104 protein-coding genes, 1 tRNA gene and 3 pseudogenes (2 of these 108 running past the window's edge) are annotated in these 112,478 nt (G+C 67.8%); 58 read left to right on the top strand and 50 right to left on the bottom strand.

Annotated elements, in window-relative coordinates; genetic code table 11:
• The 13 genes from LGN10_RS07670 to LGN10_RS07610 all read left to right on the top strand — a co-directional run.
• Nucleotides 1–1,336, top strand: the 3' portion of a protein-coding gene (locus LGN10_RS07670) for a phage tail tape measure protein (RefSeq protein ID WP_226222580.1). It extends 602 nt beyond the left edge of the window; the window shows 1,336 of its 1,938 coding nt (coding positions 603–1,938); the start codon falls outside the window, past its left edge; its stop codon occupies nt 1,334–1,336.
• Between the two features lie 7 nt (nt 1,337–1,343).
• The gene (locus tag LGN10_RS07665) at nt 1,344–2,582 is read left to right on the top strand and encodes a DNA circularization protein (protein ID WP_226222571.1); all 1,239 of its coding nucleotides are present in this window, start codon (nt 1,344–1,346) and stop codon (nt 2,580–2,582) included.
• Nucleotides 2,583–3,698 (top strand): phage baseplate assembly protein, encoded by a 1,116-nt coding sequence (locus LGN10_RS07660; RefSeq protein WP_226222569.1) that lies wholly within the window; start codon nt 2,583–2,585, stop codon nt 3,696–3,698. It begins immediately after the preceding gene.
• Entirely contained in the window at nt 3,695–4,273 is a 579-nt protein-coding gene (locus LGN10_RS07655; RefSeq protein ID WP_226222567.1) for a phage baseplate assembly protein V, read from the top strand. Before LGN10_RS07660 ends, LGN10_RS07655 begins: the two co-directional genes overlap by 4 nt.
• Nucleotides 4,270–4,698 carry a phage GP46 family protein gene (locus LGN10_RS07650; RefSeq protein ID WP_212159281.1) on the top strand — a complete coding sequence of 143 codons (429 nt, stop codon included), beginning with the start codon at nt 4,270–4,272 and terminating at the stop codon, nt 4,696–4,698. Before LGN10_RS07655 ends, LGN10_RS07650 begins: the two co-directional genes overlap by 4 nt.
• Nucleotides 4,670–5,716 (top strand): baseplate J/gp47 family protein, encoded by a 1,047-nt coding sequence (locus LGN10_RS07645; RefSeq protein WP_226222565.1) that lies wholly within the window; start codon nt 4,670–4,672, stop codon nt 5,714–5,716. Before LGN10_RS07650 ends, LGN10_RS07645 begins: the two co-directional genes overlap by 29 nt.
• Entirely contained in the window at nt 5,707–6,306 is a 600-nt protein-coding gene (locus LGN10_RS07640; RefSeq protein WP_226222563.1) for a YmfQ family protein, read from the top strand. Before LGN10_RS07645 ends, LGN10_RS07640 begins: the two co-directional genes overlap by 10 nt.
• 2 nt (nt 6,307–6,308) lie before the next feature.
• Nucleotides 6,309–7,325: a hypothetical protein gene (locus LGN10_RS07635; RefSeq protein ID WP_226222561.1), complete on the top strand. Its 1,017-nt coding sequence runs from the start codon at nt 6,309–6,311 to the stop codon at nt 7,323–7,325.
• Nucleotides 7,326–7,333: 8 nt separating this feature from the next.
• Nucleotides 7,334–7,747 carry a phage tail assembly chaperone gene (locus LGN10_RS07630; RefSeq protein WP_226222559.1) on the top strand — a complete coding sequence of 138 codons (414 nt, stop codon included), beginning with the start codon at nt 7,334–7,336 and terminating at the stop codon, nt 7,745–7,747.
• Between the two features lie 114 nt (nt 7,748–7,861).
• Complete coding sequence (locus LGN10_RS07625; protein ID WP_226222557.1) at nt 7,862–8,944, top strand: acyltransferase family protein; 1,083 nt, start codon at nt 7,862–7,864, stop codon at nt 8,942–8,944.
• A gap of 67 nt (nt 8,945–9,011) precedes the next feature.
• Nucleotides 9,012–9,296 (top strand): phage holin family protein, encoded by a 285-nt coding sequence (locus LGN10_RS07620; protein ID WP_175826930.1) that lies wholly within the window; start codon nt 9,012–9,014, stop codon nt 9,294–9,296.
• A 2-nt stretch (nt 9,297–9,298) separates the two neighbouring features.
• Nucleotides 9,299–9,793 (top strand): glycoside hydrolase family protein, encoded by a 495-nt coding sequence (locus tag LGN10_RS07615; protein ID WP_226222778.1) that lies wholly within the window; start codon nt 9,299–9,301, stop codon nt 9,791–9,793.
• Entirely contained in the window at nt 9,790–10,269 is a 480-nt protein-coding gene (locus LGN10_RS07610) for a DUF2514 family protein (protein WP_226222555.1), read from the top strand. The genes LGN10_RS07615 and LGN10_RS07610 overlap by 4 nt, the downstream gene beginning before the upstream one ends.
• Here LGN10_RS07610 and LGN10_RS07605 read toward each other — a convergent pair.
• A complete protein-coding gene (locus tag LGN10_RS07605) occupies nt 10,239–10,565 on the bottom strand; it encodes a hypothetical protein (protein WP_226222553.1) in 327 nt (108 codons plus the stop codon). The genes LGN10_RS07610 and LGN10_RS07605 overlap by 31 nt on opposite strands.
• Nucleotides 10,566–10,646: 81 nt before the next feature.
• Here LGN10_RS07605 and LGN10_RS07600 point away from each other — a divergent pair, with 81 nt between their 5' ends.
• Nucleotides 10,647–11,351 carry an SOS response-associated peptidase family protein gene (locus LGN10_RS07600; RefSeq protein ID WP_226222551.1) on the top strand — a complete coding sequence of 235 codons (705 nt, stop codon included), beginning with the start codon at nt 10,647–10,649 and terminating at the stop codon, nt 11,349–11,351.
• Nucleotides 11,352–11,423: 72 nt separating this feature from the next.
• Here the strand turns inward: LGN10_RS07600 and LGN10_RS07595 are convergent.
• Nucleotides 11,424–11,498: transfer RNA gene (locus tag LGN10_RS07595), tRNA-Arg, on the bottom strand.
• Nucleotides 11,499–11,645: 147 nt separating this feature from the next.
• Nucleotides 11,646–11,828: a rubredoxin gene (locus tag LGN10_RS07590; protein ID WP_226222549.1), complete on the bottom strand. Its 183-nt coding sequence runs from the start codon at nt 11,826–11,828 to the stop codon at nt 11,646–11,648.
• Nucleotides 11,829–12,026: 198 nt separating this feature from the next.
• On the opposite strand from LGN10_RS07590, the pseudogene LGN10_RS07585 reads away from it, so the two are divergent.
• From LGN10_RS07585 to LGN10_RS07565, 5 genes and pseudogenes are all read left to right on the top strand, one after another.
• Nucleotides 12,027–12,429, top strand: a pseudogene (locus tag LGN10_RS07585) (DUF4399 domain-containing protein).
• A gap of 232 nt (nt 12,430–12,661) precedes the next feature.
• A complete protein-coding gene (locus tag LGN10_RS07580; RefSeq protein ID WP_226222547.1) occupies nt 12,662–14,647 on the top strand; it encodes an ATP-binding cassette domain-containing protein in 1,986 nt (661 codons plus the stop codon).
• Between the two features lie 220 nt (nt 14,648–14,867).
• On the top strand, nt 14,868–16,850 hold the full coding sequence (gene parE / locus LGN10_RS07575) for a DNA topoisomerase IV subunit B (RefSeq protein ID WP_226222545.1): 1,983 nt from the start codon (nt 14,868–14,870) through the stop codon (nt 16,848–16,850).
• Between the two features lie 227 nt (nt 16,851–17,077).
• On the top strand, nt 17,078–19,399 hold the full coding sequence (gene parC / locus LGN10_RS07570; protein WP_124861306.1) for a DNA topoisomerase IV subunit A: 2,322 nt from the start codon (nt 17,078–17,080) through the stop codon (nt 19,397–19,399).
• 262 nt (nt 19,400–19,661) lie between these two features.
• Nucleotides 19,662–20,120, top strand: coding sequence for a CopD family protein (locus LGN10_RS07565; protein WP_059583755.1), 459 nt, complete (start codon nt 19,662–19,664; stop codon nt 20,118–20,120).
• A gap of 51 nt (nt 20,121–20,171) precedes the next feature.
• Here the strand turns inward: LGN10_RS07565 and LGN10_RS07560 are convergent, their stop codons facing one another.
• A complete protein-coding gene (locus LGN10_RS07560; RefSeq protein WP_226222543.1) occupies nt 20,172–21,056 on the bottom strand; it encodes a LysR family transcriptional regulator in 885 nt (294 codons plus the stop codon).
• 111 nt (nt 21,057–21,167) lie between these two features.
• On the opposite strand from LGN10_RS07560, the gene LGN10_RS07555 reads away from it, so the two are divergent.
• Nucleotides 21,168–21,614: a multidrug/biocide efflux PACE transporter gene (locus tag LGN10_RS07555; RefSeq protein ID WP_059583771.1), complete on the top strand. Its 447-nt coding sequence runs from the start codon at nt 21,168–21,170 to the stop codon at nt 21,612–21,614.
• A 45-nt stretch (nt 21,615–21,659) separates the two neighbouring features.
• Here LGN10_RS07555 and LGN10_RS07550 read toward each other — a convergent pair whose 3' ends face one another.
• The 7 genes from LGN10_RS07550 to LGN10_RS07520 form a co-directional block, all read right to left on the bottom strand.
• Nucleotides 21,660–22,865 (bottom strand): chromate transporter, encoded by a 1,206-nt coding sequence (locus LGN10_RS07550; protein WP_099316681.1) that lies wholly within the window; start codon nt 22,863–22,865, stop codon nt 21,660–21,662.
• 203 nt (nt 22,866–23,068) lie between these two features.
• Nucleotides 23,069–25,408 (bottom strand): EAL domain-containing protein, encoded by a 2,340-nt coding sequence (locus LGN10_RS07545; protein WP_059583751.1) that lies wholly within the window; start codon nt 25,406–25,408, stop codon nt 23,069–23,071.
• A gap of 216 nt (nt 25,409–25,624) precedes the next feature.
• Nucleotides 25,625–26,509 carry a PhzF family phenazine biosynthesis protein gene (locus LGN10_RS07540; protein WP_060966812.1) on the bottom strand — a complete coding sequence of 295 codons (885 nt, stop codon included), beginning with the start codon at nt 26,507–26,509 and terminating at the stop codon, nt 25,625–25,627.
• Between the two features lie 13 nt (nt 26,510–26,522).
• Nucleotides 26,523–26,981: a RidA family protein gene (locus tag LGN10_RS07535; RefSeq protein ID WP_006478174.1), complete on the bottom strand. Its 459-nt coding sequence runs from the start codon at nt 26,979–26,981 to the stop codon at nt 26,523–26,525.
• Between the two features lie 43 nt (nt 26,982–27,024).
• A complete protein-coding gene (locus LGN10_RS07530) occupies nt 27,025–28,218 on the bottom strand; it encodes a PLP-dependent aminotransferase family protein (protein ID WP_059583748.1) in 1,194 nt (397 codons plus the stop codon).
• A gap of 152 nt (nt 28,219–28,370) precedes the next feature.
• Nucleotides 28,371–29,279 (bottom strand): DMT family transporter, encoded by a 909-nt coding sequence (locus LGN10_RS07525; protein WP_060966814.1) that lies wholly within the window; start codon nt 29,277–29,279, stop codon nt 28,371–28,373.
• A 54-nt stretch (nt 29,280–29,333) separates the two neighbouring features.
• Complete coding sequence (locus tag LGN10_RS07520) at nt 29,334–30,026, bottom strand: VOC family protein (RefSeq protein WP_226222534.1); 693 nt, start codon at nt 30,024–30,026, stop codon at nt 29,334–29,336.
• Nucleotides 30,027–30,265: 239 nt separating this feature from the next.
• Here LGN10_RS07520 and LGN10_RS07515 point away from each other — a divergent pair, with 239 nt between their 5' ends.
• The 4 genes from LGN10_RS07515 to LGN10_RS07500 all read left to right on the top strand — a co-directional run bounded on the left by LGN10_RS07515 (nt 30,266) and on the right by LGN10_RS07500 (nt 34,866).
• Nucleotides 30,266–31,726 (top strand): PLP-dependent aminotransferase family protein, encoded by a 1,461-nt coding sequence (locus LGN10_RS07515; protein ID WP_059583742.1) that lies wholly within the window; start codon nt 30,266–30,268, stop codon nt 31,724–31,726.
• Between the two features lie 158 nt (nt 31,727–31,884).
• Nucleotides 31,885–33,783, top strand: coding sequence for a molecular chaperone HtpG (htpG, locus tag LGN10_RS07510; RefSeq protein ID WP_060010264.1), 1,899 nt, complete (start codon nt 31,885–31,887; stop codon nt 33,781–33,783).
• A gap of 8 nt (nt 33,784–33,791) precedes the next feature.
• Nucleotides 33,792–34,388, top strand: a complete 597-nt coding sequence (locus LGN10_RS07505; protein ID WP_060312136.1) for a chorismate--pyruvate lyase family protein — start codon at nt 33,792–33,794, stop codon at nt 34,386–34,388.
• Between the two features lies 1 nt (nt 34,389).
• Entirely contained in the window at nt 34,390–34,866 is a 477-nt protein-coding gene (locus LGN10_RS07500; RefSeq protein WP_059583736.1) for a DNA-deoxyinosine glycosylase, read from the top strand.
• 35 nt (nt 34,867–34,901) lie between these two features.
• Here LGN10_RS07500 and LGN10_RS07495 read toward each other — a convergent pair whose 3' ends face one another.
• On the bottom strand, nt 34,902–35,321 hold the full coding sequence (locus LGN10_RS07495; RefSeq protein ID WP_226222532.1) for a hypothetical protein: 420 nt from the start codon (nt 35,319–35,321) through the stop codon (nt 34,902–34,904).
• Nucleotides 35,314–35,907, bottom strand: a complete 594-nt coding sequence (locus tag LGN10_RS07490) for a nucleotidyltransferase domain-containing protein (protein WP_059583734.1) — start codon at nt 35,905–35,907, stop codon at nt 35,314–35,316. The genes LGN10_RS07495 and LGN10_RS07490 overlap by 8 nt, the downstream gene beginning before the upstream one ends.
• 165 nt (nt 35,908–36,072) lie before the next feature.
• Here LGN10_RS07490 and LGN10_RS07485 point away from each other — a divergent pair.
• Nucleotides 36,073–36,462: pseudogene (locus tag LGN10_RS07485) on the top strand (DNA-deoxyinosine glycosylase); the annotation flags it as partial.
• A 63-nt stretch (nt 36,463–36,525) separates the two neighbouring features.
• On the opposite strand, the gene LGN10_RS07480 reads toward LGN10_RS07485, so the two are convergent.
• From LGN10_RS07480 to LGN10_RS07470, 3 genes are all read right to left on the bottom strand, one after another.
• Entirely contained in the window at nt 36,526–36,849 is a 324-nt protein-coding gene (locus LGN10_RS07480) for a helix-turn-helix domain-containing protein (RefSeq protein WP_124658765.1), read from the bottom strand.
• Entirely contained in the window at nt 36,846–37,208 is a 363-nt protein-coding gene (locus LGN10_RS07475) for a type II toxin-antitoxin system RelE/ParE family toxin (protein WP_226222530.1), read from the bottom strand. Before LGN10_RS07475 ends, LGN10_RS07480 begins: the two co-directional genes overlap by 4 nt.
• A gap of 315 nt (nt 37,209–37,523) precedes the next feature.
• The gene (locus LGN10_RS07470) at nt 37,524–37,709 is read right to left on the bottom strand and encodes a hypothetical protein (protein ID WP_155644521.1); all 186 of its coding nucleotides are present in this window, start codon (nt 37,707–37,709) and stop codon (nt 37,524–37,526) included.
• A gap of 148 nt (nt 37,710–37,857) precedes the next feature.
• On the opposite strand from LGN10_RS07470, the gene LGN10_RS07465 reads away from it, so the two are divergent.
• From LGN10_RS07465 to mctP, 3 genes are all read left to right on the top strand, one after another.
• Nucleotides 37,858–38,775, top strand: coding sequence for a spermidine synthase (locus LGN10_RS07465; protein WP_226222521.1), 918 nt, complete (start codon nt 37,858–37,860; stop codon nt 38,773–38,775).
• Nucleotides 38,776–38,973: 198 nt separating this feature from the next.
• Nucleotides 38,974–39,216 carry a DUF3311 domain-containing protein gene (locus LGN10_RS07460; protein WP_006490660.1) on the top strand — a complete coding sequence of 81 codons (243 nt, stop codon included), beginning with the start codon at nt 38,974–38,976 and terminating at the stop codon, nt 39,214–39,216.
• Complete coding sequence (mctP, locus tag LGN10_RS07455) at nt 39,213–40,763, top strand: monocarboxylate uptake permease MctP (protein ID WP_059583724.1); 1,551 nt, start codon at nt 39,213–39,215, stop codon at nt 40,761–40,763. The genes LGN10_RS07460 and mctP overlap by 4 nt, the downstream gene beginning before the upstream one ends.
• Before the next feature lie 89 nt (nt 40,764–40,852).
• Here the strand turns inward: mctP and LGN10_RS07450 are convergent, their stop codons facing one another.
• The 5 genes from LGN10_RS07450 to LGN10_RS07430 all read right to left on the bottom strand — a co-directional run bounded on the left by LGN10_RS07450 (nt 40,853) and on the right by LGN10_RS07430 (nt 45,987).
• The gene (locus tag LGN10_RS07450) at nt 40,853–41,308 is read right to left on the bottom strand and encodes a VOC family protein (protein WP_104011978.1); all 456 of its coding nucleotides are present in this window, start codon (nt 41,306–41,308) and stop codon (nt 40,853–40,855) included.
• A 245-nt stretch (nt 41,309–41,553) separates the two neighbouring features.
• A complete protein-coding gene (tal, locus tag LGN10_RS07445; RefSeq protein ID WP_059583766.1) occupies nt 41,554–42,507 on the bottom strand; it encodes a transaldolase in 954 nt (317 codons plus the stop codon).
• Nucleotides 42,508–42,675: 168 nt separating this feature from the next.
• Nucleotides 42,676–43,887, bottom strand: a complete 1,212-nt coding sequence (locus LGN10_RS07440; protein WP_099316677.1) for a benzoate/H(+) symporter BenE family transporter — start codon at nt 43,885–43,887, stop codon at nt 42,676–42,678.
• A 55-nt stretch (nt 43,888–43,942) separates the two neighbouring features.
• Nucleotides 43,943–45,118: a vWA domain-containing protein gene (locus tag LGN10_RS07435; RefSeq protein WP_226222518.1), complete on the bottom strand. Its 1,176-nt coding sequence runs from the start codon at nt 45,116–45,118 to the stop codon at nt 43,943–43,945.
• Between the two features lie 26 nt (nt 45,119–45,144).
• Nucleotides 45,145–45,987 (bottom strand): AAA family ATPase, encoded by an 843-nt coding sequence (locus tag LGN10_RS07430; protein ID WP_059646686.1) that lies wholly within the window; start codon nt 45,985–45,987, stop codon nt 45,145–45,147.
• Between the two features lie 245 nt (nt 45,988–46,232).
• On the opposite strand from LGN10_RS07430, the gene LGN10_RS07425 reads away from it, so the two are divergent.
• Nucleotides 46,233–46,592, top strand: a complete 360-nt coding sequence (locus LGN10_RS07425) for a c-type cytochrome (protein ID WP_006478192.1) — start codon at nt 46,233–46,235, stop codon at nt 46,590–46,592.
• A 40-nt stretch (nt 46,593–46,632) separates the two neighbouring features.
• Nucleotides 46,633–46,992, top strand: a complete 360-nt coding sequence (locus LGN10_RS07420) for a c-type cytochrome (protein ID WP_034190735.1) — start codon at nt 46,633–46,635, stop codon at nt 46,990–46,992.
• A gap of 110 nt (nt 46,993–47,102) precedes the next feature.
• Here LGN10_RS07420 and LGN10_RS07415 read toward each other — a convergent pair whose 3' ends face one another.
• Nucleotides 47,103–47,570 (bottom strand): DUF1841 family protein, encoded by a 468-nt coding sequence (locus LGN10_RS07415; RefSeq protein WP_371090871.1) that lies wholly within the window; start codon nt 47,568–47,570, stop codon nt 47,103–47,105.
• A gap of 193 nt (nt 47,571–47,763) precedes the next feature.
• Between LGN10_RS07415 and LGN10_RS07410 the strand changes: the two genes are divergently transcribed.
• Nucleotides 47,764–48,693 carry a DMT family transporter gene (locus LGN10_RS07410; protein WP_060311989.1) on the top strand — a complete coding sequence of 310 codons (930 nt, stop codon included), beginning with the start codon at nt 47,764–47,766 and terminating at the stop codon, nt 48,691–48,693.
• A gap of 105 nt (nt 48,694–48,798) precedes the next feature.
• Here LGN10_RS07410 and nth read toward each other — a convergent pair whose 3' ends face one another.
• Complete coding sequence (gene nth / locus LGN10_RS07405; RefSeq protein ID WP_006478196.1) at nt 48,799–49,443, bottom strand: endonuclease III; 645 nt, start codon at nt 49,441–49,443, stop codon at nt 48,799–48,801.
• Entirely contained in the window at nt 49,440–50,342 is a 903-nt protein-coding gene (gene rsxB, locus LGN10_RS07400; protein WP_059646465.1) for an electron transport complex subunit RsxB, read from the bottom strand. Before rsxB ends, nth begins: the two co-directional genes overlap by 4 nt.
• A gap of 263 nt (nt 50,343–50,605) precedes the next feature.
• Here rsxB and LGN10_RS07395 point away from each other — a divergent pair, with 263 nt between their 5' ends.
• Entirely contained in the window at nt 50,606–51,238 is a 633-nt protein-coding gene (locus LGN10_RS07395; RefSeq protein WP_059583716.1) for a TetR family transcriptional regulator, read from the top strand.
• Nucleotides 51,239–51,344: 106 nt separating this feature from the next.
• On the opposite strand, the gene LGN10_RS07390 is transcribed toward LGN10_RS07395, so the two are convergent.
• Both LGN10_RS07390 and LGN10_RS07385 read right to left on the bottom strand, forming a co-directional pair.
• A complete protein-coding gene (locus LGN10_RS07390; protein ID WP_059583714.1) occupies nt 51,345–52,838 on the bottom strand; it encodes a polyhydroxyalkanoate depolymerase in 1,494 nt (497 codons plus the stop codon).
• Between the two features lie 212 nt (nt 52,839–53,050).
• Nucleotides 53,051–54,880, bottom strand: a complete 1,830-nt coding sequence (locus tag LGN10_RS07385) for a glycoside hydrolase family 15 protein (protein ID WP_226222516.1) — start codon at nt 54,878–54,880, stop codon at nt 53,051–53,053.
• A gap of 166 nt (nt 54,881–55,046) precedes the next feature.
• Here LGN10_RS07385 and LGN10_RS07380 point away from each other — a divergent pair, with 166 nt between their 5' ends.
• Entirely contained in the window at nt 55,047–56,294 is a 1,248-nt protein-coding gene (locus LGN10_RS07380; protein ID WP_226222514.1) for a lactonase family protein, read from the top strand.
• Between the two features lie 121 nt (nt 56,295–56,415).
• On the opposite strand, the gene LGN10_RS07375 is transcribed toward LGN10_RS07380, so the two are convergent.
• Nucleotides 56,416–60,384: a DNA translocase FtsK gene (locus LGN10_RS07375; RefSeq protein ID WP_226222512.1), complete on the bottom strand. Its 3,969-nt coding sequence runs from the start codon at nt 60,382–60,384 to the stop codon at nt 56,416–56,418.
• 177 nt (nt 60,385–60,561) lie between these two features.
• Nucleotides 60,562–61,107, bottom strand: a complete 546-nt coding sequence (locus LGN10_RS07370; protein ID WP_059646481.1) for an META domain-containing protein — start codon at nt 61,105–61,107, stop codon at nt 60,562–60,564.
• A gap of 216 nt (nt 61,108–61,323) precedes the next feature.
• On the opposite strand from LGN10_RS07370, the gene purT reads away from it, so the two are divergent.
• The 4 genes from purT (at nt 61,324) to LGN10_RS07350 (ending at nt 65,170) form a co-directional block, all read left to right on the top strand.
• A complete protein-coding gene (purT, locus tag LGN10_RS07365; RefSeq protein ID WP_059583706.1) occupies nt 61,324–62,538 on the top strand; it encodes a formate-dependent phosphoribosylglycinamide formyltransferase in 1,215 nt (404 codons plus the stop codon).
• An 18-nt stretch (nt 62,539–62,556) separates the two neighbouring features.
• Nucleotides 62,557–62,742 (top strand): DUF6726 family protein, encoded by a 186-nt coding sequence (locus tag LGN10_RS07360; protein WP_006497052.1) that lies wholly within the window; start codon nt 62,557–62,559, stop codon nt 62,740–62,742.
• A 93-nt stretch (nt 62,743–62,835) separates the two neighbouring features.
• Nucleotides 62,836–63,216 (top strand): MliC family protein, encoded by a 381-nt coding sequence (locus LGN10_RS07355; RefSeq protein WP_060010282.1) that lies wholly within the window; start codon nt 62,836–62,838, stop codon nt 63,214–63,216.
• A gap of 394 nt (nt 63,217–63,610) precedes the next feature.
• The gene (locus LGN10_RS07350) at nt 63,611–65,170 is read left to right on the top strand and encodes a DEAD/DEAH box helicase (RefSeq protein WP_124862987.1); all 1,560 of its coding nucleotides are present in this window, start codon (nt 63,611–63,613) and stop codon (nt 65,168–65,170) included.
• Between the two features lie 268 nt (nt 65,171–65,438).
• Here LGN10_RS07350 and gluQRS read toward each other — a convergent pair whose 3' ends face one another.
• A complete protein-coding gene (gene gluQRS, locus LGN10_RS07345; RefSeq protein WP_059646495.1) occupies nt 65,439–66,335 on the bottom strand; it encodes a tRNA glutamyl-Q(34) synthetase GluQRS in 897 nt (298 codons plus the stop codon).
• A 35-nt stretch (nt 66,336–66,370) separates the two neighbouring features.
• Nucleotides 66,371–67,225, bottom strand: a complete 855-nt coding sequence (locus LGN10_RS07340) for a sulfurtransferase (protein WP_089465023.1) — start codon at nt 67,223–67,225, stop codon at nt 66,371–66,373.
• 215 nt (nt 67,226–67,440) lie between these two features.
• Between LGN10_RS07340 and dnaE the strand changes: the two genes are divergently transcribed.
• The 3 genes from dnaE (at nt 67,441) to LGN10_RS07325 (ending at nt 73,699) form a co-directional block, all read left to right on the top strand.
• Nucleotides 67,441–70,974 (top strand): DNA polymerase III subunit alpha, encoded by a 3,534-nt coding sequence (gene dnaE / locus LGN10_RS07335; RefSeq protein ID WP_059583697.1) that lies wholly within the window; start codon nt 67,441–67,443, stop codon nt 70,972–70,974.
• Nucleotides 70,975–71,283: 309 nt separating this feature from the next.
• A complete protein-coding gene (locus tag LGN10_RS07330; RefSeq protein ID WP_226222510.1) occupies nt 71,284–72,369 on the top strand; it encodes a glycosyltransferase family 9 protein in 1,086 nt (361 codons plus the stop codon).
• A 151-nt stretch (nt 72,370–72,520) separates the two neighbouring features.
• Complete coding sequence (locus LGN10_RS07325) at nt 72,521–73,699, top strand: glycosyltransferase family 9 protein (protein WP_226222509.1); 1,179 nt, start codon at nt 72,521–72,523, stop codon at nt 73,697–73,699.
• 127 nt (nt 73,700–73,826) lie between these two features.
• Here the strand turns inward: LGN10_RS07325 and LGN10_RS07320 are convergent, their stop codons facing one another.
• From LGN10_RS07320 to LGN10_RS07310, 3 genes are all read right to left on the bottom strand, one after another.
• Complete coding sequence (locus LGN10_RS07320) at nt 73,827–75,107, bottom strand: O-antigen ligase family protein (RefSeq protein ID WP_226222507.1); 1,281 nt, start codon at nt 75,105–75,107, stop codon at nt 73,827–73,829.
• A 133-nt stretch (nt 75,108–75,240) separates the two neighbouring features.
• Nucleotides 75,241–76,083 carry a glycosyltransferase family 2 protein gene (locus tag LGN10_RS07315; RefSeq protein ID WP_226222505.1) on the bottom strand — a complete coding sequence of 281 codons (843 nt, stop codon included), beginning with the start codon at nt 76,081–76,083 and terminating at the stop codon, nt 75,241–75,243.
• Between the two features lie 120 nt (nt 76,084–76,203).
• The gene (locus LGN10_RS07310; RefSeq protein WP_059646516.1) at nt 76,204–76,956 is read right to left on the bottom strand and encodes a glycosyltransferase family 2 protein; all 753 of its coding nucleotides are present in this window, start codon (nt 76,954–76,956) and stop codon (nt 76,204–76,206) included.
• A gap of 225 nt (nt 76,957–77,181) precedes the next feature.
• On the opposite strand from LGN10_RS07310, the gene msbA reads away from it, so the two are divergent.
• Both msbA and LGN10_RS07300 read left to right on the top strand, forming a co-directional pair.
• A complete protein-coding gene (gene msbA, locus LGN10_RS07305) occupies nt 77,182–78,933 on the top strand; it encodes a lipid A export permease/ATP-binding protein MsbA (protein WP_059646519.1) in 1,752 nt (583 codons plus the stop codon).
• A 94-nt stretch (nt 78,934–79,027) separates the two neighbouring features.
• Entirely contained in the window at nt 79,028–79,417 is a 390-nt protein-coding gene (locus LGN10_RS07300) for an RcnB family protein (protein ID WP_059646521.1), read from the top strand.
• 80 nt (nt 79,418–79,497) lie between these two features.
• On the opposite strand, the gene LGN10_RS07295 is transcribed toward LGN10_RS07300, so the two are convergent.
• The 13 genes from LGN10_RS07295 to upp all read right to left on the bottom strand — a co-directional run bounded on the left by LGN10_RS07295 (nt 79,498) and on the right by upp (nt 91,060).
• On the bottom strand, nt 79,498–80,064 hold the full coding sequence (locus tag LGN10_RS07295) for an FUSC family protein (RefSeq protein ID WP_059583684.1): 567 nt from the start codon (nt 80,062–80,064) through the stop codon (nt 79,498–79,500).
• Nucleotides 80,065–80,105: 41 nt separating this feature from the next.
• Nucleotides 80,106–81,365: an MFS transporter gene (locus LGN10_RS07290; protein WP_059583682.1), complete on the bottom strand. Its 1,260-nt coding sequence runs from the start codon at nt 81,363–81,365 to the stop codon at nt 80,106–80,108.
• Nucleotides 81,362–82,324 carry a PRC-barrel domain-containing protein gene (locus LGN10_RS07285; RefSeq protein ID WP_226222503.1) on the bottom strand — a complete coding sequence of 321 codons (963 nt, stop codon included), beginning with the start codon at nt 82,322–82,324 and terminating at the stop codon, nt 81,362–81,364. Before LGN10_RS07285 ends, LGN10_RS07290 begins: the two co-directional genes overlap by 4 nt.
• Nucleotides 82,325–82,707: 383 nt before the next feature.
• Entirely contained in the window at nt 82,708–83,043 is a 336-nt protein-coding gene (locus LGN10_RS07280) for a YggL family protein (protein WP_059583676.1), read from the bottom strand.
• Nucleotides 83,044–83,168: 125 nt separating this feature from the next.
• Entirely contained in the window at nt 83,169–84,638 is a 1,470-nt protein-coding gene (rng, locus tag LGN10_RS07275; RefSeq protein ID WP_059583675.1) for a ribonuclease G, read from the bottom strand.
• Nucleotides 84,639–84,646: 8 nt separating this feature from the next.
• Complete coding sequence (locus tag LGN10_RS07270) at nt 84,647–85,294, bottom strand: Maf family protein (protein ID WP_089465017.1); 648 nt, start codon at nt 85,292–85,294, stop codon at nt 84,647–84,649.
• A gap of 51 nt (nt 85,295–85,345) precedes the next feature.
• Nucleotides 85,346–85,816 (bottom strand): 23S rRNA (pseudouridine(1915)-N(3))-methyltransferase RlmH, encoded by a 471-nt coding sequence (gene rlmH, locus LGN10_RS07265; RefSeq protein ID WP_048249282.1) that lies wholly within the window; start codon nt 85,814–85,816, stop codon nt 85,346–85,348.
• A gap of 19 nt (nt 85,817–85,835) precedes the next feature.
• Nucleotides 85,836–86,279, bottom strand: a complete 444-nt coding sequence (rsfS, locus tag LGN10_RS07260; RefSeq protein ID WP_089465016.1) for a ribosome silencing factor — start codon at nt 86,277–86,279, stop codon at nt 85,836–85,838.
• A 4-nt stretch (nt 86,280–86,283) separates the two neighbouring features.
• Nucleotides 86,284–87,060, bottom strand: coding sequence for a nicotinate-nucleotide adenylyltransferase (locus tag LGN10_RS07255; RefSeq protein ID WP_373453012.1), 777 nt, complete (start codon nt 87,058–87,060; stop codon nt 86,284–86,286).
• Nucleotides 87,026–87,949 carry an oxygen-dependent coproporphyrinogen oxidase gene (gene hemF / locus LGN10_RS07250; protein ID WP_060312048.1) on the bottom strand — a complete coding sequence of 308 codons (924 nt, stop codon included), beginning with the start codon at nt 87,947–87,949 and terminating at the stop codon, nt 87,026–87,028. Before hemF ends, LGN10_RS07255 begins: the two co-directional genes overlap by 35 nt.
• Before the next feature lie 118 nt (nt 87,950–88,067).
• A complete protein-coding gene (gene purD, locus LGN10_RS07245) occupies nt 88,068–89,348 on the bottom strand; it encodes a phosphoribosylamine--glycine ligase (protein ID WP_059646530.1) in 1,281 nt (426 codons plus the stop codon).
• Between the two features lie 104 nt (nt 89,349–89,452).
• On the bottom strand, nt 89,453–90,181 hold the full coding sequence (locus tag LGN10_RS07240; RefSeq protein ID WP_059583669.1) for a YebC/PmpR family DNA-binding transcriptional regulator: 729 nt from the start codon (nt 90,179–90,181) through the stop codon (nt 89,453–89,455).
• A gap of 228 nt (nt 90,182–90,409) precedes the next feature.
• The gene (gene upp, locus LGN10_RS07235; protein WP_006481871.1) at nt 90,410–91,060 is read right to left on the bottom strand and encodes a uracil phosphoribosyltransferase; all 651 of its coding nucleotides are present in this window, start codon (nt 91,058–91,060) and stop codon (nt 90,410–90,412) included.
• 217 nt (nt 91,061–91,277) lie between these two features.
• Between upp and LGN10_RS07230 the strand changes: the two genes are divergently transcribed.
• Together LGN10_RS07230 and LGN10_RS07225 are read left to right on the top strand one after the other, a co-directional pair.
• Nucleotides 91,278–92,057, top strand: a complete 780-nt coding sequence (locus tag LGN10_RS07230; RefSeq protein WP_060312052.1) for an SDR family oxidoreductase — start codon at nt 91,278–91,280, stop codon at nt 92,055–92,057.
• A 52-nt stretch (nt 92,058–92,109) separates the two neighbouring features.
• The gene (locus LGN10_RS07225) at nt 92,110–92,502 is read left to right on the top strand and encodes a methylglyoxal synthase (RefSeq protein ID WP_226222501.1); all 393 of its coding nucleotides are present in this window, start codon (nt 92,110–92,112) and stop codon (nt 92,500–92,502) included.
• Between the two features lie 287 nt (nt 92,503–92,789).
• Here the strand turns inward: LGN10_RS07225 and LGN10_RS07220 are convergent, their stop codons facing one another.
• Both LGN10_RS07220 and LGN10_RS07215 read right to left on the bottom strand, forming a co-directional pair.
• On the bottom strand, nt 92,790–93,221 hold the full coding sequence (locus tag LGN10_RS07220; RefSeq protein ID WP_124658753.1) for a hypothetical protein: 432 nt from the start codon (nt 93,219–93,221) through the stop codon (nt 92,790–92,792).
• Nucleotides 93,222–93,326: 105 nt separating this feature from the next.
• Complete coding sequence (locus LGN10_RS07215) at nt 93,327–93,680, bottom strand: Rap1a/Tai family immunity protein (protein ID WP_059583664.1); 354 nt, start codon at nt 93,678–93,680, stop codon at nt 93,327–93,329.
• Nucleotides 93,681–94,182: 502 nt separating this feature from the next.
• Between LGN10_RS07215 and LGN10_RS07210 the strand changes: the two genes are divergently transcribed.
• From LGN10_RS07210 to LGN10_RS07145, 14 genes are all read left to right on the top strand, one after another.
• On the top strand, nt 94,183–95,157 hold the full coding sequence (locus LGN10_RS07210) for a quinone oxidoreductase family protein (protein ID WP_226222499.1): 975 nt from the start codon (nt 94,183–94,185) through the stop codon (nt 95,155–95,157).
• A 308-nt stretch (nt 95,158–95,465) separates the two neighbouring features.
• Nucleotides 95,466–95,558, top strand: coding sequence for a K(+)-transporting ATPase subunit F (kdpF, locus tag LGN10_RS07205; RefSeq protein WP_006752209.1), 93 nt, complete (start codon nt 95,466–95,468; stop codon nt 95,556–95,558).
• Nucleotides 95,555–97,360 carry a potassium-transporting ATPase subunit KdpA gene (gene kdpA, locus LGN10_RS07200; protein ID WP_226222497.1) on the top strand — a complete coding sequence of 602 codons (1,806 nt, stop codon included), beginning with the start codon at nt 95,555–95,557 and terminating at the stop codon, nt 97,358–97,360. Before kdpF ends, kdpA begins: the two co-directional genes overlap by 4 nt.
• A gap of 61 nt (nt 97,361–97,421) precedes the next feature.
• Nucleotides 97,422–99,506 carry a potassium-transporting ATPase subunit KdpB gene (gene kdpB / locus LGN10_RS07195; protein ID WP_059583659.1) on the top strand — a complete coding sequence of 695 codons (2,085 nt, stop codon included), beginning with the start codon at nt 97,422–97,424 and terminating at the stop codon, nt 99,504–99,506.
• Nucleotides 99,507–99,531: 25 nt separating this feature from the next.
• A complete protein-coding gene (kdpC, locus tag LGN10_RS07190) occupies nt 99,532–100,113 on the top strand; it encodes a potassium-transporting ATPase subunit KdpC (RefSeq protein WP_089465014.1) in 582 nt (193 codons plus the stop codon).
• A gap of 152 nt (nt 100,114–100,265) precedes the next feature.
• A complete protein-coding gene (locus LGN10_RS07185) occupies nt 100,266–103,109 on the top strand; it encodes a DUF4118 domain-containing protein (protein WP_089465013.1) in 2,844 nt (947 codons plus the stop codon).
• Nucleotides 103,102–103,800, top strand: coding sequence for a two-component system response regulator KdpE (kdpE, locus tag LGN10_RS07180; protein WP_059583654.1), 699 nt, complete (start codon nt 103,102–103,104; stop codon nt 103,798–103,800). Before LGN10_RS07185 ends, kdpE begins: the two co-directional genes overlap by 8 nt.
• Nucleotides 103,801–103,932: 132 nt before the next feature.
• Nucleotides 103,933–104,214, top strand: a complete 282-nt coding sequence (locus LGN10_RS07175) for a DUF333 domain-containing protein (RefSeq protein WP_059583653.1) — start codon at nt 103,933–103,935, stop codon at nt 104,212–104,214.
• 136 nt (nt 104,215–104,350) lie between these two features.
• Complete coding sequence (gene sugE, locus LGN10_RS07170) at nt 104,351–104,671, top strand: quaternary ammonium compound efflux SMR transporter SugE (protein WP_034190777.1); 321 nt, start codon at nt 104,351–104,353, stop codon at nt 104,669–104,671.
• Nucleotides 104,672–104,888: 217 nt separating this feature from the next.
• A complete protein-coding gene (locus LGN10_RS07165) occupies nt 104,889–105,506 on the top strand; it encodes a DUF4126 domain-containing protein (RefSeq protein WP_059583651.1) in 618 nt (205 codons plus the stop codon).
• Nucleotides 105,503–108,118, top strand: a complete 2,616-nt coding sequence (locus LGN10_RS07160; RefSeq protein ID WP_179231735.1) for an ABC transporter permease — start codon at nt 105,503–105,505, stop codon at nt 108,116–108,118. The genes LGN10_RS07165 and LGN10_RS07160 overlap by 4 nt, the downstream gene beginning before the upstream one ends.
• Nucleotides 108,119–108,161: 43 nt before the next feature.
• Nucleotides 108,162–108,572: a group II truncated hemoglobin gene (locus LGN10_RS07155; protein ID WP_059583648.1), complete on the top strand. Its 411-nt coding sequence runs from the start codon at nt 108,162–108,164 to the stop codon at nt 108,570–108,572.
• A gap of 104 nt (nt 108,573–108,676) precedes the next feature.
• On the top strand, nt 108,677–109,408 hold the full coding sequence (locus tag LGN10_RS07150; protein ID WP_059583647.1) for an alanyl-tRNA editing protein: 732 nt from the start codon (nt 108,677–108,679) through the stop codon (nt 109,406–109,408).
• Nucleotides 109,405–110,022: a DUF924 family protein gene (locus tag LGN10_RS07145; protein WP_059583645.1), complete on the top strand. Its 618-nt coding sequence runs from the start codon at nt 109,405–109,407 to the stop codon at nt 110,020–110,022. Before LGN10_RS07150 ends, LGN10_RS07145 begins: the two co-directional genes overlap by 4 nt.
• A 171-nt stretch (nt 110,023–110,193) precedes the next feature.
• On the opposite strand, the pseudogene LGN10_RS07140 reads toward LGN10_RS07145, so the two are convergent.
• Together LGN10_RS07140 and LGN10_RS07135 are read right to left on the bottom strand one after the other, a co-directional pair.
• Nucleotides 110,194–112,087 (bottom strand): annotated as a pseudogene (locus tag LGN10_RS07140) (ArnT family glycosyltransferase).
• A 227-nt stretch (nt 112,088–112,314) separates the two neighbouring features.
• A protein-coding gene (locus tag LGN10_RS07135; RefSeq protein ID WP_059583641.1) for an SDR family oxidoreductase crosses the window boundary here: on the bottom strand, nt 112,315–112,478 show its final stretch. 598 nt of this gene lie beyond the right edge of the window; only the last 164 of its 762 coding nucleotides appear in the window; its start codon lies beyond the right edge, outside the window; the stop codon is at nt 112,315–112,317.

Below are 112,478 nucleotides of genomic sequence, written 5' to 3'. Positions count from 1 at the left end.
GACAAGCGGCCAGATCGCGGCGATGGGTGCAACGCTCGCCGGCGTGGGTGTGCAGGAAGAGGTCGCGGCAACCGGCATGCAGAACTTTATGCTGGCGCTGACGGCGGGCGCGAGCGCTTCGAAGAAGCAGCAGGGCATCTTCAAGGCGTTGCGGATGGACGCCAAGGCGGTCGCGGCCGGCATGCAGAAGGATGCGCAGGGAACGATCGTGCGCGTCCTGTCTGCGGTGAGCAAGGTCGACAAGGTCAAGCAAACCGCGGTGCTCGAGGGATTGTTCGGTCGCGAGTCGATCAAGGCGATTGCGCCGATGTTGACGAACCTTGATTTGCTGAAAGGCAATTTCAAGAAAGTCGGCGATTCGACGCTCTACGCCGGCTCGATGCAGCAGGAATACGACGCGCGGGCGGCGACGACGGCGAACAACCTGCAGCTGATGTCGAACCGATTTACGGCGATCGGCATCGCGGTCGGCAACGTGGTCCTGCCGCCGTTGAACGAGTTCCTTGCTTTCATCGGCCCCATCGCTGACGGTGTCGCCGCATTCGCAACGGCCAATCCGGAACTCGTGAAGGGGCTGCTTGGAGCCGCCGCCGGCCTGATCGCACTGCGCGGTGCGGCGGCGATCGCTACGGTGGCAATGAAGATTTTTACGACGGTGTCGAGTCTCACGCCGCTCGGGCTGGCGGTGCGTGTGCTTGCGTTGGCGGCCGGGTTCCTGATCGCGAATTGGTCGAAGGTCAAGCCGTTCTTCGAAAAGGTTTGGGCGGGAATCAAGGATGTGTTTTTCAGCTTCCCGCTCGTGCAGGTTATCGCGCAGAACTGGGGGCCGATTACCGAATTCATGTCGGCGCTCTGGGGCGCAACGAAGATCGTGATCGGGGCCGCGTGGGAAGGCATCAAGGCGATGTTCCTCAATTTCACGCCGCTGGGTATCGTCATCAAGAACTGGGAGCCGATCGTCACGTGGTTCTCGCAGCTGTGGGACCGCGTGAAGCCCTATATCGAGCCGCTGATGAGCGGCGCGAAGTGGCTCGGCGGAAAACTCGGCTTCGACGGTGGCAGCGCTTCGACGGGCGACGTGTTGCGCTCGGGTGCAGCGAGCTTGCGGAGCTGGACGTTGGCGCAGCAGACCGGTGTGTCGCCGGGAACGGCCCGTGTCGCGAGCGGTGTGCTGGCGCAGCAGGGCGCGGCGAATGCACGTCTTCAGGGCGACCTGAAAATCCGATTCGACGGCGCGCCCCCGGGGATGCGCGTCGAGCAGGCGCAGACGAATCAACCGGGCTTGTCCGTGACGCCGAGTGTTGGCTATCGGTCGCTGTCCGGCGTGCCGCAATGAGGTCATCATGAGTTGGCGAGAGAAATTGCGGCCGGCATCGTTCCGCGGCGTTCCGTTCAAGGTTTTCGACGACAAGACGCCGATCGGCCGCCGCGTCGTCGTGCGCGAATATCCCCGGCGCGACAGCAGTTATCCGGAGGACAACGGCAAGAAAACCCGGGAATACACGATGACGGCCTTCGTCATCGGTTCCGATTGCCTCGATCAGCGCGACAAGTTGCTCGATGCGCTCGAGCAAGAGGGGCCGGGCGAGCTGGTTCATCCGTGGCTCGGCACGCTGCGTGTGCAGCCCGGCGAGTGCGATATGACGCACGTGAAGGCGGACGGCGGGATGGTTCGCTTTACGCTGGTGTTTCACGACGCGCCGGAACTGAAGTATCCGAGCGGGTCGGCGAATACCGGTAAGCAGGCGCTCGACAGCGCGGACGGGCTGCTCGATACCGCGTTGAGCCGCTATCGCGATGCGGTTGCGTTGGTCGATCTGGCACAGGTGACGGTCGATAGTCTCATGCAGCAGGGCGGATCGATTTTCGACGTGCTTTATCGGTACGCGTCGCCGTTCACGGTGTTGTTCGGCAGCGTGCGGAGTTTCGTCGAAACTCTCGTCGAGATGCCGGGCTCGATCGCGGATCGGTTTCGTTCCGGATCGGATCCAGCATTTGTCGCCCGAGTGGCCCCCGCGGGCTACGCGGATGCGATCTCAGGAGCGCTCGGCAAGGTCGGGGCGATCTCGACGCTCGACGAGATCCCGCCGCCGCGTGGCCGTGAGGCGACCAAGTTGTTCGCGGCAACGGTCGACCTCGTGCAGGACGTGTTGCTGGTTGACGTCGTGCGTGACGCCGGCGCATTGCCGACATACTCGCCGGCCACGTTGCCGGCCGGCGCGCCGGCGCTAGATGTGCAGATTGCAAATCCATTGCCCGCTGTCGATGTGCCCGTCGCGGATGATCTGCGCGACCTTGCGGAGATTGTTTCCGAGTCTATGTGGCAGCAGGGAATGGCTGCGCCACGCGAACATTTCCAGGCACTGACAAACAGCCGCGTGAAGGTCGCGCAACATTTGGCGAAGGTCGCGCGCGAAGGCGTTGGGCTGGTGACGCTGACGCCAGCGGAGGCGGTGCCGGCGCTCGTGCTGGCGTACCGCCGATATGGTGATGCGGCGCGCGGCGACGAGATCGTGATGCGGAACCGGCTCGCGCATCCGGGGTTCGTGCCGACCGTGCCACTGAAGATCCTTTCTCGATAGATGGCTGACAAATCCAATACCGTCACATTGACCGTCAACGGTCTCGATTTCGCTGGATGGACCGACGTCCGAATTTCGGCGGGTATCGAACGGCAGGCGCGCGATTTCGCGCTCGCAATCACGTGGAAGTGGCCCGGTAGTGGCGACGTGCCGCGGCAGGTCAAACGGGGGGACCGGTGCGAGGTGCGTATCGGGTCCGATCTGGTGCTGACCGGATACGTGTTCTCGACGCCGATCAGGTACGACGCCGCATCGCTGACGTGCGGCATCGCGGGACGATCGCTCACGGCTGACCTTGTCGACTGCGGGGCGGACAACAAACCGTCGCAGTGGCGGGGGCAGCGCGTGGGCCGGATCGTCGAGGCGCTGGCCGCGCCGTACGGCGTGAAGGTCGTGGACGAATCGGGGGATGCAGGAACGCTGGCCGATCACACGATCGAGCCCGGCGAAACGGTGTTCGATTCGATCGATCGGCTGTTGCGGCTGTCGCGGTTGCTGTCGACCGACGACGAGCACGGGCGCCTGGTCATTGCCGAGCCGGGGAGCGCCGGCAAGGCGTCCGACAAGCTCGAGCTCGGCGCCAACATCAAGGACGGCGATGCGCCGCTCGATTTCTCGCAGGTGTTTTCCGAGTACGTGTGCAAGGGGCAGCGCAGCGGAACCGACGAGGCATTCGGTATCGCGGTCAGCGAGATTGAGGCGCGCGTGGCGGATCCGCGTATCGCGCGGCATCGGACGATGGTGATGCGCGAGGCCGGCCAGATGACCGCCGATCTCGCGCGACAGCGCGTCCAGTGGGAAAGCGAAAACCGGATCAGCAAGGCGTTGGCGACGACCTACAAGGTGCAGGGTTGGAGACAGTCAAACGGCCAAATCTGGCGACACAACCAGATTGTCCGTGTCGTCGATTCGATCATCGGCTTCGATCGCGACATGCTGGTCGTGGAAATTGAATATTCGCAAAGCAATGCCGAAGGGATGCTCACGAAGCTGACGGTCGCTCCGCCGGACGGCTTCGCGGCCGAGCCATTGACGAAGCGGAAGAAGGTCAAGGGCAAGAAGAAAGGCAAGGATAACTTTGAATTCCTGCTGCCGGCAGATTGGGAGAAGCAATGAGCAAGTTGGGTGCGTGGCTGGTTCGTGGGGTCGTGTCGCTCGTGAATTCGGCCTCGAAGATGCAGACGTTGCAGACGCGGTTGATGGCGGGTGGGGTGAAGGATGGGGTCGAGCATTTCGAGCCGTACGGGTTCACGTCGCATCCGATGGACGGCGCCGAGGCGATTGTTGGTTTTCTCGGCGGCGATTCGTCGCACGGCGTGGCCTTGGTCGTGGCCGACCGCCGGTTTCGCCCGCTGAACCTTAAGCCCGGGGAGGTTGCGATTTTCACAAGCGAGGGCGACAGCCTGATTTTCCGCAACGGCCGCATCGCCGAGCTGACAACGGGGACGTTCAGGGTGAACGCCTCCGAAAAAATCGAACTCAATTCGCCGATGGTGGAGGCGTCCGAGCAGGTTGTCGCAAAGGGACGTCTGACCGCGCAATCTGGCATGGCCGTGCGCGCGGGCGAGGGCGGTGGAGATGCGGCGACGTTCGATGCACCCATTCGCACGCCGGACGTCGTCGTCGACGGCAAGAGCACGGCGCGGCACCGTCACGCGGAGACCGGCGGCATTACGGAAGAAATGCAATGAGCGACGCTCGAGAAGCGATGTTGCGGCGCGCGGTCGAGATCAGCCTGTTCACGTGGCGACGGGCCGAGCCAGGCGACGCGCTCGATGACGACGAACGAATGGGATGGTGGGGCGACAGTTTCCCGGACGTTGCCGGCGATCGAATCGGCTCTCGGTTGTGGCTGTTGCGCCGGCAGGTGTTGACCGCGGAAGTGCTGCGCCGTGCGGAGGAATACTGCCGCGAAGCACTGCAGTGGATGGTCGACGATGAAATCGTAACAGCGATCAGCGTCAGTGTGAAACGCGCGGATGGTGTGGGGCGTGCGGCAACGGAGCGAGCCATCGGGGAAATTGTCTTGTCCGACGACCGCGACGGGCCGCTCACCATCAACTACGACGACATGTGGAGAATTTTCGATGACTTTTCCGTTGCCGACGCTGCCTGAGCTGATTGAGCGGGTGGGCGGCGATCTGACATCTGCCGCGGACGGCGCGCTGCGGCGCTCGGATCAGCGCGCGCTTGTGCGGGTCCATTCGGGCGCCAGCCACGAAATGCACGGCTATCTCGGATGGACGGCACGGCAAATTCTGCCCGACGAGTGCGACGAGGAGATGCTGTTGCGCCACGCGCGCCTGCGGCTCGCGGTGCCGCGCAAAGATGCTGCGGCCGCGGCCGGCGTCGTATCCGCCAGCGGGGCGGAAGGGAAAACCATCGGCGCGGGCGCCCTGCTGCAGGCGGACGACCAGCGACGATACGTGGTCGTCGAGACCGCAACGATTCGAGCCGGAACCGCGAAGGTTCAAGTGCGAGCCGTGGATGCGGGGATCGTCGGCAACATTGGCGCCGGCGTGCGGTTGCGGTTTATTTCGCCAGTTGTTGGCGTATCGGACACGGTCGTGGTGCTGGATCCCGGAATTTTGGGCGGCACGGATCAGGAATCGGTCGAGCGATTGCGACAACGGGTCATTCGATCCTATCGCCTCGTGCCTGACGGCGGGAACGGAGACGATTACGTGACATGGGCGCTCGAGGTGCCCGGCGTTACGCGCGCGTGGTGCCGACCGCATTACATGGGGCTCGGTACGGTTGGCGTCTTTTTCATGCGCGACGACGACCTTAACCCCGTTCCGGATGAGCAAGCGTGTGCGACGGTGAAGGCGTATATCGAGCGGCAGCGACCAGTGACGGCAGAGTTGTACGTGCTTGCGCCGAAGCCGCGCGCGATCGATTTCGATATTCGGCTTTCGCCGGACGATGAGGCAACGCGCACGGCCGTTGTGGAAGACCTGTCCGATTTACTTGAACGGGAAGGCGCACTCGGCGTGACCGTACTTGAATCGCATCTCAGGCAGGCGATCAGCGGCGCGCGCGGCGAGCGTGATCACAAGCTGCTGCAACCGGTTGGCGACGTTGCGCTGCAGCCGAACGAGATTCCGGTAATGGGAGCCGTGAAATGGCAGTGAAAGACGAGGCGGACTATCTGCAGATGCTACGCGCGCTGCTGCCGCCCGGTCCGGCATGGAGCGACGAGCTCGCGCCGCAGGTGCACCGCGTGCTCGCCGGCCTGGCTCCGGAATTCCTGCGCATCGATGCCCGTGCACGAGCGTTGCTCGACGAGATGGATGCCGCGACGGTGCGCGAGCTCGTGCCGGATTGGGAGCGCGTCTGTGCGTTGCCGGACGAATGTCTCGGGCCTGCGCAGTCCTTCGAAGATCGGCAGCGCGAAGTGCGCAACCGATTGCTGGGCGTTGGTGGCCAACGCATCGCGTATTTCGAATCGCTCGCACGTGAGAACGGATATCCGGACGCCCGAATCGAGGAACATCGCGCGCCGCGGTTTGGGCGGTCGCGATTCGGTGTTGCTCGCTTCGGTACGTGGGCGCAGCAGTACATCTGGACGATGCACATGGGGCGGCGCCGCAGCGACGGTCGCCGCTGGGGCGTGACAGTTTGGGGCGAGCGGTTCGGGCGCAATCCGAATAGCGGCATCGAGTGCTACATCCGGCGTCATGCGCCCGCGCACACGTTGGTGATTTTTGACTACGAGGTATAGGGATGGATTATCCAAAGAGCGTGCCGGGCGTCGGCCTGGTGGATGGGAAGTTCGTCGACGAGAATCCCGGCGCCGGGCAGGTCGGCTCGTTGATTCCGTCAAAGTGGGGGAACGACCTGACGGACGAAGTGCTCAATGTGCTGCGGGAAGCGGGTATCAATCCCGACGAAGCGACGACGACCCAACTACGCGATGCGGTGCTCGCGATCGCGCAGCGTTCCGTGTCAGGTTCCATCGCGAGCCAAGCTGAGGCCGAAGCGGGGAAGGACAACACGAAGCTGATGACGCCGCTGCGCGTCGCGCAAGCGACGGCGAAGAAGCAGGATGCGTTGGGCTATACCCCGGTTCAGCAGGGAACCGGCATCGGACAAGGTCCGAACATCGTAAAGCTCGGCTGGGCGAAGGACGGCAGTGGCCTGCTCATCACTGTCGACAACACCGACCTCGGTGCCGTTGCGCTGGCCAAGCAGCTTGCAGCGTATGTGACGCAGCAGTGGGTGCAGGGATACGCCGTCAGTATCGCGGCTCCGCGGCTCCAGGATAGACCGTGGATCGGTCGCGATGGATGGCAGGCCGACTTGGCGCTTCAAAATCGTCGGGCAGGTCAAAACGTTACGACTTACCTCCGCGCCCGAGATGGCGGTGGACTCGAGATCATCAACAACGCTTACACCGGTATTCCGTGGAACATCAGCGATGGGGGCGAAACGTGGCAATCGGGCAACCTGCATGTGGGCGGATCGACTCTGCAAACGGATGGCAACCTTCTCTGTAGTTTCCGTGGCGCATGGTTGAACTCGATTCTCGATGACCTCTACGCCCGCTCCGAAAATCGAGCGGTTGCAGGCGCGCGCGTGCAGTGGGATTCGGGCGTAGCCGAATGGGGAATTATGGATATCGGTATCAATATCCCCGCGCATACGATCGACATCCCTGCGCCGTGGGTGATGATGGGTATGCGTAAAGAGGCAAACAACACGCGCTGCTATCTGCGCGGAGTCGTTCTTCGTAATCAGTAGGGGGGAGTATGGCAGTCACTTATGTACACAATCATATGATCGCGGCAATCAAGAAGCTGTATCCGGGTGCGCTACATGGCGTGGATTTCCTCGTCGGTCACTCGGTGGATCCGGAGACGGGCGGGCTTATCGGGCTGCCCTGGATCGCGGCGTGGCGGCGACCCGAACCGCAGCCGGCTGATGAGGTGATTCACAAGGAATTTGCGGACAACGAGCGGGAGTTTCGGGCCGTTGTCATTCGCGAGCAGCGCGATGCGTGCCTTCGCGACTCCGATAGCCGAACTGCGGTCCCTCCGGATGCCCCGGCGTCCGTCAAGGAGAACGCCGCCCTTTGGGCGGAGTACCGTCAGAAGTTGCGCGACATCCCAACACAATCCGAGTTTCCCTTCAAGGTGGATTGGCCGGAGGCGCCCGCGGCGTAAGGGTGTGCGGTGTCGGGGAGGCTGGATAGGGCGACTACGCTACAATCCGGCCGACATGAGCTAAAGCTGTCGACTGGCCGACGACAGGACCAATAAACTTCAAAATTGTAGACCGTGAAGCTTTCCCGAATACCCGAGCTTGATCTGCTTCGGTTCATTGCCGCACTTGCTGTAGTGTTTTTTCACTTTGCATTTCGGGGCTATGCAGCCGATGACCTGACCATCATGCACTATCCGCCGTTGGAGCCTATCTCTCGGTACGGCTTCCTCGGTGTGCATCTGTTCTTCATGATCAGTGGGTTCGTCATTCTCATGACGGCCGGCGATGCGAGTATCAAGAAGTTTATTGCGTCTCGCGCGGCTCGCCTGCTGCCGGCATTTTGGGTTTGTTGCACGGTCACATTCCTTGTAACGCTTGCAATTGGTGGTGGCCGGTTTACAGCAACATGGCCGCAATACATGGTCAACATGCTGACGCTCGGCGGCGGATTCGGGGCCGACCCGATCGACGGCGCGTATTGGTCGCTCGGGGCAGAACTCCGGTTCTACAGATTGGTCGCGATTCTGATCATCGTCGGCCAAATTGGTCGTTCAGAGCGATGGCTGTTCGCATGGTTGATCGGCACGGTGCTCGTGGAAACATTCCCGTTCATCAAGCTCAAGACTTTCCTCGTGACGGATTACGCGGGCTTCTTCATTGCCGGCGCGGCATGCTTCCTCATTCGGGCGCACGGCCTATCGCGCTCACTCATCGTGCTGCTATGTGCGTCGTGGGCGCTATCGCTGTATCACGAATTTCAGTTGCTGCCGTACTTCAGCGAACACTTCGGGCTCGACTTAAACCCGGTGATTATCGGTGTTGTGATGACGGCGTTTTTCGTCGTGTTGCTTGGGCTCGCGCTTCGTCGAACGCCGGTGCTTTGCAGTCCGCGATGGGTTTGGTTTGGTGCAGTCAGCTATCCGCTCTATCTCATCCATCAGAACGTCGGCTACATGCTATTCAACTTGGTCGATGCGACGGTGAATGGCGATGTGCTGTTTTGGGGGGTTATCGCAGCGGCCATCGGGTTTGCATTGACCGTGCACATTGCCGTTGAGAAACCTGTCGCACGGCCGCTGAGGAGCGGAATCCTGCTTGGGCTTGATGCGTTTCACACCTGGGTGTCGACCGCGGTCCGGGGCCGAATGCGCCAGTAGTGCTGCGCGTCTCTACATCACATTTATTTTGCCGCCTTCGGGCGGCTTTTTCGTTTACGGGGATTCGATGCAAGACCACGAAAAGACGATTCTGGAGCTGATCATCATGGGTGGATTGATTGGTATCGCAAAGGTGCTGGTCGGCAGCGAACAGCTGACGTTCCGGCTGGTCGTCGGCAGGGCGGTGTTGGGCTCGGCGACGTCGATGGTCGCCGGGTTGGCGCTGTTGCAGATCCCGGATCTGCCACCGATAGCGCTGCTCGGTCTCGGTAGCGCGCTCGGCATCGTCGGGTCGCAGTACCTCGAGGTGCTGCTGCGCCGGAACGCGAAGCGACTGTTCGGGGGGAAGTGACGATGGCACGCATCCCTATTACTGCTGCCGGCGGCCGGAATCGCGTCGCGTTTCTGGACATGATCGCCGCGAGCGAAATCGGCCGGGATCTGCTGGCGAACTCGGACGACGGCTACAACGTGCTCGTTGGCTCGACGTCGTCGCGCCCGCTGCTGTTCTCCAGCTATGCGGCGCATCCGAATGTGCTCAACCTGCATATTCCGGTGCCGTCGACGGCTGCCGGCCGCTATCAAATCCTGACGCGGTGGTGGCGGATCTATCAGGCGCAGATGAAGCTGCCGGACTTCGGTCCGATCTCGCAGGACCGGTACGCGTTGCAGCAGCTGCGCGAGCACGGCGCGCTGCCGTTGATCGACGCTGGCCGGTTCCGCGAGGCGGTGGCGAGGGTATCGAACGTATGGGCGAGTTTGCCGGGGGCCGGATACGGCCAGCACGAAAACAAGATCGAACATTTGCTGGCCGCGTACCGCGCGTCCGGTGGGGAGGTGGTCGCATGACGTGGATCGATCCGCGTATTTGGCTGCTCGTCGTGGCCGGCGTTGTCGCCGGTTCGGCGTGCGGGTATCTCAAGGGGCACCGTGATGCGGACCAGTCCGCCAAGATCGCGGATCAGGCAAAGCAGATCGATGACCTGGAGGCCCAACGAGACGAGTTCAATCGCCGCGTCGCGGCCCAATCGGAGAACGCAAAATATGCGAATCAACAACGAACTGCCGCGCTCGCGGATGCTTTTGCTGCTCGTGCTGCCGCTGGCAGCCTGCAGCAGCGTGTCGACCAACTCGTCGCGGCCGCCCGCCATCCCGCCGCTGCCGCCGGAAGCCCGGCAGCCGGAGACGCCCTCGATCTGCTTGCCGACGTGCTCGGCCGCGCTGGCGAACGCGCGGGCGACCTGGCAGAGTATGCTGACCGTGCCCGCATCGCCGGCCAGCAGTGCGAGCGCGACTACGATGCCCTGACGGCGGCAGCCCGCTGACGCCTTCGCTCGGCGCGCTTCGTCAGCCACTCAACAATCCGGCCGTGCCGCGCGACTGCCTCGTGATACCCGTACGTATCGACTGTCCGATACTGCGATCCTGGCTCATAGACGTAGTGGACGAAGTACGGTTGTGCGGGAGGATCACGATCTACCGTCGTGCCGAGAAAGACTGTCCAGACGCGCGTGTTCTCCGCCACCGTCGTATCTGCGATGTTCTTGTCCCACCCACAGAACGTCTCGAGATCGACTTCGACCGGCTCGTGCTGATCGTTGAGGATGAAATAGTGCTGCATGGCGACGCACGAATGCTGTATATATATACAGTTTATCGCGGGGTAAGATGGTCCCGTCAAGAATGAAAATTGGGGACGGCGATGTGCACGAACTACGTCGCGCCGGGCGAGGACCCGGGCCTGAGCGAGCTCAAGATCGACAGCTTCCGTGACCTGTACCGCTGGACGCCGTGGAAGCCCGAGATCTACCAGGACTACGACGCGCCGATCGTCGGCTACGTCGACGGGCAGTTCAAGCCGCTGATCGCCGGATTCGGTTTCTGGCCGCGCGCGCTGCAGAAGGCCAACATCGAGAAAGCGAAGGCGGCGGGGCGCAAGCCGCCACTCATGCGCAGCACGATGAACGCGCGCGACGACAACCTCGGGGAGTCGCGGCTGTACGGGCCAACCTGGCGCAGCGGCCGGCGTTGCCTGATTCCGGCGCGTTTCATAGTCGAGCCGTCGTATCCGGATGCACATCAAGACGCAAATGGCAACTGGGTACTCGGGCCCTGCGTGTGGCAGCGGATCGGTGTGGTCGACCGGCCGACGATGTGTGTCGCCGGCATCTGGCGCACGCTTACGAACCAGGACGGCGTCGAGCACCACGTGATGACGATGATCACCGTCAACGCCGATGGTCACCCGCTGATGTCGCGCATGCACAAGCCGACCGACGAAAAACGGTCGGTCGTAATTCTGCGGCCCGACGATTGGGAAGAGTGGTTAACGACGTCGAACGTCGAGGCCGCGCGCGCGATGCTGCAGCTCTATCCGGCGGACGAAATGTCCGCGGAGGCAAAGTGATTCGGCGTTACGCCAAATTTACGCCAAATTCGCCGATGAGGCTTGCTGGATAAGGCTAAGAGGGGGTATTGCTGGTCCCCCCGACAGGAATCGAACCTGTATCTAGCGCTTAGGAGGCGCTTGTTCTATCCATTGAACTACGGGGAGAGCCAAGTCCGGACAATCGCGCGAAAAACGCGAACCGGACGGCGGAGTGGACAGCGCGGAGAGTATAGCAAACGCGCGGCGCGTCGGCGGGGCGGAATGCACCCGCGACGCGCATAACGCGAGATTACCCGCGATCGAGGCAGAAAATCAGAAATCGACGACGACGAAATCTTCCTTGCCCACGTCGCACAGCGGGCAGCGCCAGTCGGCGGGAATGTCGGCGAAACGGGTGCCGGCCGCGATGCCTTCGTCGGGCAGCCCTTCCGCTTCGTTATAGACCCACCCGTAAATCAGGCAGACCCAGCTCTGGTATTCGGTTACTTCACTCATGTTGCGCTCGGGATAATGGAATTCGGCGATGCCGTCCGCAGCCCTCGCCAGCGGACGAAACGCGCCATGGTACCGGAATTTCGCCGAACGCCAGCGTAACGTCGTTTTAAACGTACGCATTGCGAACAACCGGCGCCATCGCGTCGGCCGGGCATGCGGTGTATGCTTCGTGGGCCTGTCAATCTGAAGGAGGAAACGATGCTCAATAGAAAGTGGATCGCGGGTGCAGTCTGTGTCGCGGCGATGGCCGTATCGACGCTCGCGCGCTGAAGCGCGTGTGTTCTTCGTCGAGCCGAAGGACGGCGCGACGGTGTCGAGCCCCGTGCACGTGAAGTTCGGTCTCGAAGGCATGGCGCTCAAGCCGGCCGGCGACATGACGCCGGATACCGGTCATCATCACCTGCTGATCGACGGCAAGCCGGTGCCGAAGGGCGACGTGATTCCGGCGACCGACCATTCGCTGCATTTCGGCAAGGCCCAGACCGAAACCGACGTAAAGCTGCCGCCCGGCCAGCACACGCTGACGCTGCAGCTCGGTGACGGCGCGCACCGTTCGTACGGTCCCGAAATGAGCTCGACGATCACGGTCAACGTGAAATAACCGCGCATCCCGCGCAGGCGGCCGCCGCGCTGCGCGCGGGATCTGCCGATCGGCCGGCCGCGGGGGCTTCCGGTCGGTATTTGCCCGTTCAAGCAGGCACGCAAACCGCGGCCGGCATGCGCACCGGAAACCGGCCGCAACCCGCTCACGGCACCGCGCCGACACGCTTCGAGGGCGCCCCGCGGCGCTCGTCCATCCAGCCGAGCCGATGCCAGCGTCCGCGCCCGGTACAATGGGCGCTTCCGATTTCTCTCTTCGCCGTTTCCCCATGTCGCTCTATTCCATTACCGGCGCGCAGCTCGCGTTCGGTCACGTCGCGTTGCTCGATCACGCGGATTTCTCGCTGGAAGCCGGCGAGCGGGTCGGCCTGATCGGCCGTAACGGCGCGGGCAAGTCGTCGCTGCTGAAAATCGTCGCCGGTCTTGCCAAGCCCGACGACGGGCTGATCACGCGCCAGCAGGAGCTCGTGACCGTCTACGTGCCGCAGGAGCCCGAGTTCGAGCCGGGCGCGACGGTGTTCGACGCGGTCGCGTCGGGGCTCGCGCATACGCGCGAACTGCTCGAAGAATACGATTCGATCGCGCACCGCCTCGCGGAGATACCGGAAGGCGCCGAGCACGATGCGCTGCTCGCGCGGATGAACGCGCTGCAGTCGTCGCTTGACGCACACGACGCATGGAACTGGCGCACGCGCGTGTCGATGACGCTCGCGCAGATCGGCCTGCAGGACGGCGACGCCAGCGTCGACGCGCTGTCGGGCGGGATGCAGAAGCGCGTCGCGCTGGCGCGTGCGCTGGTGCTGCAGCCGGACGTGCTGCTGCTCGACGAACCGACCAACCACCTCGATTTCGACGGCATCCGCTGGCTCGAGGAGTTGCTCGTCGCGCAGCGCGCGGGCCTGCTGTTCATCACCCACGATCGCGCGTTTCTCGATCGCGTCGCGACGCGCATCGTCGAGCTCGATCGCGGCCGGCTGCTGTCGTATCCGGGTAATTTCTCGGCATACCAGACGCGCAAGGCGCAGCGGCTCGAAGTCGAGCGCGTGGAAAACGAGAAGTTCGACAAGCTGCTCGCGCAGGAAGAAGTGTGGATCCGCAAGGGCGTCGAAGCGCGCCGTACGCGCAGCGTCGGGCGCATCGCGCGGCTCGTGCAGATGCGCAACGAGCGCGCGGAGCGCCGCAATGCGCAGGGCAACGTGAAGCTCGACGTCGCGCAGGGCGAGAAGTCCGGCAAGATCGTCGCGGAGCTGACCGACGTGACGAAGCGCTACGGCGGCCGCACGGTGGTCGACCGCTTCTCGACGACGGTGATGCGCGGCGACAAGATCGGCTTCGTCGGCCCGAACGGCGCCGGCAAGACCACGTTGCTGAAGCTGATCCTCGGCGAGTTGAAGCCCGACGAAGGCACGGTGCGCACCGGCACGAACCTGCAGGTCGCGTATTTCGACCAGATGCGCGCGCAGCTCGACCAGGAGAAGAGCCTGGCCGATACGATCAGCCCCGGCAGCGAATGGGTCGAGATCGGCGGCGTGCGCAAGCACGTGATGAGCTATCTCGGCGATTTCCTGTTCGCGCCGGAACGCGCGCGTTCGCCGGTGAAGTCGCTGTCGGGCGGCGAGCGCAACCGGCTGCTGCTCGCGCGCCTGTTCGCGCGTCCGGCCAACGTGCTGGTGCTCGACGAACCGACCAACGACCTCGACATCCCGACGCTCGAACTGCTCGAAGAGCTGCTGGCCGACTACGACGGCACGGTGCTGCTGGTCAGCCACGATCGCGCGTTCCTCGACAACGTCGTGACCTCGGTGATCGCGGCGGAGGGCGACGGCAAGTGGCGCGAATACGTCGGCGGCTTCACCGACTGGCAGATCCAGAGCGAGCGCTCGGAGCAGCTCGCGCAGCAGGAAGCGGCGAAGCGCGCGGTCAAGGAGGCGGCGCCCGCGAAGGACGAACCGGCGAAGAGCGCGGCCGGCCGCAACGCGCAGCGCACGGTGAAGCTGTCGTTCAACGAGCAGCGCGAACTCGATTCGCTGCCGGAGAAGATCGCCGCGCTCGAAGCGGAGCAGAAGACGATCAATGCGCAGCTCGAGGACGGCGCGATTTTCGCGAAGGATCCGCAGGAAGGCACGCGCCTGACCAAGCGGTTCGCGGCGATCGACGACGAATTGCTCGCCGCGCTCGAACGGTGGGAAACGCTCGAGGCGAAGCGCAAGCCGGCGTGACGCGCACGGCGCGCGCCGATCCCGAGATTGGCGCGCCACGCGGAACCAGTAAAATACCGCGCGTCCAGGGTCGCGCCGCGCACGCCGCGCGCCCGCTTTCGGAGCAGTCCAAGCACACCGTTGTTTCGATTCGCTTTTTTACGGAACTCAACGTTTTGTCCACGACGTTATCCACACGAGGTGTGGACAACGTCCCGATGAATGACGAAATTCAGCGCCTATGTCAACGAAGAAACCCAGCGCGGCCTATAGCGAAGCATCGATCAAGGTGCTCAAGGGTCTCGAGCCGGTCAAGCAGCGGCCCGGCATGTACACCCGTACCGAGAATCCGCTGCACATCATCCAGGAAGTCATCGACAACGCGTCCGACGAGGCGCTCGGCGGCTACGGCAAGCAGATCACGGTCACGCTGCATGCGGACCAGTCGGTCTCGGTCGAGGACGACGGCCGCGGCATTCCGTTCGGCATGCATCCCGAAGAAGGCGTGCCGGTCGTCGAGATCGTGTTCACGCGCCTGCACGCGGGCGGCAAGTTCGACAAGGCCGCGGGCGGCGCCTATACGTTCTCGGGCGGCTTGCACGGCGTCGGCGTGTCGGTGACGAACGCCCTCGCGACGCGTCTGGACGTGACGGTCTGGCGCGACGGCAAGATCGCCGAGCTCGGCTTCGCCGACGGCGAGGTCGTGAAGCCGCTCGCCACGCAGGCGGCGGGCCGCGGCGAGAAGAAATCCGGCACGCGCGTGCAGGTATGGCCGAATCCGAAGTACTTCGATTCGCCGAACCTGCCGCTCGGCGAGCTGCAGCGCCTGCTGCGCTCGAAGGCCGTGCTGCTGCCGGGCGTCGAGGTCGTGCTCGTCAACGAAAAGACGGGCGAGCGCCAGACCTGGAAGTATGAAGACGGCCTGCGCGGCTACCTGCTCGACGAAATGAACGGCAGCGAGCTGCTGATCCCGCTATTCGAAGGCGAGCGCTTCGCCGACTCGCGTTCGACCGACGAAACCTTCGCCGAGGGCGAGGGCGCGTCGTGGGTCGTCGCATGGAGCGAGGAAGGCTCGCTCGTGCGCGAGTCGTACGTGAACCTGATCCCGACGCCGGCCGGCGGCACGCACGAGTCGGGGCTGCGCGACGGCCTGTACCAGGCGGTGAAGAGCTTCGTCGAACTGCACAACCTGCAGCCAAAGGGCGTGAAGCTGCTCGCGGAAGACGTGTTCGCGCGCGTGTCGTTCGTGCTGTCGGCGAAGGTGCTCGATCCGCAGTTCCAGGGGCAGATCAAGGAGCGGCTGAACAGCCGCGACGCGGTGAAGCTCGTGTCGTCGTTCTCGCGTCCGGCGCTCGAACTGTGGCTGAACCAGCACGTCGAGCACGGCAAGAAGCTCGCCGAACTCGTGATCAAGCAAGCGCAGGCGCGCACGCGCGCGGGCCAGAAGGTCGAGAAGCGCAAGAGCTCGGGCGTCGCGGTGCTGCCCGGCAAGCTGACCGATTGCGAGACCGAAGATATCGCGCGCAACGAACTGTTTCTCGTCGAGGGCGACTCGGCGGGCGGCTCCGCGAAAATGGGCCGCGACAAGGAATACCAGGCGATCCTGCCGCTGCGCGGCAAGGTGCTGAACACGTGGGAAACCGAGCGCGACCGCCTGTTCGCGAACAACGAGGTGCACGACATCTCGGTCGCGATCGGCGTCGATCCGCACAGCCCGGACGACACCGTCGACCTGTCGAACCTGCGCTACGGCAAGATCTGCATCCTGTCGGACGCGGACGTCGACGGCTCGCACATCCAGGTGCTGCTGCTCACGCTGTTCTTCAAGCATTTCCCGCAACTGATCGAGCGCGGCCACGTGTACGTCGCGCGCCCGCCGCTGTTTCGCGTCGATGCGCCCGCGCGCGGCAAGAAGCCCGCGCAGAAGCTCTATGCGCTCGACGACGGCGAGCTCGAAGCGATCCTCGACAAGCTGCGCAAGGACGGCGTGCGCGACACGCAGTGGAGCATCAGCCGCTTCAAGGGCCTCGGCGAAATGAGCGCCGAGCAACTGTGGGACACGACGATGAATCCCGACACGCGCCGCCTGATGCCGGTGAAGCTCGGCGAGCTCGACTACGAGGCGACCGTCGCGCGGATGACGATGCTGATGGGCAAGGGCGAGGCAGCCGCGCGGCGCGGCTGGCTCGAGGAAAAGGGCAACGAAGTCGAAGCGGACATTTAGTGCAGTGTTCGACGCCAATCGGCACTGATGCGCGGCGGCTTCGCGCCCGTGGCGGCGTCGCAAATCCTCGCGATGCGTCTGGCATCCGCTGCGGTTTGCTTCTTGCCACGAACGCGAATCCGCTGGCGCATCAGCACCGCTTGACATCGAACACTGCACCGCCGCTTCCGCGCGGCCGGGCGTGACGCCCGGCCCGGCCTCACGCCACTTACGAATACGGAATTCAGATGGACGACAACACTTCCGATCTCTTCGCCAGCCCCGACGCGCCCGAGAGCGACGCGCTGACGCTCGGCAACTACGCGGAGCAGGCATATCTCAGCTACGCGGTCAGCGTCGTGAAAAGCCGCGCGCTGCCCGACGTGTGCGACGGCCAGAAGCCGGTGCAGCGCCGGATCCTGTTCGCGATGAACGAAATGGGCCTGGGGCCCGACGCGAAGCCGGTGAAGTCGGCGCGCGTGGTCGGCGACGTGCTCGGTAAATACCACCCGCATGGCGACCAGTCGGCGTACGACGCGCTCGTGCGGCTCGCGCAGGATTTCTCGCTGCGCTATCCGCTGATCGACGGGCAGGGCAACTTCGGCTCGCGCGACGGCGACGGCGCGGCGGCGATGCGTTACACCGAAGCGCGGCTCACGCCGATCTCGAAGCTGCTGCTCGACGAAATCGACCAGGGTACGGTCGACTTCATGCCGAACTACGACGGTTCGTTCGAGGAGCCGAAGACACTGCCGAGTCGCATGCCGTTCGTGCTGCTGAACGGTGCATCGGGCATCGCGGTCGGCCTCGCCACCGAAATCCCGTCGCACAACCTGCGCGAAGTCGCGGCTGCGGCGGTCGCGCTGATCCGCAATCCGAAGCTTACGCACGCGGAGCTGATGAACCTGATTCCCGGCCCGGACTTCCCCGGCGGCGGCCAGATCATCTCGAGCGACACCGAAATCTCGGCGGCGTACGAAACGGGCCGCGGCAGCCTGAAGGTGCGTGCGAAGTGGAAGATCGAGGATCTCGCGCGCGGCCAGTGGCAGCTCGTCGTGACCGAGCTGCCGCCGAACACGTCGGGCCAGAAGGTGCTCGAGGAAATCGAGGAGCTGACCAATCCGAAGCTCAAGCTCGGCAAGAAGACGCTGACGCCCGAGCAGCTGAACACGAAGAAGGCGATGCTCGACCTGCTCGATGCGGTGCGCGACGAGTCGGGCAAGGAAGCGGCCGTGCGGCTCGTGTTCGAGCCGAAGTCGCGCACGATCGACCAGACGGAATTCGTGAACACGCTGCTCGCGTACACGAGCCTCGAATCGAACGCGACGCTGAACCTCGTGATGATCGGCGCCGACGGCCGGCCGGGCCAGAAGGGCCTGCTGACGATCCTCGACGAATGGGTGAAGTTCCGCCAGCTGACGATGACGCGCCGTTGCCGCCATCGTCTCGCGAAGGTCGACGATCGCATCCACATCCTCGAAGGGCGGATGATCGTCTTCCTGAACATCGACGAGGTGATCCGCATCATCCGCGAGTCGGACGAACCGAAGGCCGCGCTGATGAGTGCGTTCGGCCTCAGCGAGCGGCAGGCCGAGGACATCCTCGAAATCCGGTTGCGCCAGCTCGCGCGGCTCGAGAAGATCAAGATCGAGAAGGAACTCGAAGCGCTGCGCGACGAGAAGGCGAAGCTCGAGGAGCTGCTGGCGAACGAAAGCGCGATGAAGCGGCTGATGATCAAGGAGATCGAGGCCGATGCGAAGCAGTACGGCGACGATCGCCGCACGCTGATCCAGCAGGAAAAGCGCGCGACGTTCGAGGCGAAGGTGGTCGACGAGCCGGTGACGGTGGTCGTGTCGCAGAAGGGCTGGGTGCGCGCGCTGAAGGGCCACGGGCTCGATCCGGCCGGCTTCACGTTCAAGGCGGGCGACCACCTGTACGCGGCGTTCCAGTGCCGCACGCCGGATCGCCTGATCGCGTGGGGCAGCAGCGGCCGCGTGTACTCGGTCGACGTGGCGGTGCTGCCGGGCGGGCGCGGCGACGGCGTGCCGGTCACGTCGCTGATCGAGCTCGAATCGGGCTCGCACCTGATGCACTACTACGCGGCGCCGGCCGACCAGCAACTGCTGCTCGCGTCGAGCAATGGCTTCGGCTTCCTCGCGAAGGTCGGCGACATGGTGAGCCGCGTGAAGGCCGGCAAGTCGTTCATGACGATCGATGCGGGTGCGGTGCCGCTCGCGCCGATGCCGGTGCTGCCGAACGCGACGCAGGTCGCGTGCCTGTCGAGCGGCGGGCGCCTGCTGGTGTTCGGGATGGACGAAATGAAGACGCTGTCCGGCGGCGGCCGCGGCGTGATCCTGATGGCGCTCGACGACAAGGAAACGCTCGTGCAGGCGCTGGCGATCGATCCGGCCGGCGTCGTGCTGATTGGCACGGGGCGCGGCGGCAAGGTGCAGGACGAGACGCTGTCGTACGCGGGGCTCGCGCCGCACATCGGAAAGCGCGCTCGCAAGGGCCGCGCGCCGGACACGAAGCTCAAGGTCGTCACCGAGCTGCGTCCGCTGCTCGGCTGACGCCGCGCGGTCGTCCGGTTCGTCCGGAACATCCGGTTCGGCCGCGGTCGCAGGCCGCACGTCCGCTTCGGCGGGCGTGCGGCTTTTTCTTTTGGGCGAGGGATTCGGGTAAGCAAGCGTGGCGCCGTCACGCGCAACTTGCAAAATAATGTGAAATCGCGCCGCGGGCCTGAACCGCGACGCGGCTGGCGGGTCGAACGTCGCTCGATGCCGCGTGCGACGCGGCCGTTCGCTGCACCCCACTCATCACAGGATCGTCCTCATGTCCCACGCCGTTGCCGTCGCGCTGTTTCTTCATCTGCTGGCCGTCGCCGTGTGGGTGGGCGGGATGGTCTTCGCACACTTCTGCCTGCGCCCGGCGCTGTCCGACCTGTCGCCGCAGCTGCGCTTGCCGCTGATCGAGGGCGTGTTCGGCCGGTTCTTCAACTGGGTTTCAGGGGCCGTGATCGTGATCCTGCTGTCCGGCGGTTTCCTGCTGATGAGCTTCGGCGGCGCGCATGCGACGTGGTCGCTGCATGCGATGGCGGGGCTCGGCGTCGTGATGATGCTGATCTTCGGGCACATCCGCTTCGCGCTGTTTCCGCGCATCCGCCGTGCGGTGCAGGCGCAAAACTGGCCGGACGGCGCGCGCGCGGTGAATGCGATGCGCCTGCTCGTCGTCGTGAACCTCGTGCTCGGCGTCGTCACGATCGGCGCGGCCGTGCTGTCGCGCGGTTTCTGACCGGCCGGCGTCAGGCCGCTGCTTTCAGCCGTGGGCCCGGCGCACGCGCCGCTACGCGGCCAGCATCGCATCGAGCAGCCATGAACCGGCCGGGCCGAGCGGCCGGTTGCGCGACCAGACCGCATCCACCCGCACGCGGCGCGGCCACCCGCGTGCACGCAGCTCGCACAGGCGGTCGCGTGCGAAGTGTTCGACCATCCAGCGCGGCAGTTCCGCCCAGCCGAACCCGAGTACCGCCATCTCCAGCAGCATCAGGTAGCTCGGCGCCAGCCAGTGCTGCGTGCCGACGACGATCCGGTCGTCGGTGCCGCGGCCTTCGGTCGTCACGTAGGTATTGAGGCGCAGTTCGCGCACGTCGCGCAGCGCCGCATGCGGCACTTCGGCGTCGCCGTATTCGACGAGCGCATGCGTGCGGCCGACGAACAGCCCGATCTCCGATTCCTCCGCCACCGTCGCCGCGCCGATATCGGCCGGGTAGGCCGCGCGCGCGGCCATCAGCCCGAGTTGCGCGCGGCCTTGCTGGATCAGGTCGAGCACGTCGTCGTGCTCGGCGATCTGGCATTCGAGTTCGAGCGCCGGAAAGCGCCGTTCGAGCGCCATCAACGTTTCCTCGTAGCGCTTCGACTGGTACGTATCGGACACGACGAGCGTGAGCCGCGCTTCCTCGCCGCGCGCGAGCCGGGCGGCCGTGCGATCGATCGCCGCGCTGGCCTCGAGCGCGCGCTGCACCTGCGGCAGCAGCGCGCGACCGGCCTCGGTCAGCGTCGGCGCGCGCGTCGAGCGATCGAACAACTGCACGCCGAGATCGATTTCGAGATTCGCGATCGCTTCCGACACCGTCGACTGACGCTTGCCGAGCTTGCGGGCGGCGGCCGTAAACGAGCCGAGCAGCGCCGCTTCGACGAAGGCGAGCAGGGCTTCGGGGGCATGGTGCATGCGGTGCTCCGGGCAGCGTGTATCGGTAAAACCGATGATATCAAACTGGATTGGTGCGGTATCGCCGATCAGAATGGCCGGCATGGATCAGCTAATGCATGGGAGTGCATCATGAAACAGATCAACAAAACGGTGACGGAGCGCCTGCTGCACGCGCTGACGTTCGAACTGGTGGCGATCGCGCTGTGCGCGCCGATCGGCGCGTGGCTGCTCGACATGCCGGTGTCGCACGTCGGCGTGCTGACGGTGATGGTGTCGCTGATCGCGATGGCGTGGAACATGACCTTCAACGCGCTGTTCGACCGCTTCGAGCGGCGCGCCGGGTTGTCGCGCACGCTCGGCATGCGGATCGCGCACGCGGTGACGTTCGAGCTCGGCCTCGTCGCGATGGTGGTGCCGGTTGCCGCGTGGTGGCTGAACGTGAGCCTCGTCGAGGCGCTGCTGCTCGACCTCGGCATCGTGCTGTTCTTCCTGCCCTACACGTTCTGCTTCAACCTCGCGTACGACGCGCTGCGCGCCCGCTGGATGGCACGCCGGGTCGCCGTGCAGGCCGGTTGAAGCGGCAACGCGGGCCGCGCCGGGCAGGGCGACGGCCGCCGCCCGTCAGTGCGCGGCCCACAGCCACACGCTGCATGCGACGGCAACCGCGCCGTACACGGCATAGACGGGCACCTTGAAGCGCGTGAAGCACAGCGTCGCGAAAGCGCCCGTCAGCCAGTAAACGGGGTCGGCCGGCTCGCGATGCAGGATCTTCACGACGGCGACGACGAGAAAGCCCGTCGTCGCCGCGCGCAGCAGGCGCATCCCGTGCTCGAAGCGCGAATGGCGCTTGAGCCGGAGCAGGTGGTTCTGCGCAAATACGACGAGGCATCCCGACGGAATGAACAGCGCGGCCGTGGCGAGCAGCGCACCGATCCAGCCGTCGGTCAGGTAGCCGAGAAACGGCACGACGTTCAGCAGCGGCCCCGGCGCGACCGGCGACAGCGCGAAGGCGAGCGTGAAGTCGTGATCGGAGATGCCCGTCGCCGGCGACACGAACAGCGTCTTGAGCACCGGCAGCGCGGAGAAGCCGCCGCCGAACAGCGTCATGCCGGCGCCCGCGAGGCGCGGCCACAGCAGGTCCGCCTGGTAATCGCCCGGCAGCGGCAGCGCGAACAGCACGACGAGCACGCCGAGCAGCACGAGCAGGCCGCGGTCGCGTTTCGACAACGTGAAATCGACCGCGTCGCGTTGCGACGGCCCCGTCAGCCAGCCTGCTGCAAACGCGGCGAACAGAATCCCGACGAAAGCGGCCGGACTATGCGCGAAAGCGAGCAGAATCGTCGATAGCGCGGCGATCGTCTGTTCGAGCCGCGTGCGCGCGAGCGAGCGCACCTGCTTGACCCACGTGACGCCGATCAGCGCGGCGAGCACCATCCCGAAGTGATTGATCAGCATCGGCGCGGCGAGCGAGCGCACGAGCGGCGTCTGATAGAAGATCGCGAACAGCGTCATCAGGATCGAGAACGGCAGCACGCTCGCGATGCCGGCGACCCATGCGCCGGCGCGACCGTGCAGCGTCTGGCCGACCTGCACGGCGACGTTGCAGCCGACGGGGCCCGGTACGAGCCATGCGAGCGCGACGAGATCGCCGAAGACGTGCGGCTCGATGCGCTGCAGCCGCTCCACGTAGTGGCGTTCGAGTTGCGCCATCATCGAAAGTCCGCCCCACGAGACGGCCGAAATGCCGGCGACGACCTTGAACAAGGCCCATAGGGATGCGGGTGCCTCTTCGACACGCGCGGTCGCTTCGACTTCGACGGTTGTCATGATTGTGTGGTTGGCGCAGGGCCGGATCTCTCGCGTAGGGCCGCGCCGGCGGCCCGCCGACACGTCGGCCCTCCCGATTGTCCGCCGCGCATCGTGACACTACCATGCGCGAAAACGCTAGTTAATGAACTAAACGATCGGATCGGAAAACGTAACAATTGCGGCGGCGCGCAACCCGCGTCGCGGCGGCAGCGGTGTGGTGTTCAGCCGCCCGTGCTGCCGGTCGCGCGTTGCGCGACGACGTTCAGGCGCTCGCCGCGCACGCCGAAGCGTGCGATCAGCGCGGGAATCGCGTCGGCCGGCACCGGGCGCGAGAACAGGAAGCCCTGCGCCTCGATTTCGCCGAGCGCGGACAGCCACGTGATCTGCTCCTCGGTCTCCGTGCCCTCGACGACGACGGTCAGCCCGAGCGAGCGCGCGAGATGCACGATTGACGACACCATCACGCACACGCTGCGATCGTTCGGAATCGCCTGCACGAACGAGCGGTCGACCTTCAGCGTGTCGACGGAGAAGCGGTGCAGGTACGACAGCGACGAATAGCCGGTGCCGAAATCGTCGAGCGCGATCCGGATGCCGAGCTTCTTCAGCGCGACGATCTTCTCGGACACGAGTTCCGGATATTCCATCATCGCGGTTTCGGTGATCTCGATCTCGAGCCGGTTCGCGTCGATGCCGGTGTCGTGCAGCGCCTGCGAGATCGTCTCGATCAGGTCGCCGCGCCAGAACTGCACGGGCGAGATGTTGACCGCGAGCGTCAGCGTGTCGTGGCCTTCGTCGCGCCAGCGCGCGATCTGCTCGCACGCGGTGCGGATCACGAAGTCGCCGATCGGCACGATCAGGCCGGTCGATTCGGCGATCGAAATGAATTCGTTCGCGGAGATCACGCCGTGCTCGGGATGGTCCCAGCGCGCGAGCGCCTCGAAGCCGGTGATCGTGCGGTGCGTGAGGTCGATCTTCGGCTGGTACGCGAGGAACAGCTGCCCCTCGGCGAGCGCGACGCGCAATTGCTGTTCCCAGCGCATCAGGTGGTCGGCGCGATGCGACAGGTGCGGCGCATAGAACTGGTAGCAGTTCTTGCCGGCGTCCTTCGCGCTGTACATCGCGAGGTCGGCCTTTTTCAGCAGGTCGATCTCGCTTTCGTTCGCGACGGTGTGCAGCGCGATGCCGATGCTCGCATGCAGCACGAACGAGCTGCCGCGTACGTCGAACGGCTCGCTGAACATCCGGATGATCGCTTCCGCGAGCCGCACCGCGCGCCGCTCGACGTCGTCGCCCTTCATCACGACGACGAACTCGTCGCCGCCGATGCGCGCGAGCGAGCCTTCGTCGCCGACCGCATCGGCCAGGCGCGACGCGGTCATCTGCAGCACGATGTCGCCGGCGTTGTGGCCGAGCGTGTCGTTGACGGTCTTGAAGTTGTCGAGATCGATGAACAGCAGCCCGAGCCGCGACAGGCTCGCGGGCATCGACACGTCGTTGCGCAGCCCGCGCAGCGTCGCATAGCGGTTCGCGAGGCCGGTGAGCAGGTCGTATTCGGCAAGCTGCGTCATTTCGCGCTCGCGGCCGAGCAGCTTGCCGATCAGGCCGGTCGCGACGCCGAAGAACGCGAGCATCGCGAGCGTGATGAAGCTCGTCATCAGCAGGTAGACGTTGCGCGTGTGGGTGTAGTCCGCGAACTCTTCGGTCTGCGACAGCCCGACCATCACCGCGAGCGGGTAGCCGTCGAGGTGGCGGTACGACACGATGCGCGTCACGCCGTCGATCGGATCGATGATCGTGCCGGTCACGCGCTCCGCGATCGGGTAGACGCCCGACGCGGAGAACGCGCCCGGCGCGTTGTTCACCGAGCCCGTGCGCCGCGCGAGCACGGCGCCCGTGTCGGACACGACCGCGATCACGCCTTCCTTGCCGATGGCCGCGTTGTTGTAGAAATCGTTCGTGAAGTAGCTCGGGTCCTCCGACACCACGACGATGCCGGCGAAGCTGCCGTCCGGATTGTTCAGGCGCCGCGTCATCTGCAGCGTCCAGTGGCTCGACACGCGGCCGAGCACGGGCTTGCTGATGAAGAGGCGATCGTCGTTGTGCGCGAGGTGGACCTTGAAGTGCTCGCGGTCGGACAGGTTGATCGGCTGCGGATGGAGTTCGGCGGTGTTCGCGAACAGGATGCCTTTCGCGTTGACGAGCGACACCTGGATCAGCGTATCGCTCGGCACGACGCCTTTCTCGACGGCGCTCGCGAGATTGAAGCGCGCCGGCGATTTCTCGAATTCGAACTTGACGAAGCGGGTGATCTGGTCGACCTGGTGGATCGCCTTGACCGTATGCTGCTCGAGCGCGGACGACAGGATCGCCGCGGAAGCCGCCGCTTCCTTGTACGCACTGTCCTTTTCAACGGACAGGCGCGCGATGATCACGGCCCACAGCAGCGCGAGCGCCAGCATCCCGAGCAGCGGGATGGCAAACAGCGCACGCCGGCGCGACTTGCGCGGCGCGCGCAGCGGCCGGTTCGGCGGCGTGTGGTTGGACCGGGCGGAGCTCATCGAAGAGGGTGGCGTCCTGCTCGCGTGCGCCATCCGTCTGGATGGCCGGCTATGGTTCGGATTGTCCCGACGTCTGTTCGTTCGCGGGACGCGCAACCATGGACAGACCTCCGAAACAACGGATTAGGCCCGATATTACTGGTTGGAACGTTTTTGCGATAGTTGGGCAAAGCGCGGGGCGCCGGACGCGCCCGTACCATCGCACATCGCGAAATGTCAGTGGGGGGAACGGAACGTGCCGTCGACGACCGTGACGACTTGGCCGCCGATCCAGGTCGTGCCGTCTTCGTCGTAGCGGACGAAGACGCGGCCGTCGCGGCCGATCGCCGTGCCCTGGCGGGCCGTATACGACGGGCCGGGGCGGCGTTCCTGCCGCGTCAGCAGCCCGGCCAGCGCGGCGTTCGCGCTGCCGGTGACGGGATCCTCGCCTGGCGTGCCGAACGTGCCGCCCGTCATCAGGCAGCGGATCTCGAACGTCGCGGGGCCGCCTTCGGCGTGCGGTGCATAGGCGGCGAGGCCATCCACGCCGTAGCGGCGGGTCAGTGCCGCCAGTGCGGCCGGATCGGGCGACAGGCCGATGCACGCGTCGGCCGACTTCAGCCGCACGACCAGCCACGGCGCGCCGTTGTCGACCGCGCACGGCTCGGCATCGAGGTCGAGCGCGTCGCTGCGCAGCGCGGCGGCCAGTGCCGCGTAGTCCGAACGGTCGAGCGGCGTGACGCGCGCCGGCGGCGCGGCGAACGCCCACCCGCCGGCCTGCTCGCGCAGCGCGACCCGGCCGACCCCGCACTGCTGGATCAGCCGGCCCGGCGTGCGCGGCCGCGCGCCGCTTTCGAGGAACGCGTGCGCGGTGCCGAGCGTCGGGTGGCCGGCGAACGGCAGTTCGCCGCCCGTCGTGAAGATCCGCACGCGATAGTCGGCTTCCGGATCGGTCGGCGTGCAGAGGAACGTCGTTTCCGACAGGTTCGTCCAGCGGGCGATCTCGAGCATGGTGTCGTCGCCGAGCGAATCGGCGTCGAACACCACGGCGAGCGGATTGCCCTTGAACGGCGCCGACGTGAACACGTCGACCTGCTTGAAGCGAACCAGACGGCCGGCCATCGCGACGCGCGCGTTACGCGACTTCGGCGATCAGTTCGATCTCGACGCACGCGCCGAGCGGGATCTGCGCGACGCCGAACGCCGAGCGCGCATGCTTGCCCGCGTCGCCGAACACTTCGGCGATCAGCTCCGATGCGCCGTTCGTCACGACGTGCTGTTCGGTGAAGTCGAGCGTCGAGTTGACGAGGCTCATCAGCTTGACGATGCGCGTGACCTTGTTCAGGTCGCCGGTGTGCGCGTGCAGCGTCGCGAGCAGGTCGATCGCGATCGAGCGGGCGGCCGCCTTGCCGTCTTCCGTTTGCAGATCCGCGCCGAGCTTGCCGGCCCAGACCTTGCCGTCCTTCTTCGCGATGTGGCCCGACAGGTAGACCGTGTTGCCGCTTTGCGCGCTCATCACGTAGGCGGCGGCCGGTGCGCCGGCGGTCGGGAGCTCGATGCCGAGCGACTTCAGTTTGTCGTAGACGTTAGCCATGCGTTCGATTCCTCGTAGAGAGTCGTGACAGGGAAAAAGGGGATCAGAGGCGCTCGCCGAGGCGCTCGCGCAGCAGCTTGCCGAGACGCGCGACGCCTTCCTCGATCTTCTCGGGCGGCACCGTCACGAACGACAGGCGCAGCGTGTTCTGCTGCGCGTTCTCCGCGAAGAACGGCGCGCCCGGCACGAAGGCGACGTGGTTGTCGACGGCTGCGGCGAGCAGCTTCATGCTGTCGATCTGCGCGGGCAGGTTCACCCAGATGAACATCCCGCCTTCGGGGCGGTTCCACGTGACGCCTTCCGGCATGTGGCGCGCGAGCGCGCCGAGCATCGCGTCGCACTGCGCGCTGTACAGCTCGCGGATCGTCGGGATGTGCTCGTCGAGGAAGCCGTCCTTGATCACTTCGTGCGCGATGCGCTGCGTGAGCGTCGGCGTGTGCAGGTCGGTGGCCTGCTTGGCCTGCACGAGCTTGAAGTGGAGTTCCTCGGGCGCGATGATGTAGCCGATCCGCAGGCCCGGCGCGAGCACCTTCGAGAACGTGCCGAGGTGCACGACGTGGTCGGGCGCCATCGACAGCATCGTCGGCAGCGGCTCGCCCTGGTAGTTCAGCGCGCCGTACGGATCGTCCTCCAGCACCGGGAACGGGCTCGACTGCGCGAACGCGGCGAGCGCGCGGCGGCGCTCGACGGGCAGGCGGCGGCCGGTCGGGTTCTGGAAGTTCGGCTGCGCGTACAGCAGGCGCGCGCCTTGCGTGAGTTCGGGCGTGAGACCTGCCGGCAGCAGGCCCTGCTCGTCGGTGGGCACCTGCACGTAGCGCGGCTCGTACAGCGAGAACGACTGCAGCGCGCCGAGGTAGGTCGGGGTTTCGACGAGGATCGGGCTGTTCGGGTCGATCAGCGCCTTGCCGAGCAGGTCGAGCGCCTGCTGCGAGCCGGTCGTGATCAGCACCTGCGACACGCGCACGCCGTAGCGCTCGGCGATCCACTCGCGCAGCGGCAGGTAGCCTTCGGTCGCGCTGTACTGGAGTGCCGCGGCCGGCGCGTCGCGCAGCACGCGGTCGGCGGCGGCGCGCATGCGTTCCGCCGGGAACGTCGCGGGAGCGGGCAGGCCGCCGGCGAACGAGATGACCTCGGGGCGTTCCGTGACCTTCAGGATCTCGCGGATCGCAGAGCTCGTCAGCTTGCGGGCGCGTTCGGAAAGCTGCCAGTGCGGCGGATGCAGGTCGCTCGGATTCATAGTCTCCTCGTTCGGATATCGTGGTCAGTCAAGAAAGGTCGTTCGGGCGGATCGCTTCGACGCCGCCGGGTGGGCGAGCGCGAGCACGATGAAGCCTTCGCGGCTGGGTAGGCAATACCGATCAGGCAAAACGTCCATTATGGCGCACCTCATCAGCCGGCGCGAGCGGGGCGCGGTGCCGTGGCCACCGTCGAGCGGCGCCCGAGCACCACGGTCGCGATCACGGCCGCCGCGAACAGCCATGTGGACGGCGTGACCGTTTCGCCGAACAGCAGCGCGGAAAAGGCGATCGTGAAGAAAATCTGCAGCAGTTGCACCTGGCCGACGCGCGCGGTGCCGCCCATCGCGAGCCCCGCGTACCACGCGAAAAAGCCGATGAATTGCGAAAAGAGGGTCACGTACCCGAACGCGAGCCACGTGCGCAGGGCGAGCGGGCCCGGATGCGCGGCGTGCTGCGTCCACGCGAGCCAGCCGACCGGCAGCACGAGGAACGGCGCCGACACCACGAGCGCCCAGCAGATCACCTGCCAGCCGCCGATCTGGCGCGCGAGGCGCGCGCCTTCCGCATAGCCGAGCGCGCCGATGCCGACCGCGACGAGCATCAGCGCGTCGCCGGCCTGCACGGTGCCGCCGCCGTCGCGCAGCGCGAACGCGATCACGAGCGCGCTGCCGGCCACCGCGCTGGCCCAGAACGCCTTCGACGGCCGTTCGTGCGACAACCACGCCGCGTACAGCGCGACGAACAACGGTTGCAACCCGTTGACCACCGCGCCGTGCGAGGCCGGCACCGATTTCATCGCCCAGGCGGAGAACACCGGATACGCGATGATCACGCCGGCCGACGTGATCGCGAGGCTCTTCAGTTGCGCGCGGGTCGGCAGCGGCTCGCGGCGCCACCACAGCAGCAGGCCGGCCGGCACGGCGGCGGCGAGCGCGCGGCCGAGGCCGTTGAGCAGCGGATTGAGTTCGGATACGACGATCCGCGTCATCGGCAGCGTCAGGCTGAAGATCATCACGCCGATGAGGCCGAGCAGCATGCCCCGGGTTTCGCGCGAATTCATTCGTGGGTGTCTCCGTCTTGCTGGGTGTGTGTAATGGAACGGGCGTCAGCGAGCTCAGCGCAGCGTGCGCGTGCCCTGCGGCGTGTCGAATTCGGCGACGAGCGCGGGCGGGCCGTCGGTGGATTCGACGTCGAGCAGGTGCGCGGCGCCGAGCCAGTCGAGTTGCTCGCGGACCGTATCCGCACGCGGATGGGCGCCCTTGAGCGCCTTCAGCGCGACGCCGTCGTTCGGCAGCGAGTCGGCCGGATGGCGCGGGCTGTCCCACTGGATCAGCGACGGCACGAGGCCGTCGCCCGCCCCTTGCCATGCGGGGAAGCTGCCGTCGTCGGGCACCGTGAGGCCCCAGCTCAGGTCGCCGCGCCGCATCGCGACGACGGGCGCGATGCGGGCCGGGTACTGGCGCTGCCACAGCGCAAGCTGGCGCGGGCGGTCGACGCGGGCGACCCAGTGCGCGAGAAACGGGCCCTGGGCGAGCCGAGCCTGGATAGCCGGATCGTCGAGCCCGAACAGCCGCGCGCGCGGCGGCTCCGCATCGTCGCCCGGCGCGGGCGCATCGGGTTCGATCGCGATCACTTCGAGGTAGAGCCCGCCCCACGCGCCGAACAGCGCATTGTGGGTCCGCATCAGCGGGTGGCGGCCGCCGCCGGCCGGTTCGATGCCGAGCGCGTCGGCGACATGGCGCACGCCTTCGTCGAGGGTGCGCGCGGCAATCACGAGATGGTCGAGTGTCAGGGAGCGGGCTGGCATGAGCGTCGGTCGGGAAGCGAAAGTGTCATGGTAGGCGGACGACGTACCGGGCGGGGGCCGGGCCGGCCGGCGCACCGGCCGCGATGCGGGCCGGCGGGCGCGGCGCCTGGTATGGCGCGGCCGGAACGGCGGCCGCACGATCGCCATTCCGGTCAACTGTAATCGTCGCTACCGGCACAGTAACGGTACAATCGGCGCGATAGCCTTCGGTACAGTTGGAGCCGCCGCCCATGTCCACCATGTCCACCGTCCCACTCGCCCAGATTCCCGCGCCGCACGACACCGCCACGCTCACGCTCGTCGACCAGCTGGTCCAGTGGGCGCGGCGGCGGATCGACGAACGCGTGTTCCGTCCCGGCATGCGCATGCCGTCGATCCGCAAGCTCGCGCTCGACAAGGGCGTGTCGCGCTTCACCGTCGTCGAGGCCTACGAGCGCCTCGTCGCGCAGGGCTACCTCGACTCGCGGCGCGGCTCCGGCTTCTACGTGCGCGAGCGCACGGGCGCCGGCCCGCAGCCGGCCGACGGCGTCGCGCGCGTGGCCGAGGCCGCGCCCGTGCACAACACGATCGACGTCGTCTGGCTGCTGCGCAACATGCTGCACACCGTCAGCCCGGAGAAGGGCCCGGGCCTCGGCTACCTGCCGGGCCGCTGGCTCGACGGCGAGCTGATCACCGGCGCGCTGCGCGCGCTCGGGCGTCAGTCGGGCGCGCAGATGCTCGGCTTCGGCACCGCGCAGGGCTTCCTGCCGCTGCGCCAGCAACTGCAGACGCGTCTGGCCGAAGTCGAGATCGGCGCGAAGCCCGAACAGATCGTGCTGGTTTCCGGCATCACGCAGGCGATCGACCTGATTTCGCGGATCTACATGCGACCGGGCGATGCGGTGATCGTCGGCGATCCCGCGTGGTTCCAGATGTTCGGCCGGTTCGCGGCGCAAGGCGCGCAACTCGTCGGGATGCCGTATACGCCCGACGGCCCCGACCTCGACGCGCTCGAAACCCTGGTGCAGATGTGGCGGCCGAAGATGCTCGTGATCAACTCGGTGCTGCAGAACCCGACCGGCACGTCGCTGTCGGCCGCGCAGGCGTTCCGGATCCTGAAGCTCGCGGAGGCCTACGATTTCCTCGTCGTCGAGGACGACGTGTACGGCGACCTGTGCCCGCCAAGCTATCCGGCCACGCGCCTCGCGAGCCTCGACCAGTTGAAGCGCGTGATCTATCTCGGCAGCTATTCGAAGACGCTCGCGGCGAACCTGCGGGTCGGCTACGTGGCGTGCGCGCCGGAAATCGCGAAGGCGGTGACCGACCAGAAGATGCTGGTCGGGATGACCACGCCCGAGCTCAACGAGCGCGTGCTGTACAAGATCCTGACCGAAGGGCATTACCGGCGCCACGTCGAACGGCTGCGCGCGCGGCTCGACGGCGTGCGCGACAAGACCGCGCGGATGCTCGAGCGCACGGGGCTCGGGCTCTTCACGATGCCGGCGGCCGGGATGTTCCTGTGGGCCGATACGGGCGTCGATTCGGACGCGCTCGCGGCGGTCGCGCACGAGGCCGGCTTCCTGCTGACGCCGGGCAGCCTGTTCTCGCCGCAGCAGTCGCCGTCCACGTGGATGCGCTTCAACGTCGCGAATTGCGGCGATCCGGCGCTGCCGGGGTTGCTGGCGGGCTATATCGACTCGGCGGTGCGGCGCGCGTCGTGACGCGGAATGGGGGGCCGGCTCTTGAAATGCCGCGCGCCGTCCCCAGATACGCGCGCAAACCGCTGGCGCCAGCCGGTCATACGTCACGGGTCCGCCGGCATCGCGCGCCGGGCGCCGGCGTCACCCCTTTTCAGTTCAAGTAAGAGGAAACAGCATCCATGGCACATGAAACGATGAGCTTTCAGGCAGAGGTCAAGCAACTCCTCCACCTGATGATTCATTCGCTCTACAGCAACAAGGAAATCTTCCTGCGCGAACTGGTGTCGAACGCGTCCGACGCGGCCGACAAGCTGCGTTTCGAAGCGCTCGCGGACAACGCGCTGTACGAGAACGATCCGAACCTGCGCATCCGCATCGGCTTCGACAAGGCCGCGCGCACGATCACGATCGACGACAACGGCATCGGCATGAGCCGCGACGAGGCGATCGCGAACCTCGGCACGATCGCGCGTTCGGGCACCAAGGAATTCTTCACGAAGCTGTCGGGCGACCAGCAGAAGGACGCGGCGCTCATCGGCCAGTTCGGCGTCGGCTTCTACTCGGGCTTCATCGTCGCGGACAAGATCACCGTCGAAACGCGCCGCGCCGGCCTGCCGGCGAACGAGGCCGTGCGCTGGGAAAGCGCCGGCGAGGGCGATTTCACGATCGACGCGATCGAGCGCGCGCAGCGCGGCACGACGATCACGCTGCACCTGCGCGAAGGCGAAGACGATCTGCTGTCGTCGCACCGCCTGAAGTCGATCATCCAGAAGTACTCCGACCACATCGCGCTGCCGATCCTGATGCGCAAGGAAGAGTGGGATCAGGAAAAGGGCGAGATGGTCCTGAAGGACGAGGACGAAACCGTCAACCAGGCGAGCGCGCTGTGGACGCGTTCGAAGAGCGACGTCACCGACGAGCAGTACACGCAGTTCTACCAGCACATCGCGCACGATCACCAGGATCCGCTCACGTGGACGCACAACCGCGTCGAGGGCCGCAGCGAATACACGCAACTGCTGTTCGTGCCGGCGCACGCGCCGTTCGACCTGTGGAACCGCGACTATCGCGGCGGCCTGAAGCTGTACGTGAAGCGCGTGTTCATCATGGACGACGCCGAGCAGCTGCTGCCGCAATATCTGCGGTTCGTGAAGGGCGTCGTCGATTCGGCCGACCTGCCGCTGAACGTGTCGCGCGAGATCCTGCAGGAAAGCCGCGACGTGAAGGCGATCCGCGAAGGCGTGACCAAGCGCGCGCTGTCGATGCTCGAGGAACTCGCGAACGCGGAAGACGACGCCGGCAAGGAGAAGTACAAGACGTTCTGGCGCGCATTCGGCCAGGTGCTGAAGGAAGGCGTCGGCGAGGATCACGCGAACCGCGAGCGCATCGCGAAGCTGCTGCGCTTCGCGTCGACGCACGGCGACACCGACGCGCAGGACGTATCGCTCGCCGACTACGTGTCGCGCATGAAGCCCGAGCAGAGCAAGATCTACTACGTGACCGCCGATACGTGGCAGGCCGCGAAGAACAGCCCGCATCTGGAAGTGTTCCGCAAGAAGGGCGTCGAGGTGCTGCTGCTGACCGACCGCGTCGACGAATGGATGCTGTCGTTCCTGCATGAGTTCGACGGCAAGCCGCTCGCGAGCGTGGCCCGCGGCGATCTCGATCTCGGCGAGCTGAACGACGAGGAAAAGAAGGCGCAGGAGCAGGCCGGCGAGGCGATCAAGCCGGTCGTCGAGAAGATGAAGGAAGCGCTCGGCGACAAGGTGAAGGAAGTGCGCGTCACGTTCCGCCTGACCGATTCGCCGTCGTGCCTCGTCGCGGACGACAACGACATGAGCGGCTACCTGCAGCGGATGCTGAAGGCGGCCGGCCAGAACGCGCCGGCGATGCAGCCGATCCTCGAGATCAATCCCGAGCACGCGCTCGTGAAGCAGTTGAATGCCGACAGCGCCGATTTCGGCGACTGGTGCCATCTGCTGTTCGATCAGGCGCTGCTGGCCGAAGGCGGCATGCTCGACGATCCGGCGAGCTTCGTGAAGCGGACCAACGCGCTGCTGCTGTCGCGCGCCGCGTGAACGCGCGCATGCGATTCGACGGCGCGCAGGCCGGCTGGCGCGAGACCCCGCGGCCTGGCTGCACGCTCGACCAGCGCGACTGGCTGACGCGTGGCGGATCGCTGACCGCGCATCTCGCGCGGCTCGGCCGCGTGAACGTGCGCGTGACGCGCGAGGCCGTCGACCGTCCGTGGTTCGACGAGCCGGACGCGCTCGCCAGTTCGCCGCGCGCGCCGATGTGGGTGCGCGAGGTGATCCTGTCGGTCGACGGCACGCCGTACGTCGCCGCGCACAGCATCGCGCCGCTCGCGGCCAGCAAGGGTGTGTGGCAGGCCATGCGGCGGCTGCGCACGCGGCCGCTCGCGGAGCTGCTGTACAGCGATCCGCAGGTCGAGCGCTCGGCGCTCGTCAGCCGGCGCGTGATCGCCGGTCATCCGTTGTATGCGCTCGCGAGCCATGCATTGCAGGGTGCGCGCGCGCCGCATGCGTTTGTCGCGCGGCGCTCGGTGTTCCAGCGTCACGGCAAGCCGCTGATGGTGACCGAGTGCATGCTGCCGGCGCTGTGGCGTCATCTCGCCGCGCACGGCGACGGGCCGCGATCCGTCGGGCCGTACGGAGACGCGTGAGATGCTGCAAGGCTTTCCGCCGGTCGTCGCGCCGAATACGCACACGATGATCCTCGGCAGTTTTCCGGGCGAGGCGTCGCTCGACGCCGCGCAGTACTACGCGCATCCGCGCAACCAGTTCTGGCGGCTGCTCGGCGCGGTGCTCGGCGAACCGACGCTGCATGAACTGCCGTACGACGCGCGGCTCGAGCGCGTGCTGTCGCACGGCATCGGCATCTGGGACGTCCTCGATGCATGCCATCGGCAAGGCAGTCTCGATTCTGCGATCCGGAATGCGAAGCCGAACGACTTTGCGTCGTTGCGCGAGCATGCGCCGTTGCTGAAGAAGGTGTGTTTCAACGGGAAGACGGCGGGGCGCTTTGCCGACGTGATCGGGCGGGCCGGGTATGAAACGCTGGTGCTGCCTTCGTCGAGCCCGGCGAATGCGATGCTGTCGTTCGAGCAGAAGCTGGAGCAGTGGCGCGGGATTCGTCCCTGAAGCTCGTTGGATTCAGCGTATCCCGCGAAGCAGTATCAGGTGGACGGCAGCAGGTGGTCGAGTAGAGATACGGTTTCAATGAGTTCAGCAGTGAGCCGAACCAACTCGGCGGTCAGACTCGCTGGAAGATCTATGTTGCCCTCGTATTCGGCCGCATTGCGCCTGCGATGGCAGGTATCGAGCACGCGCCATTTTTCGGTCGGCCAGCCGATCGTGTGTTCGAGACACTGAAAGACCAGATATCGGTCGTCGCTCCGGTATCCGTGAGCCCGTAACGCGGCGCGTGACGCGGCGTGAGCGGCATCGTAGGCGAGGATGAACTGGCTCTCCGTTGCCATTCCGTTACTGCTTGTGACGGTATCGAGCAAGGTTCGAGCGAGGCCGAGCAGATGCTCGAATTCGCCGCGGTTCGCCGGAAGGGGTTTGAGTTTTCCGATGCGTACGAGGTTATCCAATGCGGTCAATGTCGTCCTCGGTTCCTATAATCATCAGCTTCGGTTGGCGCAGCACTTCCGCGAGGAACGGATGACTTTTGCGTTTCCGTTCGAGAAATTCCTCGTGAGTGTATTGTGTGATCTGGACCGAGCGGCCGAGCTGTCTTTCAGCCGATTCGAGTGCGGCCATGATTTGTCCATAGCTGAGCGTCTCACTGACCAACATAACATCGACGTCGCTACCGGCGTGGTCGCTGCCTTGGGCAACCGAACCGTATACAAAGGCGAGTTGTATCTCTGAGGTCAGCGGTGACAGCGCTTCGCGGAGCACCTCGACGACCCCGAAGGTTTTGAGGATGATGAGACGCAGCTCGCTGAAAATGGGGCTGCCGGCGAACGCTCGCACCTGTTTGAGATTGGCGATGCGTCTGGTTTCGATGAGGCCACCTTTTTCGAGACGATTCAGTTCACGCTGGACGCTGGCACTACCGAGACTGGTCAGCCGGATCAACTCCTTGACGTGAAACCACTGTTCGGGCTGCCCAAACAGGCAGGCCAGAATGGGTTGCTGTGCACTGGAAAAGAGGGCGTCGCCGAGCTTTGTCATAAGCCGTGAGAATAGCACGATCGAGCCAGAATTTAGCACGATCGAGCCAAATTTTAGCTCGATGAGCGACCGTTTCGGCGGATCTAGATAGCAGGGATATCGCGAGACGTTGGTGATGGCCACGGCGAGCCGTGATGGGCCAGATGTCAAATTGACCAAAATACCAACCAGTTCTGGCGGCTGCTCGGCGCGGTGCTCGGCGCGGTGCTCGGCGCGGTGCTCGGCGAACCGACGCTGCATGAACTGCCGTACGACGCGCGGCTCGAGCGCGTGCTGTCGCACGGCATCGGCATCTGGGACGTCCTCGATGCATGCCATCGCCAGGGCAGTCTGGATTCCGCGATCAGGAACGCGAAGCCGAACGACTTCGATTCGCTGCGCGCGCATGCGCCGTTGCTCAAGCGCGTGTGCTTCAACGGCAAGACGGCCGGGCGGTTCGCCGACGTGATCGGCCAGGCCGGGTACGAGACGCTCGTGCTGCCTTCGTCGAGCCCGGCGAATGCGATGCTGTCGTTCGAGCAGAAGCTCGAACACTGGCGCCGAATCGTGCTTTGATCGGCCGGCGCCGCCGGTAGCCTGGACGGCCCGCGCATCGGAGCGATCGAAACGACGCTGTCGTCAGGTGGCGAATACGACTTCGATGTGCCCTTCGGCTTCGGACCGACGGTCGGGCCCGACGACGATCCGCACGTCGCGTCCGAGCTTCGCCAGGCATTCGAGCATCTTCGTTTCGCTCACGCCGCGAAACTGCCCGCGCAGCATGTTCGACAGCTTCGGCTGCGTGATGCCGAGCAGCCGGGCCGCATGCTGCTGCGTCCATTTGCGTGCCTTGATGATTTCCGCGATCTTCGCGGCGAGTTGGGCCTTCACCCGCATTTCGTCGGCATCGCGCATGCCCAGGTCCGCGTAGACGTTCCCGCTGCCCTGTTCGATTTCGATCATCGCCTTTCTCCTTGTGCGTGTGCTTCGGCCGCTTTCAGACGCGCGCGGATCAGATCGTTGTCCGGCTTCGGTGTCGCGATGCCGCTCGGCGATTTCTTCTGGAAACAGTGCAGCACGTAGACGCTGTTTCCAAGCTTCACCGTGTAGACCGCGCGGTACGTGCCGTTGTCTTCCGATTCCACGATCTCCAGCACGCCGGCCGAGCCGAATCCCGTCAAGGGCTTGGCGTGATCGTGCTTGCGCCCTGTCTGCGCGAGATACAGCGCATAGCCGAACGTGTCCTGCACGGTTTCGGGCATGACCTTCAAATCCTTGCGCGCCGAGCCGAGCCAGTACAGCGGTTTGATGTATGGATCCATCGACGAATTTATCCCTATTTGGATATATTTTCAAGGGCCGCGCAGGCATTCGGCGCGGCCGTTCGAATGCGGTGTCAGGAGCGGGCAGGCGAGAAGTGGCCACCGACGGGCGGTGGCGGTTCAGCGATCGGATGCTGCCGACGGGAAATGCGATGTGAACGCCCGGCCGGGCGGCCGTTGCTTCACATTGTTGCGTCGCGTGGAGAGTCGAGACAATTCAGCCGTTCGACAGAGCGCCGTCGCGGCGCATCGATGGCGGAAGGAAGGGCGTGGCTGACGAACCGCGACGCATGGGCTTGCGTGTCGCGTCGACGCTCAGTCGTCGTTGCCCCATCGCCAGCGGGGCTGCTCGCCCTTGAGCCAGCACACCGCAGTCAGCAGCGCGACCAGCACCACGAGGCAGGCGGCGTACACCACCGGCGACCGATGCGGCGGCACGAGCCAGGCACTCGCGATGACGCCGATCGCGATGGTCTCTTTTGCATCGCAATTGCGATACATTATCCCGTACGCCCATGTCGCCTGCAAGTCGCCCGAATGGCCAGTCGACCGACCGCTCTCGCCACCGGCGGCCCTGACCCCCACCAATGCTATCCTCTCGTCCGCTCATCCAGCATCACCCAGCATCACCCAGCGAGATTCAACCATCATGACCCGACTGATCAAGCGTGCGTCCGCCGAGGCGCGCGCGTTCAAGCAACGCCAGCCGTCCGCGTACAACGGCTCCGAAAAACTCCAGCCGCCGCGCGTGAAGCGCCGCCCGGACATCGACGAACACGACGACGTGCCGGTGCTCGAAGCGCCGCGCAAGCCGCGCTTCGCGCCCGTTACGTTCTCCGAAGAAGGCGGCGTGCGCTTCCTGCACTTCGGCACCGAGTGGGTGCAGGGCGCGATGCGGATCTCGAAGCCGCTGCATATCGAGCTCGAATACGCGCAGCAGATGATGGCGTGGCTGCTGTTCCTCGAAACGCCCGAGCGGATCGTCCAGCTCGGGCTCGGCACCGGCGCGCTGACCAAGTTCTCGCATCGTTTCCTGCCGCACGCGAAGGTCGAGGCCGTCGAGCTGAACCCGGCCGTGATCGTCGCCGCGCGCACGATGTTCGCGCTGCCGCCCGACGACGCACGCCTCGTCGTGCACGAAGCCGACGCATGGGATTTCGTCAACGATGCGGCCAACCGCGGCACGACCGGCGCGATCCAGATCGACCTGTACGACGCGACCGCGCGCGGCCCCGTGCTCGACAGCGTCGCGTTCTACCGCGCGGTGCGCGGCTGTCTGGCCGATGCCGGCATCGCGACGATCAACCTGTTCGGCGATCACCCGAGCTTCGTGCGCAACATGAAGCACCTGAACGCGGCGTTCGATCACCGCGTGATCGCGCTGCCGGAAGTGCACGACGGCAACCGGATCGCGATCGCGTTCTCGGGCCCGGCACTCGACGTGCCGTTCGCGCAGCTCGACGCCCGCGCGAAGCTGATCGAGGACACGCTGAAGCTGCCCGCGCGCAAGTGGGTGAAAGCTTTGAAAGCAACGACCGGCGCACGCGACACGTCGTTCGCGATCTGACGCCGGCGGCACCGGCGCGGGCCGGTGCAGCCACGCGACAAGGGGCGGATCACCTCGGGTTCGCCCCCGCTTGACCGCGTGCTCGCGGCTCCTATACTGGCGCGAAGCCAGGGGAGCCGCAGCCTACCCGTATTGCCGCTCCTCTCGGCGCCGTACCCGCTCAACAAGATCGATAACCGGGATAGAAGAGGAGACGTCATGGCTCACGATGCCGACGCCAACCGGGCCGCCAAGCGCTGGCTCTGGCTGCTGGTGCTGCCGCTGATCGCGATGGTCTGGGTGCCGTCGTACAGCAAGATCGAACCGCAATGGCTCGGTTTTCCGTTTTTCTACTGGTACCAGTTGCTTTGGGTCTTCATCAGCGCGGTGATCACCGCGTTCGTGTACTTCAAGACCAAGAACGCGTGGAAGGCGAGCGGCACGCAAGGAGGTGCGCAATGAATCTCGGCGCGACCTTCGTCTTCGTCCTGCTGTTCATCGGCGTCACGATCATCGGTTTCCTGGCCGCGAACTGGCGGCGCGGCGATCTCGCCCATCTCGACGAATGGGGCCTCGGCGGACGCCGCTTCGGCACGATCGTCACGTGGTTCCTGCTCGGCGGCGATCTCTACACGGCCTACACGTTCGTCGCGGTGCCCGCGCTCGTGTTCGGCGCCGGCGCGATGGGCTTCTTCGCGCTGCCGTACACGATCCTGATCTATCCGTTCGCGTTCGTCGTGTTCCCGAAGCTGTGGAGCATCGCGAAGCGGCACGGCTACGTGACGGCCGCCGACTTCGTCAACGCGCGCTACGGCAGCCGGATGCTCGCGCTCGCGATCGCGGTGACGGGCATCGTCGCGACGATGCCGTACATCGCGCTGCAGCTCGTCGGTATCGAGGTGGTGATCGGCGCGCTCGGTTTCGACACGACCGGCTTCGTCGGCGACCTGCCGCTGATCATCGCGTTCGCGATCCTCGCCGCGTACACGTACACGTCGGGGCTGCGCGCGCCCGCGATGATCGCGATCGTGAAGGACGTACTGATCTACATCACGATCGCGGCCGCTGTCATCGTGATTCCCGCGAAGCTCGGCGGCTTCGGGCACATCTTTTCCGCGGTGCCGCCCGCGAAGCTGCTGCTGAAGGCGCCCGACGCGGCGAGCCTGAACGGCTACAGCGCGTACGCGACGCTCGCGGTCGGCTCGGCGCTCGCGCTGTTCCTGTATCCGCACTCGGTCACGGCGATCCTGTCGTCGTCGTCGGGCAACTCGATCCGCCGCAACATGGCGATGCTGCCCGCATACTCGTTCGTGCTCGGCCTGCTCGCGCTGCTCGGCTACATGGCGCTCGCCTCCGGCGTGAAGGACATGCCGCAATACGCGCCGTACTTCAAGGCGTTCGGCCCGAACTTCGCGGTGCCCGCGCTGTTCCTCGAGTACTTCCCGTCGTGGTTCGTCGGCGTCGCGTTCGCGGCGATCGGCATCGGCGCGCTGGTGCCGGCGGCGATCATGTCGATCGCGGCCGCGAACCTGTACACGCGCAACATCCACCGCGAGTTCGTGAACCGCAACATGTCGCACGACCAGGAAACGCACGTCGCGAAGCTCGTGTCGCTGATCGTGAAGGTGGGCGCGGTGGCGTTCATCCTCGGGCTGCCGCTGACCTACGCGATCCAGCTGCAACTGCTCGGCGGGATCTGGATCATCCAGACGCTGCCGGCGATCGTGCTCGGCCTGTACACGCGCGTGCTCGACCATCGCGGGCTGCTCGCCGGCTGGGCGGCCGGCATCGTCTGCGGCACGTGGATGGCGATCTCGCTGAAGCTGGCGAGCTCGATCTTCACGATCCACCTGTTCGGCCTCGCGATTCCCGGCTACGCGGCCGTGTGGTCGCTGGTCGTGAACCTGGTGGTGTCGGTGGTCGTGAGCGTGCTGGTGCGCGCGATCGGCATGGCGCATGCGGAGGATCGCACGCGGCCGGAGGATTATCTCGACGTCGTCGAGGGTTGATGCGGGCCGAGCGCGGCGGCGTGCCGCGCTCGCGCCGCGCGGCAACGAAAACGCCCGCCACCGTGAGGTGGCGGGCGTTCGTTCTTGCGTCAGCCTTGTGCGCGTTTCGCGAGTTCCTCGCGCTGCGACAGGTCCTCGACGTTGACCATCCAGTGCACGCCGAAACGATCCTTCGCCATCCCGAAGCCGAGCGCCCAGAACGTCTTGCCGAACGGCATCGTCACTTCGCCGCCGTCCGCGAGCGCATTGAACAGCTTCAGGCCTTCGTCGACCGTCGCCGGGTTCAGCGACAGCGAGTAGCCGGCGTGCGCGGCGCCGGCCGGCTGGCTGCAGTCCCCGTCCGAGCACATGATCATCGAGTCGCCGATCGTGAAGCTCGCGTGCATCACCTTGTCGGCCATCTCCGGCGACATCGGGTAATCGGGATTCGGCGGTGCGTCCTTGAAGTGCATCTTGAACACCGTCTTCGCGCCGAGCGCCTTTTCGTAGAACTGAAGGGCTTCGTCGGCACGACCGTAGAACGTCAGGTACGGTTGAACTTGCATCGTTGTCTCCTGTGGGTCGGGCAGGCGGATCGGCGCCGGCTCGGGTACTGCGGGGATTGACCGGGACGGGCGCGACGGGATGCGGCCGCCGCACTCGTGACGTGGATTGTAGTGCGCGTGCTCGACGATGGAATGAAAAATAAAAACGGCCGCGAACAGGCAGTTCGCGGCCGTTCGTCGTGCCTGTTGACGGCTGTTGTCAGTCTTGCTGACAGATCAACCGACACCCGTCACGCACGCGCGATTCAGCGCAGCGCGTCGATCAGCTTCTCGAGCTTCACCGCGTCGGCGGCGAACACGCGGATGCCTTCGGCGAGTTTTTCGGTCGCCATCGCTTCGTCGTTCAACTGGAAGCGGAACGATGCCTCGTCGATCGCGACGCGCTCGGACGGCTTGTCCTGCAGCGTGTCCGGCGACAGCTTGCGGGCGACCGTCTCGTTGCTCTCCTGCAGCTTCTGCAGCAAATCGGGACTGATCGTCAGCAGATCGCAGCCGGCGAGCTCGGTGATCTGGCTCGTCGTGCGGAAGCTCGCGCCCATCACTTCGGTCTTGTAGCCGAACGTCTTGTAGTACGTGTAGATGCGGCGCACCGATTGCACGCCCGGATCGTTCGCGCCGCCGTCCTTCGCTTCATTCCATTCCGCGCCGGCCTGCTTCTTGTACCAGTCGTAGATGCGGCCGACGAACGGCGAGATCAGTTGCGCGCCGGCTTCCGCGCACGCGGCGGCCTGCACGAGCGAGAAAAGCAGGGTCATGTTGCACTTGATCCCTTCCTTCTGCAGCACCTCGGCCGCGCGAATGCCTTCCCACGTCGACGCGAGCTTGATCAGGATGCGCTCGCGGCCGACGCCGGCCGCTTCGTACAGCTTGATGAGCTCGCGACCCTTGTCGATCGAGCGCTGCGTGTCGAACGACAGGCGTGCGTCGACCTCGGTCGACACGCGGCCCGGGATCAGCTTCAGGATTTCGGTGCCGAATGCGATCAGCAGGCGGTCGATGATGAAATCGGTGCTTTCGTTGCGGTGATCGCGGACGGTTTTCTCGAGGATCGGCTTGTACGCATCCTTCTGGACGGCCTTCAGGATCAGCGACGGGTTCGTGGTCGCGTCCTGCGGCTTGTATTGCGCAAGCTGCTGGAAGTCGCCCGTGTCGGCGACGACGGTCGTGTACTGCTTCAGCTGGTCGAGTGCGGTAGTCATGGCGATTCGGAAGAAGAGCGCGGGGCGCCGGGTTCTCACGGGCCGCGCGAGCGCGGCGGCGAAGCGAAGCGGCGCCGGGCGCCGCTTCCGATCCATCATTTTAGGCCCGATTCGTGTCGGGCACGTTTTGGCGTGCCGGGCGCGCGCCGCGGCAGGCTGCGAGCCGCGTCACGCGGGGCGCCGCGCGTTCAGGATCACCTGCGTGACGACGCCCGCGACGAGCCCCCAGAACGCGGAGCCGATCGACAGCAGCGTGAGGCCCGAAGCCGTGACCATGAACGTGACGAGCGCCGCTTCGCGCTGCTTCACGTCCTGCATCGCGTTCGCGAGCCCGCTCATGATCGAGCCGAACAGCGCGAGCGCCGCGACCGACACGACGAGCGCCTTCGGCAGCGCCGCGAACAGCGCGGCGATCGTCGCGCCGAAGACGCCGGCGATCAGGTAGAACGTGCCGCACCACACGGCGGCCGTGTAGCGCTTCGCGTGATCCTCGTGCGCTTCCGGGCCCGTGCAGATGGCGGCCGTGATCGCCGCGAGGTTCACGCCGTGCGAACCGAACGGCGCGAGCAGCAGCGACGCGAGGCCGGTCGTCGCGATCAGCGGCGACGACGGCGTCGAATAGCCGTCCGCGCGCAGCACCGCGATGCCCGGCACGTTCTGCGACGCCATCGCGACGACGAACAGCGGAATGCCGATGCTGACGATCGACGCGATCGAGAACGCGGGCATCGTGAACACGGGCTGCGCGAGCGCGATGTGGAAGCGGCTGAAGTCGAGCAGCCCGAGGCCGCCGGCCACCGCCGTGCCGACGATCAGCGTCGTCGGAATCGCATAGCGCGGCGCGAGCCGCTTGACGATCAGGTAGGTGAAGAACATCGCGAGCACGAGCGCGGTCTGGAACTGCGCGGCGCGGAAGATCTCGATGCCGATCTCGAACAGGATGCCCGCGAGCAGCGCGGCCGCGATGCCGGCCGGAATCCGCTTCATCAGCGTGTCGAACAGCCCGCTCACGCCGACGGCCGTCAGCAGCAACGCGCACACGACGAACGCGCCGATCGCCTCGCGGTAGGGCACGCCGGGCAGCGACGCGATCAGCAGCGCGGCGCCGGGCGTCGACCACGCGACGACGACGGGCGCGCGAAAGCGCAGCGACAGGCCGATGGTCGTCAGCGCCATGCCGATCGACAGCGCCCAGATCCACGACGAGATCTGCGCGTCGGTGAGGTGGGCGGCGCGGCCGGCCTGGAACATCAGCACGAGCGAGCTCGTGTAGCCGGTCATCATCGCGACGAAGCCGGCGACGAGCGCGGACACGGACGTATCGGCGAAAAAGCGGCGGCCGCCGGCGCGGCTGGCGCTCGCGGTGGGCGAAAGGTTCATGCTCTCTCCGGGGCGGCCGCTCGGACGCGGCCTGGGTATCTGCGGGTGGGTGTCGTTACTTGCTGAGTGCGCGCATCGCGGTTTCGAGGCCCGCGAGCGTGAGCGGATACATGCGCTGGCCGAGCACGTCGCGAATGATCGCGATCGATTGCCGGTATTCCCATAGCCGCTCGGGCTCCGGGTTCAGCCATGCATGGTGGGGGAACTGGTCGGCGAGACGGCGCAGCCACACGGCGCCGGCTTCCGGGTTGTTGTATTCGACCGAGCCGCCGGGCTGCAGCACCTCGTACGGGCTCATCGTCGCGTCGCCGACGAAGATCAGCTTGTAGTCGGGCGTGAACTTGTGCAGCACGTCCCACGTCGCGGTGCGCTCCGAGTGACGGCGGCGATTGTTCTTCCACAGATGGTCGTACACGCAGTTGTGGAAGTAGAAGAATTCGAGGTGCTTGAATTCGGCCTTCGCGGCCGAGAACAGCTCTTCGGTGCGCTTGATGTGGTCGTCCATCGAGCCGCCGACGTCGAGCAGCATCAGCACCTTCACGTTGTTGTGGCGCTCGGGCACCATCCGCAGGTCGAGCCGGCCGGCGTTCGCGGCCGTGCTGCGGATCGTGCCGGGCAGGTCGAGCTCCTCGGCCGCGCCTTCGCGCGCGAAGCGGCGCAGCCGCCGCAGCGCGACCTTGATGTTGCGCGTGCCGATCTCGACCGAATCGTCGTAGTCGCGGTAGGCGCGCGCCTCCCACACCTTCACCGCGGTGCGGTTGCCGTTCGACGGGCCGCCGATGCGCACGCCTTCCGGGTTGTAGCCGCCGTGCCCGAACGGCGACGTGCCGCCCGTGCCGATCCATTTGTTGCCGCCTTCGTGGCGTTCCTTCTGCTCGTCGAGCAGCGCCTTCAAGCGCTCCATCAGCTTGTCGAGGCCGCCCATCGCGTCGATCTGCGCCTTCTCCTCGGCCGACAGCTCGCGCTCGAGGCGCTTCTCGAGCCAGTCGAGCGGGATGTCGAACGCCTCGGACGGCAACGCGGACACGCCGTGGAAATACGCGCCGAACGCCTGGTCGAACTTGTCGAAATATTGCTCGTCCTTGACGAGCGTCATCCGCGCGAGGAAGTAGAACGCGTCGATCGACGGCGAGATCAGCCCGGCCTTCAGCGCTTCGAGCAGCGTCAGGTATTCCTTCACCGAGACGGGCAGCTTGGCTGCGCGCAGCGCGTAGAAGAAATTGAGCAGCATGGCCGGGCCTTCGCGGGTGAGGGGGATTACCGGTTGTGCCGGTTCATGTAGACGAGCCGTTCGAGCAGGCTCAGATCCTGCTCGTTCTTCAGCAGCGCGCCCGCGAGCGGCGGCACGATCTGCTTCGCGTCCGCGCCGCGCAGCGCGTCGGCCGGGATGTTCTCGGCGAGCAGCAGCTTCAGCCAGTCGAGCAGCTCGGACGTCGACGGCTTCTTCTTTAGGCCCGACACGCCGCGCAACTCGAAGAAGCTCTCGAGCGCCGCGCGCAGCAGTTCCTCGCGGATGTTCGGGAAGTGCACCGCGACGATCTTCTGCATCGTCGACGGGTCCGGAAACTGGATGTAGTGAAAGAAGCAGCGGCGCAGGAACGCGTCGGGCAGCTCCTTCTCGTTGTTCGACGTGATGATGACGAGCGGGCGGTGCTTCGCGCGGACCGTCTCGCGCGTCTCGTACACGTGGAATTCCATCCGGTCGAGCTCGCGCAGCAGGTCGTTCGGGAATTCGATGTCGGCCTTGTCGATTTCGTCGATCAGCAGCACGCTCGGGCGCTCGGCGTCGAACGCCTGCCACAGCACGCCCTTGACGATGTAGTTCGCGATGTCCTTCACGCGCGCGTCGCCGAGCTGCGAATCGCGCAGCCGCGATACGGCGTCGTATTCGTACAGGCCCTGCTGCGCCTTGGTGGTCGACTTGATGTGCCACTGCAACAGCGGCATGTCGAGCGCGGCGGCCACTTCCTCGGCGAGCATGGTCTTGCCGGTGCCGGGCTCGCCCTTGATCAGCAGCGGGCGTTGCAGCGTCAGCGCGGCATTGACCGCGAGCTTCAGATCGTCGGTGGCGACGTAGTGCGAGGACCCTTCGAAACGCATGGCGGCGCTCTTCTTCATCGGGAAAAAAACCCAGTATAAGTCAGAAGGGCTGTGCGGGCGGGCCGCGCCCGCGTATCGTTGCGGGGCTGTGGCGGGGCCCACCGGGGTGCCCGTATGGACGCGTTCCCCGCCGACGCGGTACAATCTGGCCGTTTTTTTTGGCCTGCGTGGCGACCGACAAGCAAAACGGCGCGGGCCGTTGCCGCTTCGGCGCCAGTTTCCCCTCAAGCTAGGTTACAAGAGCTATGAACAAATTCGTCGGCAAACACGTCGTTGTCGCAGCGCTCGTGGCGCTCGCGGGCAGCGCGCAGGCGGCCGGTGTGGTCGGCAACCCGAAGGACGGGGCGAGCAAGGCCGCCATGTGCATCGGTTGCCACGGCATCCAGGACTACCGCGCGGCGTACCCGGAGGTCTACCGGGTGCCTGTCCTCGGCGGCCAGAACCAGCAATACCTCGAGAACGCGCTGAAGGCCTACCGCAAGAAGGATCGTCACTTCCCGTCGATGAATGCGATCGCCGGCTCGCTGACCGACCAGGACATCGCGGATCTGTCGGCGTACTACGCCGCCCAGAAGGCCGACACGAAGGACAACCCCTACAAGTAAAGCGCGCGCCGCCGATCTCTCCGGCGGGACAGGAGCATTCATGAACAACGCATTCAAGACGGCGGCGGTTGCACTGGCGGCCGGCCTCGCGATCGGTACCGCGCACGCCGCGGACATCTCGAAGGGCAAGGAACTGGTCGAATCGCACAACTGCGCGGCCTGCCACGGCGCGCAGCTGAACAAGCCGATCAACGCCGAATATCCGCGCCTCGCCGGCCAGCACGCCGATTATCTCGTGTGGTCGATGCGCCAGTACCAGATGGGGCTGACGAACCCGCTGCTCGGTCGCAACAACGCGATCATGCAGGCGCAGGTCCAGAACCTGTCGGTCAGCGACATGAAGGACATCGCGGCCTACATCGAGTCGCTGAAGGAAACCGACCTCGTATTCAAGAAGTAAGCGCGACGGGCCTCACGGGCTCGCGCAGCAAGCATGCCCCGCCTCGGCGGGGTATTTTTTTGCCCGCTTCACGGGGCCGCCGGCGCGGGCCGGGGTGCCGGCCGGCGCACTCAGTCGCGCGACGCGCGGCGCAGGATGCGCTGCAGGTACGCGTCGGTATCGGGCGGCGTGTTCGTGCGCTGCGCCTCCCAGATCGTCTCGCCGAGGCATTCCATGATCGCGTGCTGCGCATCGTGGGTCGAGTCGAGCTTCGCGGCCAGCTTGTCGTGCGCGGCGCGGATGCCGGGCGGCTGGTCGATCGACAACTGCTCGCTGATCGCGAGGTGCATCGACAGGTGCAGGAACGGGTTCGTGCGGCCTTCCTCGGGCGTGTAGTTGCGCGCCGCCGCGCCGTCGGCGTCGGCCAGTTCGTCGTGGTATTCGGGATGCTCGACGATCCAGTCGGCTGCGATCGCTTCCAGCGGCGTCAGGATCTCGCCCGCGCGCTGTTTGCGCCAGGTCTCGGTGAAAAAGCGACGCACGTCGTCGCGGCTTGGATTGAACATGGTGGGAAAACGTCGTGATTCGGGCGGCGTCATGCCGCGTCGGGCATTGTACGCCGGCGCGGCGGACGGCGCTGGCGGTGGCCTCGGGCGGCTGGAGGCGGGCGGCACGGCGCGGGTCGTTGCGGCCGCCCGTCGCGCAACGGGTAAGCGCGGGCTAGGCTCGCCGCCGCCGCGCCGCTACACTCCGACGATTCCCGTCACGGCGCCTTGCTCGCCCGCTTTGACCATGACCGCCACCGTCCGCTCATCGTCCGCCGCCCTGCAGGGCGCGCTCTACGTCGCGTTGTCCGCCGCCGCGTTCGGCGCGATGGCGATTTTCGGCCGCTATGCGTACGCGGCCGGCGTCGACGTGCTCGGGCTGCTGATCGTGCGCTTCGCGATCGGCGGCGCGGTGCTCGCCGCCATCGCGCGGCAGCGCGGCGTCGCATGGCCGCGCGGCCGCGCGCTCGTGCCGCTCGTCGCGATGGGCGCGCTCGGCTACGTCGGGCAGTCGTTCTGCTATTTCAGCGCGCTGCAGCACGCGCAGGCGAGCCTCGTCGCGCTGCTGCTGTACCTGTATCCGGCGTTCGTCACGCTGCTGGCCGCGTGGTGGCTCGGCGAGCGGCTGACGCGCGCGAAGGCCGTCGCGCTGGTGCTGTGCGTCGCGGGTTCGGCGCTGATGGTCGGCGGCGGGCACGGCGAGCCCCTCGGGATCGCGCTCGCGCTGGCCGCCGCGGTGATCTACTCGCTGTACATCGTCGGCGGCACGAAGGCGACGCGCGGCGTCGATCCGCTCGCGACCACCGCGATCATCTGCCTGTCGGCCACCGCGACGCTCGTCGCGATCGCCGTCGTGCGAACGGCGGCGTTCGGCGCGCCGCCGCGGTGGCCCGCGACGGCCGGCGGCTGGGCATCGATGCTCGCGATCGCGCTGGTGTCGACGGTGGCGGCCATGCTCGCGTTCTTCGCCGGGCTCGAGCGGCTCGGGGCCGCGCGCACGTCGATGCTGTCGACGCTCGAACCGGTCGTGACGGTCGCGCTCGCGGCGCTGCTGTTCGGGGAAGCGTTGTCGCCGCTGCAGTGGGCCGGCGGTGTCGCGATCCTGGCGGCCGTGCTGGCGCTCGTGCGCGCGGGCGGCGCGGCCGCCGACGACGCGACGGCGACGTCCAACGCGTAGTCGGGAAGGGGGGCACGCCGCCGGCGCCGCGGCGACGCCGGCCGGTTGTCGCGCGTGGCCCGGGCGGCCGGCGCGGCGCGTCGATACGTCAGCCGCGGCTGATGCTCACTCGTTGGGCGGTGGCGTCTTCGGCCGGAATTCGCACAGCGGTTCGATCGCGCAGTGCCAGCATTCGGGCCGGCGGGCCTTGCACACGTAGCGCCCGTGCAGGATCAGCCAGTGATGCGCATCCTGCAGGAATTCCTTCGGCGTGAACTTCTCGAGCGCGGCTTCGACGGCCCGCACGTCCTTGCCCGGCGCGAGCCCGGTGCGATTCGCGACGCGGAAGATATGCGTATCGACCGCGATCGTCGGCTGGCCGAACGCGGTGTTCAGCACGACGTTCGCGGTCTTGCGGCCGACGCCCGGCAAGCCTTCGAGCGCCTCGCGATCGGCCGGCACCTCGCCGTCGTAGCGCTCGAGCAGGATCCGGCACGTCGCGACGACGTTCTTCGCCTTGGTGCGATAGAGGCCGATCGTCTTGATGTACTCGGTGACGCCTTCCTCGCCAAGCGCGACGATTTGTCGCGGGGTATTCGCGACCGGAAACATTTTCCGCATCGCCTTGTTGACCGACACGTCGGTCGCCTGCGCGGACAGCATCACGGCGATCAGCAGTTCGAACGGCGTCGAGTATTCGAGCTCGGTGGTCGGATGCGGATTGAGGCTCTGCAGCGTTTCGTAGATCGCGCGTCGTTTGCTGGCGTTCATGGAGCGTTCTGGTCGGGCGGCGTGGACGGGCCGTCCGGATCGTCGTTGCCTGCGTCGTTGTCGTGGTCGCCGCCGCCCGACGCGGCATCGGCGTCGCGCTGTGCCTGCTGTTCGGCGAGCCGCTTGCGGCGGGCCTCGGCCGCGTCGATCTGCGCCTGGACGGCCGCGCTCACGCCTTCGGTGTTCTTCGGCCCGGCGCCTTGCCCGGACAGTTCTTCCTTCTTCTTGCGCGCGCGTTCGAGTGCGGCGGCGATGATCGCGCGTTTCTTCGCTTCGGCGTCGTCGGCCGGCGCGGCGGCCGGCGCGCCTGGCTGCACGGCGGAGGGTTCCGCGGCCGGCTTCGCGGTACTCGCGGCGCGGCGAGCCGCGGCGCGCGCTTCGGCGGCCTCGCGCTCGCGACGCTGGCGCGCGAGCCGCAGATCGTGGCGCTCGCGCGCGGCGTCGGCCTGCTCCTGCGACCACGCATCCCAGCCCGTGCGATCGCCGGTCACCGGCAGCATCGCGATGCAGTCGACCGGGCACGGCGGCACGCACAGGTCGCAACCCGTGCACAGCGACGCGACGATCGTGTGCATCTGCTTCGGCGCACCGACGATCGCGTCGACCGGGCACGCCTGCATGCACAGCGTGCAGCCGATGCACAGGTTTTCGTCGATGAACGCGACCGCGCGCGGATGTTCGCTGCCGTTCACGGGGTTCAGCGGAATCACCGGCTTGCCGAGCAGGCGCGCGAGGCGCGCGATGCCCTCGGCGCCGCCGGGCGGGCACTGGTTGTAGTTCGCGTCGCCGGCGGCGATCGCCTCGGCGTACGGACGGCAGCCGTTATAGCCGCACTTCGTGCATTGCGTCTGGGGAAGCAGATCTTCGATGCGATCCGCGAGTGTTTTGGAATCGGTCACGGTGACAACAGGCTGACAACGGGCGCCGCGGCGCCGAATGGCTCTCGGCCGCGTCGGGCGCGGCCGGAAAGGTTTGCCAAAGCTCGATTATCGCCGATTTCCCGCATTGCGCTGGACGCCGTCTATGCGCATAATCGAACCGCTTTTTTGCAGGGGCTCAGCAGGAGGGTGGCCGCCCGCGGCGCGCCCGTTCCAGGGCGGCCGGCGCCGAGGCGGTGGGGGTGCCGGTCCGGATCAAGCGGCTCACATAGCAAAACGCCACCATGAATCAGCCAAAAATCAAAAGAGATCCTGAAGGTACGCGCCGCCGCATCCTGATGGCGGCTGCCGAAGAGTTCGCGAATGGAGGGCTGTTCGGCGCGCGCGTCGATCAGATCGCGCGCCGGGCCGAAACGAACGAGCGCATGCTCTATTACTACTTCGGCAGCAAGGAGCAGCTCTTCACCGCCGTGCTCGAACACGCGTTCTCCGCGCTGACGGAGGCCGAGCGCGTGCTGGATCTCGATGGCGTCGCGCCGGTCGAAGCCGTCACGCGGCTCGCGCATTTCGTGTGGGATTACTACCGCGACCATCCGGAGCTGCTGAGGCTCATCAACAACGAGAACCTGCACGAAGCGCGCTATCTGCACAAGTCGACGCGGATCCGCGAGATGATGTCGCCGATCGTCGCGAAGCTCGGCAACGTGCTGATGCGCGGCCAGAAGGCCGGGCTGTTCCGCAGCGACGTCGATCCGCTGCGCTTCTACGTGACGCTGTCGGGGCTCGGCTACTACATCGTGTCGAACCGCTTCACGCTCGCCGCGACGCTCGGCCGCGACTTCACCGATACCGACGAGCGCGCGGAGATGGTCCGGATGAACACCGAGGTGCTGCTCGCGTATCTGCTGCGGCGCTGACGCGACGCATGGAGGAGCCGGTGCGCCGCTGGTTCGCGGCCGCGCCCGGATAAGAAAACGCCGCCGTGCGCAAGCTACGGCGGCGTTTTTGCGTCGGAGCGGTGTGTCAGGCGGCCTTGCGGGCTCGCATGGCTTTGGTGCGCGGGCTGCCTGCCGCGCGCTTCGCGGCCGGCGCGGCCTTGGCGGCGGGCGCGACCGTCACGGCCGGCGCCTTCGCGCGCGTGCCGCGCGTGCGTTTGGCGGCGGTGGCGCGCACCGCCGTTTCCGGTTCCGGCTCCGGCTTGGCGGCCGGCACGACGCCGATCGCGGTCGCATCCTGCGCATCGACCGGCAACTTCGCCGCGCCGTTCTTCGGCTCCGGCGCATGCTCGCGAATGAAGTCGCGCAGTTGCGGATAGATGATCGTGCGCCAGCGGCGGCCCGAGAAGATCCCGTAGTGGCCGCACTTCTCGGCGGTCAGGCTGCGGCGATCGTCTTGCGGGATGCCCGTGCACAGCTCGTGCGCGACGTGCGTCTGGCCGCTGCCCGAGATGTCGTCGAGTTCGCCCTCGATCGTCATCAGTGCGGTGTGCTTGATGTCCTGCGGCCGCACGCGCTCGCCCTCGACGTCCCACGTGCCTTCCGCGAGCCGGAATTCCTGGAACACGACGCGGATCGTCTCGAGGTAATACTCGGCGGCCATGTCGAGCACCGCGTTGTACTCGTCGTAGAAGCGGCGGTGCGCTTCGGCGTCGTCCTCGTCGCCGCGCAGCAGGCTCTGGTAGAAATCCCAATGCGATTGCGCGTGCCGCTCCGGGTTCATCGCGACGAAGCCCGTGTGCTGAAGGAAGCCCGGATAGACCTGGCGGCCTTCGCCCGGATAGTTCGCGGGCACCGTGTGGATCACGTTGTTCTCGAACCACGAGGTCGAGTGCTGCGTCGCGAGCGAGTTCACGGAAGTGGGGCTGCGGCGCGCGTCGATCGGGCCGCCCATCATCGTCATCGTGAGCGGCGTGTCCTCGCCGCGGCTCGCCATCAGCGAAATCGCCGCGAGCACCGGCACCGTCGGCTGGCATACCGAGATCACGTGCAGGTTGCGCGCGCCGATGTGACGGATGAATTCCTGGATGTACGCGATGTAGTCGTGCAGGTGGAACGGGCCGACCTCGACCGGCACCATCCGCGCGTCGATCCAGTCGGTGATGTAGACCTTGTGATCCTGCAGCAGCGTGCGCACCGTGTCGCGTAGCAGCGTCGAGTGGTGGCCCGACAGCGGCGCGCAGACCAGCACGACCGGTTCGTCCTTCAGTTGCGTGACGGCGTCGGCGTCGTCCGAATAGCGCTTGAAGCGCAACAACCGGCAGAACGGCTTCTCGATGATCGTCTGCTCGACGATCGGGATGTTGTGGCCGTCCTTGACGATCTGGTGAATGTTGAATTCCGGCTTTTCGTAGTCCTTGCCGAGCCGATACATCAGCTCATAGGCGGCCGCCATCCGCGGTGCGCCGGGCATCAGCGAGAACGGGCTCGACGGATTCGCGAACGACTTCGACGCGGCCTGAGCCCAGGCCGTGAGCGGGCTCAGCATGGCCCGCTGGAATTCGTGCAATTGGTAAAGCATGCAGACTACTCCCGCGTGGGGGACGGTGCGCAAGGGCGGCGTGGGGCGTCGCGGCGTGCCGTGTGGGTCAGCGACCGGCCATGTTGCAATGCAGCCGGACAATCGTGTCGATCATATCGGACAACGATCGGTGTTGCAATGCAACATTCCCTCGGATTTTCATCAAAGCTTTGCGAATTGACGATCTCTGAACAAGGCTTCCCGACCGCCGCTCAGCGGCCGGTGGCCACGGCCGGCGCCGGCTGGCCGGCCGCGCGCGCCATCGCGTCTTCGTGGTGCATCAGGTTCATCGCGGTATGCACGAGCGCCACGTGCGAGAACGCCTGCGGGAAGTTGCCGACGAGCCGGCCGGCCACCGGGTCGTATTCCTCCGCGAGCAGCCCGAGGTCGTTCGACAGCGCGAGCAGCCGGCTGAATAGCCGATGCGCGTCGTCGATCCGGCCGAGCAGCGCGTAGCTGTCGACCAGCCAGAAGCTGCACGCGAGAAACGTGCCTTCGCCGGGCGGCAGGCCGTCGTCGTATTCGGTCGTGCGGTAGCGCATCACGAGCCCGTCGTGCAGCAATTCCCGTTCGATCGCATCGACCGTGCCGACGATGCGCGGATCTTCCGGCGGCAGGAAGCCGAGCTGCGGCAGCAGCAGCACGCTCGCGTCGAGCTCGTCGCTGCCGTAGCTCTGCGCGAACGCCTGCTTGCCTTCGTGCCAGGCGTTCGCGCAGACGTCCGCGTGGATGCGCTCGCGCAGCGCGCGCCAGCGGTCGAGCGAGCCGGGCAGCCGGAACATTTCCGCCGACTTGATCGCGCGGTCGAACGCGACCCACGCCATCACCTTCGAGAACGTGAAATGGCGGCGGCCGCCGCGCGTTTCCCAGATCCCTTCGTCGGGCTCCTGCCAGATCTTCTCGAGATGGTCGAGCAGCGCGCACTGCACGGACCAGACCGTATCGTCGGCCTGCAGGCCGCCCACGCGCGCGAGGTGCAGCGCGGCCATCACCTCGCCGAACACGTCGAGCTGGAGCTGGTTCGCGGCGCCGTTGCCGACGCGTACCGGCAGCGAATCCTGGTAGCCGGGCAGCCAGTCGAGCTCCATTTCCGGCAGCCGGCGCTCGCCGGCGATCCCGTACATGATCTGGATCTGCTCGGGTGAGCCGGCCATCACGCGGCCGAGCCACGTGCGCCATGCGCGCGCCTCGTCGTAGTAGCCGCCGCGCATCAGCGCGAGCAGCGTGATCGTCGCGTCGCGCAGCCAGCGGTAGCGGTAGTCCCAGTTGCGGTTGCCGCCGATCTTCTCGGGCAGCGACGTGGTCGGCGCGGCGACGATGCCGCCGGTCGGCTCGTACGCGAGCGCCTTCAGCGTGATCAGCGAGCGGCGCACGGCGGCCGCGTAGCGGCCCTGCACCTGGCAGCGGCCCGACCATTCGAGCCAGTAGTTCTCCGTGCGCGCGAGCATCGACAGCGGGTCGCGCGCGGGCGGCAGCCGCATGTGCGACGCCGCGTAGCCGAGCGAGAACGGCACGCGCTCGTCGGCGCGGACCGTGAATTCCGCGAGCGTATGGAGGTTCTTGCCGGTGAGCGGCACCGGCGTGCGCAGCACGACGGTATCGGGGCCGGCGATGGCCTTCATGCCGTCCTCGCGGGTCAGTTGCGTCACCCACGGAATCGAGAAACCGTAGTCGAAGCGCAACACGAGCTCCATGCGCATCTTCATCGTGCCGTGGCGGCCGACGACGATCCGCACCAGTTCGGACCAGCCGTTGCCGGGCGGCATGAAGTCGATCACGGTGACGGCGCCGTCGGCGCTTTCGTAATCGGTTTCGAGAATCAGCGTGTCGCCGCGGTAGCGGCGCGTCGTGTGCGTGATCGCGGCGTCGGCGGCCGGAGCAAGCAGCCAGCGGCCGTGCTCGGGCGTGCCGAGCAGCGCCGCGAAGCAGGCGCCCGAATCGAAGCGGGGCCAGCACAGCCAGTCGACGGAGCCGTCTTTTGCGATCAGCGCGGCCGTGTGGCCGTCGCCGACGAGGGCGTAGTCTTCGATCAGGGCGGGCATGGGCAGGCGATCCTTGGGTATTCGAATTCACAATGCGGACGTCGGCGGCCCGGACTTCACGCCCGGGCGCCGCGCCCCGTATACTCGGCCCGGCGGCGGAGCGCATGAACGGCCGGCGTTTCGTCCTATCTCAACACTTGAAGCGACTCGATGCAAGGAGGATTCAATGCCCAACCGTTTACGGGAGCGTGACGCACGCGCTTCGACACGAGGGTTCCCGCTTAGGTTCGCTCACTGGATGAAAGGTTTCGCGATCGTGCTTTCCCTGTCCGCGACCCATGCATTCGCGCAGCAATCGTCCGCCCCGGCCGACGGCGTCTACAACCTGCTCGTCGGCACCTATACGGCAGGCGGCAGCGACGGGATCTACGTTTACCGCTTCGACACCAGGACGGGCAGCGTCGCGCCGGTGTCGTCGGCGAAGACCGTGAATCCGTCGTATCTGTTGCCGAGCCGCGACGGTCGCACCGTCTACGCGGTCAACGAGCTGCCCGGCGACGACGGGCCCGCGACGCAGCGCGGCGGCGTCAGCGCGTTCCGCTTCGACGCGAAGACGGGTGCGCTCAGCTTCATCGACCGCGTATCGTCTGAAGGGAACGATCCTTGCTATCTCGCGCTGTCGCCGGACGGCAAGTACCTCGTCACCGCCAACTACTCGGTCGCGGCCGACCCGGGCGGCAGCTTCGCGGTGTTTCCGCTGCGCGACGACGGCGCGGCCGGCCAGGCCGTGCTGACCGTCCACCACGAAGGCACCGGGCCCGTGAAGGGCCGCCAGGACGGCGCGCACGTGCATTCGACGGTGTTTTCGCCGGACGGCCGCTACCTGTTCGTGCAGGATCTCGGCGCGGACAAGATCTACGGCTACCGCTACACGGTGGACGGCAGCCGCGGGCTGATCAGCCCGACCGACACGCGCTACACGCCGGTGAAGGCCGGCTCGGGCCCGCGTCACATGGTGTTCGGCGCCGACGGCCGCTTCGCGTACGTGACGAGCGAGCTCAACGCGTCGGTCGAGGTGTTCGGCTATCACGACGGCAAGCTGACGCCGGTCCAGACGGTGCCCATGACGGCGCCGGGCTTCAAGGGCAAGGTCGGCGGCGGCGCGATCCACCTGTCGCCGGACGGGCGCTTCCTGTACGTGAGCAACCGCGGCGACGCGAACGACCTCGTGATCTACGCGGTGAACAAGGCCGACGGCCGGCTCAAGCACGTCGGCCGCCAGTCGAGCCTCGGCAAGACGCCGCGCGAGTTCCTGATCGATCCGACCGGCAAGTGGCTGATCGTCGGCAACCAGGACAGCGACACGTTCTACGTGTTCAGCCGCGATGTCGAAACGGGGCAGCTCGGCGCGAATCCGCAGAAGGTCGCGGTCGGCAAGCCGGTCGACTTCAAGCTGGTGCCGGTCGAGCAGTAAAGCGCGGCCGATTCCCGGTCGATGCAGGAAGGGCGCTGCCGATGCAGCGCCCTTCGTATTTCGGGCAGCCGGTCGCGCGGCGTGCCCGTGTCGATGAATCGCGACGGGCGGGCCGCCGGCCTCAGTCGGCCGCGGCCGGCACGAGCACCTCGCGGCTGCCGTTGATGCCCATCGCCGATACGAGGCCCGCCGTTTCCATCTGCTCGACGAGGCGCGCCGCGCGGTTGTAGCCGATGCGCAATTGCCGCTGCACCGACGAGATCGACGCGCGCCGCGTGCGCACGACGAACGCGACGGCTTCGTCGTACAGCGGATCGGCTTCCGCATCCGGCGCGTCGCCGAACAGGTCCTGCGTCGCGCCGTCGGCGGCCGGGCCGTCGAGGATGCCTTCCTCGTACTGCGGCTCGCCGAACTGCTTCAGATACTCGACGATCCGGTGCACTTCCTCGTCGGCGACGAACGCGCCGTGCACGCGCTGCGGATAACCGGTGCCCGGCGGCAGGAACAGCATGTCGCCCATCCCCAGCAGCGACTCCGCGCCCATCTGGTCGAGGATCGTGCGCGAATCGATCTTCGACGATACCTGGAACGCGACGCGCGTCGGGATGTTCGCCTTGATGAGGCCGGTGATCACGTCGACCGACGGACGCTGCGTCGCGAGGATCAGGTGGATGCCGGCCGCGCGCGCCTTCTGCGCGAGGCGGGCGATCAGTTCCTCGATCTTCTTGCCGGCGACCATCATCAGGTCGGCCAGTTCGTCGATCACGACGACGATCAGCGGCAGCGTCGACAGCGGCTCCGGATCGTCGGGCGTCAGCGAGAACGGGTTGCCGATCTTCTTTTCCTTCGCTTGCGCGTCGCGGATCTTCTGGTTGAAGCCCGCGAGGTTGCGCACGCCGACGGCCGACATCAGCCGGTAGCGTTTCTCCATTTCGCCGACGCACCAGTTCAGCGCGTTCGCCGCGAGCTTCATGTCGGTGACGACCGGCGCGAGCAGGTGCGGGATGCCTTCGTAGACCGACAGTTCGAGCATCTTCGGGTCGATCATGATGAGCCGCACGTCTTCCGGCGTCGCCTTGTACAGCAGCGACAGGATCATCGCGTTGATCGCGACCGACTTGCCCGAACCCGTCGTGCCGGCCACCAGCATGTGCGGCGCCTTCGCGAGATCGGTGACGACCGGGTGGCCGGTGATGTCCTTGCCCATCGCGATCGTCAGTTGCGACGGCGAATGCTGGTACTGGCGCGATTCGAGAATCTCCGACAGGCGAATCATCTGGCGCTTCGCGTTCGGCAGTTCGAGGCCCATGCAGGTCTTGCCGGGGATCGTCTCGACGACGCGGATCGACGTGAGGCCGAGGCCGCGCGACAGGTCCTTCATCAGCCCGACGATCTGGCTGCCGCGCACGCCGAGCGCGGGTTCGATCTCGAAGCGCGTGATCACGGGGCCGGCCGATGCGCCGACCACCGTCACCGGCACCTTGAATTCCTGCAGTCGCTGTTCGATCACCTGCGCGGTTTGCGCAAGGTGTTCCTCGGTGATCGTTTCGACGTCGTCGGACGCAGGCTCGAGCAGGTCGAGCGTCGGCAGTTCGACGTTGAACGACGCAGGTGCGTGGAATTCGAACGCGTTCGGGCGCGGCTGACGGGCGGGGGCCGGGGCCGGTTCGGTGGCCTCGATCGCCTGGGTGGCCGGTGCGCCGATCGGTGCGACAGTGGGCGGTGTCGGCGCGGCAACGACGGCCGCAGGCGGATGCGGGAGGTTCGCGCCGGGGAGGGCCGTAGCCGGCGGTGCCGTGATCGGCGCCTCGGTCACGTCGTGCGACATGGACCAGCCCGACGACGTGGCGGCAGCGGCGGGCGGTGTCGTGAACGTCCGCGTTGCGACCGTGGCAGGGACGAACGCGATCGACGGGGCCTGCGTCGCGGTGGGCGCATCGATCGACATCAGCGGTCCGGTTGCGGCGGCAGGCAAGCCCGTGACCGGGTGAGCCGGCGTGGCGGCGAGCGCGGCTGTCGGCGCGATCGCGCTGAAGGATGGCGACGTCGTGGCGGAAACGGCCGGCGACGCGGGAAGGGCGATGGCCGGCTGCGGAGCGGCTGCGCCGGGTGAGCCGGATGAGCCGGATGGAGCGGACGTCGTCGTACCGGTCGAGGTGGTCGTCGTGTCGGCTGGACGCGTCGATGCGGGCGCGGAAGACGGCGCCGCGATCGGCGTGGTTGCGGAAAGCACGGGCGCCGACGTTCCGGCGATCGACGAAGAGGGCAGGGCGGCGAACGGGACGGTACCGTCGGCGGGCTTCACGTCGGCGTGCGCATCGGCGGCACGTTCAGGCACGTGGGCCGGTGCGGCGCGATCGATGACAGGCGCCGGTTGCGTGTCGTCCTTGTCGTCGGTATCGGGCGATCCGGCCGGATGGCGGGTGGCCGGGTCGCGAACCGCCGTATCGTCTGCCTGCGCGGAGGCGGGATCGGCGGATTCCGATCCCGCGGTGTCCGCCAGCGGTTCGGCGACCGGATTCCCGGTCGACACGTCGAAGGCGGAAGCCGGCGGGCTGGCGACGTCTTCCCACGGCGCGACGTCGACGGGCGTGTCGAACGAAGGCGCGGCGGCGATCCCGAATGCCGGCGCGGCGGGCGCATCGTCGACGGGAGGGATCTCGTCGTCGGCACGAGGCGAAAACACGCGATCGTCGACGCGGGTATCCGGCAGCGCGTGCGGGGTGGTGTCATCGAACGACGGGGTGGGCGAATCGCCGACCGGAGCCTGTGTCATGCCGGATTCCGCCGGCATGAAGGCGTCGAGCACGATCGGCGCGGTGTCGTCATGCGCAGGTGCGGCTTGGTGTTCGGCCGGGACAGGGATGTCCTGCGCTGCGATGCCGTGCGTCGCGGAGACGAACGCGTCCGACACAGCCGCCGCTGCCGGCGCGGCCACGCCACCTGCTGCCGCGGCTACGCCAGCAGCGGCTGCGGTAGCGGTTGCCGCGTGCGTCGCGTCGGCCGGCTGCGCGCCGCCCAGCGTCGCCCATTGCGCGGTGCTGGCTTCGATCGCGCGCAGCGTGTCGTGAACGCTCGGCGCAGGCGTGATCGGCGCGGCCGGTTTTTCCGTCCACGCATAGAGCGGCGCGCGTGCCGGCGCAGGCGGCGCCGGGCGGCGTCGTGTCGCGTCCGGCGGCAGGCCGGCTGCCGCCGTGCCGGCGGCCGGACGCACCGGCGGACGCTGCGGTTGCGTACTGGCCGGTCGCGGCGCGACCGTGGCGCGCGGCGTAGTCTGCGTGAGCGCGGCGGTGGCCGGCCGCGCGGCGGTCGGACGCGGCCGGACGGGTTCGAATCTCGCCGGAAGCGGAGCGGGCGCGGGGCGCGGCACTTGCGCGTTCGCCGCGGCGCGCGCGAGGCTGGCGGTGCTGCCGGTGGTCGGCGGCGGCATCGCGCTGGCCGGGATCGGCGCGGGCGGCGCCGGTGTGCGTTGCGGCGCGGCGGGCTTCAGCCAGCCCGACGGCGCGACGGGCTCCGCAAGCGGGCGCGGCGGCGTCTTGCTGCGCGGCTTCGGTCGCGCCTGCGGATCGGGCTTCCACACGGTCGGGCGCGAATACCGGCCGTTCTGGCGCGGCGCCATCGAGTTCACGGTGTGCGCGGTGGTCGGCTGCACGACGTCGTCGTCGCGATGCAGCGCACTGCGCGGCAGATCGGCGATCCCGCGCGCGTCGTCGTCGCCGCCGTCGCGCGACAGCTTGACGCCGAACGACGTGTCGACCCACGCGGCGAACTGCCGCCAGCCGATGCCGGTCAGCCAGGGCAAGCCGGCGAACAACAGCACGACCATCGCGACCGGCGTGCCGATCGGGCCGAGCACGCGGGCGAAGCCGGTCGAGAACGCATGGCCGAGCGCGTTCGTGTCGGGGCCGGACAGCGGGCTCGTCAGCGTGCAGCTGGCGACGAATACCGCGGCGAAGCCGAGCCACAGGCGAATCGAGCCGCGGCCGGCGAGCCCGCCGCCGCCGGGCAGCATCGCCTGGACGAGACGCCAGAAGAGAAGGAGGAACCAGACGGCGGAGATGCCGAACCAGCCGAAGACAACCGTGTGCATGCTTTGAAACAGGAGTGGGGAGGGGCGCGCGGGGCGCGACCCGCCGAGTTTAACCGGCCGGCGAACAAGACTCTAACGCGGCGTGATTCCGATTCACGCCGCGCGACGCACGTGGGTGGCACATGCGCGTGGCGCGCCACGCGAAGGCGGTCGGTCGGCCTTCGCGCGCGCCGGGCGTCAGGGGCTCCGGTGCGTGAACGTCAGCGTCGCGCCGGCCTCGGTCACGATCTGCAATTGCTGCGGCGCGCGCATCTGCACGCCGGTCTTCGCGATGTGGGCGAGCGCGTCGAGGTACGCGGCTTCGAGCTGGCCGCCGAGCGTGTTCGGGCAGGCCATTCGCGTGCCGGCGAGCGGGCCGAAGCTCAGCACGCCATTCTTGATCGCATAGGTGCCCATGTAGCGGTTGCAGCCCGAGAACCCGCTCGCGCGCCGGATGCCCGAATCGGTCGACAGCGCGAGCTTGATCGGCTCGCCGTTGTCGCCGTGCGGGATCGCGCGTTGCGTGCCGTCGGCGTTCACCCAGCGGGTGAGCTCCCAGCTCGTGTCGTCGAGCAACTGGACGGCGGCGGGGTTGTACGGGTCGGGTTCGGGGGCGGCGGAATCGGGATGGGTCGGCATCGCGCAGGCGGCGAGAAGCGTGGCAAGCGTCAGCGCGCAAAGCGGCGCGCGCAACGGACGAAACAGGCCGGTGCGTGCGCGTGCGGCCGCGGACAGGTGGGACATGAGCCTCGTTCCTCTTCGGATTCTGATCAAGGCGTAAGAGTAACGCACCCGCCCCGCGGCAGGCGAGCCGACACTTCGCGCGTGAAAACGTTCGCGGGCCGCCCACCGGCCTCGCACGACGACGCGCCGGCGCGGCCAAACCGCCCGAACCGGCCCGGATGCCCGTGTTAACATCGAAGCCGTTTTCGTCCTCCAACAGAACCAGCGGGAAATCACATGCAGATCGGTCAGCGGCTCGGTACGCCGCTTTCACCCTCGGCCACGCGCGTCATGCTGCTCGGCGCGGGCGAACTCGGCAAGGAAGTCATCATCGCGTTGCAGCGTCTCGGCGTCGAAGTCGTCGCGGTCGATCGCTATCGGGACGCACCGGGCCACCAGGTCGCGCATCGCGCGCACGTGATCGACATGACGGACCCGGCCGCGCTGCGGGCGGTCGTCGAGGCCGAGCGTCCGCACCTGATCGTCCCCGAGATCGAGGCGATCGCCACCGACGCGCTCGCGGCGATCGAGGCGGCCGGCCTCGCCGAGGTGATCCCGACCGCGCGCGCGACGCAGCTCACGATGAATCGCGAAGGGATCCGCCGGCTCGCGGCCGAGGAACTCGGCCTGCCGACCTCCCCGTATGCGTTCGCGGATTCGTTCGAAGCGTTCAGCGCGGCCGTCGCGAAGATCGGCATGCCGTGTGTCGTGAAGCCCGTGATGTCGTCGTCGGGCAAGGGGCAGTCGGTCGTGAAGACCGAGGCCGACGTGAAGCCGGCGTGGGACTACGCGATGGCCGGCGGGCGTGTGAACCACGGCCGCGTGATCGTCGAGGGCTTCGTCGATTTCGACTACGAGATCACGCAGCTGACCGTGCGCGCGATCGACCCCGCGACGCTCGACACGCGTACCTATTTCTGCGAGCCGGTCGGCCACGTCCAGGTGGCGGGCGACTATGTCGAATCGTGGCAGCCGCAGCCGATGAGCGCGGCGGCGCTCGAGAAGTCGCGCGAGATCGCGCACAAGGTGACCGAGGCGCTCGGCGGGCGCGGGCTGTTCGGCGTCGAGCTGTTCGTGCGCGGCGACGACGTCTGGTTCTCCGAGGTGAGCCCGCGGCCGCACGATACGGGCCTCGTCACGCTGGCATCGCAGCGCCAGTCGGAATTCGAGCTGCACGCGCGGGCGATTCTCGGGCTGCCGGTCGATCCGGCGCTCGGCACGCCGGCTGCGTCGGCGGTGATCTACGGCGGGCTCGACGAGCGCGGGATCGCGTTCGAAGGCGTGCGCGACGCGCTCGCGGTGCCGGGCGCGGACCTGCGCCTGTTCGGCAAGCCGGAAAGTTTCGCGAAGCGGCGCATGGGCGTCGCGCTGGCGACCGGCGCGACCGTCGACGAAGCCCGCGAACGCGCGAAGCGCGCTGCCGCGGCCGTGCGGCCCGTGTCGGCGCGCTGACGGAACGAGGAGCGGACGATGGCGTCGAGGTGGTTGCGTATCGGAAAGCTGGGCGCCGCGCTGGCGCTTGTCGCGAGTCTCGCCGGCTGCGGCCTGGCGGCCGCGCCGTGCCGCGTGGCGTCGGCGGGCCTCAAGATCGTGCCGCTCGTCGGCCATGTCGCCGCGGCGCCGACCGATGCGTGCGCGGATGTGATCGATCCCTGATTTCGGCCGCCGACGTGCCTTCCCGTCAACCGTATGGACAATCACCCCGCGCGCCGCGATGGCGCGTTTCCACCGTCTCGTGAGAGGACCTGCATGATTCGCTACACCCTCGCCGCGCTTGCGCTTGCCGGCGGTGCCGTTTCCGTCGCGCATGCCGCGCGATTGACCATCGAAGAGATCGACGCCGACACGCGCCAGCAGGTCGTCTACCAGTGCGCGAACCAGAAGCAGCCGGTGCGCGTGTCGTACTGGCTCGCGGGCAACGGCCAGAGCTTCGCGCTCGTGCCGGTCGACGGCAAGCGGTTGCTGTTCGTCGACACGGTGTCGGCGTCGGGCGCGCGCTACCAGGCCGGCCGCTATACGTGGTGGACGAAGGGCAAGGAAGCGACGCTGCGCGACGAGATCGCCGACCCGAAGTCGCCGCCGCTGCTGGGCGACTGCGTGCAGGTCGAGAAGAAAAAGAAGCAGGGCTGAGCGGCGGGCGCGGTTGCGGCACGCATTCGCGTATTCGCGCGTCGTGACGGCTGTCAGGCTGAAGGCCCGGTACGCGGATGGGCGGCGGACCGACTGGTACGAGGCTTCGGCATCGAACCCCCATTCTTGTTTACTGCCCGATACGGATAACCCGAGCGGGCGACCGTTCGCCCGCACGGGCTGGGGCAGTCCCGCCGCGCGAACTGCCGCCGCGGCCGTTCGCGGCGTTGTCGCGGACAGATTCCCGCACGGTGCTACAATACGGCCCTTTCCGCCGGCATTCGCGCCGAACGGAGTCCGCACGGCCTGGCGTCCAGCGTTCGCATTGAACCGGTCCCAAGCGCCAGAGCGGCGCCGCGCGGCGCGCCGCGGCTCCGTCTATTTCCGAATTGTGATGAGCGCAGGCCCGGCCGGCCTGACGCACGATGTCCCCGCCGCGCCTTTTGAGCGAAACGCCACCATGTCCGATTCTGTCGCCAAGCCCGTCGACGCAACCTTCGATCAATTCGGCCTTGCCGCCGATATCCTGAAAGCCATTGCGGAGCAGGGTTATACGACGCCGACGCCGATCCAGGCGCAGGCCATTCCGGTCGTGCTCGCCGGCCGCGACGTCATGGGCGCCGCGCAAACGGGCACCGGCAAGACCGCGAGCTTCTCGCTGCCGATCATCCAGCGCCTGCTGCCGCAGGCCAACACGAGCGCGTCGCCGGCGCGCCACCCCGTGCGTGCGCTGATCCTCACGCCAACCCGCGAACTCGCCGACCAGGTCGCCGCGAACGTGCACGCGTATGCGAAGCACACGCCGCTGCGCAGCGCGGTGGTGTTCGGCGGCGTCGACATGAACCCGCAATCGGCCGAACTGCGTCGCGGCGTCGAGATCCTGATCGCGACGCCGGGCCGCCTGCTCGATCACGTGCAGCAGAAGACGGCGAACCTCGGCCAGGTGCAGATCCTCGTGCTCGACGAAGCCGACCGGATGCTCGACATGGGCTTCCTGCCCGATCTGCAGCGCATCCTGAACCTGCTGCCGAAGGAGCGTCAGACGCTGCTGTTCTCGGCCACCTTCTCGGGCGAAATCAAGAAGCTCGCGTCGACCTACCTGCGCAATCCGCAAACGATCGAGGTCGCGCGCAGCAACTCGACGAACGCGAACGTCACGCAGATCGTCTACGACGTCGCCGAAGGCGACAAGCAGGCGGCCGTCGTGCAGTTGCTGCGCGATCGCGGCCTCAAGCAGGTGATCGTGTTCTGCAACAGCAAGATCGGCGCGAGCCGCCTCGCGCGCAATCTCGAGCGCGACGGCGTGGTCGCGTCGGCGATTCACGGCGACAAGACGCAGATCGAGCGGATGCAGGCGCTGGACGCGTTCAAGCGCGGCGAGATCGAGGCGCTGGTCGCGACCGACGTGGCCGCGCGCGGCCTCGACATCGCCGAGCTGCCGGCCGTGATCAACTTCGACCTGCCGTTCAGCGCGGAAGACTACGTGCACCGGATCGGCCGTACCGGCCGCGCGGGTGCGACGGGCGATGCGCTGTCGCTGTGCAGCCCGAACGAGCGCAAGCAGCTCGCCGACATCGAGAAGCTGATCAAGCGTCCGCTCGAAGTGCAGACGCTCAAGCTCGACAAGCCGGCGCGCCATCGTCACGACGATCGTGGCGGCGAGCGCGGTGGTGAACGCAACAGCGAGCGCGGTGGCGAGCGGGGCGGCCGGCGCGATCGCGACGAGCATCGCGGCGCATCGGCTCGCCGGTCGGGCAGCGCCGAGCGCGGCGGCCATCATCGCCGCCACGAAGCGCCGGTCGACGACTTCTTCCTGAAGCCGTACGAGCCGCAGGCGTCGGCGAAGCAGCCCGACGACGCGCAGCCCGCGCAGCAGCCCGAGAAGAAAGGGCCGAAGCGGCAGGTCGCCGCGCTGCTCGGCGGGTTCGGGATGCCGCGCAAGCCGTCGGCGTAAGCCGGGCGGAGCGGCGGGGGGCGGCGCGTGAGCGCTGCCGGCAAGCGGGCACATGCGACGAACATGTGCCCGTTTTTCATTGGGTGACGCGATCGGGGCGGGGTGGCGTGCGAGGCGGGGCTATTGCTTGCCGCGCGGGGCGGATCTTTTGGTGCCGTGTCGTCGCCAGGCGTGACGGTCATGCTTCCGTCACGTCGTCACGCGATCGGATTAGAGGCCGACTGACGCGCGAGCGTAGTCGGGCACGCGCCGGTGTCCCGCAGGCGACTCAACCCGCGCGCGGGCCGAAGCGACGCGCCCACGCATCGGTCGCGGCCGCGTAGAAGGACGCCATCGTATTGCCCGGTAGATCGCCATCGTCCGCCAAACCGAGATGCGCGGCCGCGGCCCGCAGCGCCGGAAGCGGATCGTTGCGTTCGAGCGCCGTCGCGCCCGTCTGCTTGCTGAGCTTTTCGCCGTTCGCATCGACCACGACGGGTACGTGCAGATACGCGGGAGTCGGCACGCCGAGGCAGCGCTGCAGGTAGATCTGGCGCGCGGTCGAATCGAGCAGGTCGGCGCCGCGCACGACATGCGTGATACCGGCATCGGCATCGTCGACGACGACCGCGAGTTGATACGCCCATTGGCCGTCCGCGCGTTTGAGCACGAAATCGCCGACTTCGGTCGCGAGGTTCTGCGCTTGCGTGTGCTGCCAGCGATCGTCGAACGTGACGAGCGCGTCGCTGCCGTCCGGCACGCGCAGCCGCCATGCGCGCGCGGGCTTGCCGTGCAGGCCGGTGCGGCAGGTGCCCGGATAGGCGAGCGTCGTGTGGCGTTCGTGGGCCGCGCGCAGCGAATCGGCGATCTCCTTGCGCGTGCAGCCGCACGGATAGACGAGCCCCGCCGCGACGAGCCGCTCGAGCGCGGCCGTGTAGGCCGCATCGCGCGTGCTCTGCCAGACGGGCGGCGCGTCGGGCGTCATGCCGAAATGGGCGAGCGTCGCGAGGATGTCGTCGGCCGCGCCGGGCACCGTGCGCGGGCCGTCGAGATCCTCGATGCGCACGAGCCACGTGCCGCCGTGCGCGCGCGCGTCGAGCCAGCTCGCGAGCGCGCCGACCAGCGAGCCGAAGTGCAGCGGGCCGGTGGGCGACGGCGCGAAGCGGCCGCGATAGCCGTGATTCATCGGCGGGGCGCGACGAGACGTGGCGAGGCGCGCCGTTACGCGGCGCTGGCTGCCTGCACGCAGGCCGGGCACGACTTGCCCGGCACGTAGCTCGGCGACTGTTGCGCTTGCGGCGTGACGACCGCGCGGCACGCGAAGCACGTGACGTTCGCGGTGGGCTGGAGCTGCGGATTCAGCGCGGTGCGGTAGTCGAACACGAAGCAGTCGCCGTGATAGTGCGCGCCGCCGACTTCCTCGAAGTACTTCAGGATCCCGCCTTCGAGCTGGTACACGTTCTCGATGCCGATTTCCTTCATGTGGATCGCGGCCTTCTCGCAGCGGATGCCGCCGGTGCAGAACGACACGACCGTCTTGCCTTCGAGGTCGGCGCGGTGCGCGTCGATCACTTCCGGGAATTCGCTGAACTTGTCGATCCGGTAGTCGAGCGCGTTGTCGAACGTGCCGACGTCGACTTCGAACGCGTTGCGCGTGTCGAGCATCACGACCGGGCGCCCCGTGTCGTCGTGGCCGCGGTCGAGCCACGCCTTGAGCGTGCGCGCGTCGACGAACGGCGCGCGGCCGAGTTCCGGCTTGATCGCGGGCTTCTTCATCGTGATGATCTCGCGCTTCAGGCGCACGAGCATGCGGCGAAACGGCTGCGAGTCGGACAGGCTTTCCTTGAACTGCAGCGTCGCGAACTTGCCTTCGAACAGCGGATCGTGGCGGATGTATGCGATGAATGCGTCGGTGGCTTCGCGCGTGCCGGCGATGAACAGGTTGATGCCTTCCGGCGCGAGCAGGATCGTGCCGCGCAGGCCCAGTTCGTTGCAGCGCGCGGTGACGAGCGGGCGCCATTGCTCGTTCGCGTCGAGCGATACGAAGTGGTAGGCGGCGAGGTTGACGATGGTCATGATGGTCCGACGGGAAAACGGCCGCACGCGGCCCGCAAAAAAGGGTGCGAAGCCGGGGCGTTGATTCGAAAAACCGTATTATCCCGCAAACGACGCCGGCATCGGTATCTGGCCGAACGGCCAGCCGCGCGACGCGTCGCCGCGTGCATCGGCCGAACGGCCAACGCGGGCATTTTTTGGGCAGCCCGCGCGGCGGGGCGGCTACAATAGCGCCCATGTCAGATCCTCGCTTCGTCCATCTTCGCGTTCACTCCGAATTCTCGATTGCCGACGGCATCGTGCGCATTGACGACATCGTCAAGGCGGCGGCCGCGGACGGCCAGGGCGCGCTCGCCCTCACCGATCTCGGCAATGCATTCGGCCTCGTCCGTTTCTACCAGGAAGCCCGCGGCAAGGGCATCAAGCCGATCGCCGGTTGCGACGTCTGGATCGCCAATCCGGACGACCGCGACAAGCCGTCGCGGCTGCTGCTGCTGGTCAAGGACAAGGTCGGTTACCTGAATCTCTGCGAGCTGCTGTCGAAGGCGTGGCTCACGAACCAGTACCGCGGCCGCGCGGAACTCGACGCGAGCTGGCTCGACGGCGAGCTCGCGCAGGGGCTGCTCGCGCTGTCGGGCGCGCAGCAGGGCGATATCGGGCTCGCGCTGGCCGCCGGCAACGAAGAAGCCGCGCGCCGTCACGCCGCGCGCTGGGCGAGCGTATTCCCGGGCGCTTTCTACATCGAGCTGCAGCGTTACGGCCAGCCGGGCGCCGAGGCGTACATCCAGCAGGCCGCGACGCTCGCCGCGTCGCTGAAGCTGCCGGTCGTCGCGACGCACCCGACGCAGTTCATGACCGACGACGATTTCACCGCGCACGAGGCGCGCGTGTGCATCTCGGAAGGCGACATCCTCGCGAACCCGCGGCGGCAGAAGCGTTTCACGACCGACCAGTATTTCCGCACGCAGGACGACATGGTCGCGCTGTTCGCCGACCTGCCGTCGGCGATCGCGAACACGGTCGAGATCGCGAAGCGCTGCAACCTGAAGCTCGAGCTCGGCAAGCCGAAACTGCCGCTGTTCCCGACGCCGGACGGCATGTCGCTCGACGACTACCTGGTCCAGCTGTCGAAGGAAGGGCTCGAGACCCGCCTCGCGCAGTTGTATCCGGTCGAAGCCGAGCGCGACGCGCAGCGCGACACGTACTACAAGCGCCTCGAATTCGAGTGCGGGACCATCACGAAGATGGGCTTCCCCGGCTACTTCCTGATCGTTGCGGACTTCATCAACTGGGCGAAGAACAACGGCGTGCCGGTCGGGCCGGGCCGCGGCTCGGGCGCCGGCTCGCTGGTCGCGTACGCGCTCGGCATCACCGACCTCGATCCGCTGCGCTACAACCTGCTGTTCGAGCGCTTCCTGAACCCCGAGCGCGTGTCGATGCCCGACTTCGACATCGACTTCTGCCAGCACGGCCGCGATCGCGTGATCCAGTACGTGAAGGAGAAATACGGCGCGGACGCCGTGTCGCAGATCGCCACGTTCGGCACGATGGCCGCGAAGGCGGCCGTGCGCGACATCGGCCGCGTGCTCGACCTCGGCTACATGTTCACCGACGGTGTCGCGAAGCTGATTCCGTTCAAGCCCGGCAAGCACGTGACGATTGCCGACGCGATGAAGGAAGAGCCGCAACTGCAGGAGCGCTACGACCACGAGGACGAAGTCCATCAGTTGCTCGATCTCGCGCAGCGCGTCGAGGGCCTCACGCGTAACGTCGGGATGCACGCGGGCGGCGTGCTGATCGCGCCCGGCAAGCTGACCGATTTCTGCCCGCTGTACACGCAGGGCGACGACGGCGGCGTGGTCAGCCAGTACGACAAGGACGACGTCGAAGCCGTCGGCCTCGTGAAGTTCGACTTTCTGGGGCTCACGACGCTGACGATCCTCGACTGGGCCGAGCGCTACATCCGCCGCCTCGATCCGTCGAAGGCCGACTGGTCGCTCGCGCAGGTGCCGCTCGACGATCCGGCCTCGTTCCAGATCCTGAAGAAGGCCAACACGGTCGCGGTGTTCCAGCTGGAAAGCCGCGGGATGCAGGGCATGCTGAAGGATGCGCAGCCCGACCGCTTCGAGGACATCATCGCGCTCGTGTCGTTGTACCGTCCGGGCCCGATGGACCTGATCCCGAGCTTCTGCGCACGGAAGCACGGGCGCGAGAAGGTCGACTATCCGGATCCGCGCGTCGAACCCGTCCTGAAAGAGACCTACGGCATCATGGTCTATCAGGAGCAGGTGATGCAGATGGCGCAGATCATCGGCGGCTACTCGCTCGGCGGCGCCGACTTGCTGCGTCGCGCGATGGGCAAGAAGAAGCCCGAGGAGATGGCCAAGCATCGCGAGATCTTCGCCGAGGGTGCGGCGAAGAACGGCCTCACGCGCGAGAAGTCCGACGAGATCTTCGACTTGATGGAGAAGTTCGCGGGCTACGGCTTCAACAAGTCGCACGCGGCCGCGTATGCGCTGCTCGCGTATTACACCGCGTGGCTGAAGGCGCACCATCCGGCCGAATTCATGGCGGCCAACATGACGCTCGCGATGGACGACACCGACAAGGTGAAGATCCTGTTCGACGATTGCGTGTTGAACAACCTCGTCGTGCTGCCGCCGGACATCAACGCATCGCATTACCGTTTCGAGCCGGTCGCGGAAGCCGACGGCAAGCGCTCGCGCACGATCCGCTACGGCCTCGGCGCGGTGAAGGGCAGCGGCCAGAACGCGATCGAGGAAATCCTGCGGGCCCGCGAGGAAAAGGCGTTTACCGACCTGTTCGACTTCTGCGAGCGGATCGACCGGCGCGTCGTCAACCGCCGCACGGTCGAGGCGCTGATCCGCGCCGGCGCGTTCGATTCGCTGAACCCGAACCGTGCGCAGTTGATCGCGTCGGTGCCGCTCGCGATGGAAGCGGCCGACCAGGCCGAAGCGAACGCGATGCAGGCCGGCCTGTTTGACATGGGCGCCGAGTCGCCGCATGCGCACGCGCTCGTCGACGAACCCGCGTGGGACGACAAGCGCCGTCTACAGGAAGAAAAGGGCGCGCTCGGCTTCTACCTGTCCGGCCACCTGTTCGACGCGTATCGCGACGAAGTGCGCCGCTTCGTGCGGCAGAAGGTCGGCGACCTGAAGGAAGGGCGTGACAAGCTCGTCGCCGGCATCATCGCGTCGCTGCGCACGCAGATGACGCAGCGCGGCAAGATGCTGATCGCGCTGCTCGACGACGGCTCGGGCCAATGCGAGATCACGATCTTCAACGAACAGTTCGAGGCGAACAAGGCATTGTTCAAGGAGGACGAGCTGCTGATCGTGCAGGGGCAGGCGCGCAACGACGCGTTCACCGGCGGCATTCGCTTCACGGCCGATACCGTGATGGATCTCGAACGCGCACGCAGCCGCTATGCGCAGGCCGTGCGGCTGACGATGAACGGCAACGCCGACGCGCTCGCGCTGCGCCGTGTGCTCGAGCCGCATGTGGCGAAGGACGAGCCGGCCGCCGCGAACGCGGTCGAAGCGCCCGCGCCGCGCGGCGGCGGACGCGATGGCGGTCGCCGCCCGCAGGCGCCGCTGCCGAACGGGCTGGCGGTGCAGATTCACTACAGCAATGCGCGCGCGCAAGGCGAAATGCGTCTGGGCGACGCATGGCGCGTGAAGCCGAGCGACGTGCTGCTGGCGGAGTTGCGAGCGGCGTTCGACGGCAGCGTCGTCGAAATCACGTACTGATCGCGTTCCACTTCGACGGCTGTCGCCTATGCACGGCCCGTCGCATCGCCATCGTGCGGTGCGGCGGGCCGTTTTGACGAGCGCGGGCAGGCGGGTCTTGGGCTGCCCATCCGGACGCTATACAATCCCGCGCTGACCGGATGAACTCGGCGCTGGCGCAGGTTTGCGCGGCGGCGAAGCCGGCAGCATGCGCGCAAACGGGGGCGAATTCGCGCGCCGTGCGGCAGTGCGCGACAGGGCCGCTCTGGGCAGGATGCCGGGGCAGGGCTCGTCGCGACGATAAAAACTGATTGTCACCACCACAAGACCATGGCCAATGGGAACCCGATGCAGCGGATCCTCGTGATCCGGATTGATTTTCTGGGCGACATGCTGTGCACGACGGCGTTTCTCCGCGCGCTGAAGGCGCGCTGGCCGGGCGCGGAGCTGCATGTGGTCGCGAACCGCTACAACGCGGCCGCGCTGGCCGGCAACCCGGACGTGCACGCCATCCACACCTACGTGTACAGCCGCCAGTGCGAGCGCAACGACCGTCCCGGACGGATGCGCGCATTCTTCGACCGGCTGCGCCTCGTGCGCCGTCTGCGCCGCTTGCGGTTCGACCTCGTGATCGTGCCGAACGGCGGCATGCACCGCAGCAGCATGCAGTTCGCGCGCCAGCTTCGCGCGAAGGATTGCCGCTGGCACGATGCCGAGACCGAATTCGACGATCGCAAGCCCGAGCATGTCGCGCAGCGGCCGATGTGCCACGAGGCGTTGTCGGGTTTTCGCCTGGTGCCCGAACTCGGCTGCGCCGATCTCGACCGTCTCGAGCTGTCGGTTCATCCCGACCGCGCGCTGCAGGAAGCGTGGCATCACCTGCTCGGCGCGCGCACGAAGCCGCGCGTCGGGCTGTTCGTATCAAACAAGGCGGTCGAGCGCCGCTGGCCCGCCGAGCGCTGGCGCGACCTCGGCGAGCGGCTCGCCCCCGTCGCGGATGTCATCGTGTTTCGCGATCCGGCCATCGGCCATGCTGCCGAAGGCGACCTGTGGCGCGACGTGAATGCACGGCATGTCGCGCCGGCGTCGGTCGCCGAGCTGGTCGCGGCCGCGAGCCTGCTCGATGCGATCGTCTCGGCCGACAGCGCGCCCGTCCACCTTGCGTCGGCGCTCGGCGTGCCGGTGGCCGCCCTGTTCGAGGACCGTCCCGAGAAATACCTGCGCTGGCATCCGCTCGGTGTGCCGCACGTGGTCCTGCGCGCGGGCCCGACCGTCGATGCGATCGGCGTCGATGCGGTCGAGCGCGCTGTGCGCCACCTGCTGCCGCAGGCGTGCCACCGCGACGAAGCGCCGGCCGGCACGGCGTGCGCGCGGCCGGCCGCGGCGGCGCCTGCGACCGTGACGATCGCTTCGTAGCGCCCGGCGGGCCGTACCAGCCGCACATACTGCGATGCCCGGCTGCGCAGGGACGTATCGCGGCAGCCTGCACGACCGGTGTGCGGCGCCGCGCCGGCTGCTGCAAAATCCTGTACATTGCCAGCCTTGTTCAGCCAGCCAGACGATTGCCGTGGCCCTGTTTTCTTCCGCCCGTCCGCCCAGAACCATCCTCGTCGCCGCGCCTCGCCGTATCGGCGACGTACTGTTGACGACACCGCTCGTACGGTCGCTGAAGGCCCGCTGGCCGGACGCGCAGATCGACATGCTGGTGTTTCGCGGCACCGAGGGCGTGCTGGAGCACAATCCGGACGTGCGGCGCGTGATCGTCGTCGCGCAGCGCGCGGGACTGGGCGAGCGGCTGCGCGACGCGCTGTCGATGTGGCGCCGCTACGATCTCGCGTGCGCGGCGCTGAGTTCCGACCGGCCGCGTTTCTATAGCTGGTTCGCCGGCCGCAAGCGAGTCGGTCTCGTCGATCCGGATCGCGTCACGTGGCTCACGCGGATGATGCTGCACGGAATCGCGATCAATCACCACGAATCCGCGCATACGGTCGTCAGTACGCTGGCGCTCGCGCCGGTGATCGGCATCGAGCCGGTGTCCGAGGTCGTCGCGCCCGGCATCGGCGACGATCCCGCGCGGCGCGCGCGTTTCGACGCGTGCCTCGCCGAGTCGCCGGCGATCCGCGCCGGCAAGCCACTGGTCGTGCTGCATCCGTATCCGATGTTCCGTTACAAGCAATGGCGGCTCGACGGTTGGGTCGAAATGATCGGCTGGCTGCGCGAGCAGGGCTTCGCGGTGGCGTTGTCGGGCGGCCCGGCCGACCGCGAGCGCGAATATGCGGAGCAGGTCGCGACCGAGGCGGGCGGTGACGTGCTGAACCTGGTCGGCCGCCTGACGTTCGGCGAGAGCGCGGAACTCGTGCGGCGCGCGCGGCTCTTCATCGGCCCCGACACCGGCGCGACCCACGTCGCGGCCGCGACGGGCACCGACACGATCGCACTGTTCGGGCCGTCCGACCCCGTGCGCTGGGGGCCGTGGCCGCAGCACTGGCCCGCGACCGAGAATCCGTGGGCGCTGCGCGGCTCCGGCCGGCATGGGAACGTGTGGCTGTTGCAGGGGGACGGGGATTGCGTGCCGTGCCGGCACGAAGGCTGCGAGCGTCATGTCGACAGCCGCAGCGACTGCCTCGCCCATCTCGGCGCGCAGCGCGTGAAGGCCGCGGCGGCCGAGATGCTCGGGCTGACTCCGCCGGGCCCGGCCGACATCGTCGTCGACACGTCACGGCTGCGCCGCACCGGAACCGACTGACGCGTGCCTTTTTTCGTTCGCGGAAGGGTTGTTTCGCGAAGCGCCACGCGGCGGGACTACATCGATGGCGGACATCCGCTGCCGCCGGCGCTGGTCGGCAGGGCAGCGGAACGTATGCCGGCGTGCGTTACACGCTGCGTCGGATCGCCGACGTTTCGCGCGGCAGCGCTTCGCTGCGTTCGCCGCAGCCGAGCAGAATGCCGGCCAGCAGCACGATCAGGTGCCCTTCGGCGAAATCCAGCAGCAGCGAATTCGCGAGACTGCCGATCGCGAAGATCGCGAGCCACGCGAGCAGCAGGTGCCGCGAGCGCGGATCGAGCGCACGGCTGCCGCGCGCGATCTGCACGATCAGGTTGACGAACAGCAGCAGGCCGAGCGTGCCGAGCTGCACGGCCATCAGCAGATATTCGTTGTGCGGATTCGACGTGAGCTGGCCTTCGGCGGCCGTCTTGCCGGCCGTGAGCTTCTCGAATTCGGATTCGAGGCCGCCCGCGCCGTAGCCGATCACCGGGCGCTGGCGATACAGTTCGAGCCCCTTCTTGTACCACTCGAGGCGCAGCCCGGTCGACGTGGCTGCATCGCTCTGCCGATATTGCTGCACTTCCGTCACGACCTTCGTCAGACGGCCGTTGTGAACCGTGCATGCAGCGACCACGAGCGCGACGCCCGCCAATACGAGCACGCCGGCGGCGAGCCCCGCGCGCAGCGCGGACTGCCGGCGCAGCAACAGCACGAAACGCACCGCGACGACGAGGATCAGCAACAGCGCGATGACCTGCCCGGTGCGCCCCTGCAGCATCACGAACACGTTGACGAGCGCCAATGCCGCGACGAACGCATAGGCGGCGCGCGACAGCGTCGTGCGGGCCGCCAGCGCGAGATCGGCCGCCTGGTAGAAGAGCAGTGCGCCGAACATGCCGGCGGCGATGTGGTTCTTGAACACCCACGCGCGCGACAGCGGCAACTGGGTCGCATACGCCGGCCCGATCGCGGTGAGCCCGAGATAGTTGGTCGTCGATAGCAGCAGGACCACGCACAGCGTGCCGAACCAGCAGCGCCGCACGATCGGCGCCCAGTTCGAATGACGGAACGCGAGCACGGCGAATGGCAGCAGCAGCAGCTTGTCGTACTTCGCGACCCAGTTCCACGCCTTGTTGTGCGGCGCGACCGTATAGGCGACGCTCGCGGCCAGCGCGGCCAGGATCAGCAACGCCGCGAGCGAAGCCGGATCGGTGACGAACGAGCGCAGGTCACGCCAGAATTCGGGGGAGATCACGAGCGCGGCGGCGAACAGCCCGCAGAACACGTTGGTCAGCGCGGTCGAGACGGGCACCATGCACAGCGCGGCGACGGCGAATGCACGGGCGGCGGTCAGGCGCCGCGTGGCGGGAGTGGAAAACGAAAGCATTGGAACCTGTCGTATGGACGAATGCGGCTCGCGGACATCGCGCCCCGCGCCGCCTATCCCGGCGAGCGATCCGGGACGAACGGCGCAGTATACGCGAAGCACGACAGGTTTCTGCGCAGTTTTCGGGGTCCGATCAGCTGAACGCGCGCTTGATTCGCGAGCGCAACAGCGCGCGCTTGAGGCGACCTTCCACGACCGGCGTATCGAGCGCGATCTGCGTGCCGACCGGTTCGCCGCGATGCAGGTAGTAGCGGTCGAACGTCGCCTGGGTCATGCCCCATTTGTTCAGAAACTGGCGACGGCCGTCGTTCTTGACGATCTTTCCGGTGCTCTTTTGCTGGAAGTGGTACACGAGGCTGTCGCCGACGCCGACGAAGATCCGGCAGCCGGCATCCCAGAATTTCATCGAGAAGTCGTTGTCGCTGCTCATGCCCGGCGACAACTCGCTGCTGTAGCCGCCGATGCGGTTCCACCAGTCGCGGTGCACGAGCGTCGGCGGCCACGTCGAGCCGAGCCAGTCCGCGCGCGCGAGCTTCGGCGTCGCGGCGATCAGGGCGGCGGCGTCGAACTGTTCGGCGTCGCGGCCGAAATTGCTGACGACGACGCACGGGTTGCGCGTGTCGACCGGCTCGATCATCGTGCCCGACAGCATGAACAGGTCGGTCGGCATCCGTTCGATGCGGCGCACGAGCGCCGTATCCCAGCCCGGGCAGCAGAACATGTCGTCGTTCATGTAGACGACGTAGTCGCGCGTGGCGCGCGCGGCGGCCAGGTTGACCGCATGGCAGATGCCGATGTTGGCCGGCGACGCGGTGTGCTCGATCCCTTCGTTGCGCACCCAGTCGAGCGTGCCGTCCGAGCCGTCGTTCACGTGCACGATGATCTGATGGTCGTACGCGGAGTGGCGACGCAGGCTGTCGACGACGAGCTTGAGGTACGGCAGGTTGTTCCAGGTCGGGATGATGATGGAGAACATGGCGGTCGGATTCGGTGGTCGTCGTGGCGCGCGGCGCGTGGCGCAGCCGCTCGGGCGGACACGCGCGGTGCGCGCGGCCCGGCATTGTAACGCCGGGCCGGCCGCGTGCCGGGTGCTTGCCTAGCGTGCCGGTTCGTGACCGAGCTTCAGGAAGCGGTAATACACGGTTTCAGCGTTGAACACGGCGATCATGAAGCCCGCGCGGCCGTCGAGGAAGCCGCGCCGCAGCACGTAGGTGCGCACGAACGCCCACGCGCCGCGGCCGAGCGCCTTGCCGAAGCCGCCGCGCTGGCCAGCCGCGCGGCGCTGGCGCGCGCCGGCCGTCGAATACGCGTCGAGCTTGCGCACGACCGTTTCGAAATCCTCGTACGAGTAGTGCATCAGCTTGCCGGCCAGGCGCTGTGCGGCGGTATCGAATACGAGGCGCTCGTGCACGAGATCGTCCGAGAACCGCGCGGCGCCGCGCCGGAACAGCCGCGGCACCCAGTCCGGATACCAGCCGCTGTGATGGATCCACTGGCCGCAGAAGCTGGACAGCCGGTCGAGCGCATAGACCTGCGCGGCCGGGGCGCGGATTGCGTCGCGGATCGATCGCGCGAGTTCCGGTGTGACGATTTCGTCGGTATCGAGCGACAGGATCCAGTCGGTGTCGAGCGCGTCGACCGCACGATTCTTCTGCGGGCCGAAGCCCGGCCAGTCGCGCTCGACGATCACGCGCGCGCCGTGCGCTTGCGCGATCGCGACGGTATCGTCGGTGCTGCCGCCGTCGATCACGACGACGTCGTCGGCGAACGACAGCGCATCGAGGCACTGCGCGAGCCGCGCGGATGCGTTGAGGGCGATGAGGGCGACGCCGAGGGTGGGTTCTGCCATGAAATCGTCGAAAAGGCGGAGAAAACGGTGAGCGGCAGTATACCCGCGCGCCGGCCGGCGGCCGCTGCGGCCACGGCCGTGCCGGCGGGGGGCGGTACGGCTATAATGTTGGGCCTTTTTCGGCACCCGCCGGACGGGGGCGAATCCCGGGCAGCCACGCTCCGGGCGCCGCGTCGCGGCTCAAGAAGGATTGCCTTGGAAACCCAGAACACTCTTCGCAAACCGATGGACGGCACCGGTACGTCGCCGATCACGGTTCTCAAACGCCTGTGGCCGTACATCCGGCCGCTCATCGGCATCGTGGTGCTCGCCGTGATGACGATGGGCGTCGTCGCGGCTACCGAGGCCGGGATTCCGGCGCTGCTCAAGCCGCTGCTCGACCACGGCTTCGGCGCGCACGGCAGCGATCGCGCGAAATGGTACGTGCCGATCGCGGTGATCGGCCTCGCGCTCGTGCGCGGCGTGTCGCAGTACACGTCCAACTACCTGCTCAACTACGTATCGAACCGCATCCTGCTGCAACTGCGGCTCGAGATGTTCCAGCGGATGATCCATACCGGCGCGTCGTTCTTCCAGCGCGAAACCGCGAGCACGGTGATCAACGCGATCGTGTTCGAGGTCAACCAGATCCTGTCGGTGCTGACGGGCGTGATGGTCACGCTCGTGCGCGATTCGCTGACGGTGATCTTCCTGCTCGGCTACCTGTTCTACCTGAACTGGCGGCTCACGCTGATCGTCGCGGTGATCCTGCCGGGCATCGGCTGGCTCGTCAGCAAGATCAATCGCCGGCTGCGTCGCCTGAACCGCGAACACCAGACGCTCACCAACGAACTGTCGTACATCGTCGAGGAGACGGTCGGCGGCTACAAGGTCGTCAAGGTGCACAACGGCGAAGCGTACGAGATGGACCGCTTCACGACGATGAGCAAGCGCCTGCGCGGCTACGCGATGCGCATGACGATCTCGGGCGGCCTCGCGCAGCCGCTCACGCAGTTTCTCGCGTCGATCGCGCTCGCGGTCGTGATCACGATCGCGGTCGTGCAGTCGTCGAACGACCAGACGACGGTCGGCGGGTTCGTCGCGTTCGTCACGTCGATGCTGCTCGTGATCTCGCCGCTCAAGCACCTGATCGACGTCAACCAGCCGCTGCAGCGAGGGATGACGGCCGCCGAGCTGATCTTCGGGCTGATCGACGAGCCGGCCGAGCCGCAGGGCGGCGGGCGGCCGCTGTCGCAGGCGCGCGGCGAGATCGAGTTCCGCGCCGTGTCGTTCGACTACGGCGCGGCCGAGCGGCCGACGCTCGACCGCATCTCGTTCAAGGTCGCGCCGGGCGAAATGATCGCGCTGGCCGGCCCGTCCGGCAGCGGCAAGACGACGCTCGTGAACCTGCTGCCGCGCTTCTTCGACCCGACGGACGGCACGATCCTGGTCGACGGCGTGTCGGTATCCGACTACGACCTCCACGCACTGCGCAGCCAGATGGCGATGGTCAGCCAGGACGTCGTGCTGTTCAACGACACGATCGCCGCGAACGTCGCCTACGGGCAGACGCCCGACCGTGCGCGCGTGCAGGCCGCGCTCGAGGCCGCGAACCTCGCCGACGCGGTCGCCGCGATGCCCGACGGGCTCGACACGCTGGTCGGCGGCAACGGGATGCGGCTGTCCGGCGGCCAGCGCCAGCGGCTCGCGATTGCGCGCGCGATCTACAAGGACGCGCCGATCCTGATCCTCGACGAAGCGACGTCGGCGCTCGATTCCGAGTCGGAGCGCCACGTGCAGGCCGCGCTCGAACGGCTGATGGAAGGTCGTACGACGCTGGTGATCGCGCACCGGCTGTCGACGATCGAGCGCGCGGACCGCATCCTCGTGCTCGAGGCCGGCAAGATCGTCGAAGAGGGCAGCCATGACGAACTGCTGCGCCACGGCGGCCTCTACGCGCACCTGCACCGGATCCAGTACCAGCAGCAGGCGGCGTGACCCAAGGTCATGCGGCCACGCGATGCCGTGTGCTATCTTCATCGGGCAGTCCTGGTCGTTTCTTGTTCGACGTGACACCACGGAGGGAAGGACAATGAAGAGGATGCACGGCATGATGCTGGCCGCACTGATCGCGGCGGGCTGCGCCGCGACGGCGGCGATGGCGCAGGATCACGGTAACCACGGCAATCGCGATGACCGCGGCGGCCCCGGCATGCATCGCGGGCATGGCCCGAAACACGTGCCGCCCGGCCACGCGATGCATCGCGACGACGTACCGCCGCGCTGGGCCGACGGGCCGCGCCGCGACTGGCACAAGGGCGACCGGCTGCCGGACGAATTCCGCGATCGTCAGTACGTGGTCGACGACTGGCGCGGCTACCACCTGAGCGCGCCGCCGCGCGGCTATCACTGGGTCGGCGTCGGCGGCGACTACCTGCTCGTGCAGATCGGCTCGGGCATCGTGCTGCGGGTCGGTCCGTAACCACCCGGCCCGTCACCCGTCGCTGTCACGCAGCGTTCCGATCGTTCATCCGGCTGCCGGGCGCGTCGCCCGGCGCCGCATCACCTGGCCGCCGCGCGGCCGAACCAGCGCCGCTCGATTCTCGACATCACCCAGCACACGCCGAGCGCGCACACCGTGCCGAGCGTCACTTCGCCGAGCCGGATCAGCGGAACGTCCCACAGCGGGCCGTTGCCCGGGAACAGCAGCACGATCGTCGCGGTCACGCCGCCGAGCCGTGCCGCGCTGCCGATGTTCAGGCACCAGCAGCAGACGATCACGACCGCGACCGTGATCGCGTACGCGACGAGGCGATCGCCGCCCAGCGCCGCACCGGCGAAACCGAGTACGCCGCCGACCATCGCGCCGATGAACTGGTCGCGCGACAGCGACATCGTGTCCGAGTAGTTGTGCTGCGTGACCGCGATCGCGGTGATCGCCGCCCATACGGCCTGCTCGGTATGCATCGCGCGGCCGATCGCATACGCAAGGCACGCGCCGCACACCGCCTGCAGCGCCATCAGTCCGCCTTGCGCGAGCCGCTCGCTGAATGACAGCCCCTTGAACAGATCGAAGATCGACTGCTGGATCTGCTGACGGGCTTCGTTGAGTGTCCTGATCGTATCCATCGTGCGTCGGTCAAGAAGCGGGTAGCGGCGGTGCGCCGCCGTCAATGCGCCTGTTCGGGCGACGCGGCCGCCGGTTCGTCGGCCGTCGCGTCGCCGTTCCCGACGCGCGTTTCGGGCATCACGAGCCACACCAGCAGCACCGCGAGCGCGCCGGCGGCCGCGAGCCCGAAGAAGCTGACCGCGTTGCCGAAGTGATCGGCGACGTAGCCGGCCACCGCGGTGCTGAGCGTCGCGCCGATCCCGGCCGCGAGCCCGAACAGCCCGATACACAGGTTGTAGCGGCCCTTGCCGCCCGCGACGTCGGCCGCGATCAGCGGCAGCATCACGCCGAACACGGCCGCGCTGATGCCGTCGAGCATCTGCACCGGCACGAGCAGGTACGGACTGCTGACGCCGGCGAACAGCAGCGCGCGCACCGGCAGCGCGGAGAAGCCGAGCAGCAGGATCGGCCGGCGCCCCCAGCGCTGCGCGGAGCGGCCGACCCATGGCGACAGCATCGCGACGATCGCCTGCGGCACGATGATGCACGCGGCGATCACGAGCTGCACGTTCTCGCCCATCCCGGCCGTGACTTCGCCGGCCGCGAGGTTCAGCATCGCGGCGTTCGACAGATGGAACAGCACGACGCAGGCCGCGAAGATCAGCATCCGGCGATCGCGCAGCAGTTCGAGCAGCGTTTCGCGCTCGCCGGCTTCGTCGACGTCGTCAGGCTTCGACGACTGCGGAATCACCTGGTGCGTCGGCTGGATCATCGCGAGCGCGAACAGCGCGGGCAGCGCCAGCACGGCGGTCAGCCAGAACACCGCGCGCGCGGAGAAGTATTCGCCGGTCAGCCCCATCAGGCCGGCCGCGACCGCGCTGCCGATCGACGCCCAGCGCGCGTTGCGGCCGAGCCGGTCGCCGAGGTCGGCGCGGCCGACGAGCGAGAACGAGATCGCCGCCATCGCCGGCACCAGCATGCAGCTGGCAAAACCGTGGAACACCTCGGCGGCGATCACCGGCACGATCGTCGGGCTCGACGCGAGCAGCACCGCGGACAGGATGATGGCCGCGATCGCCCACGCGGCCGCGCCTTTCTTGTTTTTCAGCGCATCGACGGCGGCGCCGCCCGGCACCTGGCTGACCATCGCGCTGATCGTGCCGATCGACAGCACCATGCCGATCTCGCCCTGCGTCCACTTGTGCGACGCGAGGTAGGACGCGATGAACGGACCGAACCCGGTTTGAACGTTTGCAACGAAAAAGTTGAGCCAGTCGAGGGCCCGGAGACTGCGAACGCTGACGGAATGCTTGATCGTCATCGGGTGGCACTCGCAGACGAAGCCGGCGCCGCCGGGGCAACGGGCGGGAAGACGGCGACGATCGGTCTGTCGGCCGCGTACGGCGGCGACGCCTTGATCTGCGCGTCGTTCAGGTCGAGTTGCGCGCGCAGCGCCTTGTCGCGCGTGACGAAGCGCAGCGCGCCCCAGCTCGCGGCGATCGAACGCCGGTCGGTATTGACGAGCCCGCCGAGGTCGAGCACGACGGCCTGCGGCTGGGCGCCGCGGTCGATCAGCACGTCGACGATCCGGCCGATCTTCGTGCCGTTCGGGCGCTCGACGTCGCTGTCGAGCATCGGCAGGCGCGTCGCCGGCGACGCCGCGGCCGAGCCGGACAGCGGCACGGCCTTCGGCCGCGCGGCCGGCGGCAGGTCGCCCGACGGTACGTCGAGCACGATCGGCTCCTGCTTGCCGCCCGGCGTGAAGCGGAACACGTTCCACGGGAAGATGACCTTGCGGTCGCCGATGCCCATGAAGCCCTGCAGATTGACGATCATCTCGCGCGGCTTGCCGCTCGCGTCGACCACCATGTCGACCGCGCGGCCGACCACCTTGCCGTTGCGGCGCGCGACCTCGCTGTCGAGCAGCGCATGGATCTGGGTACGGTCGAGCGGGCGCGTCGCGACGATCGGCGGGGGCGGCGGCGGCGGGGTCGGCGATTCGGGGCGCTGCACGGGCTTCGGCCGAGCGACCTCGCGGTGCGGCTTCTTCGGCGCTTCCGGCGCCTCCGGTTGCGTCGGCGCGGGCACGGGCGGCATCGTCAGCGGCTCGCCGGCTGTCTCCTCGACCGGCTCGACGAGCGCCTCGCTGATCGGTGCGGGCGGGTTCTGGACCGGCAGCAGTCCGCAGCCGGACAGCAGCGCGGCGGCGGCGAGAATCAGGAAGACCGTCGACGACGGCAACGACTTGCGGGATGCGGGAAACGGGAGTCCGCCGCTCATTGACACTCACTCCATGGGTCGGGGGCGGCCCGAGGGCACGCGGCTGGCGATGGATGGCGGGTGCGGGCGGCGCACCACGCGAGGTGAGAGTTTAACGTGTCTTGCTTTCAGGACCGATTTCGATGGCGGGTTGCAGGCCGGCCGTCGGGAAAAGGAAGGGATCGAAGGCCGGCCGGCGGTCCGGCGGCGGCGCCGGATCGTCGACAACGACGCGGGCGCCGCCGGTGCGTCGGCTCGGCGAGCCGAGCCGACGCCCGCGGACAGCGACTTCAGCGTCGCAACGCCCGCCGCGATCATGACCATTCGGAAAAGCGACGCCAGCGTGGCCGGCCGTCGTGGCGGGACGGCGCGAGCGCCGTCTTAAGCCGCGTGAAATCCCGAAATCAGGCGTCCGGATACCACGCGTCTGTGAATTCGCTGACCTTGACGTCGGTCAGTTCCGGGCGGGCGGCCAGCCACCCGCGCACGCGTTCGCGGTCGGCGTCGGTCGTCGTGCCGCGCGGCGCGCCGGAGATCACGTACGCGCCGATGCCTTCGTCCGCGGACGCGACGGTCAGCAGTCCGTTCGCTTCGACGAAGTCGATGAACGCATCGATCAACTGGCCGCGCTCGAGGTCGGTCATGTCGTTGCGGTAATGCGCGGTGGCGTTGAACGCGAGTTCCTGGAATTCGCCGATGTGGAGTTTCTTGCGCTGGCGGCGGTTGTGGCCTTGGCTCATGGTGTGTGGTGAATGCGAAAAGGGTCAATGAAAGGGCGGCGGCGGGGCCGGCGCGGCATGCGCGAACAGCCCGGACGCCGCATCGGGGCACCGCCCGGCAATGCTGGCGGCGGATGGGCGAAAGGTTACATCAGCACGATGTCGTACTGCTCCTGGCTCAGATTCGACTCGACCTGCAGCGACACCGGCTTGCCGATGAAATCGATCAGCATCGCCAGATGCTGCGACTCCTCGTCGAGGAACAGGTCGATCACCTGCTGCGCGGCGATCACGCGGAACTCGCGCGGGTTGAACTGCCGCGATTCGCGCAGGATCTCGCGCAGGATGTCGTAGCACACGGTGCGCGACGTCTTCACCTGGCCCTTGCCCTGGCAGGTCGGGCACGGTTCGCACAGCACGTGCGCGAGCGATTCGCGCGTGCGCTTGCGCGTCATCTCGACGAGCCCGAGCTGCGAGAAGCCGTTGACCGTCACGCGGGTGCGGTCGCGCGACAGCGCCTTCTTCAGCTCGGACAGCACCGCGTCGCGATGCTCGGCGTTCTCCATGTCGATGAAGTCGATGATGATGATGCCGCCGAGGTTGCGCAGCCGCAGTTGCCGCGCGATCGTGTGCGCGGCCTCGAGGTTGGTCTTGAAGATCGTGTCGTCGAAGTTGCGCGCGCCGACGTAGCCGCCCGTGTTCACGTCGATCGTCGTCATCGCCTCCGTCTGGTCGATCATCAGGTAACCGCCCGACTTCAGGTCGACGCGGCGCGACAGCGCGCGCTGGATCTCCGTCTCGATGTTGTACAGGTCGAACAGCGGCCGCTCGCCCGTGTAGTGATGCAGCTTCGGGCTCACGGCTGGCGTGAACTCGCCCGCGAATTCCGCGAGACGCGTGTACGTCTCGCGCGAATCGACCTGGATGCGCGTCGTGTCGTCGTTCGCGAAATCGCGCAGCACGCGCTGCGCGAGATCGAGATCCTGGTACAGCAGGCTCGTCGCCGGCAGCCGCTGCGCTTGCGCGACGATCGTCGCCCACGTCTTGCGCAGGTACGTGACGTCGCCGGCCAGCTCCTCGGAGGTCGCATCCTCGGCGATCGTGCGCACGATGTAGCCGCCTTTCTCGTCCGGCGGGATCACGGCCGTCAGGCGCGCGCGTACGGCCTCGCGCTCGGCCTCGCTCTCGATCTTCTGCGAGATCCCGATGTGCGGTTCCTGTGGCAGATACACGAGCGTGCGGCCCGCGATGCTGACTTGCGTCGACAGCCGCGCGCCCTTCGTGCCGATCGGATCCTTGATCACCTGGACCATCAGTGTCTGGCCTTCGAACACGATCTTCTCGATCGGCTGGTGCGGCGCGCCCGACTGCGGCTCGCCGGCGAGGCGCGGATGCCAGATGTCGGCGACGTGCAGGAACGCCGCGCGCTCGAGGCCGATGTCGATGAACGCCGACTGCATGCCGGGCAGCACGCGCACGACCTTGCCCAGATAGATGTTGCCGACCCGCCCGCGCGACAGCGTGCGCTCGACGTGAAGCTCCTGCACCGCGCCTTGCTGGACGAGTGCGACCCGCGTTTCCTGGGGCGTGAGGTTGATCAGGATTTCTTCGTTCATGGTGGGATTCAGAAGGCGAGGCGCGCGGTGCGCAGCAACGCGGCAGTCTCAAAAAGGGGCAGACCCATGATACCCGAATGGGAACCGTCGATTCGCTCGATGAATTCAGCGGCGCGCCCCTGGATCGCATACGCGCCCGCCTTGCCGAACGGCTCGCCGGTTTCGACGTAGCGCGCGAAGGCGTCGCGCGGGGCAGCCGCAAAGCGCACCGACGAGCGCGACAGCGCGGGCTGCAGCAGTTCGCCGTCGGCGCCGATCACGGCAACCGCGGTGAGCACCTCGTGTTCGCGGCCCGCGAGGCGGGTCAGCATCGCGAGCGCATCGTCGGCGTCGGCCGGCTTGCCGAGGATCGCGCCGTCGATCGTCACGGTGGTGTCGGCGACGAGCACCGGCGCGGCCGGCTTGCCGCTCGCGACGAGGCGCGCCCGCGCGGCCTCGGCCTTCGCGACGGTCACGCGCCGCACGTAAGCGTCGGCGGCTTCGCCGGGAAGCTCGGCTTCGAGCGCCTCGGCGTCCTCGTCGGGGCGCGGCAGCAGCAGCTCGAAGCGTACGCCGATCTGCCGCAGCAGCTCCTGGCGGCGCGGGCTTTGCGAAGCGAGGTAGAGCGTCTGGAAAAGCGGGGTCGGGGAAAGTGCGGGGGGCGTGCTGGACGGCATGGTGTCGTTATCTCGTTGAGCGCGCGCGGCGCGCGTCTCGAGGACGGCACGTCATGCGCGGTGGTAGGGGTGATTCTGCGTGATGCTCCACGCCCGGTAAAGCTGTTCGGCGAGCAGCACGCGCACCATGCCGTGCGGCAGCGTCATGCTCGAGATGCGCAGCAGCACGTCGGCGCGCGCTTTCAGCTCCGGATCGAGCCCGTCGGCGCCGCCGATCACGAACGCGACGTCGCGGCCGTCCTGCTGCCAGCCGGGCAGCGCCTGCGCGAGCTGCATCGTGGTCCAGTCGCGGCCGCGCTCGTCGAGCGCGACGAGCCGCGCGCCCTTCGGCAGCGCGGCCTCGATCTTCTGCCGTTCGGCCGCCATCACGCTGTCGGCGCTGCGGCCGCCCGAACGCAGTTCAGGCTTGATTTCGCGCAACTCGATGCGCAGCTCGGGCGGCATCCGCTTCGTGTATTCGTCGAAGCCGGATGCGATCCAGCCCGGCATCTTGTGGCCGACCGCGAGGATGAAAAGCTTCATCGGGGAGACGCGCCGCGACTCAGCGGCGGCGGGCGGCCGTCTTGCGCGCCGGGCGGGCGGACGCTTCTTCCTCTTCCTCGTCGTCTTCGCTCGCCGTCGCGAAGCCGTTGCCCTTGCCGCCGCCGAGCTTCATCCGCACGGGCTTGTCGCCCCAGATTTCCTCGAGGTTGTAGTACTGGCGCAGCGCCGGTTGCAGGATGTGCACGACCGCGTCGCCGCAGTCGACCAGCACCCATTCGCCGGTGTCCTCGCCTTCGGAGCTGACGACGTCGCCGCCGGCTTCCTTGACCTTGTCACGCACGTTCGACGCGAGGGCCTTGGTCTGGCGGTTGGAAGTGCCCGAGGCGACGACCACGCGGTCGAACAGTTCGGTCAGGTGGCTGGTGTTGAACACCTTGATGTCTTGCGCCTTGACGTCTTCGAGGGCGTCGACGATCACGCGCTGCAGTTTGCGAATATCCATGGGTTCAGGAATGGTAGAGGCGATGTTGAAGAATATAGGCCCATACGGCGGCCGGCACATGTTCGGCCGACGCGTCGGGCATTTGCGCATGGCGTGCGATGCATTCGCGCAGGTGCGCGCGGATGTCGGTCGCGGCGATGTCGAACGAAAGGGTCGTATCGATCAGCAGGCGGCCTGCCGGCGTCGCCTTCAGCACGTCGGCGCCGGCCTGCCGCGCGGCGATTTCCCGCGCGACGTCCGGCGGCGCCGCGCCGAGCTCGAAGCCCGGGCGCGTCGACACGCCGATGTGCGCGTAGTCGAACAGCGTGCGCCAGTCGCGCCACGTATCGAGGCGCACGAGCTGGTCGGCGCCGATCAGCAGCGACAGCGACGCATCCGGGCCGATCCGCTCGCGCCAGCGCGCGAGCGTCTCGACGGTGTAGGTCGGGCCGGTGTGCTCGATCTCGTCGGTGGCGACGGTCACGGTCACGCCCGGCACGGACAGCGTGCCGGCGGCCGCACGCGTCATCGCGAGCCGGTGCTCGGCGGCCGACACGTCGCGTTTCTGGTACGGCTGTCCGGCGGGCAGCAACACGAGCTCGGTCAGGTCGAGCAGTTCGGCGAACCGGCGCGCGAGTGCGAGATGGCCGTCGTGGATCGGGTCGAAGGTGCCGCCCAGCAAGCCGATACGGCGCGGCAGCGGGGCGGGGCGGGTGGTGGTGTCCAGAGAAACGCGTCCTTTCGTTGGGGCAGCGGGGCGGGCGGGTTCAGACCCAGTCGCGCGGCACGAGGAAGTCGCTATACAGGCGCGCTTCCGGCGAGCCCGGCTCGGGCTGCCAGTTGTAGCGCCAGTTCGCGACCGGCGGCATCGACATCAGGATCGACTCGGTCCGGCCGCCGCTTTGCAGCCCGAACAGCGTGCCGCGGTCGAACACGAGGTTGAATTCGACGTAGCGGCCGCGCCGGTAGGCCTGGAAGTCGCGCTCGCGCTCGCCGTACGGCAACTCGGCGCGGCGCTCGACGATCGGCAGGTACGCGTGCAGGAACGCATCGCCGACGCTTTGCATCAGGTCAAACGAGCGTTCGAAACCGGGCTCCGAGAAATCGTCGAAGAAGATCCCGCCGATGCCGCGCGTTTCGTTGCGGTGCTTCAGGAAGAAATATTCGTCGCACCATTGCTTGAAGCGCGGGTAGAGCTCGAGGCCGAACGGGTCGAGCGCATCCTTGCAGGTCTGGTGGAAATGCCGCGCATCGTCCTCGAAACCGTAAACCGGTGTCAGATCCATGCCGCCGCCGAACCAGAACACGGGCGCCTCGCCCGGTTTCGTCGCGATCAGCATCCGCACGTTCATGTGCACGGTCGGGCAGTACGGATTGCGCGGGTGCAGCACGAGCGACACGCCGAGCGCCTCGAAGCCGCGGCCCGCGAGCTGCGGGCGCGCCGCGCTCGCCGACGGCGGCAGCGCGTCGCCCGCGACGTCGGAAAAGCCGATTCCCGCGCGTTCGAACACGCGGCCGCCTTCGAGAATCCGCGTGCAGCCGCCGCCGCGCAGGCGTTCGGCCGGCCCGCGCTGCCACGTGTCGGTCGCGAGCGGCGTGCCGTCGAGCGCGCCGAGCGCGTCGGCGATCCGTGTCTGCAGGCCCTGGAGGTACGTGCGCACGCGCGCCACGTCGTAGGTCGAATCGGTCATGTCTGGACTGGCTGCCCCCGCCTGACGCGGGGGCCGTAAAAAAAGCGTCTGCCGGGCATTCTATCGAACCCCGGCAGAGGGGCCGCCGCCGCGAGCGCGCGGGGCGGCGACGGCGACGTCACGCGCTCTTGCGGTTGAGCGCGCGAAAGCCGATGTCGCGGCGGTACTGCATGCCTTCGAAGTTGATCTGGTTGATCGTGTCGTATGCATGCTGCTGCGCTTCGCGCACCGAATCGGCGAGGCCGACCACGCACAGCACGCGGCCGCCGGACGTCACGAGCTTGTCGCCGTCGGCGAGCGTCGTGCCCGCATGGAACGTCACGGCCTGTTCGGTTTCGGCCGGGATGCCGTTGATGCGGTCGCCCTTGCGCGGCGCGTCCGGGTAGCCGTGCGCGGCCAGCACGACGCCCAGCGCGGTACGGCGATCCCAGTCGAGCTCGACGGTGTCGAGCGTGCCCGCGATCGCCTGCTCGACGACCTTCGAGAAATCGCTCTTCAGGCGCGCCATGATCGGCTGCGTTTCCGGGTCGCCCATCCGGCAGTTGAACTCGAGCGTGCGCGGATTGCCGTCCTTGTCGATCATCAGGCCCGCGTACAGGAAGCCCGTGAAGCGGATGCCGTCCTTCTCCATCCCGCGCACGGTCGGCATGATGATCTCGCGCATCACGCGTGCGTGCATCTGCGGCGTGACGATCGGCGCGGGCGAATACGCGCCCATGCCGCCGGTGTTCGGGCCGCGATCCTCGTCGAGCAGGCGCTTGTGGTCCTGGCTCGAAGCCAGCGCCAGCGCGTGCTTGCCGTCGACCATCACGATGAAGCTGGCTTCCTCGCCATCGAGGAATTCCTCGATCACGACGCGCGCGCCGGCATCGCCGAGCTTGTTGCCCGACAGCATCATGTCGACGGCCGCATGCGCTTCTTCCAGCGTCATCGCGACGACGACGCCCTTGCCGGCCGCGAGGCCGTCGGCCTTCACGACGATCGGCGCGCCCTTCGCGTCGATGTACGCATGGGCGGCGGCCGCGTCGGCGAAGGTTTCGTAGTCGGCGGTCGGGATGCCGTGGCGCTTCATGAACGCCTTCGCGAAATCCTTCGAGCTTTCGAGCTGCGCGGCTTCGCGGGTCGGGCCGAATACCTTCAGGCCGCGTGCGCGGAACAGGTTGACGATGCCGGCCGCGAGCGGCGCTTCCGGCCCGACGAGCGTGAACGCGACGCCTTCGCGTTCCGCGAAATCGGCGAGTTCGTCGAGCGCCGTGATGTCGACGTTCTTCAGACGCTCGTCCTGCGCCGTGCCGCCATTGCCGGGCGCGACGTAGACCATCTGGACGCGCGGCGACTGCGCGAGCTTCCACGCCAGCGCATGTTCGCGGCCGCCGGAACCGACGACGAGTAGTTTCATGGGATTCCCCGCAGACTAGAAAACAGGGCGGCCGGCACGCTCAGGCGCGCCGGCCGCGGAATCGGTCGGGCCGCCGCCGCGACAGGTGCGCGGCGGCCGGCATCTCATTCCTCGACGATGACGGCGTTCGTGTACACGTCCTGCACGTCGTCGAGGTTCTCGAGCGCGTCCAGCAGCTTCTGCATCTTCGCCGCGTCGTCGCCGGTGAATTCGACTTCGTTCTGCGGCTTCATCGTCACTTCGGCGAGTTCGGCCTTGAAGCCCGCGGCTTCGAGCGCGTCCTTCACCGCCGAGAATGCCTGCCAGTCGCACAGCACTTCGATCGAGCCGTCGTCGTTCGTGTTGACGTCGTTCGCGCCGGCTTCGAGCGCGGCTTCCATCAGCGCGTCTTCCGACGTGCCGGGCGCGAACAGGAACTGGCCGACGTGATCGAACATGAACGCGACCGAGCCGTCGGTGCCCATGTTGCCGCCGAACTTCGAGAATGCGTGGCGCACTTCCGCGACCGTGCGCGTGCGGTTGTCGGTCAGCGTGTCGACGATGATCGCCGCGCCGCCGATGCCGTAGCCTTCGTAACGGATCTCTTCGTAGTTCGCGCCGTCCGCGCCGCCGACGCCGCGATCGATCGCGCGCTTGACGTTGTCCTTCGGCATGTTCGCGTCGGCCGCCTTGTCGACCGCGAGACGCAGGCGCGGGTTCGAGTTGACGTCGCCGCCGCCGAGGCGCGCCGCCACCTGGATTTCCTTGATCAGGCGGGTCCAGATCTTGCCGCGCTTCGCGTCGGCCGCTGCCTTCTTATGCTTGATGTTGGCCCATTTCGAATGACCAGCCATACCTTTCTCCGTGCCCGGGCGCGCGGCGCGGGCGATTGTTTCAGTGTGTCGTTGAATCGGCGGCCGTGTCGGCGGGCATGAAGCCGCGGGGCCGCGCGTGTCGAGTGGAGCGTGATTTTATCACGCGGCGACCGCCGGTTCGGGGCCGCCGCGCATGGCCGAACGGCCAGGGCGGCCGTCGCGGCGCGCCGGGCCGCGCGGCACGGCGGCGCCGGACGCCTGGTGCGGTCAGTTCTTGGTGCCGAACAGGCGGTCGCCGGCGTCGCCCAGGCCCGGCACGATGTACGCGTGCTCGTTCAGGTGCGAGTCGAGCGACGCGACGAACAGCTTCACGTCGGGGTGCGCGTCCTGGAACACCTGCACGCCCTCGGGCGCGGCGACGAGCGCGACGAACATGATGTTCGCGGCCGGCACGTTGCGGCGCTTGAGCACGTCGACCGCGTGCACGGCCGAATAGCCGGTCGCGACCATCGGGTCGCACAGGATGAAGATGCGGTCTTCCAGGTCCGGCAGGCGCACCAGGTATTCGACCGGGCGATGGTCGTCGGCGCGGTACACGCCGATGTGGCCGACGCGCGCGGACGGCACCAGGTCGAGCAGGCCGTCCGACATCCCGATGCCCGCGCGCAGCACGGGCACGATCGCGAGCTTCTTGCCGGCGATCACCGGTGCGTCGACCGCCACCAGCGGGGTTTCGACCCGCTTGGTCGTGATCGGCAGATTGCGGGTGATCTCATAGCCCATCAGCAGCGTGATCTCGCGCAGCAGTTCGCGGAACGTGCGCGTGGACGTGTCCTTGTCGCGCATGTGCGTGAGCTTGTGCTGGATCAGCGGGTGATCGGTGATGAAGAGGTTCGGGAAACGGCTGTCCTGTTTCATGACGGGGTGCCTTGACGGCAAAAGGGGATCGGGGGCGGCGGCGGGTGTGGGCCGGCCGTCGCTCATGGCCGCAATTTTACCAAGGCGCGCCGCGCGATCCGGATATTATCGACGTCTCACGACAATCCGCGTGCCGCGCCCGCCCGTTCGCCCGTTTGCCTGCCGGCCGGCGGCAACGGGGAGCCGCGTCGGCACGCGCGCCACCAGGGAAGCGAAGATGGATCTCGGCATCGAAGGAAAGACCGCGCTCGTGTGCGCGGCCAGCAAGGGCCTCGGGCGCGGCTGCGCGGAAGCGCTGGCCGCCGAGGGCGTGAACCTCGTGATCGTCGCGCGCACGCGCGACACGCTGGAGGAAACCGCGGAAGAGATCCGCGCCGGCGCGAACGTGTCGGTCACGGCGGTCGCGTGCGACATCACGACGCCGGACGGCCGCGCGGCCGCGCTCGCCGCGTGCCCGCAGCCGGACATTCTCGTGACGAATGCCGGCGGCCCGCCGCCCGGCGACTTCCGCGATTTCTCCCACGACGACTGGATCCGCGCGCTCGACGCGAACATGCTGACGCCGATCGAGCTGATCCGCGCGACCATCGACGGGATGATCGCGCGCGGCTTCGGCCGGATCGTCAACATCACGAGTTCGGCGGTGAAGGCGCCGATCGACGTGCTGGCGTTGTCGAACGGCGCGCGCTCGGGGCTGACCGGCTTCGTCGCGGGGCTGTCGCGCAAGGTCGCGGGGCAGGGCGTGACGATCAACAACCTGCTGCCGGGGCTGTTCGATACCGACCGGATCGCGACGACGCTCGCCGCGTCGGCGAAGGCGCAGGGCGTGACGGTCGACGAGATGCGCGCGCGCCGCACGAAGGACATCCCGGCCGGGCGCCTCGGCACGCGTGCCGAATTCGGCGCGGCCTGCGCGTTCCTGTGCAGCGTGCACGCGGGCTACATCACCGGGCAGAACTGGCTGCTCGACGGCGGCGCGTATCCGGGCACGTTCTGACCCGCGCTTTTCGATTCACGACGACGACAACCGAACGACGAAGGAACTGGAGATGAGCAAACCCCGTATCGCACTGATCGCGCATGACGCGAAGAAGGACGAGATCGTCGCGCTCGCGGGTCAGTTTCGCGAGACGCTCGCGCAATGCCGGCTGGTCGCGACGGGCACGACGGGCGGCCGCATCGCGGCCGCGCACGGGCTCGAGGTCGAGCGCAAGCTGTCGGGGCCGCTCGGCGGCGACCTGCAGATCGGCGCGGAACTGGCCGACGGCCGCGTCGACCTCGTCGTGTTCCTGCGCGACCCGATGACCGCGCAGCCGCACGACCCCGACATCACCGCGCTGGTGCGCGCGTGCGACGTGCACGACGTGCCGGTCGCGACCAACGTCGCGACCGCGCGGATGCTGCTCGACGATCTGGCGAGGAGCATGCAGGACGTGCGCTGACGAGCTGTTCTGGAGTGCTCCGCATTAACGGTCGGGTTCTGTCTGAAAGGGTGCCGTATCCGATCGGCGGTTGTGCCGCGTGCTTCGCTGTCGTGCGAGCCGGTCGGTGCGTTGTCACGCAACGACCGGCTCGGTGCTTCAGCGCGCCGCGCCTGTCGGCACAGCGTGTTGGCGCGATCACGCGACAGGCAATCGAGCGGACGAGCGCGCTTGCGCGTTCGTCGAAGCCGTCGCGGGACAGGTCACGGCGCCGGCCAACGCGCGGACCTCGCGCGATAGCGCCTGGACTATGGCGAACTGCTCGTTCCGGCGAACGATAGAAGGGATTCAACTCCTTGAAGCAGTTCGGGCAAGAAGGACTGATCCAGTCCACAATGCCCCGTAATGCACGCGCCGTCGGGAGGAGTTGGCTGAAAGCGCCAGTCGCCCACGATTGCGCCTCGATCAAGTGTTCGCAATGTCAGCTCAAACCCCGGCTCAACGCCTGTTAACTCCGCTCGTTGCCCGGCTTGAAGCTGCATTTGAACAGATCGAATCTGTTGCCGAAATTGTCGCAACTCGTCGGGCATGACACTCCATTGCCCTTCCGCCTGGATACCCGGTACCGTCAATTGGATTCGTACATCGATCCATTCAAGATACGGCCCTCCCGGTTCGTCGCGTCGCGCAGCAACGGGCTCCATCTGAAGTCGAAAGTCATTTGTGTCGATGATCAGCATGGGTTCAACGCTAAAAACGCAACCTTCCGAGACGTGATGAACAATTGCCCACCTAGCCGTTCGTTTCGTTCCGGTGAGAGGCAATGTCCGGTATTTCAGGCGCTGCTAACGGCACGGGTATTTTTGTCGCAAGACGTATGTGACCAGGACTGCCGCATTCGCCTTCAGCGCATCTCTTGGCCGTTTCCCGAGATCGTGGAGCACTTCCGAATCGATTTCCCCCGGTTTGACACGCCCGTTGTCGCACCAGTCCTTGCCTTCGGTCGCATCGGCGACGCCCGCCAGATACCCGGCCATCGCGTGGCGCTCGGCGCCGCCATACGGCGTGTTGTCGAAACGGCTCAGGCCGTCGAGCAAACGGACGCCGTCCGCACGCGGTACCGGGGCCGCGGTTGCGCTGCCGATACTTGCGGACAACGACGCGAAAACAAACACGTTCCGGGCAAGAGCGAGCTTCATGGCGTGGACTGGGCGAATTGGGCAGCAGGCAAATTAGCACGGTCGTCATCTCGTAAACGACCTTGGCGACAACCGGTTTCCCGCCCGATCGACGTCGGCATTCGCCGGTGCGGGAAAAGCGCGTCGACGCCGCGCGGCAGATCCTTTGCGCGCGGGGCGCGAGGCGAGAAATGACCGACCGGCCGGGTCCGGCCATCGCGGCGCGAGCGACGTGACGTCAACGTTACGAAGTGTGCCGAACATCATCGACTGCGCAAGCGGGGGAAACGAACGGCAGCGACCGGTCTCATACCGCGCCGTTTTCCGCACGCGCGGCTCATGCGATCCGTTTTCCGCGAAAACCCTACCCATATGAAGGATTTGCGACGACGCGCTGCACGACCGCGCACGACGCGCGAGAATCGTCCGCCATGACCCGCGTTCACACGCATCGCCGTTGGGACGACGTCGATGCATTCGCCGAACCGGATTTCCAGATTCCAGACAAACGAGGAGCGAAACGATGCCGAAAGCAATCCGATACGACCAGCCGGGTGGCCCGGACGTGATGAAGTGGGTCGACGTCGAGGTCGGCGCGCCGAAGGCGGGCGAAGTCCGCATCCGGCAGCACGCGGTCGGGCTCAACTACATCGACGTGTATTTCCGCACCGGCCTGTATCCGCAGCCGCTGCCCGGCGGCCTCGGGATGGAGGCGGCGGGCGAGGTGACGGCCGTCGGCGATGGCGTGACCGCGTTCAAGACCGGCGACCGCGTCGCCTATGTCGGGCAGCCGCCCGGCGCATACGCGCAAGAGCGCGTGATGCCGGCCGAGCGGCTCGTGAAGCTGCCTGACGGAATCAGCTACGACGACGCGGCGTCGGTGATGCTGCAGGGGCTGACCGCGCACTACCTGCTGCGCCGCACGTACCCGGTGAAGGCCGGCGACACGATCCTGATCCACGCGGCGGCCGGCGGCGTCGGCCTGCTCGTGTGCCAGTGGGCGAAGGCGCTCGGCGCGACCGTGATCGGCACGGTCGGCTCCGACGAAAAGGCCGAACTCGCGAAGGCGCACGGCTGCGATCACCCGATCGTCTACACGCGCGAGAACTTCACGCAGCGCGTGAAGGACATCACGAACGGCGCGGGCGTGCCGATCGTCTACGATTCGATCGGCAAGGACACCTACGTCGGTTCGCTCGACAGCCTCGCGCCGCTCGGCTACTTCGTCAGCTTCGGCAACGCGTCGGGACCGCTGCCGCCGATCGACTCGAAGGAGTTCTCGTCGCGCGGCTCGCTGTTCTTCACGCGGCCGACGCTGTTCTCGTACATCGCGAAGCGCGCCGATCTCGAAGCCGCGGCCGCCGAGCTGTTCGACGTGATCCTGTCGGGCAAGGTGAAGACGAGCATCAACCAGCGCTATCCGCTCGCCGAAGTCGGTCGCGCGCATGCCGATCTGGAAGCACGCAAGACCACCGGTTCGACGATCCTCGTTCCCTGATCCGCTCCCGCGTGCCGGCGCCGCGCCGGTACGCGCCTGTCGCGGGCGGCGCCGCGGTGCCGTCCGTCCCGCCTCGATTCGCTCCGGTCCCGCCCCGCGCGTTTACGCGTTTTTTACACCCGCCCCGACAGCTTTGACCCGCCCTTTACGCGCGTTCCCATAAGGTTCTAGTCGTCCGATTTCGACGACGGAGAACATAAAAATGGATGGGGTTTTCATCGGCGCACTGGTGCTCTTCACCGCGCTGATCCTCGGTTTGCTTGCCGGTTGCGACAAGCTCGTGCAATACGGTCGCGGGGGGGGCGCGCATGACCTGGATGCTTTGGCTGGCGGGCGCCTCGACGGCCCTGCTGTTCGCGTATCTCGTCTTTGCGCTGCTGCGCGCGGAGGACATCGAATGAACGCGAACAACCTGTTGCAGACGCTGCTGTTCATCGTCGTGCTGCTGGCGGCGGCCGTGCCGGTCGCGCGCTACCTGACCGCGGTGATGGATGGCAGCTCGCGCGTCGTGCGCGTGTTCGGGCCGCTCGAACGTGCGCTGTATCGCGTGGCCGGCGTCGACGCCGGCAGCGAAATGAACTGGAGGCAGTATGCGATCGCGACGATCGCGTTCAACGCGCTCGGCGTGCTGTTTCTTTACGCGCTGCTGCGCCTGCAGGGCTTCCTGCCCGGCAACCCGCAGCAGTTCGGCGCGATGACGCCCGATGGTGCGTTCAACACGGCCGTCAGCTTCGTCGCCAACACGAACTGGCAGGACTACGCGCCCGAGCAGACCGTCAGCTATCTGTCGCAGATGCTCGGCCTGACCGTGCAGAACTTCCTGTCGGCGGCGACCGGCATCGTCGTCGTGATCGCGCTGATCCGCGGCTTCGCGCGCCACACCGCGCAGACGATCGGGAACTTCTGGGTCGACCTCACGCGCGTGACGCTGTACGTGCTCGTGCCGATGGCGGCGCTCGTCGCCGCGCTGCTGATGAGCCAGGGTGTGCTGCAGAACATGAAGGCGTACCAGGACGTGCCGGTGTTGCAGGCGAGCACCTACGCGGCGCCGAAGCTCGACGCGCAGGGCAACCCGGTGAAGGACGACAAGGGCAACCCGGTCACGGTGACGACGCCGCTCACGAAGCAGACGCTCGCGATGGGCCCGGTTGCCTCGCAGGAAGCGATCAAGATGCTCGGCACCAACGGCGGCGGCTTCTTCAACGCCAACTCCGCGCACCCGTTCGAGAACCCGACGCCGTTCGCGAACTTTCTGCAGATCTTCTCGATCCTGATCATCCCGGCCGCGCTGTGTCTCGTGTTCGGCCGCATGATCGGCGACCGCCGGCAGGGCGTCGCGGTGCTCGCGGCGATGACGGTCGCGTTCGTCATCGCGATCGGCGTCGAGGTGAGCGCCGAGCAGGCCGGCAACCCGACGCTCGCCGCGCTGCGCGTCGACCAGTCGGCCGGTGCGCTGCAGCCGGGCGGCAACATGGAAGGCAAGGAAACGCGCTTCGGGATCGCGCAGACCGGCATCTTCACGGTCGCGACCACGGCCGCGTCGTGCGGCGCGGTCGACGCGATGCACGATTCGCTGACCCCGCTCGGCGGCCTCGTGCCGATGCTGCTGATGCAGCTCGGCGAGGTGGTCTACGGCGGGGTCGGCTCGGGCCTCTACGGGATGCTCGTGTTCGCGCTGCTCGCGGTGTTCGTCGCCGGCCTGATGATCGGCCGCACGCCGGAATACGTCGGCAAGAAGATCGAGTCGTACGAGATGAAGATGGTGTCGATCGTCGTGCTGCTCACGCCGCTGCTCGTGCTGGTCGGCACGTCGATCGCCGTGCTCGCCGACGCGGGCAAGGCCGGCATCGCGAACCCCGGCCCGCACGGCTTCTCGGAAATCCTCTATGCGTTCAGCTCCGCCGCGAACAACAACGGCAGCGCGTTCGCGGGCCTGACGGTCGGCACGCCGTTCTACAACTGGATGACCGCGATCGCGATGTGGTTCGGCCGTTTCGGCACGATCGTGCCGGTGCTGGCGATCGCAGGTTCCCTCGCCGCGAAGAAGCGCATCGCGGTGACGAGCGGCACGCTGCCGACCCACGGCCCGCTGTTCGTCGTGCTGCTGCTCGGCACGGTGATGCTGGTGGGCGCGCTGACGTACGTGCCGGCGCTCGCGCTGGGCCCGGGCGTCGAGCACCTGATGATGTGGCTGGGCGCGTGATCCACCCGTGACGCGCCCGCATGGCGACACATAAAAGACTGAAGAGCTTGAAGAGATCGCAATGACTCAACATTCCGCAACACGGTCCATGTTCGATCCGGCGCTGCTGCGCCCGGCGATCGTGGATTCGTTCAAGAAACTCACGCCGCGCACGCAGTTCCGCAACCCGGTGATGTTCTGCGTGTACGTCGGCAGCATCCTGACCACGATCCTGTGGATCGCGGCGCTCGCCGGCCAGGCCGAGGCGCCCGCGGGCTTCATCCTCGCGATCGCGCTGTGGCTGTGGTTCACGGTGCTGTTCGCGAACTTCGCCGAAGCGCTCGCCGAAGGGCGCTCGAAGGCGCAGGCCGCGTCGCTGCGCAGCGCGAAGAAGGACGTGATGGCGAAGAAGCTGAACGAGCCGCATCCGAAGTCGCCGATCCGCATCACGACCGCGTCCGACCTGCGCAAAGGCGACGTCGTGCTGGTCGAGACCGGCGACGTGATCCCGGCCGACGGCGAGGTCGTCGACGGCGTCGCGTCGGTCGACGAGTCGGCGATCACCGGCGAATCCGCGCCGGTGATCCGCGAATCGGGCGGCGACTTCTCGTCGGTGACGGGCGGCACGCGCGTGCTGTCCGACTGGATCGTCGTCAAGGTCACCGCGAACCCCGGCGAGGCGTTCCTCGACCGGATGATCGCGATGGTCGAAGGCGCGAAGCGCAAGAAAACGCCGAACGAGGTCGCGCTGACGATCCTGCTCGTCGCATTGACGATCGTGATGCTGCTCGCGACCGCGACGCTGCTGCCGTTCTCGATGTTCTCGGTCGAAGCGATGAAGGCCGGCCACGTGGTGACGATCACCGCGCTCGTCGCGCTGCTCGTGTGCCTGATCCCGACGACGATCGGCGGCTTGCTGTCCGCGATCGGCGTGGCCGGGATGAGCCGGATGATGCAGGCGAACGTGATCGCGACGTCGGGCCGCGCGGTGGAAGCGGCCGGCGACGTCGACGTGCTGCTGCTCGACAAGACCGGCACGATCACGCTCGGCAACCGCCAGGCGTCCGCGTTCGTGCCGGCGCCGGGCGTGACCGAGGAAGCGCTGGCCGATGCCGCGCAATTGTCGTCGCTCGCCGACGAAACGCCGGAAGGCCGCAGCATCGTCGTGCTCGCGAAGGAGCGCTTCAACATTCGCCAGCGCGACATGGCGCAACTGCACGCGACGTTCCTCGGCTTTTCCGCGCAGACGCGGATGAGCGGCGTCGACCTGCCGGGTCGCGAGATCCGCAAGGGCGCGGCCGACGCGATCCGCCGCTACGTCGAGATGCACGGCAGCCGCTTCCCGGAAGAAGTGCGCCGCGCGGTGGACGACGTCGCGCGCCGCGGCAGCACGCCGCTCGTCGTGGCCGACCTGCAGGACGGGGTGGCGCGCGTGCTCGGCGTGATCGAGCTGAAGGACATCGTGAAGGGCGGCATCAAGGAGCGCTTCGCGGAGCTGCGCAAGATGGGCATCAAGACCGTGATGGTGACGGGCGACAACCGGCTGACGGCCGCGGCGATCGCGGCGGAAGCGGGCGTCGACGATTTCCTCGCGGAAGCGACGCCGGAAACCAAGCTCGCGACGATTCGCGAGCATCAGGCGGCCGGGCGTCTCGTCGCGATGACGGGCGACGGCACCAACGACGCGCCGGCGCTCGCGCAGGCCGACGTCGCAGTGGCCATGAACACGGGTACGCAGGCGGCGAAGGAGGCCGGCAACATGGTCGACCTCGACTCGAACCCGACGAAGCTGATCGAGATCGTCGAGATCGGCAAGCAGATGCTGATGACGCGCGGCTCGCTGACGACGTTCTCGATCGCGAACGACATCGCGAAGTACTTCGCGATCATCCCGGCCGCGTTCGTGACGACCTACCCGCAACTGCGCGTGCTCGACATCATGCACCTGACGTCGCCGGCGTCCGCGATCCTGTCCGCGGTGATCTTCAACGCGCTGATCATCGTCGCGCTGATTCCGCTCGCGCTGAAGGGCGTGACCTACCGGCCGCTCGGCGCCGCGTCGCTCTTGCGGCGCAACCTGCTGGTCTACGGCCTGGGCGGCGTGCTGCTGCCGTTCCCGTTCATCAAGCTGATCGACATGACGCTCGCCGCGCTCGGCTGGGCCTGAGCCCGCCGCACTTGAAGGAACCATCATGAAATCGTTGATTCGCCCGCTCGTCGTGCTGTTCGTCATCCTGACCGCCGTGACGGGGCTCGCTTACCCGGCCGTGATGACCGTGTTCGGTCAGGCCGTGTTTCCGTCGCAGGCCAACGGCAGCCTGATCGAGCAGAACGGCAAGGTCGTCGGCTCCGCGCTGATCGGCCAGCCGTTCGACGCGCCGAAGTATTTCTGGGGCCGGCTGTCGGCCACCGCGCCGATGCCGTACAACGCGGCCGGCTCCGGCGGCTCGAACCTCGGCCCGCTGAACCCGTCGCTCGCCGATCAGGTGAAGGCGCGCATCGCCGCGCTGCGCGATGCGGGCACCGACCTGTCGAAGCCGGTGCCGGTCGACCTCGTGACGGCGTCGGCGAGCGGCCTCGATCCGGAGATCACGCCGGCCGCCGCCGCGTACCAGGTCGAGCGCGTCGCGAAGGCGCGCAATCTGGCGCCGGACGCGGTCGCGCAACTCGTCGCCGCGAACACGACGGGCCGCCAGTTCGGCGTGCTCGGCGAGCCGCGCGTGAACGTGCTGAAGCTGAACCTCGCGCTCGACGCGGCGCAGGCCGCGCACTGATCGGTCGCGCGGGCTGACCGGCATCCGGCGCGGCCTGAACCGTGCCGGATGCGCTTTTCCCGACGGCGCGCGCGCCGTCTTTGCCTTTTGCGGCGATTTGGAACCACAATGCTCGTACCCGCGCGCATCCGGGCGCTCCGCTTTCCTCACGCATGAATCGTCCCGATCCCGACCAACTCCTCGACAAGCTGCAGCGAGACGAAGAAAAGCAGCGGCGCGGCCAGCTCAAGATCTTCTTCGGCGCGTCCGCCGGCGTCGGCAAGACCTACGCGATGCTGCAGGCCGCGCGTCAGCGCGTGCAGGAAGGCGTCGACGTCGTCGTCGGCATCGTCGAGACCCACGGCCGCGCCGAGACGGCCGCGCTGCTCGACGGCCTCGACGTGCTGCCGTCCGCCCGCATCGACTATCGCGGCCGCACGCTCGCCGAATTCGATCTCGACGGCGCGCTCGCGCGGGCGCCGCAACTGATCCTCGTCGACGAGCTCGCGCATTCGAACGTGCAGGGCGCGCGGCACCTGAAGCGCTGGCAGGACGTCTACGAGCTGCTCGACGCGGGCATCGACGTATATACGACCGTCAACGTCCAGCACCTCGAAAGCCTGAACGACGTGGTCGGCGCGATCACCGGCATCCGCGTGTGGGAGACCGTGCCCGATCGCGTGTTCGACGCGGCCGACGAAGTCACGCTCGTCGACCTGCCGGCCGAGGAACTGCTCGAGCGGATGCGCGACGGCAAGGTCTATCTCGCGCAGCAGGCCGAGCGCGCGGTGCGCAACTTCTTCCGCAAGGGCAACCTGATCGCGCTGCGCGAGCTGGCGCTGCGGCGCACGGCCGATCGCGTCGACGCGCAGATGCGCGAGTACCGCGCCGACCGTTCGATCCAGCGCATCTGGCAGGCGCGCGAGCGGCTGCTCGTGTGCGTCGGCCCGGGCGCCGAGGCGCCGACGCTCGTGCGTGCGGCCGCGCGCCTCGCCGCGAGCCTGAAGGCCGACTGGATCGCCGTGTACGTCGAGACGCCGCGCCTGCAGCGGCTGCCCGACGCGCGGCGGCAGCGCACGCTCGACGCGCTGAAGCTCGCGGCCGAGCTCGGCGCGGAGACGGCCACGCTCGCCGGCGCCGACGCGGTCGCCGCGCTGATCGGCTATGCGAAGGTCCGCAACGTGTCGAAGCTCGTCGCGGGCGGCTCGCCGAAGGTCGGGCTCGCGCGCCGCTTCGCGCGGCCGTTCGGCGAGCAACTGGCGGAACGCGCGGGCGACGTCGACCTGATGCTGATTCGCGCGTCCGCGAGCGACGAGGCGCGCGCCGCGCCGCTCGACGCGCGGGCGCGCGACTGGCGCGATGCGTTCGCGCAGTTCGGCACGCACCGCTCGCCGCCGCGCCACTACGCGTATGCGGCCGCGATCTGCGCGGCGATCACCGTCGTCGCGAGCGTCGTGTCCGCGCGGCTCGACCTCACGAACCTCGTGATGCTGTACCTGCTCGGCGTGGTGTTCTCGGCCGTCCGGCTCGGGCGCGGCCCGGGCGTGCTGCAGTCGTTCCTGTCGGTGGCCGCGTTCGATTTCTTCTTCGTGCCGCCGCGCATGTCGTTCTCGGTCAGCGACACGCAATACCTGCTGACCTTCTTCGGGATGCTGCTGACGTCGCTCGTGATCAGCCACCTGACGTCGACGCTCACGCGCCAGGCGAGCGTCGCGCAGCGCCGCGAGCGCCGCACCGGCGCGATCTACGCGATGGCGCGCGAGCTCGGCGCGGCGCTGACGACCGAGCAGATCGTCGAAATCGGCAGCCGCCACGTCGGCGAGGTGTTCCGCGCGCGCGTCGCGATCCTGCTGCCCGACAGTGCCGACCAGGTGCGCCAGAAGATCGAGGAGCCCGATGCGGCCGTCACGCTGACGGGCGCGGAGCTCGACAGCGACGTCGGCCAGTGGGTGTACGACCAACAGAAGCCGGCCGGGCGCGGCACCGATACCTTGCCGGCGACGGCCGCGCTGTACCTGCCGCTGAAGGCGCCGATGCGCACGCGCGGCGTGCTTGCGGTCGCATCGCGCGAGCCGCGCGAACTCGAGGTGCCCGAGCAGCAGCGGATGCTCGACGCATTCGCCGCGCAGATCGCGCTCGCGCTGGAGCGCGTGCACTACGTCGAGATCGCGCGCGACGCGCTCGTCAACATGGAATCCGAGCGGCTTCGCAACTCGCTGCTGTCGGCGATCTCGCACGACCTGCGCACGCCGCTCACGACGATCGTCGGCTTCTCGTCGATGCTCGCGAACGGGCGCGCGGCCGCGCAGGCCGGCGACGGCGCGGCGGCCGCGCGCCTCGCGCAGCGCGAGGGCGAGCTCGTCGACGCGATTCACGACGAGGCGCTGCGCATGACGGGCATCGTCACGAACCTGCTCGACATGGCGCGGCTGCAGGCCGGCAGCCTGCAGCTCAAGCGCCAGTGGTCGCTGCTCGAGGAAACCGTCGGCGCCGCGCTTGCCGCCTGCCGGCGCGTGCTCGCGCGCCATCCCGTGCGCGTCGCGTTGCCGGCCGACCTGCCGTTGCTGCAGATGGACGCGGTGCTGATGGAGCGGCTGTTCACCAACCTGTTCGAGAACGCGGCGAAGTACACGCCGCCCGATACGTCGCTCGACATCGGCGCGGAGCGCGTGACCGACGACGGGAGCCCGTTCGTGCGCGTGCACGTCGACGATCACGGCCCGGGCCTTCCGGCCGGCATGGAGGCGCGGATCTTCGACAAGTTCACGCGCGGCGAGAAGGAATCGGCGACGCCGGGCATCGGGCTCGGCCTCGCGATCTGCCGTGCGATCGTCGAGGCGCACGGCGGTAAAATCGGCGCACTCAACCGCACCGCGCCCGACGGCCGCGTGACGGGCGCGCGCTTCTGGTTCACGCTGCCGGTCGACACGCCGCCGGCCGCACCGGCCGTGCCCGACGACGAATCCGACCTGCCGGACGCATCGCCCCCATCCGAGTCATTGCCCGACCATGAGTGAACCCACCCTGACCGTCGTCCTGATCGAGGACGAAAAGCAGATCCGCCGCTTCGTGCGCGCCGCGCTCGAAGAGGAGGACATCGCGGTGTTCGAAGCCGAGACGGGCAAGCAGGGGTTGATCGACGCGGCGACGCGCAAGCCCGACCTCGTGATCGTCGACCTCGGGCTACCGGACACCGACGGCCTCGACGTGATCCGCGAGCTGCGCGGCTGGTCCGAGGTGCCGGTGATCGTGCTGTCGGCCCGCACGCAGGAAGAGGAGAAGGTCGCGGCGCTCGATGCGGGCGCCGACGATTACCTGACCAAGCCGTTCGGCGTGTCCGAACTGCGCGCGCGGATTCGCGCGCAACTGCGCCGGCGCAACCAGGGCGGCGCGAACGAGTCGCCGAAGGTGACCTTCGGCGCCGTGAGCGTCGATCTCGCGCTGCGCCAGGTGTGGCGCGACGACGCGATCGTGCACCTGACGCCGCTCGAATACCGGCTGCTCGCGACGCTCGTGCGCCACGCGGGGCGCGTGCTCACGCATCGCCAGCTGCTGCGCGACGTGTGGGGGCCGTCGCACGTCGAGAGCCATCACTACCTGCGCATCTACATGGCGCACCTGCGCCAGAAGCTCGAGGCCGATCCCGCGCAGCCCGAGCACATCGTCACCGAGACGGGCGTCGGCTACCGGCTCGTCGGCGCCGTGTGACGGGCGGTGCGGGGCCGCGCGCCGGCAGGGTTGCGCCGGCGCGACAGTTTCGCGACCGCGGCCGGCCTTGCACACCGGCCGCGCAATCCCCGCTATCCTGACCGTTCCCCGAACGAAAACGAGGAGCGTGCAATGTCCGTCCGTCTGGTCGTCATCTGTGCGCTGGCGCTGGCTGCGCCCGGCGCGTTCGCCCAGCCGCTGCCGCCCGGGCAGCAGCCGCCCGCGCGGGCGGCGCTGGCCAATCCCGCGTCGGTCAACTGCGAGAAGCTCGGCGGTCGCCATGTGATCCGTAACCTGTCGAGCGGGCAGGTCGGCATGTGCGTGTTCAAGGACGGCCGCGTGTGCGAGGAGTGGGCGCTGTACCGCGACGACCGCTGCGTCGGCGGGGGCGCGCCCAAGCGCGTGGCGAACTGACCGCGCGGCCCGCTGCGCCCCCGCACCGGCCGCCGGCAGGCCTGTAAGCCGCTTGTTATACTCGGCGCCGCCCGGGGACGACCCCGGGTCATTCGCTTTAACGGGGACGGCCCCATCCGATACGGAGTACGTCGAGATGGCGTGGGTATGGTTGTTGATCGCCGGTTTGCTGGAAGTGGCCTGGGCGGCCGGCTTGAAATCGTCGGACGGCTTCACGAAGCTCGGTCCGTCGGTGTTCACGATCGTGACGGCGCTGGCCAGCTTCGGGCTGCTCGCGGTCGCGATGCGCCAGTTGCCGCTCGGCACCGCGTACGCGGTGTGGACGGGCATCGGCGCGGTCGGCGCGTTCGTGTTCGGCATCGTGATGATGGGCGAGGCGCTGACCGCCGCGCGCGTCGCGAGCGCGGCGCTGATCGTCGCGGGGCTGGTCGGCCTGAAGCTGTCGTCGGCCGCCTGACGACGGTATCCCGGGCGCGCGTGCGCCCGGGCGCCGCGCCGCCTCGCGCAATTGCGCCGGTTGCCCGGCCAGCCTGTCTATAATGGAACGTATTCGGGCCTGAATACCGTCGTGCCTGTCGCGGCACGCGGTGCCGGTCGCCACGCGCCGCGCGGCCAGTCTGTCCGACCCGATGCGGTCAATCGGCAAAACGCACGGAAAGTGCAAGGAGAGGGCCATGATCGAAGCCATTTCCCTCGGCGCGGGGCTCGCGTGGGCGAGCGGCCTGCGCCTGTACCTGACGGTGCTGATCGCCGGCGTGCTGGCGCGGTTCGGCTGGCTCCATCTGCCCGACACGCTGGCCGTGCTGATGTCGCCGTGGGTCATCGGCGCCGCTGCCGTGCTCGCCGTGACCGAATTCCTTGCCGACAAGATCCCCGCGTTCGACTCGCTGTGGGATGCCGTGCATACCTTCATTCGCATTCCGGCCGGCGCCGTGCTCGCGGCCGGCGCGCTCGGCCATGCCGATCCGACCATGCTGGCGGTCGCGGGGCTGGCCGGCGGCTCGCTCGCCGGCGCCGCGCACGTGGCGAAGGCCGGCACGCGTGCGCTGATCAACCTGTCTCCCGAACCGATTTCGAACTGGTTCGCGTCGTCGACCGAGGACGGTCTCGTGGTCGGCGGGCTCGCGCTCGCCTTCTTCGTTCCACTCGCGTTCCTCGTGCTGCTTGCCGCGTTCATCGCGGCGTCGGCGTGGGCGCTGCCGCGCCTGTGGCGCGGCGTGTCCGGCGGCTTCCGCGGAATGGCGAACCACATGGTGTCGCGGCTCAATTCGATCGGAGGGAAACGCGATTGAAGGGGCCGCAACACGCGGCGCAGCCGCCGGCCGGGCCCTCCGGCCATGACGGGCGCGTGCATGGCGGCCGCTTCGGCCTGCGCGACCTGATCCACCAGGCTGCCCGGATGACCGCGCGCGACTGGCGCGCGGGCGAACTGACGCTGCTGGTCCTCGCACTGGTGCTCGCGGTCGCGGCGCTGACGAGCGTCGGCTTTCTCGCCGACCGCCTGCGCCAGGGGCTCGAGCGCGACGCGCGCCAGATGCTCGGCGCCGATTTCGTCGTGCGCGCCGATCGTCCCGTCGATCCGTCGTTCGACCGGCAGGCCCGCGCGCTCGGTCTGCGTACCGCGACGACCGCCATCTTCCCGAGCATGATCGCGTCCGCCGCGGGCGGGCAGGCCGCCGATGCGGCGCCGTCGCGCCTTGCGGCCGTGAAGGCCGTGTCGCCCGGCTATCCGCTGCGCGGCGCGGTCGAGATCCTGCCGGCCGGCGCGGCCGTCGCGCACAAGGCGGCCGCGATTCCCGCGCCCGGCACCGTTTGGGCCGATCCGGCGCTGCTCGACGCGCTGCACCTGAAGGCGGGCGATACGGTGCGCGTCGGGCTGCGCACGTTCACGGTCGCCGCGGCGATCACCCGCGAGCTCGATCGCGGCTTTTCGTTCGTCAATTTTTCGCCGCGGCTGATGATGCGCGCGGACGAACTCGCCGCGACCGGGCTCACGGGCTACGGCAGCCGCGTCACGTACCGGCTGCTGGTCGCCGGCGACGCACCGGCCGTCGCGCGCTTCGAGTCGTATGCGCATGCGCGCGTCGACGGCGGGAAGCTGCGCGGCGTCGGGCTCGAATCGTTGCGGGAAGGGCAGCCGCAGGTGCGGCAGACGCTGGATCGCGCACGTCATTTCCTGACGCTCGTCGCGTTGCTGACCGCGCTGCTCGCGGCGGTCGCGATCGCGATGGCCGCGCAGCGCTACATGCGGCGCCATCTCGACGGATGCGCGACGATGCGCTGCCTCGGCGTGAGCCGCCGCACGCTCGGCGCGCTGTTCGCGCTCGAATTCGCGGGCGTCGGCATCGTGTCGGGCGCCGCGGGCGCGGTGCTCGGCTATGGCGGGCACTGGGCGTTGCTGGCCGCGCTCGGCAGCCTGATCGACGTCGTGCTGCCGCCGCCGACCTTGTGGCCGGCGCTGATCGGCATGGGCGCGGCGCTCGTGCTGTTGCTCGGTTTCGCGCTGCCGCCGCTCGTGCCGCTCACGCGCGTGCCGCCGGTGCGCGTGCTGCGGCGCGAGTGGGGCGACGCGTCGCGCACCGCATGGGCCGCGTATGCGGTCGGCGTCGTGCTGTTCGCGGCGCTGCTGATCGTGGCCGCCGGCAACCTGAAGCTCGGCCTGATCGTCGCGGGCGGCTTTGCCGGCGCGCTGGTCGGGTTCGCGCTGATCGCCCGGCTCGTGCTGTTCGCCGCCGCGCGCGCGGTGCGTAACGCGCGCGTGGCCGCGGGCGTCGGCTGGCGTTACGCGCTGGCGTCGCTGCACCGGCGCGGCACGGCCAGCGCGCTGCAGATCACCGCGCTTGCGCTCGGCCTGATGTGCCTGCTGCTGATCGCGATCACGCGCAACGACCTCGTGGCGGGCTGGCGGCAGTCGACGCCGCCCGATGCGCCGAATCAGTTCCTGATCGACATCCAGCCCGACCAGCGCGCCGATGTCGCCGCCTATCTGGCCGCGCACGGCGTGCGCGACGCGGTGCCCGCGCCGATGGTGCGCGGCCGCCTCGTCGCGATCAACGGCAAGCCGGTGAATCCGGACGCGTACCCGTCCGAAGAGGCGCGCCGGCTCGTCGATCGCGAATTCAACCTGTCGTACACGACCGAATTGCCGTCCGACAACCGGATCGTCGAAGGCGACTGGTTCGGCACCGCGGCCACGCCGCAGATCTCGATCGAAGCCGGCCTCGCGAAGACGCTGAACGTGAAACCGGGCGACACGCTGCGCTTCGACGTGACGGGGCTGACGGTCGACGCACCGATCACGAGCGTGCGCAAGCTCGACTGGGGCTCGTTCCGCGTCAACTTCTTCGTGCTGATGCCGCCGCCGGTGCTGAAGGATTTCCCGGCCGTCTACCTGACGAGCTTCCATCTGCCCGCATCGAATGCCGCGCTGCTCGATCCGTTGATCGCGCGTTACCCGAACCTGACCGCGATCGACGTCGCGCCGATCCTCGCGCAGTTGCAGCGCATGATGCTGCAGGTGGTCGGCGCGGTGCAGTTCCTGTTCGCGTTCACGCTCGCGGCGGGCGTGCTGGTGCTGTACACGGCGCTTGCCGGCTCGCGCGACGAGCGCGTGCGCGAGGCCGCGCTGCTGCGCGCGCTCGGCGCGTCGCGCGCGCAGGTCAATGCGGTGCAGCGCGCCGAATTCGTCGTGGTCGGCACGTTGGCCGGCGCACTCGCGTCGGCGGGCGCGATCGCGGTCGGCTGGGTGCTCGCGTCGCGCGTATTCGACTTCCAGCTCGCCGTCGATCCATGGCTCGTGCCGGCCGGCGTCGCGGCCGGTGTCGTCTGCGCGGCTGCGGCCGGCTGGCTGAGCCTGCATAATGTGTTGCGGCGCCCCGCGCTGCAGTCGCTGCGCGACGCCTGAGCGTCGCCCGCGGCCCCGAAGATTCCGTTTTCCGACTATCCGTATGACCGATGTGAATGACGACGCGCCGTCGCAACCGACGGCGTTCGAGCTCGTGGGCGGCGAAGCCCGCGTGCGCGAAATGGTGGACCGCTTCTACGACCTGATGGACCTCGAGCCCGAGTTCGCGCAGATTCGCGCGCTGCACCCGCCGTCGCTCGATGGGTCGCGCGACAAGCTGTTCTGGTTCCTGTGCGGCTGGCTCGGCGGCCCCGACCACTACATCGGCCGGTTCGGCCATCCGCGGCTGCGCGCGCGGCACCTGCCGTTCCCGATCGCATCGGTCGAGCGCGACCAGTGGCTGCGCTGCATGGCGTGGGCGATGGAGGACGTCGGGCTGGCGGAGCCGCTGCGCGAGCGGCTCATGCACTCGTTCTACGACACGGCGGACTGGATGCGCAACCGGCCCGGTTGATCGACCGGTACGCCGCTGCCCGCGCGCGGGACGATCTGCGTCTGGGCGCCCGTGCGGCCCGGCGCGACACTGGCCGTTTCCCCCATCGATTCGAGGCTCGCCCGATGACGACACAAGCGCTGTTTCGCGAAGACGCGTACCTCACGCAATGCGAGGCGATCGTCCAGGCCGTCGGCGACGACGGCATCCGGCTCGACCGCACGGTGTTCTATCCGCTCGGCGGCGGCCAGGCCGGCGACGCCGGTACGCTCACGCTGCCCGACGGCAGCACGATCGCGATCGCCGACACGCGCAAGGCGAAGTTCGACGGCGCGACGCCCGACGACGCCGTCCATGTGCCGGCACCGGGCCAGGCGGCGAGCGTCGCGACGCTCGCTCCCGGCACGCGCGTGGTCGCGCAGATCGACTGGCTGCGCCGCTACCGGCACATGCGCCTGCATACGGCCGCGCATCTGATGTGCGCGGTGCTGCCGTACGCGGTCGACGGCTGCAGCGTGACGGCCGACTACGTGCGGCTCGATTTCGCGACGTCCGAGTCGATCGACCGCGACGACGTCGAGCGGCGCCTCGCGGGCTTCGTCGCCGGTGCGCATCCGGTCACGACCGAATGGATCACCGACGACGAGATGGCCCAACGGCCCGAACTCGTGCGCACGATGAGCGTGAAGCCGCCGATGGGCCTCGGCCGCGTGCGGCTGCTGCGCATCGAAAACGTCGACTTGCAGCCGTGCGGCGGCACGCACGTGCGCAACACGTCCGAAATCGGCGGCCTGCGGGTCGCGAAACTGGAAAAGAAGAGCGCGCGCACACGGCGCCTCGTACTGGAGTTTGCATGACGATCGATACCGGGAAAGCGGGCGCGGCAGCGCTCGATCCGCAGGCACGGGAGATTCTCGATTTCTGGTTCGGCGAGCCGGGCTCGGCCGAATTCGGGCAGAACCGCAAGATCTGGTTCAACGGCGGCGCGGCGTTCGACGACGTGCTGCGCACGCGTTACGGCGCGCTGCTCGACGCCGCGTGCGACGGCGCCTGCGATCACTGGGCCGATTCGCCGTCGGGCGCGCTGGCGTTGATCGTCGTGCTCGACCAGTTCTCGCGCAACATCCATCGCGGCACGCCGCGCGCGTTTGCCGCCGATCCGAAGGCGCTCGCGCTCGCCCGCCGCGTCGTCGCGGCCGGCTGGGACGCGCGGTTGCCGAGCGGGCATCACCGTGCGTTCGCATATCTGCCGTTCGAGCACGACGAGTCGCTCGAGAGCCAGCGCGAGGCCGTGCGCCTGTGCGCGGGCATCCGCGACGAGGCCGGGTGCGAGAGCTATCACCGCTTCGCGTTGCTGCATGCGGCCGTCGTCGAGCGCTTCGGCCGCTTTCCGCACCGGAACGCGATTCTCGGTCGCGCGTCGACCGACGAGGAAACGGCGTTTCTGCGGGAGCCCGGCTCGTCGTTTTGATGATTCGGAGGTTGGCGGGATGAGGAGAGGGCGCGGCGAACCCTGGGACGCATGCGGGTTCGTGCCGGCGCCGGTGTCGCAAAAGGCTGCGCACCGGCCGGACGGCTGAGCGCGGCGCGCGCCGAAGAGGAAAGTGAAGGCGGGCAGGACGGCGCATCGCGCCGCCCTGTGTCACTGCGGATGCTGTTCGGGCGTGCGCACGTAGACGCGCAGCAGCTCCTCGTTGTCGCCCGGGCGGGCGCCGGCCCAGAACAGCTTCCATTCATTGCCGGGCGCCGGATCGACGGCCCGCACGCCCTGCACGATCATCCACGTGCAGCGCGTCGTCTTCGCGTCGTCGATCGGCGTGTGCTGGATGCCGGAGAAGTAGTACAGCATCGGCGCTTCCGATTCGCCGAGCCCGTGCAGGCTCGCCATGCAGTCGCCGTCGTTCCATTCGAGCGCGAGATGCGCGTTCAGGTCGTCGAACACCGAGCGGTAGCTCTTCGCGACGTCGAGCCACGGCAGCAGCAGCGTATAGACGAGCCCCCACGCGACGAGCGCGCCGGCGCCCCACGACAGCGCGCCGCGCCACAGGCCCGTCGTGCGCAGCTTCGGCAGCAGCGTCAGCCAGCCGACCGTCAGCGCGAGCGCGCCGGTCACGAGCGCGGGCTGGATCGGCATCGTCCAGTCGAGCGGCAGCCAGCGGCCGAGCAGCGCGAGATCGGCGCGCGACGCGGCCGGATCGGCCATCACCGCCCAGATCGCCCATGCCAGCGCGACGACCGTGCCGAACAGGATGCGGCTCAGGTAGTCCCACGCGAAATGCACGCGGCGCGGCAGGCGGTCGATCGCCTGCGCGGCGACCAGCGCGAGCGGCGCGAAGAACGGCAGGATGTAAAGCTGGCGCGACGTCGCGGACACTTGCAGCACGACGAGCCCGATGCCGGCGAACAGCACGGGCAGCGCGATGCGCGGCGCACGCCAGTCGCGCCATGCGCCGCGCGCGAGCGCGACGATCGCGAGCGGTGCGACCGGGAAGCCGACCAGCAGGAACGCGCGCAGGATGAACAACGGCTTGTCGTTTTCCGCGCCGAGTTCGGGGACGGAGAAACCGAAGAAGCGCCCGACGTTGTTGTCCCAGAACCACGTCATGAACAGCGTTTCCGAGCGCAGGAACAGCGCGGTCGGCCAGATCAGCGCGAACGGCGCGAACACGAGCGCGGCGACGCCGAGCGCGCGCGCGAACGCGCGGGTGCGACAGGCCGGGTAGAGCGCCAGCGTGCAGACGAGCGTGGCCGCGAACACGAGCGGGACGAACAGCCCTTTCGCCATCAGCGCGATGCCGACGCCCGCGCCGAAGAGCGGCGCGGCCCAGCGGCCGGCCGGATGCGGCGGCAGCCCGTGCCGCATCTGCTGCGCGCGCGCGACGTGCTGCATCACGAGTTCGAGCAGCCCGCAGAATCCCATCGCCGTGCCGGCAAACAGCGCGACGTCCGTCATCATGTCGTGCACGTGCTTGATGACGACGAGCGTGCTCGCGCTCAGCACGACCGGGCCGAGCACGCGCAGGTCGAACCACGTGTCCGACCGGCTGGCCACGCGCGCCGCGCGCGCGATGAAGCCGAACGCGAGCGCGGCGAACAGGGCGCTCGCCAGGCGTGCCGCGTCGTGCAGCGGCATCACGCGCTGCAGCAGCCACGCGAGGCTGGTCGCGACCCATGCGTAGAGCGGCGGCTTTTCCATGAACGGCAGGCCGGCATTGGTCGGCACGACGAAGTCGCCGGTCTCGAGCATGTGCTGGATGATGCCGAACGTGTAGGTTTCATCCTGTTTCCACGGATCGTGCCCGAGCACGCCGGGCAGCGTGTACGCGCACACCAGGGCGGCGACGAACAGCCACGCGCGCCAGCCGAGCGGCAGCGAACGCTCGCGTGGGGGGGCTGATCGCGGCGGTCGAGGCGGCGACGGGCGTGCCGGCGGCGTCCAGCGTCGCGATGGCGTCGGTATCGGCGGTCGAGCGGGTGTGCGCGGCCGAGGCGGGCACGGGCGTGCGTCGCCGGCCGGGCGCTGCGGTTCCAGGCATGGAAAAGATCTCGGGTCGAGTCGAGCCGGTCCGGCGACATGGGCTGGACCGATTAGCGGCTACATTCGGGTAACGGACAGCGTGTTCGGGACACCTGTCTGGATGTCCGCTAGTAGAGCACGGAATTGTTACGAATGTTTACTGAAACTGTCACGGAATTGTGGAGATTTGTGGCGCCGTGACGAAGGGGCGTTTGTGACCGCCGTATTGTTGCGCCGCGCGTCAGCTCAGCGGCCGCCGCCGACGTCGAGCAGCGCGCCCGTCGTGTAGGACGCCGCATCGCCGAGCAGCCAGACGATCGCCTCGGCGATCTCCTGCGCTTCGCCGGCGCGGCCGAGCGGCGTCTGCGCGCCGAGGCGGGCCGCACGGCCCGGCTGGCCGCCGCTGGCGT

The sequence above is a fragment of the Burkholderia sp. AU32262 genome, assembly GCF_020419985.1.
GTDB lineage: Bacteria > Pseudomonadota > Gammaproteobacteria > Burkholderiales > Burkholderiaceae > Burkholderia > Burkholderia semiarida.
Note: the sequence above shows the minus strand (reverse complement) of the source record. Positions and strands in the feature narration are given on the sequence as shown.

What these genes read in the sequence shown, in the direction of transcription:
- LGN10_RS07460 (WP_006490660.1), top strand. Translation starts at nt 38,974, where the DNA reads ATGGCTCACGATGCCGACGCCAACCGGGCCGCCAAGCGCTGGCTCTGG.
- LGN10_RS07540 (WP_060966812.1), bottom strand. Translation starts at nt 26,509, where the DNA reads ATGGCCGGCCGTCTGGTTCGCTTCAAGCAGGTCGACGTGTTCACGTCG.
- LGN10_RS07475 (WP_226222530.1), bottom strand. Translation starts at nt 37,208, where the DNA reads ATGGATCCATACATCAAACCGCTGTACTGGCTCGGCTCGGCGCGCAAG.
- LGN10_RS07155 (WP_059583648.1), top strand. Translation starts at nt 108,162, where the DNA reads ATGACCGATGTGAATGACGACGCGCCGTCGCAACCGACGGCGTTCGAG.
- LGN10_RS07505 (WP_060312136.1), top strand. Translation starts at nt 33,792, where the DNA reads ATGCGATTCGACGGCGCGCAGGCCGGCTGGCGCGAGACCCCGCGGCCT.
- LGN10_RS07660 (WP_226222569.1), top strand. Translation starts at nt 2,583, where the DNA reads ATGGCTGACAAATCCAATACCGTCACATTGACCGTCAACGGTCTCGAT.
- LGN10_RS07440 (WP_099316677.1), bottom strand. Translation starts at nt 43,887, where the DNA reads ATGAACCTTTCGCCCACCGCGAGCGCCAGCCGCGCCGGCGGCCGCCGC.
- LGN10_RS07215 (WP_059583664.1), bottom strand. Translation starts at nt 93,680, where the DNA reads ATGAAGCTCGCTCTTGCCCGGAACGTGTTTGTTTTCGCGTCGTTGTCC.
- LGN10_RS07220 (WP_124658753.1), bottom strand. Translation starts at nt 93,221, where the DNA reads ATGCTGATCATCGACACAAATGACTTTCGACTTCAGATGGAGCCCGTT.
- LGN10_RS07515 (WP_059583742.1), top strand. Translation starts at nt 30,266, where the DNA reads ATGTCCACCGTCCCACTCGCCCAGATTCCCGCGCCGCACGACACCGCC.
- upp (WP_006481871.1), bottom strand. Translation starts at nt 91,060, where the DNA reads ATGAAACAGGACAGCCGTTTCCCGAACCTCTTCATCACCGATCACCCG.
- LGN10_RS07350 (WP_124862987.1), top strand. Translation starts at nt 63,611, where the DNA reads ATGAGCGCAGGCCCGGCCGGCCTGACGCACGATGTCCCCGCCGCGCCT.
- purD (WP_059646530.1), bottom strand. Translation starts at nt 89,348, where the DNA reads ATGAAACTACTCGTCGTCGGTTCCGGCGGCCGCGAACATGCGCTGGCG.
- LGN10_RS07500 (WP_059583736.1), top strand. Translation starts at nt 34,390, where the DNA reads ATGCTGCAAGGCTTTCCGCCGGTCGTCGCGCCGAATACGCACACGATG.
- LGN10_RS07340 (WP_089465023.1), bottom strand. Translation starts at nt 67,225, where the DNA reads ATGACCATCGTCAACCTCGCCGCCTACCACTTCGTATCGCTCGACGCG.
- LGN10_RS07645 (WP_226222565.1), top strand. Translation starts at nt 4,670, where the DNA reads ATGACTTTTCCGTTGCCGACGCTGCCTGAGCTGATTGAGCGGGTGGGC.
- LGN10_RS07320 (WP_226222507.1), bottom strand. Translation starts at nt 75,107, where the DNA reads ATGCTTTCGTTTTCCACTCCCGCCACGCGGCGCCTGACCGCCGCCCGT.
- LGN10_RS07650 (WP_212159281.1), top strand. Translation starts at nt 4,270, where the DNA reads ATGAGCGACGCTCGAGAAGCGATGTTGCGGCGCGCGGTCGAGATCAGC.
- rlmH (WP_048249282.1), bottom strand. Translation starts at nt 85,816, where the DNA reads ATGAAGCTTTTCATCCTCGCGGTCGGCCACAAGATGCCGGGCTGGATC.
- LGN10_RS07550 (WP_099316681.1), bottom strand. Translation starts at nt 22,865, where the DNA reads ATGACAACCGTCGAAGTCGAAGCGACCGCGCGTGTCGAAGAGGCACCC.
- LGN10_RS07280 (WP_059583676.1), bottom strand. Translation starts at nt 83,043, where the DNA reads ATGAGCCAAGGCCACAACCGCCGCCAGCGCAAGAAACTCCACATCGGC.
- LGN10_RS07415 (WP_371090871.1), bottom strand. Translation starts at nt 47,570, where the DNA reads ATGACGCCGCCCGAATCACGACGTTTTCCCACCATGTTCAATCCAAGC.
- LGN10_RS07395 (WP_059583716.1), top strand. Translation starts at nt 50,606, where the DNA reads ATGAATCAGCCAAAAATCAAAAGAGATCCTGAAGGTACGCGCCGCCGC.
- LGN10_RS07525 (WP_060966814.1), bottom strand. Translation starts at nt 29,279, where the DNA reads ATGAATTCGCGCGAAACCCGGGGCATGCTGCTCGGCCTCATCGGCGTG.
- LGN10_RS07465 (WP_226222521.1), top strand. Translation starts at nt 37,858, where the DNA reads ATGACCCGACTGATCAAGCGTGCGTCCGCCGAGGCGCGCGCGTTCAAG.
- LGN10_RS07310 (WP_059646516.1), bottom strand. Translation starts at nt 76,956, where the DNA reads ATGGCAGAACCCACCCTCGGCGTCGCCCTCATCGCCCTCAACGCATCC.
- LGN10_RS07615 (WP_226222778.1), top strand. Translation starts at nt 9,299, where the DNA reads ATGGCACGCATCCCTATTACTGCTGCCGGCGGCCGGAATCGCGTCGCG.
- tal (WP_059583766.1), bottom strand. Translation starts at nt 42,507, where the DNA reads ATGACTACCGCACTCGACCAGCTGAAGCAGTACACGACCGTCGTCGCC.
- LGN10_RS07355 (WP_060010282.1), top strand. Translation starts at nt 62,836, where the DNA reads ATGATTCGCTACACCCTCGCCGCGCTTGCGCTTGCCGGCGGTGCCGTT.
- kdpF (WP_006752209.1), top strand. Translation starts at nt 95,466, where the DNA reads ATGACCTGGATGCTTTGGCTGGCGGGCGCCTCGACGGCCCTGCTGTTC.
- LGN10_RS07300 (WP_059646521.1), top strand. Translation starts at nt 79,028, where the DNA reads ATGAAGAGGATGCACGGCATGATGCTGGCCGCACTGATCGCGGCGGGC.
- LGN10_RS07545 (WP_059583751.1), bottom strand. Translation starts at nt 25,408, where the DNA reads ATGAGCTCCGCCCGGTCCAACCACACGCCGCCGAACCGGCCGCTGCGC.
- LGN10_RS07225 (WP_226222501.1), top strand. Translation starts at nt 92,110, where the DNA reads ATGAGCAAACCCCGTATCGCACTGATCGCGCATGACGCGAAGAAGGAC.
- LGN10_RS07330 (WP_226222510.1), top strand. Translation starts at nt 71,284, where the DNA reads ATGGCCAATGGGAACCCGATGCAGCGGATCCTCGTGATCCGGATTGAT.
- LGN10_RS07425 (WP_006478192.1), top strand. Translation starts at nt 46,233, where the DNA reads ATGAACAAATTCGTCGGCAAACACGTCGTTGTCGCAGCGCTCGTGGCG.
- LGN10_RS07530 (WP_059583748.1), bottom strand. Translation starts at nt 28,218, where the DNA reads ATGAATCCGAGCGACCTGCATCCGCCGCACTGGCAGCTTTCCGAACGC.
- LGN10_RS07635 (WP_226222561.1), top strand. Translation starts at nt 6,309, where the DNA reads ATGGATTATCCAAAGAGCGTGCCGGGCGTCGGCCTGGTGGATGGGAAG.
- LGN10_RS07185 (WP_089465013.1), top strand. Translation starts at nt 100,266, where the DNA reads ATGAATCGTCCCGATCCCGACCAACTCCTCGACAAGCTGCAGCGAGAC.
- LGN10_RS07610 (WP_226222555.1), top strand. Translation starts at nt 9,790, where the DNA reads ATGACGTGGATCGATCCGCGTATTTGGCTGCTCGTCGTGGCCGGCGTT.
- LGN10_RS07580 (WP_226222547.1), top strand. Translation starts at nt 12,662, where the DNA reads ATGGGCGCTTCCGATTTCTCTCTTCGCCGTTTCCCCATGTCGCTCTAT.
- LGN10_RS07410 (WP_060311989.1), top strand. Translation starts at nt 47,764, where the DNA reads ATGACCGCCACCGTCCGCTCATCGTCCGCCGCCCTGCAGGGCGCGCTC.
- LGN10_RS07165 (WP_059583651.1), top strand. Translation starts at nt 104,889, where the DNA reads ATGATCGAAGCCATTTCCCTCGGCGCGGGGCTCGCGTGGGCGAGCGGC.
- LGN10_RS07290 (WP_059583682.1), bottom strand. Translation starts at nt 81,365, where the DNA reads ATGACGATCAAGCATTCCGTCAGCGTTCGCAGTCTCCGGGCCCTCGAC.
- LGN10_RS07450 (WP_104011978.1), bottom strand. Translation starts at nt 41,308, where the DNA reads ATGCAAGTTCAACCGTACCTGACGTTCTACGGTCGTGCCGACGAAGCC.
- LGN10_RS07520 (WP_226222534.1), bottom strand. Translation starts at nt 30,026, where the DNA reads ATGCCAGCCCGCTCCCTGACACTCGACCATCTCGTGATTGCCGCGCGC.
- LGN10_RS07430 (WP_059646686.1), bottom strand. Translation starts at nt 45,987, where the DNA reads ATGCGTTTCGAAGGGTCCTCGCACTACGTCGCCACCGACGATCTGAAG.
- LGN10_RS07210 (WP_226222499.1), top strand. Translation starts at nt 94,183, where the DNA reads ATGCCGAAAGCAATCCGATACGACCAGCCGGGTGGCCCGGACGTGATG.
- LGN10_RS07435 (WP_226222518.1), bottom strand. Translation starts at nt 45,118, where the DNA reads ATGCTGCTCAATTTCTTCTACGCGCTGCGCGCAGCCAAGCTGCCCGTC.
- gluQRS (WP_059646495.1), bottom strand. Translation starts at nt 66,335, where the DNA reads ATGAATCACGGCTATCGCGGCCGCTTCGCGCCGTCGCCCACCGGCCCG.
- sugE (WP_034190777.1), top strand. Translation starts at nt 104,351, where the DNA reads ATGGCGTGGGTATGGTTGTTGATCGCCGGTTTGCTGGAAGTGGCCTGG.
- LGN10_RS07665 (WP_226222571.1), top strand. Translation starts at nt 1,344, where the DNA reads ATGAGTTGGCGAGAGAAATTGCGGCCGGCATCGTTCCGCGGCGTTCCG.
- rsfS (WP_089465016.1), bottom strand. Translation starts at nt 86,279, where the DNA reads ATGGATATTCGCAAACTGCAGCGCGTGATCGTCGACGCCCTCGAAGAC.
- LGN10_RS07565 (WP_059583755.1), top strand. Translation starts at nt 19,662, where the DNA reads ATGTCCCACGCCGTTGCCGTCGCGCTGTTTCTTCATCTGCTGGCCGTC.
- rng (WP_059583675.1), bottom strand. Translation starts at nt 84,638, where the DNA reads ATGAACGAAGAAATCCTGATCAACCTCACGCCCCAGGAAACGCGGGTC.
- kdpB (WP_059583659.1), top strand. Translation starts at nt 97,422, where the DNA reads ATGACTCAACATTCCGCAACACGGTCCATGTTCGATCCGGCGCTGCTG.
- LGN10_RS07385 (WP_226222516.1), bottom strand. Translation starts at nt 54,880, where the DNA reads ATGCCCGCCCTGATCGAAGACTACGCCCTCGTCGGCGACGGCCACACG.
- hemF (WP_060312048.1), bottom strand. Translation starts at nt 87,949, where the DNA reads ATGACCGATTCGACCTACGACGTGGCGCGCGTGCGCACGTACCTCCAG.
- mctP (WP_059583724.1), top strand. Translation starts at nt 39,213, where the DNA reads ATGAATCTCGGCGCGACCTTCGTCTTCGTCCTGCTGTTCATCGGCGTC.
- kdpC (WP_089465014.1), top strand. Translation starts at nt 99,532, where the DNA reads ATGAAATCGTTGATTCGCCCGCTCGTCGTGCTGTTCGTCATCCTGACC.
- LGN10_RS07175 (WP_059583653.1), top strand. Translation starts at nt 103,933, where the DNA reads ATGTCCGTCCGTCTGGTCGTCATCTGTGCGCTGGCGCTGGCTGCGCCC.
- LGN10_RS07240 (WP_059583669.1), bottom strand. Translation starts at nt 90,181, where the DNA reads ATGGCTGGTCATTCGAAATGGGCCAACATCAAGCATAAGAAGGCAGCG.
- LGN10_RS07370 (WP_059646481.1), bottom strand. Translation starts at nt 61,107, where the DNA reads ATGTCCCACCTGTCCGCGGCCGCACGCGCACGCACCGGCCTGTTTCGT.
- LGN10_RS07480 (WP_124658765.1), bottom strand. Translation starts at nt 36,849, where the DNA reads ATGATCGAAATCGAACAGGGCAGCGGGAACGTCTACGCGGACCTGGGC.
- purT (WP_059583706.1), top strand. Translation starts at nt 61,324, where the DNA reads ATGCAGATCGGTCAGCGGCTCGGTACGCCGCTTTCACCCTCGGCCACG.
- LGN10_RS07620 (WP_175826930.1), top strand. Translation starts at nt 9,012, where the DNA reads ATGCAAGACCACGAAAAGACGATTCTGGAGCTGATCATCATGGGTGGA.
- htpG (WP_060010264.1), top strand. Translation starts at nt 31,885, where the DNA reads ATGGCACATGAAACGATGAGCTTTCAGGCAGAGGTCAAGCAACTCCTC.
- LGN10_RS07555 (WP_059583771.1), top strand. Translation starts at nt 21,168, where the DNA reads ATGAAACAGATCAACAAAACGGTGACGGAGCGCCTGCTGCACGCGCTG.
- LGN10_RS07145 (WP_059583645.1), top strand. Translation starts at nt 109,405, where the DNA reads ATGACGATCGATACCGGGAAAGCGGGCGCGGCAGCGCTCGATCCGCAG.
- LGN10_RS07605 (WP_226222553.1), bottom strand. Translation starts at nt 10,565, where the DNA reads ATGCAGCACTATTTCATCCTCAACGATCAGCACGAGCCGGTCGAAGTC.
- LGN10_RS07600 (WP_226222551.1), top strand. Translation starts at nt 10,647, where the DNA reads ATGTGCACGAACTACGTCGCGCCGGGCGAGGACCCGGGCCTGAGCGAG.
- parE (WP_226222545.1), top strand. Translation starts at nt 14,868, where the DNA reads ATGTCAACGAAGAAACCCAGCGCGGCCTATAGCGAAGCATCGATCAAG.
- LGN10_RS07295 (WP_059583684.1), bottom strand. Translation starts at nt 80,064, where the DNA reads ATGGATACGATCAGGACACTCAACGAAGCCCGTCAGCAGATCCAGCAG.
- kdpA (WP_226222497.1), top strand. Translation starts at nt 95,555, where the DNA reads ATGAACGCGAACAACCTGTTGCAGACGCTGCTGTTCATCGTCGTGCTG.
- LGN10_RS07390 (WP_059583714.1), bottom strand. Translation starts at nt 52,838, where the DNA reads ATGCTTTACCAATTGCACGAATTCCAGCGGGCCATGCTGAGCCCGCTC.
- LGN10_RS07375 (WP_226222512.1), bottom strand. Translation starts at nt 60,384, where the DNA reads ATGCACACGGTTGTCTTCGGCTGGTTCGGCATCTCCGCCGTCTGGTTC.
- LGN10_RS07285 (WP_226222503.1), bottom strand. Translation starts at nt 82,324, where the DNA reads ATGAGCGGCGGACTCCCGTTTCCCGCATCCCGCAAGTCGTTGCCGTCG.
- LGN10_RS07655 (WP_226222567.1), top strand. Translation starts at nt 3,695, where the DNA reads ATGAGCAAGTTGGGTGCGTGGCTGGTTCGTGGGGTCGTGTCGCTCGTG.
- LGN10_RS07420 (WP_034190735.1), top strand. Translation starts at nt 46,633, where the DNA reads ATGAACAACGCATTCAAGACGGCGGCGGTTGCACTGGCGGCCGGCCTC.
- dnaE (WP_059583697.1), top strand. Translation starts at nt 67,441, where the DNA reads ATGTCAGATCCTCGCTTCGTCCATCTTCGCGTTCACTCCGAATTCTCG.
- LGN10_RS07270 (WP_089465017.1), bottom strand. Translation starts at nt 85,294, where the DNA reads ATGCCGTCCAGCACGCCCCCCGCACTTTCCCCGACCCCGCTTTTCCAG.
- LGN10_RS07590 (WP_226222549.1), bottom strand. Translation starts at nt 11,828, where the DNA reads ATGAGTGAAGTAACCGAATACCAGAGCTGGGTCTGCCTGATTTACGGG.
- nth (WP_006478196.1), bottom strand. Translation starts at nt 49,443, where the DNA reads ATGAACGCCAGCAAACGACGCGCGATCTACGAAACGCTGCAGAGCCTC.
- LGN10_RS07150 (WP_059583647.1), top strand. Translation starts at nt 108,677, where the DNA reads ATGACGACACAAGCGCTGTTTCGCGAAGACGCGTACCTCACGCAATGC.
- LGN10_RS07560 (WP_226222543.1), bottom strand. Translation starts at nt 21,056, where the DNA reads ATGCACCATGCCCCCGAAGCCCTGCTCGCCTTCGTCGAAGCGGCGCTG.
- LGN10_RS07360 (WP_006497052.1), top strand. Translation starts at nt 62,557, where the DNA reads ATGGCGTCGAGGTGGTTGCGTATCGGAAAGCTGGGCGCCGCGCTGGCG.
- msbA (WP_059646519.1), top strand. Translation starts at nt 77,182, where the DNA reads ATGGACGGCACCGGTACGTCGCCGATCACGGTTCTCAAACGCCTGTGG.
- LGN10_RS07380 (WP_226222514.1), top strand. Translation starts at nt 55,047, where the DNA reads ATGCCCAACCGTTTACGGGAGCGTGACGCACGCGCTTCGACACGAGGG.
- LGN10_RS07630 (WP_226222559.1), top strand. Translation starts at nt 7,334, where the DNA reads ATGGCAGTCACTTATGTACACAATCATATGATCGCGGCAATCAAGAAG.
- parC (WP_124861306.1), top strand. Translation starts at nt 17,078, where the DNA reads ATGGACGACAACACTTCCGATCTCTTCGCCAGCCCCGACGCGCCCGAG.
- LGN10_RS07535 (WP_006478174.1), bottom strand. Translation starts at nt 26,981, where the DNA reads ATGGCTAACGTCTACGACAAACTGAAGTCGCTCGGCATCGAGCTCCCG.
- LGN10_RS07490 (WP_059583734.1), bottom strand. Translation starts at nt 35,907, where the DNA reads ATGACAAAGCTCGGCGACGCCCTCTTTTCCAGTGCACAGCAACCCATT.
- LGN10_RS07470 (WP_155644521.1), bottom strand. Translation starts at nt 37,709, where the DNA reads ATGTATCGCAATTGCGATGCAAAAGAGACCATCGCGATCGGCGTCATC.
- LGN10_RS07315 (WP_226222505.1), bottom strand. Translation starts at nt 76,083, where the DNA reads ATGTTCTCCATCATCATCCCGACCTGGAACAACCTGCCGTACCTCAAG.
- kdpE (WP_059583654.1), top strand. Translation starts at nt 103,102, where the DNA reads ATGAGTGAACCCACCCTGACCGTCGTCCTGATCGAGGACGAAAAGCAG.
- LGN10_RS07230 (WP_060312052.1), top strand. Translation starts at nt 91,278, where the DNA reads ATGGATCTCGGCATCGAAGGAAAGACCGCGCTCGTGTGCGCGGCCAGC.
- LGN10_RS07640 (WP_226222563.1), top strand. Translation starts at nt 5,707, where the DNA reads ATGGCAGTGAAAGACGAGGCGGACTATCTGCAGATGCTACGCGCGCTG.